Below are 115343 nucleotides of genomic sequence, written 5' to 3'. Positions count from 1 at the left end.
TGGTTTAAACATTCAGAACTTTAACAACATCGAAGTTGGCGATATCGTAGAAGCTTACGAACAAGTAGAAGTAGCTAGAAAATTGTAATCAGTTTTCTGATTAAATAGATAAGGGCATCAATAATATTGATGCCCTTTTTTTGTTGGAAATAAAATTATTTAGTTCTGTTTAAAATATGATTGGATAATGATTTCGTGGATAGTTATATTATACAACCCGGCGATCTTATCTAATTGTGATATGGCAAAATCTACTTCATTGTTTTCCCACTTTCTGTAAGCAACTCTGCTTATTCCAGTTACATCAGCAACGTATTGCTGCGTATAATTATATTTATCCCTATACCTTCTTAAGGTAATCCCTATATCTAACATATTAAGAAACGTTAATATGTTTTTAATTATTCGCTTATTGTGTAAATAATTAGTAAATAATGATAATAGGAACTTATCAAAAATAATATTTTTTATTTGTCTTTTTATGAAAAAAATATTTATGAAAAGACAAATTAACATGCTTCTATTAGGGAGTATTGGATTCTTATCCTTTCAAGGATGTAAGAAAGATGTTAAAACAAATGAAATTATTGCGAAAACCAACATTACTAGTCCTTCTGATGAAAAGCTTACAAAATTCTTAGCGATCACGCTAAGTACAACGGAAGATAAGGTGATATACGTAGAAAAGGATAAAGAATTTATTATTAATGGTTGGTTTCATAAAAGTTTAGAAAGTGTACAAAACCAATATAATGCAGCAAATGAATATAAAGCTAATTACGAAAAATAATATGAAAAAATGTTTATTTATTTTTTTTGCTTTCATAGTGTTAGCTCTAAATTCCAGTGCGCAGGTTATCCTTACATCATTTCAAATCCGACCTGATTATGTTACAAATAATCTGGTAAATGTTTCTAATATAAATGCACCAACTGCATTTAAATTTGCTTATCAGTTACATAGAGGCGTACTAAGTACCGGTGGATTTAGATCAGGTATTTGTAACATATCAGTACTATATACGGAGGCTCAAAGTGGTGATTCTAGTATTGGGTCGGATCCTTCTACTATTGTGTTGTATTCAAAAAATGTAACTTCTTCAGATTATAATAATGAGAGTGCGACGTTTATTGATATGGATGCTTCGTTACCTGCAAATAAAAGTGGTGGGAAAATATTGCTTAGATATGTATATTTAGACGAGTCTAATCAAGTTACGATAGTAAATTATTCTACAACGAGGTATGGCATTAATGTCGTAATCACCCCAACGGAAATTCTTTATCCGTTTCCATCAAATTATTCTGCCAGACAATTTAATTATACCTCATCGAATAATGCGGCTACTTACACCTCCATTCAAATGAATAATCAAAGCCCTATATTACAATCAGGACAATCACTTTATTCTCCAAATAATCTTTATAGATTATACTTACAAACGGATGGAAATTTGGTATTGTATAAAAAGAATGGCGATGGCTCAGAAACGGGAATTTGGAACACTCAAACAAATGGGAGACCTGCTGGTAATCTTTATTTTCAAACAGATGGGAACTTAGTAATTTATGGTGTAAATAATTCACCTTCGAATCCTGCTCCTGGTATTTGGGCATCAAATATTAATAATACTTCAGGTTCTAGTGCTGGTTATAATGATGTAGCTGTAAATAGTCGGCCTTATTTAGCATTGCAAAATGATGGGAATTTGGTAATATATTGGCCAGCATATAGAAATGATACAAGAACTAAGGTAAATGTTATTTTTGCTGCTACTGATACTGCAGGGGGAGCTACATCAACACATTCAGGAAATCTTAATTCGTTCGTTAATTCTGATTCTCACGCGGGAAACTTTTATGTATCACATTTTTAGTGAATAAGATATAGTCAATAATAGTGTTTTCAGAAAAAACTTAGAAGATACTTTGGCCATAACTTTATACCGAATATTATGTAATGTGTTGCATATATAAATTATAAAAGAGCCTCAATAATTAATTGAGGCTCTTTTTTATCATCGCTTTTATTCTTTTATAAACCAAAAGCACCCACAGCCATAAAATTGTTTATCCAATAATGTAACATCAGGATTTGCGGCTAACCCTTCTGTTCCGGTAATGAATAAAAAGATGGAAGTACTTTTACCAGGCAAAGAACAGATTTGTCTGCAAATGATATCGCTTGGTTTAACAATTTTTATTATCCTTATGCATCTGTAAATTATGGTATAATGCCTAATGATATGAGACAATATGCTAAAGAAAATGAATTAATGTCAACAGTAGCTAAAACTTTGATTTATGCAAACGTCACTACACCAGTTTTAACAGTTAGGAATTCAATTTATCCTCCAAACCAACAGTATCGATTAACATTGTAAACAGATGGCCACGTTGTGATCTACAAAAACACAGGTGCCACAACCGAGAAGAGAATATGGTCTGCGCGGACACAAATTCACAGCCTAAGCCACAGGCTCTATTCTTTCAGACAGATGCAAATCTAGTATTTTGCTTGGGAAAGAACATAAATACAGGTTCCATTTGAAACTCACAACGATATACACATTTAGGATTTAACTTGACCGGTACAAGTGCAGTTTATGCATTGCAAGATGACGGTAACTTTGTTTTATTGGAAATATATTGAAAATGGTCAGGGAAAAATATAGGTTTTGGCCAGTTCCGATATGCAAAATGGCTTAAGTCCTCATTCGGGCAATTTATTTCACTAGTTTAAATTGATAATATGCTAATTGAAGGGCATCAATAATATTGATGCCCTTTTTGTTGGAGAGAAATTATTTTGTCTTTTGTAAAATTAGACTGAACGATGATCTCGTGGATGGGTATATTATACAACTCTGCGATTTTTTCCAATTGGGATATGGCAAAATCTACCTCATTGTTTTCCCATTTTCTATAAGCAACTCTGCTTATCCCAATTACATCAGCAACGTATTGTTGCGTATAATTGTATTTATCCCTGTACCTTCTTAAGGTAATCCCTATATCTAACATATTAAGAAACGTTAACGACTATGTATTTTTATTATTTACGCTTTGTATTTGCAATAAGTAAATAATGATAATAAGGACTTGTCAAAATTAGTAAATAAAATCAGTTATTTGCATGAGTTTAAAATTCTTGAAAAAATTAAAGCATAACTGCCAGATAGTTAAAGTTTAGTTAAACTTTGATCTTAAAAATTAAAAACTTATAATATAACGATATGTCCGAGTGTAAATTTGTAAAAATCATGCTACTTTTATTTTTAATGGTAGCTTCCTCTGCATGTAAAAAAGATAAGGCGACTAATATCAAAGAAGAAGAAATCGTATCCCCAACTACAGGCACAAGGACCCAATTTACACTTGATTCTATTTTTCTGTATGCAAGGCAGGTTTATTTATGGAATGATGTGTTACCTGATTATAACACATTTAAGCCGAGAGAAAGATATAATAATGCCCAATCCGAAATAGGTGCATTTAGGAATGAACTTTTTGATATTTCCCAATTTAAACTCAACCAGGCTACAGGTAAACCATTTGAAATTTCCTACCATAGCAATGTACCTAAATATTCATATCTGCAATCAGGACGAAGCAATGGTGGAGGTACTCGTGCAGGGGCGATAAACGGAGCAGCTGTTTTAGCCAACCGAACTATCCATTCTGGTGAGAAAGTTATTGCGTATGTGGCCTTGGGTTCTTTCCCTGCTCTTAATAGTACTAAATTAAAACTGGATCAGGTTTTTAATGAAATAGCTGCGGATAAACCTACCTATTTAGTTTTAGACCTGCGTGAAAATGGAGGTGGTTATGTAGAAACAGCTGAGTATGTTGCCAATTTAATTGCACCAAGTATATTAAATGGGGAAATAATGTATTCGGAACAATTTAACCCTACACTTCAAAACGGTAAGGCTACAATTTTACGCTACCAGCCATATTTAGACGTATCAGGTAAAACCATTATTTATAATGGCCGCTTAGCTACATTAGCTGACGTTGATTATACCGAAAATGGCAATACTTATAGATTTAGCAAAAAAGAAGGATTGGAAACTATCAAAGGTATTTATGTGATAGTATCTGGCGAAACTGCATCCGCCAGCGAATTATTGATCAGCTGCTTAAAACCTTATTTCAATGTGAAGTTGATAGGTGAAAAGACCTACGGAAAACCGGTTGGTTTCTTCGGGATTAATATCGATCAGTATAGTGTTTACCTGAGTAGTTTCCTAATCAAAAATGCCCAAGGATGGTCCGATTACTTTAATGGCATGGAACCTGATTTAAATATTGCAATGCCAACCAATCCAATATTAGGCGATGATGAAGAACCGTGTTTAAAATCTGCACTTGCTATAATTAACGGTAAAATTCAATTGCAGCCAAAAAAAAGTGCCAGTATTTCAAAGCTAAATTTAAATAAAAAACCACTGTTACTTAATGATAAAGATTCGATTGGAATGATCGAAAATAGGTTGAAGTTAACACATTAGGTTTTTAGTTTTAGCATTGTATTCTATGTTTTGTCATTTTATCTATTTAATTCTAGTCTGAATTATTATTAGTTATCAATATTGATAACCCAGTATTGTCATAATTATTTTTTCTTGTCGGTAGTTTTGAAAAAAAATAACAAATAATTACTGATGAAAAACAATTACAGATTGAAGGTTATGTGCCTGCTGTGTATGATTACTGCGGCATTTAGCAGTTGCAAAAAAAGTGAACTTGCGGAAGAAAAATCATTAACTAATAACCACAATGCCCTTGCTGGTTTTGGAAGAGATGGAAAAAATGATTTATTGGGTTATGGATATAATGTTTTGGGAGAATTTGGAAATGCCAGTGCAACAACATTACCTGTAATCGATGTGGATAAATTGCAGGCTGACCAATCCAATAGAGTAATATGGGATCTTTCAACTAGAACAGATGGAAAATTGGAGGCTGGAAGCGATGCGGTGTCCTATTTGAAAAAATTTACCTCACGTTTTAGTAGTACCTTTGGCGCTGACTTTTTGGGATTGTCATTATTTAGAACCACTATAACTGGAAGCTACAACACTACCGATAATTTTTCGTCTAAAAAAATTTACAGTAGCTATAATCTAATGGTTCAGCAAAAGCGAGTTAAGTTGAATGCTCAAAGAGATGTACTGCTGTCTTATTTGGATTCGGAATTCCTTTCATATATACAAAATCAAACCCCAGAGGATATCGTGAACAGATATGGTACACACATCTTAGCTGAAATAATACTGGGAGGGAAATTAGATGTCATCTATCAATCAGAAACTTCTAAATCTGATAGAACTGTAGCAAGTTCGGCTGGCATTGATATACATGTAAAGAAGATTTTCAATGTAAGTACAGGTTATACTAGCGATAATAATTATGTTTTAGAAAACTCTTCTCAGAAACTACATTATGTAACCAATGGTGGAGATCCAACCAGAAGCCTGCAAGGTGATATTGTAATCGGTAACTCATCTAACCCTAACCCAACACCTACAATAAATATTGCAGCATGGCAAAATAGCTGTTCGTTAGAAAATTCGGTGCTGATAGATATTCCAACCAATGGTTTGTTACCTATTTATGATTTTATTCCGGATCAGGCAAAGGCATTGGCGGTAAAGAATTACATTATTCAATATTTAAATAATAATCAGGCGAAATTAGATCCAACCATTTTTTATGAATACTACAATCAAGTAACAAACAGACATGCTTATAGTTCAGAGCCGAATCAAGAACAATATTGGCCTAATTACTACCATAATGCAGAGCCTTTTAAAGTTTACGCTACACAATATGCAGGATCAGTACCATTATATCAATTTTATAATCCATCCTTTGATAATCGGGTGTTGACAACAAATCGGTATCCGGGATTTAGTGGATATAATTATGATGGTATTCTTTGTTATGTATATCAATATCCTACTATGGGGACTGTACCTGTTTATGAATTTTATAGTGCTAGTGGTGGGCATCTTTATACCACAAACAGAAATGCTTCTTTTCCCGGCTGGAGATATAATGGACAGCCATTTCACGCATTTCCGAATTAATTTTTTAAAGGCGTAAAAAATTAAAGTGTAATATTTACAGAAACATAAAAAGAGCTTCAATAATAAATTGAGGCTCTTTTTATTACTTTAATTTTTTCGTAAACCAAAAGCACCCAGGGCCATAGAACTGTTTCTCAAGCAATTCTTTTGACGAATTAACTAATTCTCCATCTGCTTTGTTTTTGACTATTAATGTAACTTCTTTAAGTTTTAAATTTTAAAGTGTTTAAAAACAAGAACTTGTAAATACGGCGTGCATTAAAATATATCGTGCCTATGTCCCTAATAAACAACGAATAGTAGGTAACCGCTACTGATAAATGCCCGCTTCAATTCTTTTACGACACTAAAAAGGCTCATTTTTAAAATGATTCTTGTTGCCCAGGCCAGATGAAAAAACAATACCTGTGGAAGTCTGCTTAGGCGGTACCATCTGATAAATCGGGGTGAAGATTTTTTTATTCAAATAAAAGCGTTATTAAATATTGATAACCCTGCCTTGTCATAATTATTTTTTCTTGTCGGTAGTTTTGTGAAAAAAAATAATTACTGATGAAAAACAACTACAAATTAAAAATTATTTGTCTGCTGTGCGTAATTACAGCTGCATTTAGTAGCTGCAAGAAAAGTGAACTTGCGGAAGAAAAGGGGCTAACTGGTAATCATAAAAATTTAGCAGTTGCTGGTGATGGAAAATGGGATCTGTTGGGGCACGGTTATGATGTAACAGGCGAATTATTTGAAAGAAAGAATACCTCGAAGGTGGCTATTATTGATATAGATAAATTTTATAAAGATTATCCAACTAGAATCGTTACGCCAACGGATACAAAAGGCGATTATAACGTTTACTATGGTGCTAATGCATATGATTATGTAAATGAAGTTAATAAGAAACAAACCTTTGGGGGCACTATAAGTGGTGGAGATAAAGACAAAACTCAATATTCTACATCTAATTTTTCTTTAACAAATGATAACCAGAATAGTTATACCTATAATGGTAAATACTCTTATGCAACTTATGAATCTTGGTATAGGATAAAAAGTATAGATTTTACAGATGATGTTACTACAGATTTATTAAAAAACTATTTAACCCCCGATTTTTTAGCCTATCTTTCTAATTATAGCGCAGAGCAGATCGTGCAAACGTATGGAACTCATATCCTACTGGGTATTGACATAGGTGGACGGTTGAAATATGATTATAGAGGTTCCATTGTTAAAGAGGCAACTTTTGATAAAAAGTTAAAGGCCATCAAAGCTGGATTCTCTTTAGGTATTGCGAAAATATTTAGTATAGACCTAAGTGCAGATTTGACTAATGAAGAAAAAACAACGATTTCAAACGAAACGACAGAGAAATTATTTAGGGGAACTTTTTATGGTGGTAATAACTCGGGAACTAGTTTTTCGGGAGATGCGTTAGGAAATACCTCTCAATCAATAAATCTTATTACTTGGCAACAAAGTATCAACGTCAATAATGCATCTTTGATCAATATAAATAGGTCTGTTCCTATTTATGAATTTATAATTGATCCGCTTAAAAAGGCACAAGTAAAAGCTGCTGTAGAAACACATATCAGTGATAGACAGATCCGATTAACTTCAGCTAAACTGCAGTTATATGATTTTTATTCAACAGCACTGGGGCATATTTATACAGTGGATCCTAATTTTCCGGCAAAGAATCCAGGAGCTTGGCGCCGTGTTGTTAATGATCCGATTTATGTTTATGAAAGCCAGATTCCTGGTACTGTGCCGGTATATATTATGCAACATAGAACCCGGTCGGTATATTGTTTAACAACAAACAATACAATTGATCTTGATGTATGGGCGCCTACAAGTTATCCTAGTTTTTATGCATACGATAATCAGGCTCAAGGGACTGTTCCGGTACATCAATTTTACCATCCTCAATTCCCAGGACATGGTTACTTCTATGATTTAACACTTAACCCAACAGCGAACGGTTGGATTGAGAATACTACTAAGTTTTATGCATTTAACAATGCTAATTAGTAACTGGTTAGTAGATAAAAATGATTTTCTATGTTAAAGTAAGCATGTTACAACGAACACCATTATTCTTGTAATATTTTACATACATGAATGTTAAAAGAGTCCTGAATTATTCGGGACTCTTTTTTTTAACAGATATTTGTTGGTTCAACTACCAAAATAATTTAATGCATACCGAAATACAAGAAAAAGGAATCCAGGAAAAAAGGAATTTTGATTTTATAGATACCATCCGTTGTATATCCATGATGGGGATAGTTATGGAACACTGTACCTATAATGGTACCTATATTTTTAATGGCTTTCCGCCCAAACACATTGTTTATATCGGATTAATTCAATTTTCTAAATTTGGTACCATATCCTTCTTTTTATTAGCCGGATTTTTATTGGGTAGTAAGTTTACAACCTATTCATCCTGGCAATATTTTAAACGACGTTTATCTACAGTATTTCTACCTTGGTTAATATGGTCGCTGGTATTTTTGTGTGCTATCATCATTCAAAATTACATTGCCCTGCATAGGTCAGGCGATTTTCATCTCCGTAAGTTGCTGATAGAAAAAATAGAGATGATTTATCTATTTACCAATTATTGGTTTATTATCAATTTTATGTTTTGTATTGCAATACTCTTATGCTTTAAGAAGTATTTGTACAAATGGTGGCTGGGGGCAATTTTTTTGGTGCTTACTTTAACGTATAGCGCTAATGTATATTTCGAATGGTTTATTACATCGCACACTATCGCAATTTTTGGATTTATTTTTTATCTATGGTTGGGTGCCATTCTTAATAAGTATTGGAGTAAAATTGAAGCCTTTATTAAAAGAACGCCATACTATATCTTTATCGGTTTATTTACGCTAACTTTCTGTTTAGCGGTGTTCGATATTATTCATTTAATACAGATAAAAAGTGAAGATCCATATAATACATTAAGAATAAGTAATATTTTCTATTCCTTAGCCACTATCTTTTTGTTGTTTAAAATAAAGGAATTTAGATTTGTCAAATATTTAAAGCCAAGGGAAACTACATTTGGTGTTTATTTAATACACTATATATTGGTTACCCATCTTTTGCCGGAAGTTTTCAGGCCTTTCCACTTAATTCAATTCAATGAAATGTCTTTGGGTAATATGCTTCTTTATATTGCCTGTAGGTTTACAATTGTTTATTCGGCTACAATGTTGCTCATTGCCCTGATAAGTAAGACAAAAATTAAGTGGATAATTGGCAGATAATTTTAAACCTGTTTTTTAAAATTTTTAATGTTCAAACTAATATGAAGTAAGTGCCAGTTAAACGTTTTCTTTTTATTTTAGTAGATTTGTTCAGGTGATCCGTTTTAGTGTATTCTTAAACTGTTAAATCGCCTGATATGGATTATTCATCACAATTTTTGCCTGCTTAAACCCAATATGTCTACAAATTATACTGCTTATCAAACTCAATCAGCAATATTATTTATTTTTTTTAATAGAACTGATACTACGCTGAAAGTTTTAGAACGAATTAAGCAGGCTAAACCTTCGCGATTATATCTTACCTGCGATGGTCCACGGGAAAACCGGGCAACAGAGGCAGAAGATTGTAGTAAGGCTAAAGAATCAGTAATGGGTTTTATTGATTGGGAATGCGAAGTACATACCTTATTCAGAGAAAAGAATTTGGGACCAAAAGAAGCTATATCCTCTGCAATCGATTGGTTTTTTCAACATGAGGAAGAAGGAATTATATTAGAGCATGATTGTATGCCCTCTATGAGCTTTTTTTATTATTGTGATAATTTGCTGGAGAAATACCGGAATGATACAAGAATCTGGCTGATATCTGGCTTTAATTTCGATACTAAAAAAAAATGGGGTAAAGGCTCGTATTATTTTTCTAATTTAACTAATGGCTGGGGCTGGGCTACCTGGAAAAGATCCTGGAATAACTATGATAAGAATTTAAGCCAGTACAACGCAGATGAAGTTAGAGAACCACTGCAAAAAATATTTGAAGATCCTTTGATTGTTGATAGGTGGGTAGAAATATTTAATGAAACCAAGGAAGGTAAAATTGATACATGGGATTATCAGGTAACTTTTTCACATTTATTTAGTCATTCACTAACCATTGTCCCTAATTATAATCTGGTAAGTAACATTGGATTCGATCAGTTTGCAGAAAATACCACTAATGCCAATAGTCCTTTTGCCAATGTTCCTTTAGAGGAACTGGGAGAGCTGGTTCATCCAAAATATATGGTGCCGGAAAAAGAGGCAGATTATAATCTTTTATTCGAAGAATTTAATATTCGGGGTAAGTTAGCGGAAATGGCCTACTTAAAAAAACACAATTCTTATAGAAGAAGGTTTAAAAGATGGTTCAAGTCTCTTTTTTAAGAGATTGAAAGATTTTTGCTTAGACTGCAGGCATTTAAATAATTTTTTTATACAGCTCAATCGTTTTCGAAACACATTTATCAATAGGATATTCCAGCGATTTTTTTTGCCCTGCATTACCCATTTCTCTTCTAAGAGAAGGGGATGAGATAATAGTTTCTAACTTTTCTGTCAACGATTGTAAAGATTGGCCATCGAAATACTGTGCAGCGTTTCCTGCAATCTCTTCAAAACAACTGCAATTACTCAGCAAAACGGGACAATTATTCTTAAAAGCTTCTAATATTGGCAATCCGAAACCTTCGTATAGTGAAGGATAAACAAAGCATAAGGCATTTTTATAAAGCGTATTCAGCTGATCATCACTAACAGATAATTGTATGGTCTTCTCTAAAATATTATTGCGTATTAAAAACTCAGAATCGCCATAGCTTAAAGCCCCCCCACCCGCAAATACCAGGCGTAACCCGGGATATTTTTGTGTTAATTTTTTAAAAGCCTCTACTGTTAAATGGAAATTTTTATAACTCCACCTGGCACCAACAAATAAAATGTACTGCTCAGGTAAGCCTTCAACAGGAGCGTACACTGGTTCAGCCAGATCTATTCCATGATGTATAACTTCTATTTTATCTACATTAACATTGCTGTATTTTAATATATCGGTTTTTGTTGTTTCGGATATAGCTATAATTTTATCTGCCTTCTCCATTAATATTCTTTTATAAAAAGGTAAAGGATCAGATGAAGGGAAAAATTGAGGCAGTGCCTCATAGGTCATATCATGAACGGTTATAACCAGCGGCTTTTTCAGGTACTTTAGAAAATAAGGGTTAAAATATGTAGGGTGAAAAACAGAGAAATCATTTTTTTTAAGCAGGTATTTGCTGTACGAGTTATTGCGTTTAAGAAGTTTTTCTTGTGTTTTAAAAAGCGGATTAAATAACGAACTGCTTAAAGGCTGCTGTTCATCTCTGATATAATAGTTATTGGATCTTAAAAGGCCCAGTTTGTACTCTACCTCTTCTGTTTTCTTTATTCCATTCATCAGATACTTAAAATACCTGGAAATGCCTCCATAGGTTTGCTCTGTAAATATTTGATGATCGTATAAAACCTTAAACATAATTTTTAGGCTGATTTTTTAAACTTTGGTAAAAAAAGTAAAATGAGATTAATAAATGCTTTTAAAAATTTGTACGCTAACGGATGTTGTTTAATGTACAAAAACTGTTCTGCTTTTTTATCCCTTAAATGTTTAAAGTAATTATAATCAGCTATAAACTCAGGAAAGTGATTATTTAACGATGCTTCGCGCTCCGCATTCATTAACACATGGTTATCGGTATTGGAAGAAATGCCTGTTGCATCATAATTGGTAAGGATGACATCAAGGTGTTTGTACGAGGCTTCCCGCTTGCATATGGCATAGGTAAAAAATTCCCAGTCAGATACAATTTTGAAATTTTCATTGTAAGGAAAGATCGTTTTAAACAAAGTTCTTTTGATAAAACTGGCCTGATGCGATATGTTCTGTTCGAAAAAGAAGGCAAAATTTAACTGATCCGGAAACACTCGTTTACTCTGCTGATGTATCTCATCATAAATAATGTCGCCATAGTAAATATCCAGTTGTTCTTTCATGGCCGTTAGCGACTGCGAAATTACCGTATCGCTGTAAAGCCAATCACCACTGTTGAGGAATAAGATGTAATCTCCGGTAGCAATGTTTATTCCCTTATTCATTGCATGATAAATCCCCCTGTCGGGTTCGCTTATCCAGTAGGTAATCTTATCTGTATTTTGGGATAATAATTTGGCGCCCCCATCATTACTGCCACCATCAATAACAATAAATTCGATATTGGTGGCACTTTGCGAAAAAACACTGCTCATCGTTTTTTCAAGCCCGGTGCAATTATTATAATTAACGGTAATAATTGAGATCTTTTGTTCGCTCATGCTACTTTTTGTTGCTTAAATTTCTCAATAATTCTTCCAGTTGCTGTTTTATCACTTCGGGGGTGTATGCTTTTAACGCATTAATCGAATTGTTTCTGATGTTACTCCAAAGATCGGGAGAATTATATAACTGAATGATTTTTTCTGCAAAATCTTTGGTATCATTCGCTACCATTACATCGTGGCCATTTGTTAACCCAATACCTTCTACGCCAATATCAGTAGAAACAATTGGAAGTCCATATTCTAAACTCTGACCAATTTTCCCTTTCATGCCTGCACCAAACCGTAATGGTGATACAAATATGCGGTTACTGTAGAAATATGTTGAAACATCATGTATATAACCAGGAACAATTACCCTATCCGAGCGCAGCGCAAGTATCTCATCGGTAGGGTTGCTCCCTAAAAGTGTTAAGGTTATCCGCTGATCGACGGCCCATACCAAAGGCATAATTTCTTTAACTAACCATTGCACAGCATCTATGTTGGGTTTATGCAGATAACCACCAATAAAAAGTAAGCCATTTCTTAAACTGAAAGAACCTGCAGCTTCGGTTATGGTTTTTATTTCGTGGATATTAGGTATTATCTCAACATTTTTTATGCCTTCGTTTTCTAAAATTTCTTTTTCATCCTTTGTAATGGCCAGGGTAATACTGGCACGTTTTGCAATATTGAGTTCTACCTGTTTAACATCATTGGCCGCTTGAATAACAGATTGGTCTCCAGAAAGATCGCCTTCCCGCTGCAACCTTAAAAAATGGAGATCAATCGTGTCATAGATCCAGAATAAATCTTTTTTCTGCTCAAATAGAAACTTAAACTGCTCATTATTGTGCGGTTTGCACAGCCACACAGCATCAATGTCCTGAAGCTTACCTTCGAGAATTTTGATCATTCCACGCATATTAGGAAAACGGTACAGTACTTCGAACCCTTCCAAAATCATCTGATCAAAATACCGTGGTTTTTTCTCACCGTTGGCAGGTAAAAATATCACATGAAATCCTAAGGCTTTTACCAGCTGCATAATTTTGAATATCCTGTTCGAACCAGAATCCTGATCGGGCGTAGGGATAAAATCATCGATAAATAATATAGTTTTTTGTGCAGGCTTTTCAATTAAGGCCTGGGCCTTTAACTGTTGGATATTATAAAACACCACCTCGGCCAAAGGCTGATAAATAACCTTTTTGTTTTTGCCGGCAAGGGATTTACCAATCTGATCTCCGATATTAACTGACGAAAGAAGATCAAAATCAGACAGGTTTAAGTTACTTAAATGATCTCTGTGGAAAATAAAATTAGCTGAAGCATAATGTGTAATTTCTTTTTGAGAATTAAATTCAGGATGATTGCTGTCCTCATAAAAAATAGTGTCGCCTTCTGTTCTTATGAGTAAGCCATTTCTATAAAGGTGTTTTGCCCCTGCACAGCCCACATCTTTATTTTTCAGTACTTCGGCAAGGAGTTCAACACTGTTTTTCTTTATCATAGCCTCACTTGATTGGATATAGATTAAATTTCCTTTCGCATTTTCTAACATTGATGCAAAAGAAGCCGTTTCTAACAGAATAATTCCTTTAACATTATTATTAAGGAAAGAATTGATATGGTGATCTTGATTTTTGAATACAATAACCTCAAAAGCATATTTTTCAGAAATGTGATCGCTTAAGGATTTTAAACAGTTATAAAGATAATCTAAGCGATAGTTGCCAGTTACAATAACGCTAATAAATGGCTCCTCTGAACGTTGAAATACTATTTTTTCTGCAAGAATGGTTTTCCTATCTAAAAGATCTGGAGTAGCCTCATCAACAAAATACCGGTAACCAAATAATGCTGAAATTAAATCTCTTGTTTTAATATAAATTATGGGGTTGGTATCGGAAGAGAAAAACGGAGAGAATTTACGGGATATAATATTGTAAAAACCTTTAAAAGCAGATTTTTTAACAAAAATAACAGACGCAAATACCAGTAATAAACGTAGTAGGTAGTCTCCCCAAAAGGATGGCGATAAGGAATATAGTTTTGTTCTTCTTTTTGATATTCCGGTATAATATCTCTTCGTAATCTTAATTGAGACTTTATAATTGTATTTATCTATCCAACGGTAAATTTTCATGTGTTTAATAAGTGCTGTAGCCTAAAATTTTCTGGAAAATTTAATAGCAAAATTTAGTCTGCTTAATCCTGTTCTGTTTTTCAGATCAGGAAAATAATCTTGATAATGTTTATAGATAAGCCTGATTAAATATAGACTGTATCCTTTTTTATGGTGGGCGGCATATATTTTACCAATCAGTTTTTTATCTGCTTCTTTTAAGTTTTTATACTTGCCTAAAAGGAAAAGATTCAGATTAATTTCTTTAAAACGTTCTGCTTTGATGTTGGTTTTTACATTACCTTTAAACTTGTGCATCACTGAAGAACTATGGATTCTGTGCAGTGTTAAACATTCATTTAAACAAGTAATTTTGTGATGATATAGGGCTACAAATCCGATCCACCAATCATAATATCCTGTTTCAGGAATTGGAGATATGTAGGGTAACAGTGCCTTTGAAAAAAGAGTGGTATGCCCGGTAACCGAATTATAGAATAGTGCGCTTCTGTAATCACGGTTTCCCAATTTAAAATCGGGATTTAATGTTTGTCGCCCAATGGAATTTTCTGTTTGATCTATCCATTCTGAATTCGAAAAAATCAACCAGTTATCTCCTATATTCTGATGTAATAGTTCTAATTTATGCTCCAGCCATATGTCATCCTGATCGCTAATGGCTATAAAATCGCCTGAACAAAAAGATATGGCTTTTTGAAAGTTGGCATTAAAACCGATGTTCGTTTCGTTAAAATACAGTTTAATCTGTTCATATTTAGCAGCATATTGTTTCAATATATCTTTTGTGCCGTCAGAAGAGCCATCATCAACAATAACCAATTCAATGTGTTTATATGTTTGGTTAAGAATACTATCCAGTTGTTGTCGTAAAAAATTAGCGCCATTATATGTACAAAGCGCTATAGAAATGAGTGGCTCCATTATCGATTACTTTAGCAGAAGTTTGATAACCTGTTTCAAATTTAAATTGCTAAAGGTAAATAAATCTGATCCTATAAATTTACCAAGGGAAGATTTATTGTTGGATTTAAGCAGGTAGTTATACCAATCTTTTTGAAGTTGTTTGCTAAGAGGCCTTTGATTGAATACCTGCTTTTTTCGATTGGCTTTTAATACATTTACCAGGTGTTGCTCTATTTCATGTTCAGAAAAAGCAGCATCTTCAGGGCGCAGGATTGAATGATGAACTAATAAACTTTGTTGATCTACTTTATCAAATAAGAAAGATAATAAATAGGCTATTGTTTTGAGCTCGCTTTGCACCATTTCTCCCTTTTTCTTTGATGTTATACTTTCTTCATGAATGCGGTATTGCAACAAACGCTCGTGCAAGTTTGCAACCGGATAATTCATTGTGATTTGAGAAAATAAAAAATAATCTTCAGCATATTTAAAATCTTCACTGTACGCAAATTTCTTTATTGTTTCAGCATTCGCCATAATTGTTGGATGTATAAAAGCATTGCGGAACAAGTTAAATACTTTGATTTTAGCACTATGCTGTGGCCGGTTTAAGTTGTTTATTTCTTTTCCGGTAGCATCAATAGCAATCGCCATACTGCCACACAATTTATAGGTTGGGTTTGCAGTTAGAAAAGCAGCTTGTTTGGTTAATCGATCGGGCATGGCAATATCATCAGCATCCATTCTGGCGATATATTTGCCCTTACTCAACACCAATCCTTCGTTCAACGTATTTACTATACCCTTATTCACTTCATTATTAACATATTTTATCCGGCTATCTAAAAAAGAGCTGATTATGGCGTGCGACTGATCTGTACTTCCATCGTTAATAATCAAAAATTCCAAGTTTTCATAGGATTGTTTGAGTATGCTTTCGATAGCTTCCTTTACAAAAAGTTCGCTATTAAAAACTGGCATTAACACCGTAATAAGATTTTTTTGCTCGTCAATCATGTATTGGGTTTAGGTGCGGTAAAAATAAGATAATTTAAGCGTTAATAAGCTTATAAAAGATGGCATAGATTTTTGCATCTTTAAAGCCTGAAAAAAAAGAGAAAATGACGACAGGTTTTTCAAAAAAAGAAGGAGCTACAGCACCAAAAAAAATATTGTTTATTACCCCGTTTTTTGGCAGAACAGGCTCGGAAATGCAGTTACTCTACATCCTTGAAAATTTGAATGCAGAAAAATTCGAAGCCTGCTTATTTACCCGTAATGATGGATCCTTGCTTAAGGACCTTCCAAAATATATCAAATACTTTGTTGGCTATAAAAAAAGCAGAAATTATCTGCTCAGGCTGTTTAGGCTATTGCTATATGCTGTTAATGTAAATCCTATAGAGTTTCAACTGCGAAAAATACAGAAAAAGGTTAAAGCAGATTACTGGTATATTAATACAATTGTAAACAGAGATGCATATTCTATTGCGTTGAAACTGGGGGTAAAGATTATTTCACACGTTCATGAAATGCCATTGTATTACGATATGGTTAAAGAAAAAACCATAGAAAACTTATTAAAATCGGACCTGTGTATTGGATGCTCTAAAGTAGTATGCCAAAATTTAGAAGATATGGGGCATCAAAATGTGAAATTGCTGAACAGCTTTGTTGACGACCGGTTTATTTCTTTAAGCGAGGCTAAAATAAGCGAGCAATTTAATTTTGCCCCTACCGACTTTATCTGGATAATGGCAGGCAGTGTTAATGCCATCAAGGGTGTTGATTTTGTAATTCCTTTATTGAAAGAACTTAAACCCAATCATAAAATTATGTGGATTGGAGGCATTGAAGATTCGGGCACAACAGCTTATGCACAAATAGCTGGCAAGGCTGCATTTAAAGACAGGCTGTTTTTTGTTGGCCGAAAATCTACCGACTATTACGACTACTTTAATTTAGGTAAGGGTTTCTTACTATTATCCCGCCAGGATTCTTTTCCTTTAGTTATGCAAGAAGCTGCCCACCTCGGCAAACCAATAGCCGGTTTTAACTCGGGTGGCATTGAGGAATACGTAAATGATAAAATCGGCATAGTGGTAAACCAGCTTTCCTTTACTGAATTGGCGAAGGCGATGGAAAAAATAGAAGAAAACTACGGAACATACGATAAAGATTATATTAAACAATATGCAAAGAGTTTTAATGCAACGGAGCAAACCTTAAAGCTGCAATTAATTTTAGAAGAAATCTAATCGTTAAAAGCCTGCATGTCTATTAAACGCTTATATAAGCCACTTTTAGCCATAAGTTCGCTATGACTTCCGGTTTCTACAACACTACCTTTATCAATCACCACAATTTTATCTGCATGTTGTATGGTACTTAAACGGTGTGCAATCACAATTGATGTACGGTTTTTCATTAAATTATTTAAGGCATCCTGTACTAATTTTTCAGATTCAGTATCCAGTGCAGAAGTGGCCTCGTCTAAAAGCATGATCGGTGGATTAGCCAATACAGCCCTTGCAATACAAACACGTTGTTTCTGCCCGCCTGAAAGTTTGTTTCCTCTATCACCAACAAAAGATTGATAGCCGTTTTCTGTATTCTCAATAAAATCGTGCGCATTTGCGATCTTTGCTGCTGCAATTACTTCTTCCATTGTTGCATCAGGTTTTGCAAAAGCAATGTTATTAAAGATGGTATCGTTGAATAAAAAAGACTCTTGGTTAACTGTTCCCATTTGCGTTCTTATACTTTCAACGGTTAAGTCTTTGTAGTCATGACCGTCAATTTTGATTGTTCCCGATTTTGGATCATGAAAACGTGGTAGCAAGTCCATCAATGTACTTTTACCACCACCCGATGGGCCAACCAATGCTATGGTTTTTCCTTTTTCGATGTCGAAATTTATCGAATTCAAGATTTGTTTATCACCATAACTGAATGAAACATTTTGAAGACTGATGGCACTATTAAAACCATCAAGTATTTTAGCACCAGGTTTATTCACTAATGATGGTTTAGTGTCAATTAGATCCAAAACACGTTCTCCGGCAGATATGCCAGAGTGTATTCCACTAAAGGAATCAGTTAAAGCTTTAATTGGTTGCATTACTTGAGAGAACGTAGCCAGATAAACAACAAAATCTGCTGCTTCTAGATCTCCTTTTCCACTTAAAATCAAAGTCCCGCCATATAATAAGATAAAAACCACTACCAAAACACCAAGCGTTTGCGAAACAGGAGAAGCAAGCTGCTGTCTTCTCGCCATTTTTCTGTTCAGGAAAGAATAAAACTTATTTTCATCATCAAACTTTTGCTTCATTCTTTCTGTAGAATTAAATGCTTTGATAATTTTTATTCCGCTAAGCGATTCGTCCAGAAATCCGATCATTTTAGCAAACGATTCGTGCGATTGAGTGGCTTGCTGCTTTAACCTTTTTACAATCTTGCTGATAATAAATCCAGAAACTGGAATAACCAGTAATGAAAATAATGTTAACTTTAATGATATTGAGATTAAAACCCCTACAAAAAAGATGAGCTGTAACGGCTCTTTAAAAACCACTTGCAGAGTATTGGTTACAGTAAACTGAACCACCTGTACATCAGATGCAACTTTTGAAATAATATCACCTTTACGCTCATTATTAAAGTAACCAACATGTAAATTCATTACATTGTTAAAAACTGTTTTTCTTAAGTTTAATAAAGTATGTACCCGTAGATCCTCCATATAGCGTTGAGAGAAGTACCTAAATAAGTTCGATAAGAATACTGTTACTATGATTACAATACAAATAATCTGTAATGCATGTATTTTATCATGTGCAATTATTGCATCCATGTAATCATTAAATTTCCCTAAAAAATTTAATGAACCTTCAGCTTTGTCTGCTTTAATATTAGTAGCAGCTTTGCCAAGAAATAGCGCCTGCATAAGAGGTCCTAGCAGCGTGAATAAAAAAGTATTAAAAATGATAGCGAATAATGTTGCAATAACATAAGGTATTGCAAATTTTTCGATAGGCTTGGCAAAAGATAATAAACGAAAGTATGTCTTCATTTTTATGTGAAATGGTATATGTAATATGGAAGATGTATTGAAACATTTCCAAAAAAATCTAATTAAAACTTGGCAAAGGTAAGGTTTTCAACTCAACCTAGCTGATTTTGAAAAAAGGGTATGGTAAAATTACAAAAGTTTAATTTTTTTGTTGCTAACCGATTGGTTTATAATTGCCATTATATCAGAAACATTTAGGTTCGAATTGTATTTCTGCTTCAGTATCTGGAGCTGCGCGCTACTTGCATTAATGCGATCTCGATGTGCTAAATAATCTTTATAGCTTTCCAATACCCAGGTTTTGCCTGTAAGTAGTTTTGGAATAAGTTCTGTAAAAACCTGCTGCAGTGGGTAAAACACTTTTCTTAGTCCCTGCAGATGAATTCCCTGTAAAATATAGCGGTTGCGGTAATAAATCTTTTTAATAAAATTAGATTTGATCTGGGTTTTAGTGCTCCCGCTTACATGATGAAAACAAAATGCCCGGTGTTCATAGTAACATTTCCAGCCCAATTGCCACGCACGTAGGCTTAAATCGAAATCTTCTGACGAAAAAGGAGAGTAAATTTCGTCAAAACCACCTAATTCTTTTAATTTTCGTGCATCAACCAAGGCGTTAGCACCAGAAAGGTAGGCAGTGTACACATTTTCATCTTCTGGGTTTTCACTATAATAGAATTTATTAGCCTTGATACGGCAGCCACCATAGTATAAAAAACGTGCAGCGTCTTCAATCCGGCTTTCATCAAAACTCATGATGCGGGCCATAACGCCAAATGTATCTGGTTGATCAAAGTATTTCCACTGATGCTCAAAATAGTCGGGGGTAAGTTTTACATCAGAGTTCAAAAGTAAAATCAACTCATATTTAGCCGCTTCTATGCCATGGTTGCAGGTATAAGAGAAACCCCTGTTCTTATCGTTGATCAGCAATTTTACTTGCTGATAATTTTCTTTAATAAATGAAATACTGTCATCTTTCGACCCGTCGTCAATTACGATTACTTCAAATTCGGTATTTGCATTTTCTGCAGCCAAAAAAACAGAAGGCAGGTATTTTTCGAGCAGATGCCTGCCATTATAATTGGGTATTACAATAGAAATACTTTTCTGCATCTACTTTACAATTTTATAGTTCTGGTATTCAAATAAGCGCAAGCCTGTTAAATCTTCAATTTTTTGTAAAACCCTTCTACGGAAATTCATTTTTGGGGTTTCTTTTGTTAAATCTTTTTCGAATTTCCAGTTTGCAGCATCAATTCTTGCTTGCATTACTTTTGGGTGGGTACCTTTAAAATGAACTAAACGATCGGCATTGTGCATATCATACGTATCTTGCACCGGATAATTTTCTTCAATCCACTCTTCTGTTTGATAAAACTGGTTAAAGTTGCGTACTTTCCCTTGTAGTCCCTTTGGCGGCTTTACCCAGCCATAATGATAAATATATGCGTCGATTAATTTAACCTTAAGCTTTCTATCGTTAATCCTGAAACCTTGTGCATCCCGATAAGAACGTACTCCCTGTAGGTTTTTGATAATCCGAACCTCTCTTCTATACCAGCGTCTCGATTCGGCCAGGTAATCATAAGAAGCGTAAAAGTGTTTGTATTTCAAAAGCAGTGCTTCAACATTGCTGTTGTTCAGTTCCTGCTCCATTTCTTTTTTAATCAGCTGAAGATAGTCTTCATGTATAGCCTCATCGCCCTGAATGTAAATCATCCAGTCGGTATCAGCACTAATTTCGGCTAAAGCTTTATTAGTTTCATCGGCAAAAACACGCCCACCTTCGCGTATACTGTCGTCCCAAACCGTATCAATGGTGCTGATCTTTGGATCGATACTTTTTATCGTTTCAGAAGTTTCATCAGAAGAGTTGCCGAGTGCAACGATAAAGTCATCGCATAAAGGTAGCACCGAAAGTATGGCTTCTTTCGCTGGATAATCGTTTACAATTGCATTTCGTAAAAAGGTAAAACCGGTAACTTTCATTATGGGGACGCTTTGTAGCTGATAATTTTTGTTTCTTTGTACAAAGATAGTTTTATTGATGAATACGCATCTATCCATTTTAAGCGAAGTAAAAGCAGGCAATTATAAAGTTTTGGCAAGAACATTAACGCTTGTTGAAAATAGTATAAAACCAGCTGATTCGATTTTAAGAGATTTAGATAGTAAGGTCAATATCCCTGTTCTGGGTATTACAGGGCCTCCAGGTGCCGGTAAAAGTACCTTGGTAAATGCAATAACCAATCATTTTGTTGCTGAAGGGAAGCGTATTGCTATTTTAGCTATCGATCCAACTTCACCATTTAATTTTGGCTCTTTGCTCGGCGACCGGATCCGTATGGCCAATCAGTTTAATAACCCCAATGTATATATCCGATCTTTAGCTACCCGGGGCGCATTGGGTGGCATTTCTGCAAAAACCATCGAAATGGTTGATGTTTTAAAAGCAGCCAATTTTGACCTGATTATCGTTGAAACCGTAGGTGTTGGCCAATCGGAGGTTGAAATTGCTGGCTTGGCCGATAAAGCAATTGTTGTGCTGGTTCCTGAATCGGGCGATGAGGTTCAAAACATCAAATCGGGACTAATGGAGATTGCAGATTGTTTTGTAATCAATAAAGCGGATAGGGAAGGAGCCGATGCTTTTGCCAATAATTTAAAGAAAATTGTTCATCAAGGGGTAAAGGCCATTCCGATTTTAAAAACCATTGCTGATAAAAACTCGGGCATCGATGAATTGTGCGCCTGGATTGCTAAACCCCAAAAAACCGATAATAATCGTAAAACATTCCTTTTTGCCGAAAAAGCCTGGAAACTTATTCAGCATAAAAAGATGCAGGGTATAGATAAAAAAAGGCTGCGAGAAAAAATTCAGGCAGCCTTAAAAAATGATAATTTTAATATTTATCGCTTTGCAGAAGAGTTTGATAATGGTTAGCTGTTGGTTAATCGGTTAATTGTTTAAATCGGTTAACCGATAACTAATAACTGAAAATTGCCAATTGGAACTAACTATTCATAATTTCCTCAATTTCTTCTGCCTCTAACGGAATATCGGCCATTAAATCTACATTTCCATTTGTAGTAATGAGGATATTGTTTTCTAAACGTATGCCCAAACCTTCTTCCGGGATGTAAATACCTGGTTCAACAGTTAAAATGTTGCCAACTGCAAATGGAGTGTATCTCCCGGCAAAATCGTGTACATCGATACCCAAATGATGAGAAGTACCATGCATGAAATATTTTTTATAAGCCGGGTAAGCAGGACTTTGTTTTTTCACATCTTCTAAAGAAATCAAACCAAGGTTAACCAGTTGTTCGGTCATAATTTCCCCAACCTGTTCGTGGTAATTATTCCACACTGTTCCTTCGCCAATTAACTTAACAGATTGTTTCATTACATGTAAAACAGCGTTATACACTTCTTTTTGCCTTTTAGTAAAGCGGCCACTTACAGGTATTGAGCGACTCATGTCGGCATTGTAATTGGCATATTCCGCACCGAAATCGAACAGGATCACATCCCCTTCCTTACACTGCTGGTTATTATCATTGTAGTGGAGAATGTTGGCATTGTGGCCGGAAGCAATAATTGGCGTATAGGCATGGCCCGTGCCGCCTTGACGGATAAATTCGTGAATGATCTCTGCTTCAATCTCATATTCCTTTACGCCGGGTTTGGTAAATTTTAACACCCTTATAAAGGCATCCCTAGTTATTGAACAGGCTTGTTTTGTCAATTCAATTTCGATATCTGATTTAACGGCGCGTAAACCGCGCATAATCGGAGCAGAACGCTCGTAATGATGTAAGGGATATTTTACTCTCATTTTCTCAATGAAACGGACATCACGATAAGGAACCTCGTGCGCATACCTGTCGTTTTCATTTGTGTTTAGGTAAATATGCTCGGCATAGTTAACAATGCTATGTAATATGTTGTCAAAATCTTCCAGCCAATATATGGTCTCAATACCCGAAGCTGCCTTTGCCTGTTCCTTGGTATACTTATAGCCCTCCCAAACCTTGATATAATCGTTTGTCTGTCTTAAAAACAGGACTTCTCTGTACAAAGGATTAGGACAATCAGGATATAGGAGCAATATTGTTTGTTCCTGATCAATTCCTGATAAATAAAATAAATCAGGATTTTGCTTAAAAACAAAGCTTTGATCGCCACTTCTAGGAAATTCATCACTTGAATTGAAGATAGCTAATGAGTTGTTTTTTAGTTGTTTAGTGAAATTTTTTCTATTCAGCGTAAATAATGACGAATCGATAGTAGGATATTTCATGAAAATGGTATTTTTATATGGAAATGGCCAAATGTAATAAAATGATTATTTACTGTGAAGTTTGGAACGGAGTTTGTATAAAAGTTTGAAAATTTAAAATTTTGTTTAATTTTGCGATTACTAAAAAATTAATCAATTAAATTGTTTAACCCTTAAAAAAGAAAAAAGATTATGAATTATTCTACTTTAAAGAAAAGTGTTGCGCTTTCTTTAGTGGCATTAACAGGAGTTGCTTCTCTTGCTGTCGCTCAGGATGCTCCTGCAACCTCTTCTGCTGTCAAGGTATTTGGCGGTAGAGGACAGTACAGAACTTGGTCTATCGGTGTACACGGTGGTGTTTTAATGCCAGTTGTTGCTATCGGTGGTACTAACGACTTCAACAAATGGGATGCTAACTTAGGTTACGGTTTAAACATCCGTAAACAATTAGGTCACTCTTTTGGTTTAGAATTAAACGGAACACGTGGTAAACTTTCTGGTACTAACGAAGGTATCACTAATCCTGCTACAAGAGAATTCGAAACTCAATTACAATATGCTGTAGATTTACGTGGTGTTGTTAACTTAGGTTCTATCGATTTCTTACGTCGTGAGAACTCAGTAGGTTTCTTCTTAACTGCTGGTGCTGGTTATATGGCTTATGCTCCAAAAGTTACTTTAGGTAATGGAACTGTTATTGACTGGAAAGGTAGTGCTGTTGGTCCTGCTGATGACAAACATGATGCTAAAGATTACGTAAAAGGTTTCTACATTCCAGTTGGTGCTGGTGTTAAATTCAAAGTTTCTGAGCGTGTTAACTTTAACTTAGGTTACACTATGAACTTTGTTGATGCTGATAACTTAGACGGAGTTTATGCAAAAGGTCAAACTAAAGATAAATTCTCTTACGGTTATGCTGGTTTAGAATTCTCTTTAGGTTCTTCTGCTAAACCAAGTTTAGAGTGGACTAACCCATTAGCTACTATGTACGATGAGTTAAAAGATCCAACTTTACGTCAAGAAGTTGAAGCATTGAAAAACCGTGTTTCTGCTGTTGAGAAATCTGTTGAAGATTTGAAAAAAGATACTGACGGTGACGGTGTTGCTGATCAATTCGATAAATGCCCAGGTACTCCTGCTGGTACTGCTGTTGATGGTTCAGGATGTCCTCTTCCAAAAGCACCAGAGCCTACTGCTGCTACTAGCACTGCAACTGGTTTCGAAAAAATCGCTTTTGATTTCAACTCTTCAGTTTTAAAAACTGAGTCTTACCCTACTTTAGATAAATTATCTTCAGTGTTACGTGAAAACGGTGGTAAAGTAACTGTAAACGGTTACGCTTCAAGCGAAGGTACTGCTGCATATAACTTGAAATTATCTAAAGACAGAGCTAACTCTGTTAAAACTTACTTAGTAAACTCTGGCGTTAACGCTAGTCAAGTTGCTACTAAAGGTAATGGCGAAGCTAATCCAATTGCTTCTAACGATACTGAAGAAGGTCGTATCCAAAACCGTCGTGTTGAAACTGCTAGAAACTAGTATTTCAATATAAGATTTAAAAAAGTCCCGATGAAAATCGGGACTTTTTTTATGCCTTTTAATTTTTGGTGTAAAGCTTTTTAACTAAGTTTGTATTATGTACTTCTTTAGGAAAAAAGATCCCAACAGGCCAAATAATATCAATCTCAGGATTATGCATTTTATAAATGCGCTGGCCATTACTATTTTTCTGGCAGGTATCATCTACAAGCTTATTCAGTGGCTTGCCAAATAACCATCAATCGTATGAAACAAATTATTAATACTACTAATGCTCCAGCTCCAATTGGACCATATAGCCAGGCTGTACAGGCTGGAAACTTTTTATTCGTATCAGGTCAGGTAGCTATCAATCCTGAAAATGGAGAATTAAATATTGGGAATATCGAGGAGGAAACGCATCAGGTAATGCGTAACCTTAAAGCCGTTTTATTAGAAGCTGGCTTAACTTTCGATCATGTGGTTAAATCGACTATCTTTTTAAGTGATATGGGAACTTTTGCGCAGGTAAATGAAATTTACGGTCAGTATTTTACAACTGATTTTCCTGCCCGCGAAACTGTTCAGGTTTCAGTATTACCTAAAAATGTTAATGTAGAAATCTCTGTAATTGCCATTGTAGGATAATTTTGGTAATAAAAAAGGGTAAATAATTTATAGCAGGCATTATTTCTTAGATTATCTAGGGAACAGTGCCTGTTTCTTTTTGCAGCATAAACAATGGTGTTTTCTATATTAAAGAAGGATAAACCTTATCAACCATTCGCCTATTTGCTTTTACTGCTGCCGATCGTTATTTTTAATGCACAGTTGATGAAATTGTTATTTACAAGAAACGATAAATATTTTGTTTAATTCGGTATTAGATACACCTGTTGAGTTTTTAAAAGGCGTTGGCCCAAGTCGTGCCGATGTTTTAAAAAAAGATCTCGGCCTGTTTACTTATCAGGATCTGCTTGCGCATTACCCTTTTAGGTATATCGATCGTACAAAATATTTTAAGATCAATCAAATCAATCCTGATTCGCAGTATATTCAGATTATCGGTCGTGTAATCAGTAAAAAGGTGATCGGTGATAAAAGAGCAAAGCGTATTGTTGCTGTTTTTAAGGATGAAACGGGCGTCATGGAACTGGTATGGTTCCAAAGCCTAAAATGGGTTGATGATAACATTACAGTTGGTACTGCCTATGTAGCTTTTGGAAAACCAAGCATCTTTAACGGAACGTTTAGTATTTCTCATCCCGAAATGGAGTTATATCAGCGTAAACAAGTAGGCAGGGGAAATCTTACGCTTCAGCCAGTTTATAATTCAACAGAAAAGCTTAAAAAGTTTAACCTCGATTCTAAAGGATTACAGCGTTTAATAGCAGGTTTATTGGATCAGGTTATTCCACAGGTTCCTGAAAATTTGCCTCAATATATCATTGATAAGTATCAACTGCCGGATAAAAGAGTGGCATTGTTGAATATTCATTTCCCAAAAAATCAAAAGGATTTAAACGCTGCAGAAAGACGGCTAAAATTTGAAGAGTTATTCTTTATTCAGCTACAGTTATTACACAACAAACACTTACGTCAGTTAAAATTTAAGGGAGTAACCTTTGAAAAAGTTGGCGAAAAAGTAAACCGTTTTTATAAAGAGTTTTTACCTTTCGAATTAACCAATGCCCAGAAACGGGTAGTTAAAGAAATCAGGATTGATACCCAGCGTGGGGTGCAGATGAACCGGCTTGTGCAGGGCGACGTAGGGAGCGGTAAAACTGCCGTAGCACTCATGAGTATGCTTTTGGCAAACGACAACGGCTATCAGGCTTGTATGATGGCTCCGACCGAAATTCTGGCACGCCAGCATTATGCTTCAATCACTGAACTGATCACTGATGATTTGGTTAAGGTGGCCATTTTAACTGGTAATACTAAAAAGAAAGATCGTACCATTTTACACGAACAATTGGAAAGTGGCGAAATTGATATCTTAATAGGTACCCATGCCTTAATTGAAGATAAGGTTCAGTTCAAGAACCTTGGTTTGGTGGTAATTGATGAGCAGCATCGTTTTGGGGTAGAACAGCGTGCAAAACTTTGGCGGAAGAACGTCATTCCGCCACATATTCTGGTAATGACTGCTACACCGATTCCACGTACCCTGGCGATGACTTTATATGGAGATCTGGATGTTTCTATCATTGATGAACTCCCTGCCGGAAGAAAACCGATAGAAACCAAACACCTTTTCGAAGGTCAACGCCTGAGGATGTTCGGTTTTATGAAACAGGAGATTGCCAAGGGCAGGCAGGTGTATATTGTTTATCCATTGATCAAAGAAAGCGAAAAGCTTGATCTTTTACATCTCGAAGCGGGGATTGAGCAATTGAGTTACCAGTTTCCGCGGCCGGATTACCAGATGAGCATAGTACACGGACAGATGCCAAATGCCGACAAGCAGTTCGAAATGCAGCAATTTATTGATGGCAAGAGCCAGATAATGGTGGCTACAACTGTAATTGAAGTAGGGGTAAATGTCCCAAATGCTTCTGTAATGGTGATTGAGAATTCGGAACGGTTCGGACTGTCGCAGCTTCACCAGCTGCGTGGCAGGGTTGGCCGTGGAGCCGAACAATCTTTTTGTATTCTAATGAGTGGTAACAAACTGAGTAAAGAAGGTAAAATCCGTCTGGAAACCATGGTGAGAACCAATAACGGTTTTGAAATATCTGAAATTGATCTTCAGCTTCGGGGCCCTGGTGATATTACAGGCACGCAACAAAGCGGAGTTTTGGATCTGAAACTTGCCGATCTGGCAAAAGATCAGATCATTTTATCAGAGGCTCGCAATACGGTTATCGAACTCTTCTCAGAAGACCCTCAGTTAGAAAAACCCGAAAATGCGGTCTTAAAAGCCTACCTGAAAAAGTTAGAAAGAGGAATTTCTTTTGATAAAATCAGTTAATCCAATAACCCGTTCCGGGTTTGTTTCAATTTGACAATAAAATTTACGGACGTATTATTTGTACTACTGTATGTGATATGCGAATGTTTTTTTGAGCTGCTTAGGGCTCAAAAATTATTATTTTATATTTTTTTTTAAATTCCTAATATTCCTATATTGCGTCTAACCAAATATAAACTGTTGAGATGACATTTATTAAACTGGGTATGTACACTCAGTAATTTTTAGTCCTAACATAGTTTGTTTATCAGATAAGAGGGTTCATGATGGTTAACAATGATTTATTGTCTTAATCTGTAAGAAATGAATAATTTCTTGAGGGTAGCAGGATGTAGATAATTATTTCAATAGATCAGATTTTAATAATGCAAGTGATGAGGGCTTATGCTTACTCATGAGTATTAAATAGTATTACAATCAATATCTAACCAAAATAAATTGAAAACTATGAAAAAAAATCTATTGAGGACTTTTGCCAAAAGTAGCATGTTTCTTGTTTGTGGTAGTTGTCTCGTTTTTTCATCATCTGCCAGCACAACGCCTAGCAAATTACTGCACAAAAAAGAACCCTTTGATTTTTACAAACCTCCCCTCCAGGATATTATCGTAAAGGGAAAGGTTACAGATGCCAAAGGGCCGATACCAGGCGTCAGTGTTAAATTAAAGGGCGGTACCACAACTACGGTAACCGATGGCTCTGGAAATTTTAGCATCAAAGTACCTGAAGATGCAACTCTGGTGTTTACCTACGTGGGTTATGTAGATCAGGAGATACAGGTAAAAAATCAAACAAGTATTAATGTCCGCTTGACGGAAACTAATCAAAACCTTTCGGAAGTTGTGGTAGTGGGTTATGGTACCCAGAAGAAAGCCGTTGTATCAGGTGCTGTTGCTTCAGTTAAAGGTACAGAACTGGCTAAATCTTCATCCGTAAACTTAACCAACTCTTTAGCAGGTCGTTTACCAGGTGTAACGGCATTACAGAGCAGTGGAGAACCGGGTTACGATGGGTCTACCATCAGGATCCGTGGTACAAATTCACTTGGAAACAACAATGCCTTAATTGTAATTGATGGAATTCCTAACCGTGCGGGCGGTATCGAAAGGTTAAATCCTAACGATATTGAAAGTGTATCGGTTTTAAAGGATGCTTCTGCGGCTATTTATGGTTCGCAGGCAGCCAACGGGGTAATTTTGATTACCACTAAATTAGGTAAATCTGGTAAGCCACAATTTTCTTACGATTTTAGCTACGGTTTGCAACAACCCACGCGGATACCTAAAATGGCCAATTCGGTACAATATGCAGAGATTTTGAATGAGCTGAATATCTTTGGTTCAGATCTTAATCCAAACGAATGGTCGGCCGCCTGGAACAACTTTAAGACAACCGGTTCTTATCTTTCAACAAGTGGAAAAACGATTAATGCGGCCTATAAGCCAGATGAAATTAGAAAATTCGGCGATGGGTCAGATCCTTTACGATATCCTAATACAGACTGGTTTAAAACCACTTTCCAAAATTGGTCGCCTCAGCAAAGGCATAATGTTCAGATTAACGGGGGTAGCGAAAACGTAAAATACCTGGTTTCTCTAGGCTACCTGGATCAGGATGGCTATTATAAAAATTCTGCCACAGGATATAAGCAATATGATATGCGTTTTAACCTCGAAGCAAAATTGAGTAAATACATCACCACAACTTTAGGAGTAACTGCAAGAGAAGAAGATCGTAATTTTCCAACCGTTGGAGCTGGTGATATTTTCAGGTTTTTAATGAGGGGAAGACCTACTGAAATTGCAATTTGGCCAAATGGTCAGCCGGGAAGGGATATTGAATATGGTTATAACCCGGTGGTATCTACTACAGATTTAACCGGGTACAATAAAGATATCAGAGATTACTTTCAAACCACGGGTAAAGTAGAAATCAAAATTCCTGGTGTTGAAGGATTAAAAGTAACCGGAACTGCTGCGATAGATAAATATTCAGGCAGACAGAAAAACTGGCAATTACCCTGGACACTTTATGATTGGGACAAGAAAACTTTTCAGGCTGATGGCGTAACACCAGTATTAACAGGAACAGTAAGGTCGCAATATACCGATCCAAGGCTTAGGGAGACGGCTGGTGGACAATTGGCTATCAACTTAACCGGAATGATTAATTACGATAAAAAAATCGGCGATCATACCATTGGTTTAATGGCTGGTGTTACCCGTGAAAAAGTAACCAACGATGGTTTTACTGCTTTTAGGAGATATTTTCTTTCCTCAGCGATTGAGCAGTTGTTAGCTGGAGATGAGAAAGAGCAATCTTTAGGAAATAATCCGGGCGATCCTAACAATTTGTTTAACAGGGCCCGCTTAAGCTATTTTGGAAGAGCAGGCTATAACTATAAAGAAAAATACCTTGCCGAATTTTTATGGCGGGTAGATGGTTCATACATTTTCCCAACAGCCAGACGTTTTGGTTTCTTCCCAGGTGTATCAGTAGGTTGGCGCTTATCAGAAGAACAGTTCTTCAAAGACAATGTTAAGTTCGTTGACAATTTAAAATTAAGGGCATCGTATGGTCAAATGGGTGCTGAAGCCTATTTCGGAGATGCGCTGCAAGAATATCAGTACCTGAGTTTAATGAATTTTGGTACTTATGTTTTTAATGATTTGATCACTAAATCGTTAACTGAAGGTAAGGTTCCTAATTTAGATTTCGGATGGGAAGTAGCCAACAATATGAACATAGGTTTAGATGCATCCTTTCTAAAAAACAGACTATCACTTGAGTTAGATTATTTTTATAACAAGAGAACAAACATCCTGATCAGCAGAGGAAGTTCGGTGCCTGAAAGTTCGGGTATAGTAGACCGCTTACCGCCAGTTAACTTAGGGAAGGTAAACAATAAAGGTTTCGAGTTTAAATTAAGCTATAACGACAGGGTTGGTGATTTAAATTATGGTGTGAGTGTAAACGGTGGGTATGCAAAAAATAAAATTGTTTTTTGGGATGAAACCCCTGGTGCTCCGGAGTGGCAGCGCTCAACCGGTCGGGTAACCAATTCCTGGTTAGTGTACGATTATGATGGTGTTTTTAAAGATCAGGCAGAAGTTAATGCCAATACGCTTAATTACAGCGCACTTACCAGCAATTTACGCCCTGGTGATATGAAGTTTAAGGACATTAACGGTGATGGCAAAATCAACGCCGATGATAAAATCCGTCTGGATAAAAACGGCACCCCGACCTTTACCGGAGGTTTTAACTTAAATCTACAATATAAGGGGTTCGATTTATCTGTATTGATTCAGGGCGCAACCGGTGGTATGCAGATTGTTGGTTTAACTGAATCGGGCGATATCGGTAATTTCTTAGAATGGTCATACCTAAACCGCTGGAGTATCGATAACCCAAGTTCGGTAAATCCGCGTTTATCAAACCGTGGAGCTACTTATTACACCGATAGCAATAATGCACTAAACAATACTTATTGGTTACGGAGCAATAACTATATCAGACTTAAAAACGTAGAATTAGGATATACATTACCGACTACTTTAGTCGAAAAAGTTGGCTTGAACAATGTTAGGGTTTATGCAAACGGATTGAACCTGGCTACCCTTGATAAAATCAAAATTTGGGATCCCGAATCAACCAATTCAAGTGGTCAGTATTACCCACAGGCCAGGGTAATTAATTTTGGTATTAAAGCCGCGTTTTAAATGTATAGCTATTTATCAATTACAATCAAGAATATGAAAGCAATAAATAAAAATATAAAGCTCTATATATTAGTTTCGATTACTTTTCTTGCAGTTTCCTGTAAGAAAGATTTTATGGATGTAAATCCGCCTGATAAAATATCTTCGGAATTGGTATGGAAAGACCCTGCACTTGCACAGGCCTTTGTAAACGATATTTACAATGGATTGGGAAATGGCGGGTTTTCGGAACAGATGCTGGCTTCAGTTTCAGACGAAGCCATGTTTACCCACCCAACCCGTGGTATCGATCTGATCAATAATGGAACCATTAATCCTTCTACCCTGGGGTGGATAGATGATACCTGGGCTTACAAACAAATGTATAACCGTATAAGGGCCTGCAACACTACTGTTGAAAGAATTGTAGGTGGCGATAATGGCCTGAGCAGCCAGTCGTTAAAAGATCAGTTATTAGGCGAGGCATATTTCTTACGTGCTTATTTCTATCAGCAATTATTACGTTATTATGGTGCTGTACCTATTATTACCAAAACATACGCGTTAACTGATGATTTTAAAATCAAACGTAATACTTATGAGGAATGCGTAAATTTCATCGTTAAAGATTGCGACGAAGCCAATAGATTGCTAACAGGCAAAACGCTTGATAAAGGACGTACCACTGCATTAGCAGCATTGGCACTTAAATCGAGAGTATTAATTTATGCTGCAAGCGACCTGCATGACAGGGCCAAACTTACTTCGAAAATTACAGGTATTGCTGCGCAAAAGTTAGATTTTTTAAGTTATGCCAGTGGCAGCCAGCCAGACCGTTATCGGTTGGCACAAACTGCTGCTGAAGCTGTTATGGATTTGGGTACAGGTTACAAATTAGATCTTGCTGCTCCGGCTTCTGTTGCCAATGGTCAGTTAAACTATAAAAGTATCGCAATGGGGGGGGCAAGTAAAGCCTCTGGTATAGATGCAACAGCCGCATCAGAATTAATTTTTGCCCGTTATTTTATTATTCAGAGCAACATTAAACATGCACAGCAAAATGGGCCAAATGGTTATCATAACTGGGCGGGTAACACGCCTATCGGTTTATTGGTAGATGACTATGAAATGCAGGATGGGTCTAAATTTAGCTGGGCAAACGCTGCACAAAAGGCAAACCCTTATCAAAGCAGAGACCCGCGTTTTTATGCCACCGTTTTATATGATGGTGCAGGTTGGAAACCACGCGATAAAGCTTCAGGCAATGTTGATCCTGCGAGCCAGATCCAGACCGGTATTTATGATTTAATGGACAATAGTGGCAGAATCGATTTTAAAGGTTTGGATACCCGTGGAAGTTCGATCGAAAACTGGAATGGTAGCTGGACGGGATATTATTACCATAAATTTATCGATCCGGATCCAACCATTATAGATGCTTCTATGTCGCAAAACGTGCCATGGCCTTTCTTTAGGTACACCGAAGCCGTATTTAATTATATTGAAGCGAGTATAGAGTTAGGAGAACTGGGTAATGCTACAACCTGGTTAAACAAAATCCGTTTCAGGGCAGGTATGCCAGCTGTAACCGCAACAGACCAGGCCGGACTTAGAGAAGTTTACCGCCACGAACGCCGTATAGAAATGGCTTACGAAGAGCAGCGTTATCATGATACCCGCAGGTGGTTAATCGCAAATGAAACACTGGGTAGAAAAGTTACTTATATCAAGGTTACTGGTAAATTTAAAGCTGGCAAAACCATGTCGGCCCCTTATCATTACGATCCAACCGTATACGATTATACTTATAGTCCGGTTGAAGAAAATGCGCAAGAGAACAGAAGCTGGGATAATAAACTTTATTTCAGGCCATTTAGCCGCGATGAAGTAAACAAAAATAATTTACTCGAACAAAATCCTGGTTACTAAACTAACCATGCTAGATAACCCGGTGGATCATATGATTCATCGGGTTTTTTGTAGAATAAGGATTGGTCATTTTTACTTTTTAATGGAAAAAGAACTCATCTTAAACGTTTATCCATTCCAATATTTAATTTTCAAAGCTTAGTTTTGCAAATAAACTTTTTTCTGTGGCAGATTCAGACCCCAACCCCGTTATTGTAAAACAAGATCCCTTCGCAGCGTTGCGGTACAAGGAATTCAGATCCTTCCTTGGCATGCGATTCTTTTTTACACTGGCCTACCAAATGCAGGCTGTTGTTATTGGTTATCACATATACGATTTAACACACGATCCGCTAAAATTGGGTTTGGTGGGCTTATGCGAAGCCATTCCTGCTATCGGAATTGCTTTATACGGAGGTTACATTGCCGATAAAAGCGAAAAACGTAGTTTACTGATCAAGATTTTTTCGGGGGTTTGGTTAGCATCTGTTTTAATGCTCATTATTACAAGCAAATATCTTCACCTTAAAGAAGACCTTATTGTACTCATTATGTACGGCCTGGTTTTCTGTATCGGCATTGCCCGGGGCTTTTTTGGACCAGCAACTTTCTCATTAATGGCGAAAATTGTACCCAAAGAACTGTATCCAAATTCGAGTACATGGAACAGCAGTAGCTGGCAATTGGCAACAATTATCGGTCCTGTGGCTGGTGGTTTTGTGAACTGGCTTTGGGGAATTACAGCAGCCTATACTTTTATTGTGGTATTGGTTTCTATTTCCTTGATCTGTATTTTTACACTTAAAAAACATCCGTCTACTTACGTTCCGAAAGAAAATATATTCCACAGTTTAAAGGAAGGTATCCAGTTTGTGTTTAAAACCAAGATGATGGTTTGGGCCATGAGTTTAGATCTTTTTTCTGTGTTTTTTGGTGGAGCAGTAGCACTATTGCCGATGTTTGCGAAAGATGTTTTTCACCTGGGGTCTTATGGCTTAGGCATGATGCGCGGAGCAGCTTCCTTAGGAGCGGTAATTACGATGTTGGCCATGACCCGTTTTTCGCCGATGGGAAAACCATGGCGTAACCTGCTGATTGCTGTAACTGGTTTTGGTTTAAGCATCATCTGTTATGGTTTATCTAAAAACTTCTATTTAACCCTGTTTTTCTTATTCCTTGAAGGATCATTCGATAGCGTGAGCGTAATTATCCGTCAAACCATTATGCAGTTACTTACACCTGATGATATGCGCGGAAGGGTTTCCGCGGTAAATAGTATGTTTATCGGCTCGTCGAATGAAATAGGAGAGTTTGAATCGGGATTATCGGCGAGGCTTTTAACCTTGGTGCCAGCAGTCGTTTTTGGAGGCAGTATGACAATTGCAATTGCAGGGATTACCTGGTTAAAAACGAAATCACTGACCAAATTGAGTTTGCAGGACATTAACGAGCAGACGACAAAGACCGCTTAATACTAAGAGTTGTCAACTCTATAATTCTTTGTGCCTTTTATATAGATAGGAAAGCAATAGTCTGCAAGGCTTTTCGGCAGCCCTGCCTTTCCTCCAATCTTTTTGTCAATGGTAGTGGTACCTGCTGAGTGGCGCCACAAAAAATATTTCCGTACAGTCAGGTTTAATTTAGTAAGGGCTTTGCTGCTATCAACAGTTGCAGGGCGATAGCGTTGTCAACTTTTAATAACCCATTCGCTGGAAAGTTGACAACGCCGCATGCCACCACGCAAAAAGGCCCGTGGAGACACGGACCTTGGTGATGGAATATGATTTTATTGTCCCTTTAAATGCAGAAATCATCATTTAATACCAGATATAAAATCTGTGTTAATCTGCGTGCATCTGTGGCTAAAATTTTTGACCGGTGATATTCAAGCTTCATAATAAAAAATAGAGGTCCGTGGAGACACGGACCATGGCTATAAATTTAAAATGATTTTAAAACTTCTTGTTCTTACCCCAGATGAGGTAGATAATCGAACCTATAAATGGGGCGAAAAGGATAATGATAAACCAGAGTACTTTTACCGTAAAACCCATACTGCTGTTTCTCGATATGTGGTACAATGCGGTTAATATCAGCGCCAGCCATAATATGGCTGCAATAACAACAATAATGGCGATCTGATTGCTTTCTACTTGTGCTAGTAACATGGTAATGTCTTTTGTTCCTAAGCCTCAACAACTCTCTCGCCAATTTGTTGGCGCCACATGGCCTGATATAAACCATTTTGTGCAATTAGTTCTTCATGTTTCCCTTGCTCAATGATATGGCCTTTCTCTAACACATAGATTTTATCGGCGTGTTTAATGGTCGATAAGCGGTGGGCAATTAAAATCGTAATGTGATCGGTTAAATCTGAAACCGAACGGATCGTTTTGGTAATTTCTTCTTCCGTGATCGAATCGAGTGAAGAAGTAGCCTCATCAAAAACCAAAATATCAGGCTGACGGAGCAGTGCCCTTGCAATTGATAAACGTTGTTTTTCTCCACCCGACACCTTAACACCACCTTCACCGATCAATGAATCCAAACCTTTATCTGCGCGGGCCAATAAGGTTTGACAAGCAGCCTGGTTCAATACCTTGTAACATTCTTCGTCAGTTGCATTTGGGTTTACAAATAACAGGTTTTCGCGGATGGTACCAGAAAACAACTGTGTATCCTGTGTTACAAAGCCGATTTTTTCGCGTAAAGCATCAAGATCGATATGGTTACTCGGGATGCCATTATATAAAATCTCGCCATCTTTTGCCGGATACAAACCAACCAATAATTTCACCAAAGTGGTTTTTCCTGAACCTGATGGGCCAACAAAAGCAATCGTCTGCCCGTTGTGGGTTTTAAACGAGATGTTCTCTAAGGCATTTCTATTGGCTGTTTGGTGCTTAAAGCCCACATTGCTAAAAGTTAAATCCTTAATTTTTGCAATAGAGGTTGGGTTCTCTGGTTTTTTATCAACAGGAGTACTTAAAATCTTTTTAAAGTTCCCTAACGAAACCTCAGCCTCACGCCAGGCCAATATTACATTTCCTAATTCCTGTAAAGGACCAAAAAGGAAGAAGGAATAGAATAAGAAAGAGAAATACTGTCCTGGGGAAATGGTATTGTCGAATATGAGCAATAACAATACAACAATCATCGAACTTCTAACCAGGTTTACCGTAGTGCCCTGAACAAAACTCATGCTACGCACATACTTTACTTTTTTAAGTTCTAAACCTAAAATTTTGTAAGTGGTTTTGTTTAATCTTTCTATCTCCTGATCGGCTAGGCCTAAACTTTTAACCAGTTCGATGTTTCTTAACGATTCGGTTGTAGAACCTGCCAAAGCGGTAGTTTCGCCAACAATAGATCGTTGGATGGTTTTAATTTTGCGGCTTAAAAACCAACTTACAAAACTGATGATCGGGATTGCAGCAAAATAAACCAATGTTACCTTATAGCTGATCGAAATCGAGTACACGATTACGAAGACCATCCCAATTAAACTCACAAAAAGCACACTGATAAACGAAGTGATAAACTTTTCAGAGTCTAAACGTACTTTTTGAAGAATGCCAAGTGTTTCTCCACTGCGTTGATCTTCGAAAACCTGATAGGGTAATTTTAAAGAGTGCTGCAAACCATCGGCATACATTTTTGCACCAACCTTTTGTACAATTACGCTGGTAAAGTAATCCTGAAAGTTCTTCGCAATACGCGATACCATTGCAGCACCGATGGCAAGGCCAATGAAACCTAGAGCGCCCCAGATATAGGTGCTTTTATCACTAAAAGATGCTCTTTTGTTAATATATAAATCCAGAATCCTTCCGGTGAAGTAAGGATCCATTAAAGAAAAGCCAATATTTATACCTGCAAGCAATAGCGCCAAAGCCACAATCCACTTGTGGTTTTTGAGGTAGTTGATTAATAATCCCATTAAGTTTTGTTGTTTGTTAGTGCAAACATAAAAAAAGGGAACGGATAAAAATCCATTCCCTTTTTTTATGACTTTAAGCTAAGATACTTAGCTAAGTTAAAGGTTAAAAACCGTAACGTAAACCGATCTGGAACTGATAAGGATTACCCGATGGGGTTACAATACCGGCATTGTTTACATTGTAGTTAAATTTCTGATTGGTGGCATCAAATGCAGGGTTTTGTAATGCGTATAAAGCCTGCGAACCCAACGATTCGTTAACACCCCATGTTTTTTTGAAGATGTTACCTACGTTAAATGCATCAACAGATAATTCGATCGTATGGGTTTTGTACAGTTTGAATTTTTTGGTTACCCTCACATCAACAATGCCGTAAAACCCATTAATACCACCATTACGTTGTGCAATCTGACCTGAGTATTTATTGATATAATCTTTCAAACTCTGGCTGGCCAAAGGATTATCCAAAATAGCCTGTAAGCCATTACGCACGTTTGTGGCAACATTTGGGTTGTTCCTGTCGAAAATGAATGCCAGATCATTCGTACCTACGAAATCGCCATTGGTATTGGCTCCAGATAGTAAGCTGTAACGCGTTCCGCCGATACCAGAGTAACGTACGCCAATATTAAATCCGGCTAAGCTAGGTGATGTTGCGTAAAAAACAACTTTGTTCCTGAACTGGTTATCAGAATAAGTCATGTTGCTTAAATTACGTGGATCATCTTTTACCGGCAATGATAAGGTTGAGGTATTGGCCACGTTTCCGTTAAATGACGTATTATCTTTTGTATCGTTATAGGTATAACTTACTGTAACCTCACCATCTCTAAAATACTGCCAGGTCGCATCAAGCACAACTGCAAACTGGTTTACTTTACCATCGCTGTTCATTTCTAATACACGGCCAATTTTATCGCTGATACGTCCTCTTTGCCAATCTGCTGCACCATTGGTAAGTGGGATACTTGCCAAAGGAACATATACTCCACGGTTGTCCTCATTCGATAACCTGAAATATGGATTAGCAACCATGTTACGATCTACATATACATAATTGTTTCTGCCCAAAGTTGCATAACCTGCAATACCCACTCTTAATTTAGGCGTGAAGAAGTGACTATAAGACAAGTTTGATTTATAAACAACCGGTACTTTAGCGTTCTCGCCGTAGGTGTTGATGGTTGCAATCTGGTATTGACTTAATGTTGGCGCACTTGAAGGATCGTTTCTGTAGCCTGTTAAATAAGCTGTAGGGATGCCAACACGTGTATCAACCGTTCCGTAATGTTTACCGTCAAAAGTTAAGTTATTAATGGTAACATAGTTATTGATGTCAGAGGCAAATATACCTGCTCCAAAACGGACAAAGTCTGTTCTTTGCTCATTAATATCCCAGGTGAACTGTGCACGGGGCTGGATAACGAACGATTTTAGTTTATTATCGGTACGTACACCCAGTTCATCAAATACCAGTTGATTTAATGGAGAAGAAGGATAATGCGCATAATCTAAACGGATACCAGCGGTTAAATCTAAACCTTTAGCCAGTTTAGTTTGCATTTGTGCATAAATACCAGCATTGATGATGTTCGAACGCACACTTGGATCGGCCATTAAAGGCACTTCCCTGAAATAACGGTAAGCGGTTCCGTTTTCGTAATTATCAAAGTTAGGTACTTTAGTGGTTACTACAGGTGTTACACCGGGAGCACTGGTAATTACATCTTTGGTGCCTGCCTGAACGTGGAAACGGCCATTTACCTCACTGCCATATAATGATTTGGCATGAGTGTACATGAAATCGACACCAAAAGTATATTTTACCTTATCGGTATTATAATAAAGGTTATCTACAAATTGCAATACATTGTTGGTAAAACCTTCCTGTGCAAAACGGTGACCACCCATTTCGATATTGGTTGCCCTGTTTGTGCCATTGATTACAGATGTTACACCCTCTACAATTACACGGGGAATATTCGATGATGGCAATTGATCGCCAGGAGAACTTTTTTGAAAAGTGTATAAATGCTGAACCTTTAATTCGTTTGTTAATTTCGAGTTGATTGAGGTACGTAAAGTAGCCAACAAACTGTTATCAACGTTTTTATCATTACCGGTTGATTCGTATAAATTGATGGCCGTATTATCTTCCAAGCCTAAATTATTACGGTCGTTGGTATAATTATCGCGGATGGTTAATAAGTTTTTTTCATCAATTTGCCAATCTAAACGGGCGAAACCCGCGTCCGATCCCCTTTGTTTAGGAAAAGAACCATACTGTGGCGAATTTGCAACACCATATTTAGAACGGGCAACGCCTACAAAATAATCAAGTGTAGAGCGGTTAATGTTGTAACGCAACTCATCTGCAGGAGATTGAACATCTGCAATTAACAGCGGACGGGCATCGCGTTGATGATCCCACGCCACAAAAAAGTGTAATTTATCTTTAATAATTGGTCCGCCCAATGAGAAACCGTACTGGTAGGTAGAGAAATCTGCCTGACGTTTATTCCCTCTGATGTCGTATCCGCTAGATAACCAATCAGCACGGCCATAAGTGAATGCACTTCCTGTTAGGGTATTGGTACCTTGTTTGGTTACCGCACTAACCGTACCACCGCCGCTACGTCCATAAGTAACATCATATTGATTGGTTACTACCTTAAACTCACGTACAGCTTCGATTGAAATAGAGTATGGTGCACCGCTGCGGCTGGTTGTACTTCCTGCCGATGTTGGATTTTTTGCATTCATACCATCAATGGTATAGTTGGTAGAAGAACCTAACTGACCTGAAATATTGCCACCTCTGCTTAATGGAGATAAATCCATTAATGAGGTAAAGTTACGTCCATTAACAGGCAACTGTGTAATTGCTTTTGCTGAAATGGCTGTAGCCGCTCCAATGTTTTCAATTTTGTTTTTTAAGGTTGTGCCTACTACTTGCACGGCTTCTAAATCCTGAGAGGCCTCTTGCATATTGATGGCGACTTTAACCGCATCGCCCTGGTTTAAGTAATAGCCAGTTCTGGTTTGTTCACCAAAGCCAACATAAATGGCTTTTACCGAATAAGGTCCGCCCAAAGGAAGCTCTTTAAAAGTATACTCACCCTGTGCATTGGTAGAGGTTTTGGTGGTAAATCCGGTTGAATTGTTCCGGATCTGTACGGAAACACCGGGAATGGGTTTCTTTTGCTGATCGGTAATAATACCTGAAATTGATGCCTGTGTAGTTTGCGCCAGGGCTGCGTTATAGGTGCAGCACAGCATTAACAACACCGCTGTAAGTAAATTTTTCATCATGATTAGTTTTCTGATTATATGATCACAAAGATGTTACTGTACTGTTAACTCAGTTCTGATTTTATATTAATAAAAGGTTTACTACCTGCTGATTTTTGCTGCGGATGTTAAAATAAATAACGGTAGGTAATTTAATATTGCCCATCTATGTTAAATAAATGTTAGACTCATTTCATGAACCCAATATTGATACTAAGAATTAATTATCCTGGTTTTTGCCAATAATGATTAAATTAATTTAAATCACTTAATTTTACTTGTAAAGCAAATCTATTTTGTGTTGGTGGCACCGATGATAAACGATGGATATGGAAATACGGTTGGAAGAAAATATTCCTTTAAATGATGAAGATCTGAAGCACATCGAAACTCAGGAAAAAGGAGTTAAGAATGTTCTCCCATTTGTTTTAGGGGGAAGTATATCTTTATTGATGGCATTTACTGCGCTACTGTTGAAAGACCACTTTGCAGATTTTAAATACTACGATTATATTTTATTTGTAGGTGCGGGCTTTGCCATGTATGGTTTTTGCTATTGCTTCGCATGGCTGGTAATGAGCTACGATAGTGCCAATTGGAAGAAGGATAAAGCCGGGGGTAAAAACAAATTGATTAGTGTAGTGATCAACCGTGATAAAACAGAACATGCAGAATACCTGACTTTTGCCGGACCAGATAAAAATGGTAAAATAAGAATCAGGGTAAAACCCGAAGATTATTCCCGTTACCCAATAGGTACAAAAGTCGCTGTTATCTATTTAAAATTTAGTAAAGAGGCACTTGCGCTTAAGCGATTTGATTACTGCGAAGGCGTACCCAACCCGATTTATGCCAATGGAGGGCACGGAAACAGGCATGGTATAGATATTATTTCTAAAACATGAAACGTTCCTATGGAACGGAAAAAACAACAATGTTTTTTTCTACCTAGGATTCGTCCCGATGGGACGATTTTTGATTATAAACAGTCTTCCGTCCCATCGGGACGAATCCTAGGTAGCCAATTTATAATTGGCGTTTTCGTTCCGTAGGAACGTTTGGTGATCATCCGTCAATACCAGCAAACCATCTTAAAACAAAAAACGGCCGATAAATTAATGTCGGCCGTTCTCATTTTAGATTTTAACAATTAAGCAATTCTAACAATTTAACCATTTAAAAAAGCTATTTCTTCTCTGCGGTATATTTATCGCTGAATTTTTTATCCAGTTGTTTGTGCAGGTTATCCAGGTTAATATCCCTGCCCTGAATAAAAGCCTGCTCCACTTTATTGGTGCGCATGTCTAAAGCATCGCCAGCCGAAATAAAGAATGTAGCATCTTTACCTGTTTCGATACTTCCTGTGGTTTTATCAACACCCATCGCTTTTGCTGCGTTTAAGGTAATGGTTGATAGCGCTTTTTCTTTATCTAATCCCCAGGCCGTAACCGTACCCGCCATAAAAGGCAGGTTGCGCTGTTGCCAGTAACCATCAATACTCAATACCACGTTTAAACCTGCATTGGCCAATACGGCAGCATTTTTATAAGGCATGTTTACATCATCATCATTGTTGTTCGGTAAGGCATGAGGCTGTTTCACCACCAAAGTAATATTGTTTTCTTTTAAGAAATCGATTACCAGGTAAGCTTCATCTGCGCCGGTGATTACCGGAGTGATGCCAAATTTCTTCGCGAAATTAACTGCTGCAACAATATCCTTCTGACTATCTGCAGCAATAAACAATTTCTCGTTACCAGCGAATACTTTTTTCATTGCTTCGAAACGGGTATTGATTACCTCTGGTTTGCCCATTTCCGAATAAGCTTTAGCTTCGGCAAAGAAAGAAGTCAATTGAGCAATAGCAGCCTGTGTTCTTTCGGCCAGTGCCTCTGGCGATGCTTGCGGACGGCCAAAGCCTCCAAAACCGCCCCTGAAACGTGGGGTAACCGGCCAGGTAACATGCATGGCATCGTCGGTTTTAATTGCTGCATCTTCCCAGTTCCAGGCATCGAGCTGAACTACGGATGAACTGCCCGAAACGGTGCCGCCCTGTGGCGTTGGCTGTGCCATTAATACACCATTGCTGCGTAAAGTTGCCGGAACTTTAGAATCGGTATTGTAAGCTACGATGGAGCGGATGTGCGAATTAAAATCACCTATTTCCTGAAAATCCAAGGTTGCTTTTACCGCTTCAATTTCTGTTAAACCCAGGTTGGTGGTTGCAGCAATAAAACCAGGGTAAATGTGTTTTCCCGTGGCTACAATACGCTGCACATCATCCTGTGGTACCTGCCCGTTGGCCGTAACCGAAATAATTTTTCCGTTGCCAAAAAGGATCGTGCCATTTTCAATGACTGTTCCATTCCCCACATGTACCGTAGCACCGGTGATGGCGATGGTTTTACTTTGTTTTTTAGCTGGCGAAATGTTTGCCTGCGCAAAACACATCAGGCTTGTTGCCGATAAAGCCAGACTTAATATATATCTTTTAGTGTGCATGTTCTTTCTCGGTTAATTCTGCTGAATAGTTTTCTAAAGTTTCGCAATTGTATAAACGTGGCGCATCACCCATCGGGCGTTGCATGCGGCCACCTTTGCTTTTGCTTTCTAACATTTTTTGGATCAAACGGGCTTTCTCTACCTGTTGTGCTTTGATAATTTGAGCATCTTTATCGATGTCCCAATAAGCAATGCCATCTACAAATGTTTTCTCTGCCCTTGCATAAATAGAAAGTGGATTGGCGGTCCAGATCACCACATCGGCATCTTTACCAGCCTTTAAACTGCCTACTTTGTCATCAATGTGCAGCATTCTGGCTGGGTTTAGTGTTACAAATTTCAAAGCGTCTTCTTCCGGAACGTTACCGTATAAAACCGATTTTCCTGCTTCCTGGTTTAAGTGACGGGCCATTTCGGCATCATCAGAGTTAAAAGCAGTGGTAATACCCACATTATGCATGATTTTTCCGTTGTAAGGGATCGCTTCGGCCACTTCATTTTTATAAGCCCACCAATCAGAGAAGGTAGAACCTGCAATACCATGTGCTTTCATTTTATCGGCCACTTTATAACCTTCTAAAATGTGTGTAAAAGTGTTGATTTTAAAGCCTAAACTATCGGCCACATGGATGAGCATGTTGATTTCGCTTTGCACATAAGAGTGGCAGGTGATGAAACGTTTGTAGTTCAAAATTTCTACAATCGCATCCAGTTCAAGGTCTTTACGTACACTGTTACCTTTTACTGATAATGCTTTTTGGTATTCTTTTGCACGGGTAAACTCATCTACAAAAGTCTGCTCAACGCCCATACGCGTAACCGGGAAACGGGCACCTGTACCAAAATTACTTTGTTTTACGTTTTCGCCCAGGGCAAATTTGATGAAGCCATCGGCACCAACAAATTTTAATTCTTCAGGCGATTTGCCCCAACGTAATTTAATCAGTTGCGACTGTCCACCAATTGGGTTTGCCGAACCGTGTAAAATATGCGATGTAGTTACCCCACCAGCTAGCTGACGGTAAATGTTTACATCTTCAGAGTTGATGATGTCGGCCACACGTACTTCAGCCGAAACTGATTGTGCACCCTCATTAATGCCTCCGGCGCCTGCAATGTGCGAGTGTTCGTCAATAATACCGGCTGTAATGTGTTTGCCCGTAGCATCGATTACTTTTGCACCGCTGGCCGAAAGATTTTTACCAACTGCTTTAATCTTTCCGTTTTCTAAAAGTACATCTGCATTTTGAAGGATACCATCTTTTTCGTTCGTCCAAACGGTACCGTTTTTAATCAGCACAGTTTCCTGTTTAGGCAATTCAGTATTTCCAAAAGCCGAGAAAGGATAAATTACAGGCCCCATGGCTAAAGTAGCTTTAGGTTCATCTTTTTTAGGTGTTTCTTTTGCTGCTTCTTTATACGTTGCGGTAAATTTTCCATTAGTCCCATCTGCTAAAGCCGATTCGCCTTTAATCGTAACCGGATTTGCCGAAGTAATATAACCGCTTAAACGAATATCGCCTTTAGGGTTTTTTTTTAAGTTAAAATTAATGCTGATCCAATCGCCGTTCCGGGTAAAAGTAGCGGTCGTTTTAACACTATCTGCACCTACTCTTTCAATTGCTGCGGTAGATCCACCACCTGTACCCGTAATTTTTAGGGTTAATGCACCCACACCATCAACGTTTAAGTTATAAGTACCACGTACATCGCTTACATCCATTTTATTGACTACAAAACGTTTTCCCTGTACCCAGTTTTCGAAAATGATGTTCCCGTTTTTGAACAGGTTATCAGATGAGATCAAAAAGTTGGCAACTTTTCCTTTTTCCAGTGAGCCTACTTTATCGCTGACGCCCAAAAGCGAGGCAGGAATTTCGGTAACCGATTGTAAAGCCTGTTTTTCGGTCAGGCCATTTTCGATCGCCGTGCGGATATTTGCCCAGAAATCGCGGCTGTTCTCCAGTCCGAAAGCCGTTAAAGCAAATTTGATTCCTGCTTTTTCCAAACTTGCCGGGTTGGTTGGTGCAAGTTCCCAGCCTTTCATCTGCGATAAACTTACGTTTCTGGCTTCCGCAGGATCTTCCACATCGTAAGCTTTAGGGAAAGTTAAAGGGATAATCAAACTTGCGCCCGTTGCTTTAACCTCGTTAATGCGTTGGTATTCATCACCAGTTGATTTAATGATGTATTTCTTGCCAAACTCTTTTCCGATTTTATCCGCACGCAGGATATTCTGCCATCCGTCTACCTCGAAAATCTGTGGCATGGTTTGTTGCTTGCCAAATTCATCAAGCGAAATGTTGTATTCGTCTTTTTGTTTGCCATACCACTGTGCATCGTAATAAGTTTGACGCAATAAAGCAATTGAACCCATCAACGAAGTGGGATAGTCATTTGATGAAGTTCCTTTGTTAAACGAATAATTTGCTGCGGTCTGGTCTTTTAAAATTACGCTATTATCAGCACCTTCATTTAAGGTTACTGCTGCCGAAACACCACGTGCAATACCATCGCGACTGATCACATTTACACTTCCGAAGCCTACTTTGCGCAATTCATCCGCTTTTTTACTGTCGGTAGAAAAGATATTTTTCACATAAGTTTCTGGTCTGATTGATTCGTTCCAACCGTAAGCTCCTTTTTTAGTAGATATAAATATTGATTGACGCTGACCACCAAAGCCACGTTGCTGTGCAGGTGCTTCAGTAAGGCCGTAACTGGTAAAAGCATCAATTAAGGAAGGATAAACAAACTTTCCTTTTAAATCGATCACCACATAACCTTTTGGTACAGCTAAACTGGCACCAACGCCCTGTATGGTTTGTCCTTTAATTAAAAGTGTAGCATTTGTGAGGGTTTGATTGGCATTAACTACTATTGTTGCGTTTGTGAAGGCAAACATTCCGGGTCTGGTATCAAAAGAGCCATTAACCGGGAAGGTAGTTTGCTGTGCAAACAGAAATGTAGTAGAAATTACCAGCCCAATGGCGAGTAAAATTTTCTTCATAATAAGTTTAGGGTTTAATTTGTTTAAAACTAATATAAATTAGCCTTCATTTGGTTGAATATCCTATTTTTTACAATTAATGTCTATTTTTGGCTAAACATATTTGATAAAAATGTACAACATCTTAAAATCTGCGCACTCCGGATGGCGCTACATCGTATTAATTCTATTGGTTATTGCTGTAATCAATGCTTTGTCGGGCTGGTTGGGTAATAAAACATACACGGAAAGTAACCGCAAGCTCAATGTATTTACATTGATCAGCGCACACATTCAATTATTGATTGGCCTGGTATTGTATTTCCTGAGCCCCTTAACAAAATTACCAATGAGCGATGCTATTGGTCGTTATTTCAAAGCTGAGCATACCTCGATGATGATTATTGCCATCATTTTAATCACAGTAGGTAATGCTAAATCGAAAAAAATGACTGATGCCGTTGCAAAACACCGTACCATTGCTGTTTTCTTCGGACTGGCATTGATCCTGATTATTGCTGCCATTTTGTTAATGGTTAAAGATGTACCAGGAAGATCGTTCTTTGGGGTTTCTTAAGAAGATATTTCTATAATTATAAATATAAAATCCTGCTATAAGAGCGGGATTTTTTTATTGCTGTCATGCTGAATGCAATGAAGCATCTGAAAGCGAAGAAGCACAGACTTTATTAAAGCAGAGTATGTAAAAGATCCTTCGCAATGCTACTATTGACAGATGCGAAGAAAAGTCGTCATTGCGAGGAGGTACGACGAAGCAATCTTTCCTGCTAGCGATCCTTGCTAGAAAGATTGCTTCGTCGGCTGAAAAAGCCTTTCTCGCAATGACGATTCCTCCCGGCCAATAAACCGCATTAAAACCTTCTGTCATTTATATTGATTTTTATAAAATAAATTATCCCTCAGGATGACAAACTGTAGTGAGTTCCCGCAGATAACGCTGATTTACGCAGAAGAAACCTGCCCTTAGATTCCCTTACATTAGTTGTATGGTCGACAATAAACTTTTGCCTGCTTTGCGGTTAGAAAAGAGATCTTACCCTAAAAGATCCTTCGCCACGCTCACAGTACGACAAGGAATTGAGGCTCACGACTTCAGACTTCCGACTCCGGACTAAACTTATTTTCATAAATATTTCGGTTTTTCAAAATTCTTTATATTTTTGTGGCTCATGATCAACAATATACATACATGGCTTTGGCAAAGTAATTCGAAAACGGATTGCGCTGGCTGCGTATGAAAGAAATATAGTTTATCAACCTAAACCTTATTAAAGAACCATTAAAGCCCGGCGTAGAACCACACGCCGGGCTTTTTATTTTAAAAAAAATACGAGAATGCAAACCATAAGCTTTACACCTTATACCATTTTACCTTTATCATGTATAAAATAAATACCACTTACAAAAAAATGCTTGCCGATACCACTACGCCAGTGAGCATTTATTTACGCTTACGTGATGTGTACCCCAACAGCATCTTATTGGAAAGTTCAGATTACCACAGTAGAGAAAACTCAATGAGTTTTGTTTGTGCCGATCCTGTTGCCGGAATTATCTTAAAAGGATCACGGTTGGAAACCTATTTTCCGGATGGAGCAGTAGAAATTACCGAAAGTAAAAACCTGATTGAGGAAATCGCTGATTTTAAGGACAAATTCAAAGAAACCGAATTGCCTGAAATCAAGTTTATCTCGAGCGGGTTATTTGGTTATTTTACCTGGAACGCTGTACAGCATTTTGAGGATATTAAATTTACTTCCGAAACACCCGAAGGAGAGGAGATCCCGGAAATGCAATATCACCTGTACCGTTATATCATTGCAATCGACCATTTTAAAAACGAAATCACCCTTTTCAAAAACACTTTCGAAGGTGAAGAAGAAGGCGGACTGGAAAAAATGGAATACCTGATCCAGAATAAAAATTACCCTGAATATAAGTTCCAAACCAGAGGTCAGGAGTCGTCTAATTTAACCGATCAGGGTTTTATGGATTTGGTAGAGAAATTACAGAAGCACATTTACCGTGGTGATGTTTTTCAGATCGTACCATCAAGAGCATTTAAGCAGGCCTTTTCGGGTGATGAATTTAATGTGTACCGTTGTTTGCGTTCCATCAACCCATCACCTTACCTGTTTTATTTTGATTATGGGAACTTTAAGTTGTTCGGTTCTTCACCAGAGGCGCAGATTACCATTAAAAATAATTCGGCTAATATCTTCCCAATCGCAGGGACCTTTAAACGCAGTGGAAACGATATCGAGGATGCGGAACAGGCCCGTAAGCTGGAACAGGATCCGAAAGAAAGTGCTGAACACGTCATGTTGGTCGACCTGGCCAGAAACGATTTAAGCAGGCACTGTAACCGTGTAGAGGTGAAATCTTTTAAAGAAGTACAATACTATTCGCACCTGATCCATTTGGTAAGTAAGGTAACCGGACATTTACAAGAAAATGTAAGTGCTTTTAAAGTAGTTGCCGATACCTATCCGGCAGGTACTTTAAGTGGCGCACCAAAATATAAAGCCATGCAGCTCATCGACGAAAACGAAAAATTGGGCAGGAATTTTTATGCTGGTGCCATCGGCTTTATGGGCTTTAACGAGGATTTTAATCATGCCATCATGATCAGGACCTTTATGAGCAAGAATAACGAACTGCATTACCGCGCCGGAGCAGGTATTGTTGCTGATTCGGTGCCGGAAACCGAAATGCAGGAGGTGAATAATAAAATTGCGGCACTGCGCAAGGCAGTAGAAATGGCTGCAAGCATTTAGATTTGATGTAAAATGGATGAGGTGAGATGGATGATGTAAATAAAGATATATAATGAAAGATATAAATAAGAAAACCGTCTTGGTTATTGATAACTACGATAGTTTTACCTACAATTTGGTGCATTTAATTAACGAAGTTGGTTACGAAGCCGAAGTTTGGAGAAACGATAAGTTCGATTTGGCGGATGTAGATAAATACGATAAAATTTTGCTTTCTCCCGGGCCGGGCATACCAGAAGAGGCAGGATTATTATTGGATGTAATCAGAACTTACGCACCAACAAAAAGTATTTTTGGGGTATGCTTAGGTCAGCAGGCCATTGCCGAAGCTTTTGGTGGTACCTTGTTAAACCTGGGCAGACCAATGCACGGAATTGCCACGCCGGTAACGGTTGTAGATGGTGATGAACCCTTGTTCTGGGAATGTCCGCAAACTATAAATGTTGGCCGTTACCACAGTTGGGTGGTGAGTAAAGAAAACTTTCCTTCGTGTTTAAAAATCACGGCAAGAGATCACAAAAGTGAGATTATGGCCTTAAGACACGAAACATTGGACGTGAGAGGTGTACAGTTCCACCCTGAAAGCGTACTTACTGAGTACGGCAAGCAGATGATGGAGAATTGGTTAACAGCATAGGGATTTAATATAAACCTCGCAGGTTTTTAAAACCTGCGAGGTTTGAACTTATTAGCATGAACATACTAGATAAAATCGTATTACGTAAAAAAGAAGAAATCGCGGCAGCGAAAGCACTTGTTTCTATACCCGATTTAGAGCACTCGGTACATTTTAAAAGAACGCCTTATGTTTTTAAAGAGTTCTTACTGGCTGAAGACCGTACCGGGATTATTGCCGAATTTAAACGCCGCTCGCCATCAAAAGGTTTAATTAATGGTATTGCAGATGTTGCAGAAGTTACACAGGCCTACAATGCAGCTGGCGCATCTGCTCTTTCAGTTTTAACTGATGTTGATTTCTTTGGCGGAAAAACTGATGATATCCTTGCGGCAAGGGCAGCAAATAATATCCCGATCTTAAGAAAAGATTTTATGATTGATGAATACCAGATTTTGGAAGCAAAGGCCTGGGGTGCTGATATCATTCTGTTAATTGCTTCGATATTAACCCCTCAACAGATCAACGATTTCGGGAAATTTGCAAAAAATTTAGGCTTAAATGTGCTTTTAGAAGTGCATAACCTTGAAGAACTGGAAAGAAGCATCTCTCCGAACCTGGATGCTATTGGGGTAAACAACAGAAACCTGGGCGATTTTACGGTTGATATTCAAACTTCGTTTGATCTGGTAAATAAAATCCCGGATGAGTTTTTAAAGATTTCGGAAAGTGCTATTAGCGATCCGCAGACCATTAAGGAATTAAAAGCAGCTGGCTTTAACGGATTCTTAATTGGTGAAAATTTTATGAAGACCGATAATCCGGGAACGGCTATTAAAGAATTTGTAGCGCAGATATAGCTATTTATAAAACCTTATAGGTCTTAAAGACCTATAAGGTTGGGTAAAAACTCGTTCTCAAATTTCGTATCTTTGCATCAATTACATGGGAAAACAAAAAACATACGATACTGCCGTTGTGCAGGAACGGGCAATTTTAGTTGGGGTGGTTACTCCTGGCGAAAAAGAAGCCCAAACAAAAGAATATTTAGATGAGCTGGCCTTTTTGGTTGATACAGCTGGTGGGAAGGTGGAAAAGGTTTTTACACAGAAAATGTTAAAACCAGAGCGTGCTACATTTGTGGGTACAGGTAAGCTCGAAGAAATTAAAGCTTACGTAAAATCAGAAGAGATTGATGTGGTTGTTTTTGATGACGAATTATCGCCATCGCAACTGCGTAACATCGATCGCGAACTTGGTGTGAAGGTTTTGGACAGAAGTAATCTGATCCTCGATATTTTTGCCAACAGGGCCCAAACTGCACAGGCAAAAACACAGGTAGAACTGGCACAGTTGCAATACGTTTTACCACGCTTAACCGGTATGTGGACCCACTTGGAACGTCAAAAAGGTGGTATCGGGATGCGTGGTCCGGGTGAAACGCAGATTGAAAGTGACAGACGTATTATTTTAAATAAAATCTCGCTGTTAAAAGAGCGTTTAAGGAATATCGACCGTCAGAACGAAACGCAGCGTAAAAACCGCGGTCAGCTGATCCGTGTAGCTTTGGTTGGCTATACCAACGTGGGTAAATCGACCATTATGAACATGCTTTCGAAATCGGAAGTTTTTGCAGAGAATAAGTTGTTTGCAACATTGGATACGACTGTTCGTAAGGTAGTGATCGAAAATTTACCATTCCTGCTTTCTGATACGGTTGGATTTATCCGCAAATTGCCTCACCATTTAGTAGAATGTTTTAAATCTACATTAGATGAAGTTCGTGAGGCAGACTTATTGATCCATGTGGTTGATGTGTCGCACCCTAACTTCGAAGATCAGATTAATACAGTAAATGAAACATTGAAAGATATCGGTGCCATTGATAAAGACATGATTTTGGTATTTAATAAAATTGATGCCTATGTTTCGCCAGAAGTGGATAGCGAAGAGGATGATGGAAAGCTTACTTTAGAAGACTTCAAAAAAAGCTGGATGAGTCATGATAAAGTGCCTGTGCTATTTATCTCAGCTACCGAAAAAGAAAACCTTGAAGAGTTTAAAACGTTATTGTACGATAAGGTAAAGGCTGCGCATGTGGCGAGGTACCCGTATGATAGCAATTTGTTATATTAGATAAAATTCCGTCATTGAGGTGCGAAAATAAACCTTATAGGTTTTTAAAACCTATAAGGTTTCATCATAAAGGCGATAGATAAAAACATTATGGAAAGTAAACGTCAGCAGAAATTTGCAGGAGTATTACAAGAGGAGTTGGCACAGGTTTTTCAGCGTGAAGGTGCTGCATTTTTGCCTAATACATTGGTAACCATTACCCGAGTGAGGGTTTCGCCAGATTTGGCTGTGGCTAAGGTTTACCTGAGTTTTTTTAATACCAATAATACCACACTTTCTATCAATACCGTTAATGCACATGCAGGTGAGATCAGGTATAAACTGGGCAGCCGTATCCGTCATCAGGTGAGGGTAGTACCAGAGCTTACTTTCTTTGTAGATGATACTAATGAGTATGTAGAGCGTATGGACCATCTTTTTGATAAGATAGCCAAAGAACCAAGGCAAAAAGACGAAGACAGCGAATAATTTTTTGTGAGGAAGCTAAGGGAACCTGTTAATTTCTTCACACATTTTATCCCGGCATTAATAGCAATTCCGGCTGGGTATCTGTTGCTTCAGAAGTGCAATACCCCGATAGAATTTACCGCTGCCTGGATTTACAGTATCGGTACTTTTATTCTTTTTGGGGTAAGTGCCATGTACCATGGTTACCCGGCTACCGATTATGGTGTACGTTTTTGGCAGAAATTTGATCATTGCTGCATTTATTTGATGATTGCAGGTTCTTACACACCAACAGCCTTATTGGTTTTTGATGGCTGGTTGCGTTGGAGCCTGTTCGCTATTGTATGGATTATTGCCATTGTAGGCTGCCTGCTCAAAATCTTTAACCGTTTAAAAAGTACGGCCATATCGTTATCGATTTATATTTTAATGGGCTGTTTAATTGTGCCTCTGCTACAGAAAATGCTCGGCACTTTGCCCGTCGGTGCTATTTTTTGGTTGCTGTTAGGAGGCATTTTTTATATCGGTGGAACCTATTATTATGCGAAGGATAAACAACTTTCCAGATGGATGCACAGCCACGAGTTGTGGCACCTGTTTGTAATTGGTGGTGCTTTATCCCACTACATTTATAACTTCGTGTATATCTTTAAATAATTACAGATGCGAACTTTCGATCAGGTTATTCAGTCAAATGCTGCATTGATCCAAAAAGTTGTCGATTTTGACGCAAAACACGATCAACTTTTGCCTTTGGATTTTACAACGGCCAATACCGAATTAACAAACGAGATTTTGGATGATACCGATCTGTTTTCGGATTGGGTAAATAAAAAACTGGTAGAAAATAATGCCCGTTACGGAATTGGCGGATATAATGAACACCGCACCATTTATTCGAGGAGTGCACATTTTGATAGCGAAGAAGAACCCCGCAGGTTACATTTAGGTATTGATATCTGGGGGCCAGCAGGGACACCGATCTACAATTTTTATAATGCATCCGTGCAAAGTTTTGCCTATAACGATAACCTTGGCGATTATGGTGCTACCATCATTCTAACCTACGATATAGATGGGGCTAAATTTAACGCTTTATACGGTCATTTAAGCTTAGTCTCATTAAATGGATTGGAGGAGGGAAAATTTATTCCTGCCGGAACAAAAATTGCAGAATTAGGTTCAAAAGAAGAAAACGGATCATGGCCACCACATCTTCATTTTCAATTGATTACTGATATGGGAGGATTAAAAGGCGATTATCCTGGCGTTTGTAAGTTTAGTGAAAGGGAAAAATATTTAGCCAATTGCCCTGATCCGGATTTAATTTTGAAGGTTACTTTTTCTTAACCGCAAAGAAAATAAGGAATACGCAAAGGGGCAAAGTTTTTCTGTGCCTCTGTGGCCAAATATGATGTTAGAAATTTAACCACAGAGATAACAGAGGGAAGGCACTGAGGCCACAGAGAGATTTTTTAGCGGTGGTCATTCCCAACCCGATAGCTATCGGGTTGATTGGGAATCGTAATGCAATAAGCTTTAAGGTTCCCGCCTGCGCGGGAATGACGACCTTACTATTTAAATTAAACTCCTCATTTTCTATGTGATTAAATTATCGGCAATCTATCCGAGTTTCTGTGCTTCCGTGGCTAAAACTCTTTTTTCCTCTGCGAAAAACTTTGCGTTCTCTGCGGTTAAAACAGTAAATTAGTACAATGAAAACCCTATTCACTATTTGTTTACTTTTTTGCTGTTCGCTGGCTATTGGGCAAGTTCAGTTTAAATCGGGTAAAAATGGTTTTATCAATTTTTTGAGAGAAAATACAGTTTATCCCAGGTTTTCTAAAGATAACTGCGTCCAGGGGACGGTAAGCGTAAGTTTTAAGCTTGATGAGCAGGGAAAGGTTTATTTTTCGAAAATAAGCAAAGGTATATTGTCTGATCTCGATGAAGAGGCACTGCGTTTAGTAAGATTGAGTAGTGGCAAATGGCAGGTTCCAGCAGGTTACGATACCACGGTTTCGATTGTTGTTCCCGTTAATTTTGTACTTTCAGGTTATAACTGTGAAGGAAAATCGAGCGAAGAGATGCAGGAGTCTATCCGAAGCTATCAGGCAGAAGAAGCTTTAACCAATTCGGTAATCAATTTTTATAAAAACATCAATCAGGCAAAACCCGGACAGGAAGTTCAGATCATTGCCATTAAAAATCAATTGGGTATTGATGATGAATACCTGGACGACAGAATAAAAATGGCCTTAAAAAAAATTAAGCAAGGTGATAAACAGGGTGCCTGTGAGGATTTTCTTTTTGTTAAATACATGGGCAGTAAAAAAGCTGATGATTATTTAGCTAGATATTGTAAGTAACAGCCGGGTCTTTTACTGCAAGCACATCAGTGTAGATAGCGTAGTTAATGTTGCCACTTTTTTACCATTACACATTGCCGGATCCCATTTAAAAGATTTTATAATCTTTAACATCTGTTCTCCTATTTTACCAACTTCATCCCTTACTACCCGCTCTCTTGAAATGTGACCATCCACATCAACTAAGAAAGATACAGTGAATCGGGTTGATGCACCATTGGGAATGCTATCCAATCTTACATTAGAAAGTGCTTTGTAAAGCTTTGCCCTTCCACCTTCGTTTGTTGCCGGTTCATCAAACGTAGTGTAAATCATTTTACCTGTTAAGAGGTCTTTTTTCTTTGCGCAATCCGTATTCAAAGGATTGTTATTCACCCGCGTTTGATCAATGTGATTATCGCTAAAGGTGCTTAATAAAAAGACAAATAATAACGTTAATTTAAGCATTGAATGGATATTTTTCCGGAAATAAAGTAATTGATCAGCTTTTGCTAAGTGAAGATAAAGAAATTGATTAATTTAGCCAACAATGAAGAACACGGTTAGATCTTTTGCTTTACTGGATATCATTAGCATTGCATTATTGGCTAAACAATTTTGGCAGATTTTAACGCATTTAAATGAAATTCCAGATCAGGTACTATCGCAGGCAAAGGTAATTTTACTATTGCCCTTATTTGTGTCCCTTTTTATTTCTGCGATAGGTTTAATCCTATTTAAAAAATTTGGATTCATCACCTATTATATCCAATTCCCATTCCGCTTGGTGGTTTGGGTATTCTCCATTGGTTTTATCACTTATTTACCCGAAATTTTAAACCTGGGCGATCGCTGGTTTGATATTTTATTTCGCATCTGCTTCATCGCCGAATTTTTCAGGTTGTATTTCACCATTAAAATTCACCGTGCGTTACCCGATAGCTATCGGGTCTGATTGACCTGGTAAAACCACAGTAATGGCTGCAGGAAGAATGCTTGCTTCAACGCTATTCACCCTGCCAATGTATTCTCCATCTACCTGAAAATGCGCCTGATGTTTAGAAACAATTTTTACCTCAGCCGTTTGAAATACTTCTATTTTCTTAGGATTAAAAGGCAATTTGGTGATCCAGATTTTTAATATTTCGAGGTAAGAATAATCCTTTACCAGGATTACTTCAAAAAGCTCATCATCCAGTTTTCCATCAGGGTTAATTTTTAATCCAGAGCCGTACATGGTGGCATTGGCAATGGCCACCATAGCTGCTTTAGAAGTTATGGTTTCGCCTTTAAGTTTCAATTGCACTTCCATCCGGCGATGGTTCCATAAGGCATGCCAGGTAGCTTTTGCATAGCCCCACATGCCGCGTTCGGGCAAGGTGTCGAATTTCTTTACCAAATAGGCATTAAATCCCAGATCGGATAAATGGATGCAGATTTCATCATTCAGTTTAACCACATGTATTTTCTGAAGCCTGCCTTCTTCTAAAAGCGCCAAAGCCTCCTCAATATCGGTTGATATACCTAATTCTTTCGCCATCCCATTTGCTGAGCCTGCAGGAATAATCCCGATCGGGGTTTCGGTATTCAATAAACATTCGGCAACCAGCTTTAAGGTTCCGTCGCCACCAACAGCCACCACACGGTCAGCTTTTGATCCGCTTATTTTTGCTTTTATTTTATCTAAAGAACAGTCTTTTGGCAGTTCGAATAGATCGATTTCGGTATTTTTTGCCTCGAAATGTGCAGAAATTACTTCCTTTAAGTTTAAATCGTGACTGCCAGAGCCTGGATTGATGATGAACAGTAATTTCATTTTGGTAGCCTTATGTTTACCTCACAAACAACTTTTAATAAACTCTGTTTTAATAACGATGAATAAATCTGTTAGTGTAAAAGTATACCATGGTTATGGCCATGCACATAATTTGGTTGTTTATGGGCATGTTTTCAAGCGTAAGGCCAATACGCGGCAGGTTTACAGCAATAATATCTTTGTTAATATCGTACATCTTTTAAAGCTGTTTATTTTAAAACCTTACGCTTTTGTGGAGGTTCGTTTGCAGTTTTTTGATCAGACCATCTATAACAAAACCGAAGGCGATGGTTTTTTTAAATTTGAATGGAAGGCCGAACATGATATCCCGGCGGGCTGGCATGATGTTAAAGTAGAGGCAATTGATCAGAATGGAACTGTTTTAAATATTGGAGAAGGTAAAATTTATGTGCCCCACATTACGCAATATGCCTTTATTTCTGATGTGGACGATACTGTAATGATTTCGCATTCGGCAACGATTGGGAGAAGATTGAGAGAGCTTTTTATTAAAAATCCGCATACCCGCAAAACCTTTCCGGGTGCGGCGAGTCATTACCAGCAATTGGCTTTATCACATACAGCAGTACAACAACCAAACCCTTTTTTTTATGTAAGCAGCAGCGAGTGGAACCTATATGATTATTTGATTGAAACTTTTAAGTTTAACAAATTGCCTGACGGTGCTTTTCTTTTAAATACCTTGAAAAGATGGAAAGATCTCATTAAAACGGGCAAAACAGGTCACGAAGGAAAATTATTAAGGGTAATGCGCATTCTGGATGCCTTTCCTAATCAGAAGTTTGTTTTTTTTGGAGATAATTCGCAACAGGATCCTGAAATTTATAGTTCTATAGTAGAAAAATATCCCAAAAATATCGAAGCGGTTTATATTCGTAATATCCGACCAGAAAAAGAGGCAGAAACTAAAGAATTGCTTAAGAAAGTAGAAGGTAAAGGGGTGAGGGCCTGTTTATTTAATAAGAGTGAAGAAGCAATTGAGCATTCTAGGTCAATAGGATTGATTTAATAGTTTTGAGGGGCATCATTCCCGTGTAGGCGGGAATTTTAATGCAACTTAAAACTCCTACCAAAGCATTACGATTTCCAATCAAGTTGGAAATGACGTTATGATATATAGTACGAAAGTTTTTGCTAATGGGAACAGGCCACAGTTCAATAAACCTGACAGGAGCGAGCACCGAACGCAGAGAGGTAAAGCGGATGGCAGGACTGTCGGATCCGATAAACACAGAAACCTGCTTTTCAATAAAAATATTTTTTGGCTTTCTTCTGTTTTGGTAAGCCAAAAAATACGGATAGTCAAGTGAAGAACATTTCTACTAACGCAGTCGTCATTCCCGCGCAGGCGGGAATCTTAATGCAGACCGCTTCAAGATTCCCAATCAACCCGATAGCTATCGGGTTGGGAATGATGGAACTATATAGATTTATTCAGATTAAGAAATCGATTTCCCGAACGGCGTAAATGCCAGATTCATCAACTTAAAATGCTGGCGACCGAATGGAATACCAACAATAGTAATGCAAAGCAGGATCCCAAAAAACAGATGGGTTAAGGCAATCCAGAAACCGCCGAACAAAATCCAGATCAGGTTCATGATGGTAGAAAGGCAGCCTGTGTTTGATGAAGTATCAGTTATTTTAACGCCAAAAGGTGCGAGACCAACAATAGCAAATTTAAAACATTGGATACCAAAGGGAATACCCACAATGGTTAGGCAAAGGATCAAACCTCCGATGATGTATTCGAAAAAAATAAAGATGCCGCCAAAAATAATCCAGATGATATTGCCTAAAAAGTTCATTGTGTTTGTTTAGGTTAAGATTTAAGAATTTGCTTTTTGTTACAGATAACATTGTGCATTCTTAATAGATTCTCCGTAATTTAGAATTACACACAAAAGAAACACAACATGAAAAAATTAATTCTTGCAGCGGCAATCGCCGCTTGCTTTGGGCTGTCTGATGCCAAAGCTCAAAACGTAAATGGCTTTAAATTAAGCGACATCAAAGCAGAATACATTGAAGTTAAGCCGATTTACGATGGTGGCAATACCTATATTGCCAGGATAGATTACGGACAAAAAATTAAACGGGTAAGAGATCTAAATGTTAAAGATGATGATGGAAATGATTTGATTTTCAACTCCCAAATGGATTGTCTCAATAAATTAAAGGATTACGGCTATGAACTTTTTAATACTTATACCGATCAGATTGATAAAGATGGAAGCAGGCCGGTTTATGTAATGAAAAGAAAATAAAACTATACAACAATCGGGGTGTTTATACCTCGATTGTTTCATCTCATCTAAAATTAACCTTCTATGAATAAACTATTAACCTCTATTGTGCTCTGCACATTTATTACAATCGCATTGTCCGGCTGCGGAGAAAAGTTTCAGGCCAAATCGGAAAAGGAATTTGAAGTTTCTAAAGCTAAAATTATAAAAAAACTGAATAATGAAGAGCAGGTAAATTTGGAAAAGGCCCTGAGGGTTATTGCTCTGGAATCGATGCGTTTAAAATGGAACGAACCCGAAAAATACAAAGGTAAATCTTTCGATAAAATTTCGTTTGAAATGATCGATGGTTTAAGCTACTCATCAGTGGTAAACCTTGCCGAAGATCTTTTGCAGGCCCATAACAAAAAAGAAATCGCAAAAGTATCAGGAGAAATTGATACCCTCGAAATCCAGAAAAAGGAGTTGGTCGTTAATAAACAGAAACTGGATATCTTTAAAGTAACCAACCTGACGATTACAGAAGATGACTTTTTTGGAGAAAAGGTGCCCAAGCTTGAAATTGAATATGTTTACACTGGTAAGCAACCCTTAACTGGTAGTGTTGATGTTAATGTAGAAGTTCGGGAAATATCGACCAAAAAAGTAATTTCTGCGCACATGTCGAGGGACGGGGATGGTAACAATACTTTAAAACCGGGCGATTCGATGAATGATAATGATATGTTGAGGGAGGCAAAAACAAACAACCCTGAAAAATGGAAAAATGTTAAATATCCGGTTACCAATGCAAAGCTTGCCGACTTCGGCCTTGAACTTAACGTTTATGCTTCGAGTATTACTACCAATGGCAAAACCATAGCCTTGCCAAAATACAGTGTTGAAGATGTTGATGCCGAGATCAAGAAAAAGAAAGCCGAATTAAAAGAACTTCAGGACACCAAAGGAACTTTAGATGAGCTGGAGCTTACAAACAAATAAGCTAATTTAATCTTTCATGTTGAGCTTTTCGAAATGCTTTTAAAAGTTTTTCAACAGGCTACCATTGACAGACTCCTTTTATACGGCCGTCATTCCCGCGCAGGCGGGGATCTTAAAACGCTTGCATTACGATTCCCAATCAAGTTGGGAATGACGATCTCTCGCAGACAGCGATTCGTAAAAAAAAATGTAATTTATTTTCATTCAATAAGTTAGCCATCAGGACGGCAATGATATTAATAATTCAGCTTAGCCAGATCCTATATAAAATCCAGCGTATTAAATTTCTTATTCAGGATATCAGCATTGTTTACATCCAGCCATTTATCTAAAATGGTACCATAAACCTGCCTGAAATCCAATTGGTATTTTAAATCTCCGGTATCCAGATCACTTAAGTTTGGTGCGGCATTGAAAATACCCTGTTTCTTTAATTTTCCGCCGAAAACAAACATATTATTTGCCGTTCCGTGGTCGGTTCCGTTACTGGCATTTTGTTCTACCCTACGGCCGAATTCGGAGAAGGTAATTACCAGGGTGTCATCCAGTTTATTATTCGTTTTTAAATCTTTCAAGAAAGCAGCCATGCCTTCGCTATACTGTTTAAGTAGGTTTCCTTGTTGGCCAATCTGATTTACGTGGGTATCGAAACCGCTTAACGAAACATAATAAACCCTGGTTTTTAATCCTGAAGAAATGAATTTAGAAACCGTTTTCAACTGATTTGCAAAACCCGAATTAGGGTAAGTCGATTTAGATTGATAAATTTTCGACGTATTCTGGATATAATTGGCAGAAGAAGAAGTTTCGATCATGGTTTTGTACAGATAACCTAAATTATCTTCATCTAAATGCTCTCTATCATTTTGTAGCATAGCCTTAAAAAACGGATCGTTTGTATTGCGGAACAACGCTGCGGGGTCTTTTAAAGCAATACCTTTTTTGGTCTGTCCTTTCATGGCCAGAGAAAGCGAATCGTCTACTTCAATCGCGGTATAAGGGAATTTGCAGGTTTGGCAATTGCTATCTAAATAACGGCCAATCCATCCTGTAGATAAAAACTGATTGCTATCACTACCGGTTTGCCAGATATCCATGGAGCGGAAATGCGAACGATCGGGATTGGGATAGCCCACATCATTAATAATGGTCATCCAGCCCTGATCATGTATTTCTTGCAGCGCAGCCATATTTGGGTTTAAACCCTGCATATCGTTCAATTTAATCACTTCTTCAGGTTTAATGGCAATACTTTTTCTTTTTTGGTAATAAATGTCGTTTCCGAAAGGAATAACCGTATTTAAACCATCATTTCCACCAGAAAGCTGCACCACAACCAGGTTTTTATATAAACTTAACTCATCAAGCGCCATGGCCTCAAGCGGTTTCATAAAAGCCGGAACAAATAGCGAACCTGCTGCCACAAATCCTGTATTTCTTAAAAAATTTCTTCTGTTCATCTTGTTAATAGTTAATGTTTTTTTAGTGGTTCATTGGTTGATGATTCATAGTTTTATAGTTGATGGCCTGGGTGTTTTGGTCAATAGTTAATAGTTTTATAGTTGATAGCCTGGATGTTTAGCTTTTTGGCTATCAACCATGAGCCATAAAACAATCAACCAATATCCGACTAGCACAACTGATACTCCGGCATGCTCGTAATTTCTACCGCAGTGCTCCGCAATCCTTTATTATCGCTTACCATACCTGTAATTTTATCGTTTAATTTTGGCTGTAATAAAAACTCGGTGAGTGCCAATGGTGTTAAACCTTTTGGTAGTGTGCCTAAAAATTTAGGCCAATCGGCATTTGCGTTAACATATGATTTTGGTTTTGTATTGGCGTTGGCATTGGTGGTTGCTACCCTGCTCAATGCAATTACGGCTTCATCTTCCGGATCGGCCTTCCCGCTAAAATCAATTTCTCCATCATTTAAAACGAGCGATGGAATACGCATCCTTAACATTAACGACGAACTGTCGATCCAGCTTTGTCCGCCAGGCCAGCCTGCTACATTTGGCGGGTTAAATAAATACTGCCCTAAACTACTTTGTAGCTGAATTAAAACCTGTGGTTTGTTATAGGTTACATAAAACTCGCGACTTAAACCTACCAGAAACTCCGCCGGAGATTTAATTTTGGTGCCTACATTTTCAGGGCTGTAAAACCAATCGGATGTAAACATCTTTTTCATCATCGAAGCGATATCGTATTTCGAGTTGTAAAAATGTGTCGCCAGTTCTTTAACGTGATCCTCATTTGGATTATCGTTCACAAAGAATTTATATACCTTCCTGGCGATAAACTGTGAGGTTTCTGGTTTTTCTAAAATAATATCAATGATGTTTTCGCCTTCAAAATTCCCGATTTTACCGAAAAAAGTCTTCGTTCCCGTATCATGTAGGTTTTCCCTGAAAATAAATGAACCATCTTTATCATACATCCAGCCGGTAAACGAACGTGCAGATTCTTTAATATCCTGCTCGCTATAATTTCCCCTGCCCAGAGTGAAAAGTTCCATGAGCTCGCGGGCGAAATTCTCGTTTGGTTTGCCTTTTCTGTTTTGCTGGTTGTTGAGGTATTGTAACATCGCCGGCGACTTAGAAACTTCAACCAATAAGGTTTTAAAGCTGCCTAAGGCATTATCGCGTTGGATATTGTTTAGTTGTTGTGCAAAAAAAGGATTGTTGCTACGGCAGGCAAAATGGCCGTGCCAAAAAAGCGTCATTTTCTCTCTTAACGGTGCGTCGGTATTGATCATTTGGTTGATGAATGCGATATTGAGGTCGCGGCTCACTTCGTTCTGTTCGCGTACAATCTGCTGGCGCATTTTCTTTTCATCATCCGTCAGGTCTTTTTTAGCGTATAAACCAGCCTGTACCAGAAGTTGCCGTTTTGATTCAAAATCATTTACTAATTTGATCGGATCGTCTTTTTGGGAATCTTTAAGCATGTTATCAACCACTTTTTCAAGGTTTTTTTTGCTTAATTTCTGTAAATCGGTATAAGAAATACCGAAGCCCGCCCGGTTGTAAAGATGTTTTACTTTTAAGAAATTATCTTTTGCGTTCATAATGGACAATTTAACAGTATGACTTATTTAAAACGCAAGGGTTTAATCTTTGTTTTCTTTCTTATTTTCGCCTATGTTTTTTCAACTCTTAGATGATGACCCCGGTTTCCCTGATCCAGCTTTGGCAGAGGAGGATGGTTTATTGGCTATTGGGGGAGATTTGAGCATAGAAAGGCTGTTGATTGCCTACTCTAACGGCATATTTCCATGGTTTAGCGAAGGCGAACCCATTTTGTGGTATTCACCACATGAGCGATGTGTAATTTATCCTGATCAAATCAAGATCAGCAAAAGCATGCAAAAAATTTTAAAACAAGAGGTTTTTAAAATTACTTTTAACCAGGCTTTTGCTGAAGTGATCCTTAACTGCGCCACCACGGAAAGAAAAGGGCAGGATGGAACCTGGATTACCAACGAAATGCAACAGGCTTACATCAACCTTCATCTGCAGGGTTATGCACACAGTGTGGAAGTTTGGCTGGAAGATAAGCTTGTGGGCGGCTTGTATGGATTAAAGGTTAATCGAGTGTTTTGTGGCGAAAGCATGTTTAGTCATGTGAGCAATGCATCTAAAGCCGCGCTTATTTTTTTAAGTAAAATGAATATCGATTTAATCGACTGTCAGTTGCCAAACGATCATTTGATGAGTTTGGGTGCAGAAATGATTGATCGTGAATTGTACATGGAAACGCTACAGGCCCATTAATACCAACACGCTTTTAGTTTGTTATTTTATTTGAAGCGCAGTTTGCTACTATTTAGGTTTCTTCCCGCTTTACGTTTTATCCCGATGCAGAATCGGGATGCTCACTTCAATCGGGGCTAAAGGGCTATGCCTGCGTTGCTATTCCCGGCTAACGCCAAAAGAAATTAATTTTGGATGGTTTTAATACTAACCTGTGTTTAATAAACCCGGTAGTAGCGGTTCCGATTTAAGCATTGTTCTCATTATTTTTTTTGGTATGCTTGCTTGTTTCACAGGTTTCATCGGAAGTAGCGGATAACGGGGCTGCTGTTTCAGAAGTATTACTGCATGTTCATTTTCAGATAAAAAGCAAAGGATATTTCTCACTTATTATCATCAATTAAACCCTGCTCGCGCATGGCGTTTTCAATTCTTCTATCGGGGATAAACCAGATACAGGCCACCAGGAAATAAAGTGCAACACCGATCCAGGGGTTGATAAAGCTAAGGGCGACACCACCAATATAAAAAAGGAGGGAAAATTTTCCCTTAGCATCATTGCCAATGGCATGCACCACTAAAGAATGCTGGCCTTCGGTTCTTTTGATCACGATAACCAGTAAAGTATAAGAAATGGCCGCCATAAGCAACACTGCTCCATAAACGATAACCGGCCACAGGGCAAAATGATGCTCGCCCATCCATCCAGCAGCAACAGGAAATAATGAGAGCCAGAACAGGAAATTAAGGTTTGCCCAAAGCATTGATCCATTTACTTTTTTAACGGCATGCAATAAATGATGGTGGTTATTCCAATAAATGCCTACATAAATGAAACTGAGGATGTAGCTGATAAATTTAGGGATCAATGGTTTTAAGGTTGCTAAAGTTTCGCCATGTTCAGGCACTTTAATCTCCAAAACCATAATGGTGATGATGATTGCAATTACACCATCGCTAAATGCTTCTAATCTGCCTTTGTTCATTATTGTTTTTTCGTTAGATAACTAATTACACCAGTTCTGTATTCGGGATCTTTTTCGTTTAAAGCTATAAGTTTATTGGTAAAGTCAAAATTTACAAAAAGTTCAGGAATATCATCATCTGTTGGTAGAAATGCTTTAAATCGATATTGCCCGGAATTATAATCTACGTCTGTTTCATTTAGGTTTGCTACCTCAAAAGTCATCTTATCTGTGCGCATTTTATTTTTTGATTTCAAATTATAGAGCTTTGTAAGAGCAATTACAAGTCTGTCACTCTCTTTACCAATCGATTGGAATGAAATCCCATTGGCTAGAAAAGTGTTTTTCATTTCTCCATTTACGATGCCAGCTTTAATATTCTTTTTCAATGAAATTTCGAGACCAACAGTATCGGTATGATCGAGCCCTTGTGCTTTAAAAATTACAGTAGAATCCGTTTCTTTTTTACTTACAATGTTTAACATCAGATCAATAAAGCCGTCATCTGCCTTTTTTATTACAATTTGAGTTAAATCTTTTTCTGAAGGTTTGCAGGAAAATAAAAGCAATATGGTAATCAAAGAGAGCAAATTTTTTTTCATTTTTTAAAAGCGTTTGAGTTAACTACAATTATCAGTCAAATTATTTTATAAAACAAAACCTGCAAGCTTTTGGCCTGCAGGTTCCTTATTGTTATTTTGTTGAAATTATAATTCTCTTACCCAAATGTTTCTAAAGCTAATGGCTGGACTTGGATCGCCGTGATCTTGTAATTTAATCGAAGCGGGACCATGCTTTTTGTATTCAGGAGCACCAATATAACGGGTTTCACCTTTTAATACATATCCATTTTGCAAAAGCACGCCATTTAAAAACAAGGTAACACTTGCTGGTTTTTGTAACGTACCATCTTCGTTAAAACGTGGTGCATTCCATATGATATCGTAATACTGCCATTCGCCCGGTTTTTTATTCGCGTTTGCTAATGGAATAGCTTGTTTATAAACACTACCAGTTTGGCCATTAACGTAAGTTTTATTGTTATACGCATCCATAATCTGGATTTCATAACCATCATCACCACCGCCGGTTGAAGCTAAAAATACCCCACTATTACCGCGTGCCTGACCTTCGCCCGAAATATTTTCAGGGATTTTCCATTCCATGTGCAATTGGTAATCGGTAAATTTTTTATTGGTTTCGATATTTCCTGTACCTTTTTTTACGGTAAAAAAACCATCATCGATTGTCCATGCTGCTGGTTTAGATGGATCTTTAACTGAATGCCACGCGTCTAAATTACGGCCATTAAAAAGGACGATCGCATCAGAAGGTGCATCCTGAGGTAATTTGCCTGGCGTAACGATTTTGGGAACAGGTTCCCAAACCTCGGTTGTTTTTGGGTCTTTGGCAGGATCTGGTTTTTTATCTTGTGCCATAGCTTGCCCTGCGAATAAAACAGGAATAAATAATAGTGTGTACTTGTTCATAATTGTGGTTTAACTTTTTAAAGTTAACCAGTTTATTAAGAAATGGAAATTTCGTATTTAAAATTTTACCCCAAATCGTCAACAACATAGGTTTCACTTATAATCACTTCATCAGGGGCAATATCTTCTTTGCGTTGCTCGGCTAAATCGCGCAATGGGCAATAACCAGTGATCCCGCGATACAATAAACCTGCGCCAATAGCAGCCCCGGTTAAACCGATTACCGGATGAGAAAAAATGCTGGTAATGCCTTTAAATAATAAATAAGTACCCGCTGCGCCTGATAACCAACGCTCTGATTTTGAAACATTTTCGAATAACTCCGGATATTTCCAGGCTTCTTTTACATTATTTACTGCGGTATTGAAATCTTGATTTGTCATGATGGTAGAATTTATGTACTACTGTATAACAAGTAAGGAGGGAATGAGTTTTGAAAAGAAATTTAAATTACCACAGATGCACAGAATTGCTTTTAGCCACGGATGCACGGATTGACACGGAGATATTATCGGATTTTATAAAACAACACGTTTAATGTCAAGGCTTTGATTTCCGAAATTTAAAATAAGGCCAACTTTGCAACCTGAACATCGAAGATAGTTTAGGGTTTGTGCTATATCTGCGCTGGCGATTGAACTTTTAGATTTAATTTCTAATATTACAGAATCGAATATAATAAAGTCAGCATAGAAATGGTGCGGCAAGAGAATGTCTTTATAATAAAGCTGATATAATTTTTCCCTTTCATAAAAATATTCCCTTTGTTCTAACTCAATACAAAATGCATCTTTATAAACAACCTCTAAGAATCCACAGCCTAAATGATTATGGACTTCGATAGCCGTACTAATAATTAGATCTGTTTCGTTTTTAAGTGGGAAGTCTGATTGTCGAATATCCATACCAAGAGTTTTAGAAGGTTTAACTCAATTAACTTGGGATGTATTTATTAATAATGATACGGCAATATACTGAAACAATAAAATATCGCGAAATATACTCCGTGTTTTCCGTGCCTCCGTGGCAAAAAATAAATAGAATGGTCCGTTAGCAGATTGAAAATTATTCAAGCTAATTCTTGGACTTCGCTCAGTGTGATCATCGTGAAATGTATTTCGTGATTTCAGCGTCTCCGTGGCAAATGTTAATTCAATATATCCCTAATATCCTCTTTGCTCAGGGATTTAAAGAAACTTTCTTCTGTGGTGATCAAAGAATTGGCTAAAGATTTTTTCCTGTTCTGTAAAGCAAGAATTTTTTCTTCAACCGTATCTTTTGCGATGAATTTGTAGATAAATACCTTTTTATCCTGACCGATACGGTGTGTCCTATCAATGGCCTGTTGCTCTACCGCAGGATTCCACCATGGATCGAGGATAAAAACATAATCAGCTTGTGTAAGGTTTAAACCCACACCCCCTGCTTTTATCGAGATCAGAAAAACCTTTAAATCGGTATTCTGCTGAAATTCGGAAACAATTTCGCCACGGTTACGGGTAGAACCATCCAAATAAGCAAATGGAATATTTTCTGCCTCAAAGTGTTTTTTAAAGATATCCAGGTGTTTTACAAACTGCGAAAATACTAAAACCTTATGTCCGCCTTTAAGCACATTATCTAAAGTGTGGATTACATTTTCAAATTTGCCCGAATCAGAAATATAGGTCCCATCAATCATTACGGGGTGATTGGCCAACTGACGTAAAGCGGTTAATCCCTGTAAAAGCTGAACCTGTTTCTGTGCAAAAGTGCCATCATCCATGCTTTGTAGAAGATCGTTGCGGTATGCAGATTTTGTTTTTTCGTAATATGCGGCCTGATCTTCGCTCATGTCGCAATAAATTACCTGTTCCGTTTTAGGCGGTAATTCTGCGGCCACTTGTTCTTTTGTTCTGCGGAGTACAAAAGGTTTGATGATCGATTGCAGTTTACGTGCTTTTTCTTCGTCCTTTTTCTTTTCGATCGCCTGCACATATTCCTCGTAGAAAAATGCCTGCGTACCTAATAAACCCGGATTTAAGAAAGTTAACTGCGACCATAAGTCACTTACCGAATTCTCAACCGGTGTACCACTCAAAATCAGTTTGTGTTTCGATTTTAAGCTTCTAACAGCTTTGAATGATTTGGATGCAGGGTTTTTAATGTTCTGACTTTCGTCGAGAATAATATAATTGAAATAGAAGTTTTTCAGCTCATCTACATCTACCCTGGTTACGCCATAAGTAGTAATGATGATATCGTAATTGGCAAAATTTGCTACATCTTTATTGCGATTGGTACCTGTGTGCGCTAATATTTTAAGTTTTGGTGTAAACTTTTTTGCCTCTGTTAACCAGTTATAAATTAGCGAGGTAGGCATGATGATCAGCGATGTAGTCTGCGTTTCGAGCAACTGGTCATCTTCCTTCACTTTTTGCAACATGGCCAGGGTCTGGATGGTTTTACCCAAACCCATATCATCGGCTAAACAACCGCCAAAATTATATTCGCGTAAAAAGCTGAACCAGTTATAGCCCGCTTTTTGGTAATCGCGCAAACTGCCTTTAAAATGCACAGGCATTTGTGTATCAGCAATATCTTCAAAATCAGACAGGCGCTGAAGTTTACGTTCGAGCGTAACATTTGCCAAACTATCTTCTGCCAGATCGTTAATTAAACCGATGTGGTGTTTTTTTAATTTTAGCGTTTGCCCTGCTTCTGCCAAACTGAACAAACTGCCATATTGGGTAAACCATTTATCAGGGATAATGGCCACTTCTCCATCGGGTAATAAAAACTCACGCTTTTTATGTAAAATATGCTGTTTTAAGGATAGGAAAGGGATCTGGTATTTGCCGAACCATACCACAGCATGAATGTCGAACCAATCATTTCCTTCTTTAACTTCAAGATCGATTTTACTGGCGCCAAATACAAATTTTTTCTGTCCGGTGGCTTGTTCAATCTCAAAACCTGATGCTTCAAGAAGTTCAATATGTTCATTTATCCAGTTAATGGCTGCATAACTTGGGTTTTCATCAGCAGCACTTACTTCCAGATTGCTGAATAAAGAACTTGTTTTTTTTAGCCCTAATGATAATAACAGGTTAAACTGTTTTTTTTCCCAATCTGCCGAACGTTTTATCCGGTGAAAAATATAATTATCAGCCGTTTTTTCTAAACGGACGGTTACTTTATGTGCATTTTCAACAGGGAAAGTATATTCTCCATATTTAAAATATAACTGGATCTGCGAAAGGCCAACATCCACATATAGAACCTTAATTACAGGCGTAGCTTCGAACTGTTCCGTCTTGATTTCGAAACCCTCTGCATAAACATGGTGTTTCTCGATTAGGGGCGCTACAAATTTTTCAAAGTAAGTCGCCTCGGTTGTTTTGGGTATGGCAATAAAACGCTTGTTTAAAAAAGGCTGTAGTTTTTTTCCTTCAATATCCTGATCAAAAAAGTACAATACGTCATTTAACAATAACCAGGCTGGTTTGTTGCTAATGATCTGCGCTTCCTTAAACATAAACTCGATGCGCAGGTTCTGGTATTTAATGGTCGGGAAATAACGGGTTTCGGTTTCATTTCTGCGGAAATGGAAAAGAATAGACGCAGGTTCATCCGCAAGTTCGATCTTACGTTCAACGGGCCAGCCATCTTTATCCATTACATAGAGCTCGTTTTTAACCTTCAAAATTTCTAAAGCTTCGGCGAGTTTCTTTTCAATTTTCGGGCGCACATTTTCGTAAAACTTATCGTCGAAAATTTTGGTGAAAAACTCGGTGGGCCTGATTAATTTCTTATAATACTTTTTAATCAGCGAGTCCTGTTCAATATCATCTAAAATTTTAATCAGTTTATAATCGATTTCACTTAAGCAGGCATTAAACTCTTCGGCCGTATGGGTGAAAATTCGCTGGTAGGTAAAAGAAAAATCGCCCTGAGGATTAAGTTGAACAACGTGGGGTTCAATTAAATAGCCCAGGTACTCATGTTTGCACAAAGAGTACACCACTTTACAGGCTTTAGAACTATCGACACGTAACATTGATGGATATAAAATTTTTGTAAGCTAAGCGCTTAAAAAACTTTAAACTTACAATATTTTGGGGTTACATCAAAAGAACTGGCCGTTTTTGGGATAAAAAATATGAAGAATTTTCATCTGTAATAAAAATAAAACTGAAATGCAGTAGTTTAACATGAAGAAAGTAGATGCGGGTACTAAAATGCCCAAGTCGGGATGAAAATATTAATACTTTATAATTGATTACAACTTATTATCTTAGCAGCTGGATTGATAAGCTTTTATTATCAGTTGGTTAACGCACATCCCGGTTTAAATGAAATTTTTTTACGCGCTCTCTGTGTTCACTTGTCTGTTTTTTTCTGGCTATGGACAGGAAATTCCACGGAGTACCCAATATATTTTCAATAATATCCTGCTAAACCCTGCTTTATCGGGTATTGACAACTATACCGATTTAAAAATTGGTCTGCGTAAACAATGGAGTGGCTTAGAAGGTTCGCCAAGCACACAGTATCTTTCTTTAAGCACCGCTATTGGTGAAGATTTTGTACGCAGCAATGTAAATTCTTTTGCGGGGAATGGAGAAAATCCGATGAGCAGGAGTTATGTGAATAACTATACGGCTGCTGAACCGCACCATGGCATAGGTTTGGTAGCGATGACAGATAAAGCAGGTTTGATCAGACAAACCAACGTGAGCGTAACCTATGCTTATCACCTTGGCCTTACCAACGAAATTAATTTATCGCTGGGTTTATCGGGTGGTTTTAAATCGATCAATGTTGATGTACGTGGAATTGTTGCTGATGAATCAGGTGACCCGTTGTTCTCTGCCGATTATAATAACAAAATCAGGCCTGATGTTGGCGCTGGTGTTTGGTTGTACAGTCCGAGGTTTTTTGCAGGTATTTCAGCGAAGCAGCTTATCGGAAATAAAAGCAGCGTTGTGGGCAATAAAATCAGGATTGATGCTTACCAGGCAGCTACTTTTTATGGTACTGCGGGTTATAAAATATTCCTGGATGAAGATATTGCCATGATTCCGTCAGCACTGGTTACCTATTGGGCCAATGCCCCTGCCGCATTTGATGCCAACCTGAAATTTGCCTATAAAGATAAATTCTGGGTAGGAACCAGTTTCAGGAACAATGATTCTTTCTCACTTTTGGCAGGATTTAACGTAGCCTCTTTGGTAAACCTGAGTTATTCGTATGATGTAAATACTTCAGGTTTACGCTCGGTAAATAATGGTACCCACGAAATTGTACTGGGTATTTTATTAAATAACCGTTATCAGGTAGCTTGCCCGAGCAGGCAGTTTTAACGTAAAAGTGTAATACTCCCACCCAGTGGTTTACATTCGGCCCGCAAATCGATTACATAATAATAAACACCTGCAGGTAATTCCTTATCTCGGAAACGGCCATCAAATGGTTTGTTGTAATTGCCGATAGATTCGTATACCAATTGGCCGCCCCGTGTGTAAACTTTGATGTTGGTACCTTTAAAATCAGGCAATCCACGTACCTGCCAAACATCGTTCATGCCATCACCATTCGGTGTCATGGTATTGGTGATTTCCAGGTTATCATGCGTTACCTCTACATGTACTTTGGCAAACTCGCTGGTACAAGAGCCCAGTTTTCTCCGCACATAATAATCGGCTGTTTTGGCTACCTTAAATTTGAATATACCAGCAGTGCTTTCTAAAAATGGCTTGGTATCATCTATTTTTTCGAATAACTGATAGGTACCCTCTTCAGGGGCAATTACGGGTAAAACAATATCAGAAACATAACATACGCGGAGATCATTAATAACTGGTGTTAAAATTTTAAATGGCTCATCAATAATGGTAAAAGGCTCGCTGATGGCGTATCCGCAGGCTGTTTTGTCTTTAACTTCTAAACGGTATGTTCCTGCGCCAATCTTAGTTAAATCCTGTGTAAACTGAACAGCTTCGCCAGCCTCGTTTATCCATTTAAAAGTATAACCTGGTACACCGCCAATTACCTCAACTCCTGTAACTGACCCTCTTTGCAAGGTACAACCGTCTTTAACAGGTGTTCCTGTTTTAGGTACAATGGTAAGCAGTGGAGTTACCTCTATGGTATAAGGGCCCATAATAACCGGAGTACAGTTATTAATATCGTAGGCATACATAGTATAAGTACCACCAGGTAAATTTTTAAGAGAAATAGAAGTAGTTGTTTTTGTACTTAAAACGATATTACCTGCCTGATCTTTCCACTCATATCGGTATGGAAGGGCGGAGCTAAAATCAAGATCGATGGTTCCATTAATCAACCCACAGGTTGTTGGCGATTCGCGGTGAGAAAAGTTATAAACCGGAAGTGGTGTTGCGGTTACGACAAAATCTCTTGGCACCCGTGGACAGGTAGATTTACTATTGCTTGCCCACAGTCTGTAAGAACCAGCTTTTAGGTTTTCAATTAATAAAGATGTTCCTGCAGAGTAAGTACCTTTTTTAATGGTAATCCCATCTGGTCCGATCCATTCATAACCATCGGCATCAGTTAGTGTAATTCCACCTATGGCGCCATTGCTGCTGTTACAGGTTTCATTTCTTCTAATTGAAGCATCGCTGATCTGGATGGTATTATCGGTAATGATGAAAAAAGATGCAGAAGTAGATCCGCATTCTCCCTGATCGGTTACCACAATGGTATAATTACCACCCTCAACATTTTGGAGGTCGGCGGTGGTCGCAATTATATCACCTAGAGCGCCGGTAAGAAGATCTGGTTTATACCATTTATAAGTCATTGTTCCGGTGAAATCGGTAAATTTTAAATCCTTTATCGCACCGTTTTGGCTGCCACAAGTTGCGTGTTTAGGAGCTGTGGTACTGGTAATGATAATTTTTGGTTTCCTTTTAACCGTAATCGGATCAGAATCCAATGAGCAGTTTGCTTCATCCGATACGGTTACGAAATAAGTGCCTTCAGGTAAGTTAGCAGGGTTAGCAGTACTTACTACAGCATTTGTTGCCGTATTGGTCCACTTGTATTTTAATACCCCTTTTCCCCTTAAAACCTCAGCCGTATAAGTAAAAGAGGTTTGTCCGCAGGCAGGAGCAATCGGTTGGATATTTGGTTTGGTTAATTTTTGATCTTTAATAATAAATACTGAAGGAAAAGCTTTACAGCCATCGTCAACCGTTACTTCGTAAGTACCAACCTCTAAATTATTGATACTTTGTGTATTACCTTTAGGTACGCGGCTACCATCTGTTTCTATTTTTACCCAGCTAAAGGTAAAACCTTCACGGGGCTCTGGGATAGTGATGGAACCATCGGCATTACAGGTTACTGGCTCTACTATGGCTTCGTTTGGTAATAACTCAGCAGTAGAAAAGGGGGAAGTAGTTGCATTTAACAAACTGGCTGTTGCGGTAACCATTCCGGTAAGTGTTCCGTTGTACTCCCAGCGGCCGTCACTGCCTGTTTGTACTGTGGCAATGTAGGTTTTGCCTTCACAAATGCCCTGGCAGTTTACAGTATAAAATAACTCTACTTCCGAGTTTGGTGTGGCCCTCCCGGAAACATAATCAGTCCTTTTTTTAAGGATCTGGATGTACGGTTGAAGAATGGTTAAGGTTTTTCCAATCCCGAATGTTCTGTTGCAAAAGAAACTATTCCTTGTAATTTTTACAGGTTTTGAAGATACGGTTTCAACCCCGAAGCTGTTATTGGCAATTAAGTTTGCTTCGGCTGGTGTTGCGCCACCGATGGTTCCGCCTGCGCCTGATTCTATTTTCACTCCTATTCCATTGCCCATCACCACTGTTCCGGCAGCATCGGTACCAATTGCATTACCCGTTAAAATAAAATCTGAATTGGTAATCGAAACGCCAGTTGTCCTGTTCCCGCCAATAATGTTATTGCGCACATAAAGCGCTGTATTTACAGCATTAACTTTTAAACCCGCAATTTCTAAAGAAGATGATGAAAGGAAGATCGGTAACTCATGAAAATCTTTCTTACCTGTATAATCGACCCCAATTTTGTTATTGATGACGTTGATATCGAACCTGGCATTGGTAGAATATGATGAGCGGGTAATATCAACATTGACCCTGTTAGCGGCAATTACGTTTCCTTCTCCCGCATTATCGCCGCCAACATCCAATGCGCAATCGTAAAGACTGGCCGAAATCCCGGTTACGTTAGTATTAGGTGTGATCCCATCGTAAATTACCCCGATTAAATTTGATTGAATTTTTATTTTGGTGGCTACTATGGTGCTGTAGAAATAGCTGTTCTGAATAACAATACCATTAATATTGCCGCCAATTACGTTTCCTTTTCCCGGCGCACCAATGGTGATGTTATTTGCGCGGTAATCGAGTACAATCCCCGATCCCTGACTCATATTTACATTTTGAAGGTTGGTGATGGTTGCGAAATTGCGGATGTATAAACCATAAATTTCAACTCCGGTGGTTTGTACCTGTGTAGTGGCATATTGCCCGATAACCAGACCAGAAAAGGTGGTATTGGTATACTCGGGTTCAAGAATCACTTTTGCACCCGAAACGCCAAGTGCCGGCCATGCCGCCTGAGAGGTACCATCGATTATTACGTTAGATGATACTACAGGTAGTGCGGTCCGCAACCTGATGGTTCGGTTTGCATTATCGCTGGGGGTGCCCGGTAAATTAAAATTGATGGTAAAAGTAGTGGTTCTATTGGCTGCAGCTGCTTGCGTTAAGCCCTCTCTCAATGTTCCAGGGCCACTATCGGCATTGCTGGTAACAACATAAGTTTGAGCGTAGATATTATTAAATAAAAATAAGCCCAAAAACAGGGCTAAAAGTTTTGAGAGACGCATAAAATTGTTTGGTGCAGCCAAAATACAAATAAAAGTTTAGTGGCTAGGGTTTTAGTTAACAAACCTACATTATTTTTCTGAAAATTAGCGGCGATGGACTTTTAATCATTGGGCAAGGTATAGCGTACAGCCGGTTTTTATAGTCTGTCATCCTGAGCGCAGCGAAGGATCTTTAAATTTGCCCTGAGTTTGCACCCATTTCCAACTTAAAGAGTAGAAAGCTTTCTCCCAGGTGAGCAACCAATCTATAAGAGTAGAAAGCCTGCCGCCTTAAGGAGCGCCTAATCATAAGCGTTATGAAACCTTGATGCAATGCGCGGCACCAAATCATATGGCTTATGAAAGCTTCCAGCTATGGGAAGCACCAAATCATAATAAAATCGTAAATGAACCAGATAACTCCGTTAATCCGTACATTTTCTCGCGCCATAGTTCGTGTCGCCACTAACCATTTTCTAAGCCAGCAATCCGCTAACGCTCGTTTCTAACGATACAACGATAAAATCTTGTAAGAAACAGCGCAAGCATGAATTTTTTATATCCAACATAAACGTCATCCCATTTTTTTTAGGCTGGAGCCTGATGTATACTCAAAATGAGAGTATTACGAAGATAGCTACCTTCATAATTAAGATCCTTCGTTGCACTCAGGATGACAAACTGAAAACTCTGTGATAATCCGTGCATCTGTGGCAAATAGTTTGCGCGATGGCTTGTGGCGACACAAGCCTTGAAACCAAAAAAAGCATCCTGAAAATCAGAATGCCTTTAAATGTGCTTGTTAATTATTGTTTATTTCCAGCCACCGCCCAATGCGCGGTATAGGTTTACAACAGATTGCAGTTTCTGTAATCTATCGTTAATACCACTTAATTGGGCACTTAACAAACTTTGTTCTGAAGTTAACACATCAGTATAGTTTGTTGCAGAACTGTAACGTAATAATTCTTTGGTAAAATCGACTGCTTTGGTTAACGAGGCAATCTGTTTTGTTCTTGTTTCTTCTTTTTCTGCAGCTGTCTGGTAAGCGTATAATGCATTAGATACTTCCTGTCCACCTGTTAAAAGGGTTTGTTGGAAAGTATAAAAGGCGATCTGTTGATTGGCTTCAGCTGTTTTTAAACGGGCCTTATTAGCTCCTTTTGCAAAAATGGGCTGTGTTAATCCACCTACAAGATTATAGAAGATAGATTTGCCAAAGAAATCACTTAATTGCAGACTAGATAAACCACCTGCTGCGGTAATGGTTAAAGCCGGGTAAAAATAAGCTTTAGCTACATTGGTGTTTTCGAAAGCAGCTCTAAAACCAAATTCTGCTGCAATTACATCCGGACGGTTTTGCAACAACTGTGCAGAAACGCCAGTCTGTAAATTAGCATATGGCGTTTGCTGATCCAGCGTTGTACGGTTAATTGCATTTGGCGCTTTGGCTACCAATACACTTAATGCATTTTCAGCCTCCTTAATGCTTCTTTTTAAATCGGGTAAGGTTACCTGTGCCGCATATAAATTGGCCTCGCTTTGTACAACGGCAGCACCGTTAACTACAGCTCCCTGTTTTAACTCCCTCATGGTTTCCACATCCTGCGTTCTTACCTTAATGGTTTGCTCGGTAATGGCCAATTGTTTATCAAGCGCCAATAGCGTATAATAATTATTGGCAATGGTTGCAATTAACTGGGTTTGCACAGCCCTTTTTGCTGCATCACTTTGTAATAAAGTAGCATAAGCGCTGCGTTTTGCGCTGGTTAATTTTCCCCAGATATCAGCTTCCCAACTGGTACTCAGCTGTGCTTTATAAGTTTGGGTTTCTAAGTTAATGTTAATGCCAGCCGGAAAATTTTGTGCAGCAGCAGATGCCTTATTGTCGGTTACGTTAACATCAGCCTGTAGGCTTGGTAATAATGCCCCGCGGCTCTGTATTAAAGTAGCTTCTGCAATTTTGATCCGCTCAATCGCCTGTTTTAGGTCTAAATTTTCATTTATGCCCCGTTGAATCAATGATTGTAAAGTGGTATCAGAAAACAAAGTTTTCCATTGTACATTTGCTATAGTGTTTGTATCCGTTGTATTGTTATCACGGTATAAACCTTCGTTCGTTACCTGGGGGCGTTCGTATTTTTTAGTTACGCAGGCACTCAGGGTAACGATGGCCAAACCGATTAAAACGGGGTGCTTATATCTAAATTTCATTTTCTTAATATTAATGTTTGCTGTTCGCAGTAGCCAATTCATATTCCTCTGGCGTTTGTTCATGATCAATGCCTTCGTTAAAAGGTGATTTATTACTGATGCGCTCCTGTAAGGATTGGAATATGATGAACAGAGCCGGAATTACGAAAACTCCGAATATTGTTCCGATCAACATACCACCAACGGCACCTGTACCAATTGAGGTATTACCGGCGGCACCAACACCTGAAGATAACATCAGTGGCAATAATCCTAAGATAAACGCAAATGAAGTCATCAAAATCGGACGTAAACGTGCTGTTGCACCATCTATCGCCGCATTGGCTATACTCATGCCTTTTCTTCTTCTATCCACCGCATATTCTACGATCAAAATGGCATTCTTAGCGAGTAGTCCCACAAGCATAATCAGGGTAATTTGTGTATAAATATTGTTATCCACCCCGAAAATCTTATCAAAAACGAATACACCTGCCAAACCAACTGGTAAAGAGAATAAAACCGCTAATGGTAAAATATAACTTTCGTACTGTGCGGCAAGTAAGAAATAAACGAAGATTACGCAAAGTAAAAAGATGAAAACGGTTTGACTTCCGCCGGCCATTTCCTCACGTGATAAACCCGAAAATTCATAGCCATATCCTGCCGGAAGGTTTTTAGCAGCCTCTTCCTGAACGGCCTTTAAAGCATCACCCGAACTATAACCTGCGTTTGGGTTACCTGTTACCGAAATTGAAGTAAACAAGTTGAAACGCGAGATAGCCTGTGGTCCGTATACTTTGGTTAAAGTAATAAACTCTGATACCGGAGCCATATCGCCCGATGAATTTCTAACGAAAATACGGGTCAACGTTTGTTCATTTGCACGGTACTGGGCATCTGCCTGGAACATTACCCTAAACTGTTTACCAAATTTGTTAAAGTTTGAGGCATAAACACCGCCATAATAACCCTGCATTACACCCAACACATCACTAACATTCAGGCCGGCCTGTTTAACCTTTGCCACATTTACATCAATCTGATATTGAGGGAAATTTGGGTTAAAAGAGGTTGATGCATATTGGATTTCAGGACGTTTACTTAACGCCGCTAAAAATGCATTTCCAATTTCGTTGAATTTTTTAATATCTCCACCGGTTTTATCCTGTAACTGGAATTCGAAACCACCACTGGTACCAAAACCCTGGATGGTTGGCGGAGCAAAGAAAATAATTTTAGCACCTTTAATACCCGCAGTTTTTGCAAACAGTTCACCGATAATCGTTTTTACATCACGGCCTTTACGTTCATCCCAAGGGGTTAAACGCGAAATTACCATCCCGTAAGAACTACCAGAACCACTAATCATACTACGGCCCACAACCCTTAAAGTGTTTTTAATTTCAGGTATTTTGTGCGCAATACTATCAATTTTTGCAATTACAATATTGGTTTCCTCTTGCGAAGTTCCTGCTGGTAATGAGATATCACTCATGATGGTTCCCAAATCCTCATTCGGTACGAAACCTTTTGGTGTGGTATTCATCGTCCAAACCAATACTACCGCGAAGAAAGCAATAGCCAATCCAACGATCCATTTTTTTCTGGATAGGAAGCCTACCGATTTTTTATATTTTCCGGTTACCGCATCGAATGAGGTGTTGAAAGCATCGTAAAAACGGTTTAAAAAGTTTTTAGATTTTTGGTGCTCTTCTTTGTGCGGTTTTAAGAATAAAGCACATAATGCCGGACTTAAAGTTAAGGCGTTAATGGCCGATAATATAATCGAAATGGCCAGTGTTAAACCAAATTGTTTGTAAAATACTCCCGAAGATCCGGAGATGAAACTCACCGGGATAAATACGGCAGCCATTACCAAAGTAATCGAAATAATCGCTCCACTAATATCGTCCATCGCATCTATGGTTGCTTTTCTGGCATCGGTATAACCTTCATCCAGCTTGGCGTGCACGGCCTCCACTACCACAATCGCATCATCCACCACAATACCGATAGCCAATACGAGGGCGAACAAGGTTAACAAGTTGATGGTAAATCCAAATAAACTCAGGAAGAAGAACGTTCCGATAATCGCTACCGGCACACTGATTGCCGGGATCAAGGTTGAACGGAAATCCTGTAAGAAGATAAATACCACCAGGAATACCAAAATAAATGCTTCAATCAAGGTGTGAAGCACTTTCTCTATCGATGCATCCAAAAAGTCGTTTACGTTAACCAAAGTTGAGTAATGCACACCTTTTGGAAAAGATTTTTGAGCTTCATCAAGCGTTTTGATTGAGTTTTCGATTACTTCTTTTGCATTTGAACCGGCAGTTTGGTTAATCGCGATACCCAATGCCTGTTTTCCGTTAAATTTAACTGAACTGGCATAACTCTGAGCACCCAATTCGATCCTTGCAATATCTTTTAAACGGAGAATCTGGCCGTTATCGGTGGTACGGATAATAATATTGCCAAACTGGGCCTCATCTTTTAACCTACCGGTATATTTTAAGGTATATTGAAATGCCTGATCGCCAAGCTCTCCAAACTGACCTGGTGCAGCCTCCACGTTCTGATCGGCAAGGGCAACGTTAATATCGTTCGGAACCAATCCATAGGTTGCCATTATATCAGGTTTTAACCAGATACGCATGGTATAATCCAACGTTCCGAATGCACTGGCATCACCCACACCATTGATACGCTTAATCTGAGGGATAATGTTAATGTTTGCATAGTTCTGCAAAAATTTCTGATCGTAAGAAGGATCGTCGCTATATAAACCAAAGATCAATACGTTACTCGCCTGTCTTTTAGCTGTAATAACCCCCGATTTGGTTACCTCTGCAGGTAATAAACTGGTAGCACGTGCAACCCTGTTCTGTACGTTTACCGCTGCAAGATCGGGGTTGGTACCCAGCTTAAAGTTTACGGTAATGGTTGCGGTACCATCGTTACTGGCCGTAGAAGTCATGTAGGTCATGTCTTCCACACCATTTATCTGCTCTTCCAGCGGAACAACAACGCTATTCATTACCACATCGGCGTTGGCACCCTGGTATGAAGTAGAAACCTGCACCGTTGGCGGGGCAATTTCCGGATATTGTGAAACCGGCAACGTAGCTAAACCTAAAACACCGAGAATTACGATGATGATGGATATAACCGTTGATAAAACCGGTCTTTCTATAAATTTCTTAAACATAATTAATATTGATTACACTGCATAGTGTGATTGGCAATGATTATATTGTTATTTTTTGATATCAGCATAAACTGAATCAGCACTTTTTTCTTCAGGTTTGATTTTTGTACCGTCTTTTAACGATTGGAAACCCTCAAGAACAACTTTATCGCCAGCTTTTAAACCTTTGGTTACCACATAAAACTTGCCTTTGGCCAAATCCATAATCTCGATTTCGGTATTAATGGTTTTAGCAGAATCGCCTAAAACGTAAACAAATTTCTTACCCTGTAAATCAATGGTTGATTTTTGAGGAATTAAAATTGCATTATCCACATGTTGAGGAATCCTAACCGAAGCACTGGCACCATTTTTTAATAAAGAAATAGGGTTGGGGAAAGTCGCTCTTAAACTTGCAGAACCTGTACTGGTATTAATTTGTCCGTTGATGGATTCGATTTTACCATTTTGTGCATAGATTGTGCCATCCGCAAGGACCAAACTTACCGCCGGAATGTTTTTCATCTGCTGGGCCAAAGTATTCCCTTTATAGGTTTTAGAAAAATCTAATAGCTGTTTCTCGTTTAAAGAGAAATAAGCATAAACCTTTGAAGTATTCGAAACTGTTGTTAATGGTTGTGTACTGGTACTGCTCACCAAACTTCCATTTCTGAAAGGAATACTGCCAACCACACCATCAACCGGACTCTTAACCGAAGTATAACCTAAATTAACCTGTGCATTTACCAATTCGGCTTTTGCCTGTGCCAAAGCTGCTTTTCTGCTTTGGAGTGTTAACTGGGCAGCATCAAGATCGTATTTGCTAATGATATCTTTTTCTACCAATGGCCTGGTTTTGTTTACCGTTAACTGGGCCGCATTAACATCCGCTTCTGCACTGCTAATGGCCGCTCTTGCTGTGCGTACCTGCTGCTCGTACTGAGGTGCATTAATGGTGAAAAGTAACTGACCTTTTTTAACCACCGCACCCTCATCTACAAAAATCTTTTCGATAAAGCCGTCTACTTTTGGGCGGATGTCGATATTTTGGATACCTTCAATCGTTGCTGGATAATCAGAATCTAAAGTGGTGTTTTGTGTATTTACGGTAAAAACCGGGTAAGCTTGTGGACCAGCTGCTGCTGCTGCTGCGGCTTTTTTAGCAGCATCATTGTTTCCGCAGGATGCTAAGAGCATACCCATGCTCATGCTAAAAAAGAGAGTTGTTACTTTTCTCATGGACTATTTCTGTGTGTGTATAAATTTAAATTTCCGGAATTAAGAGCGTCGTCAAAATTTAGGACTTCGATTTTCCGCCGATAATTGCCCAAAAATAGAGCCTAAAAAAAAATAATTCTGTCCAAATTCTGTCATTTAATCAATCGATTGATTTATTTTTTGATTAAAAACGCAGCTAATTTGGTTTAAATAACTGTTTTAAAGCTGTTTGAGTGTTATTTTATGCCTGAAATTGATGTGTAAATATCTTGCGACAGATGTTAAATGGTGTTAAAATTGCTTGTTATGAAGCAATTTTTAAACGATTAATCCTGTTTGTTTTAACAAACAAAAAGCGTTGGTGGTGTATGTTTTACACGAGATATTTGGATCACAACTAAACCTCGCAGGTTTCAAAAACCTACGAGGTTTGTAAAAGACTAGTCTACTTCTCCCTCAAAAACCAGTTTGGCGGGGCCACATAAAAATACATTGGTAAATGCTTTACCATCGTAGTCGAATTCTATTTTAATATCACCGCCCAAAACCTTAATAGCGGTTTTAATATGGCCGGTTTGGTTTTTATGTTTTGCTATAGCCATGGCAACCGCTGTTACCCCTGTGCCACAGGCATAAGTTTCATCTTCAACCCCACGCTCGTAGGTACGTACAAACAAATGATCACCCTTATCTTCTACAAAGTTTACATTTATACCTTTTTCTGCATAAGTTGAATTGTAACGAATACTTTTCCCTTCATAGAAAACATCCAGGTCTTTTAAATCACTTTGTAAAGCAACATAATGTGGCGAACCGGTATTGAGTACGTAAGCTTCCCCATCTTTGGTGATGGTATCTACATCAATCATCTGCAGGTCAACCCATTCGCCGTTTTCTGAAATTCTGGCATAATGCGGTCCGTCTACTGCCAAAAAGTTGGTTTCGCGATCAATAATGCCAAGTTGTTTGGCAAAAGCCACGATACACCTGCCACCGTTTCCGCACATACTGCCCAACTTGCCATCTGCATTGAAATAATGCATCTCAAAATCGTAATCCTCGTGCTTTGTAATGAACATTAATCCGTCGGCACCAATGCCAAATCTTCTATGGCATAGCTGTTCAACTAATTGATTGTCAATATTTTTTAACGGACTTGTAGTGTGATCTATCAAAATGAAATCGTTACCTGCGCCCTGGTATTTATAAAAATTAATTTTCATGAAAGCTTCATTTTTTAATGCAATATTTGAGTTGCAAAAGGTAATAAGCGGATTGTGTTTTTTAATTTAACATTTTTTAACACAAAACTAAGTGCTTTGAGGATACAAATATCGTTTATATGGTATTAAATTTGAATAAACTTACTAAAGAAAATTTGAGCAGATAAAAACTGCCGGAGCATCCTGCTTAAATCAAAATAAAAAACGCTCCTGCAAACAATAACATTTAACAAATGAAATATGATAAGCTAAACAATTAGCTAGCAAAACAGCTTATTATAAATCATGGCTTTAAAAACATAATTAACACATGAAAAAAATACTAGGAATTACCGTGTTAGCTGCTTTTATAGGTGGGGCAGCAGCAATTGGGGGTTACAAACTATTTGAGCGTAACCAAACTGGCAGTACCATTACTGAGAAACAGAATTTGTATTTCGCCAATAATCCATTAAAAGTAACATCAGCAGGTGCTACAGATTTTACACAGGCAGCGGCAGCTGTTGCACCAGGTGTAGTTCACATTAAAACAACTTACGCGGCATCGAAAGGTCAGGGTTCTTCTTCTCCATTTGATATGATGGAAGATTTCTTTGGTGGTGGTGGTCGCCAGATGCAGCGCCAGCCAAGGGCAGCGTCAGGATCTGGTGTAATTATCAGTCAGGATGGTTATATCGTTACCAACAACCACGTGGTAGAAAATGCAGAGAAAGTTGAAGTGGTGTTAACTGATAGACGTAAAGTAGAAGCTAAAGTAATTGGCCGCGATCCGAATACAGATTTAGCTTTAATTAAAGTAAATGCAACTGGTTTACCAGTAGTGAAAATGGGTAACTCTGATAATGTTCAGGTAGGAGAGTGGGTTTTGGCAGTTGGTTTCCCGTTAGATTTAAATACAACTGTTACCGCTGGTATTGTAAGCGCAAAAAATCGCAGCATCGGTATCATCGGTCGTGAGCAACAAGGCAATGAAATTACAGAAGAAGAATACCGTGAATATCAACGTACAGGTAAAAGACCAGATCGTCCGGCAAATACCAGTATCGAATCATTTATTCAGACAGATGCTGCCATTAACCCTGGTAACAGCGGTGGAGCTTTGGTAAACGCAAATGGCGAACTGGTAGGTATTAACTCAGCAATTGCTTCACAAAGTGGTTATAACCAAGGTTATGGTTTTGCAATCCCGGTTAACTTAGCCCGTAAAATTGTTGACGATTTTATGAAATATGGTTCAGTTAAACGTGGTTATATCGGTGTTAACTTCGTGCCGTTAAGTGGTGAAGAAAAACCTGAAGGTATTAAAACCAATGAAATTAGTGGTTTATATGTGAACGATGTTGTTGCAGGTGGCGGTGCTGCTGCAGCGGGTATAAAATCAGGCGACGTAATCAAAAAAGTTGACGGTGTGGTAATCAACGATTCACCTGATCTTCAGGAAAGAGTAGGCCGTTTAAACCCTGGTGATAAAGTTAAATTAACGGTATTACGTGATGGTGCTTTAAAAGATTACACTGTTACCCTTAAAGGGGAAGCAAGCGTAGGTTTAACTGCTAATAACGCAGCAAGCAAAAGTGTTGAAGTAGGCAAATTAGGTGCAACTTTTGCTCCGGCTAGCCAGGCTCAAAAATCGAAATATGGCATTAACAGTGGTGTGGTTGTAACATCAGTTACTACTGGAAAAGCTTTCGATAACATTGGGGTAGAAAAAGGTTTAATCATTACCAAAGTAAACGGACAACCGGTAAATTCTGTGGCTGATGTTCAAAAAGCATTGCCTTTAGGCAGAAATAATATGGTGAGTATTTCTGGTGTTGGTGAGCAAGGATCATATAACTACAGTTTCCCTGCACAGTAATTGATTTTAATAAAATTTGAAGAAAGCCTCCAGATGTAAATCGGGAGGCTTTTCTTTTTTAGTTCTGGTTAATTGGTTCATGGTTGGCATGGCAGGCATCTGCACATTCTTCACATGCTACCGCACACTGTCTGCAATGTTCGTGATCATGTTTGCCACATTCTGCAGCGCAAAGCCTGCATATTTCCTCGCAAAGCAATAAATACTGGTGCGCAATAACCGAATCTCTCTGCAGTAACCTGGCTGCCTGGGTACAGATATCTGCACAATCCCTGTCAAGTTTAATGCAATCAATCATCATGTTGATATCTTCTTCTTTTAAGCACGAAGATGCACAGTGTTCGCATGCTAAAGCGCAATCTAGTAGAGCCTGGATCAAACCGTGGTTGTTTCTCGTTTCCATATCGGTAATTATTTTGGTTATAAATGTTTTGTATAGTAATAACCTGATGGAAATTAAAGTGTTTTAAAAAATGAATTGAAATTATTCCATGGTCTGTGTCCCACAGACCATGGCGTCATATATTTGCCACGGATGAACACAGATTTTAAACATACGAATTTTGTCACCCTGAGCGTAGTCGAAGGGCCTTTTTTCTGTAGCTTACTATTCGTTTACTCTATACTCCATAGCCTGTGTCCCCACAGGCCATTGCACTGTATTTTTGCCACGGATGCACGGTTGAACACGGAGAATTTGTCAATCCTGCATGATAAATTGCATCAGTTTGTTCAGGTTCTGTGTTTCATCGGCGAAAGATTCTTCACTGCGTTCAGAATGACAGCCCTATTTGTTAAAATACCTTAAAATGTGCGTTTTGTCACCCTGAGCGTAGTCGAAGGGCCTTTTTTCTGTAGCTTACTATTCGTTTACTCTACTCCATGGCCTGTGTCCCCCGCTGGCCATTGCGCTGTATTTTTGCTACGAATGCACAGTTGAACACGGAGAATTTGTCAATCCTGCATGATAAATTGCATCAGTTTGTTCAGGTTCTGTGTTTCATCGGCGAAAGATTCTTCACTGCGTTCAGAATGACAGCCCTATTTGTTAAAATACCTTAAATCTTTGTTGATCAGCTCCCTTTCTTATACGCAAACCAATATTCATCCGTTTTTCATAATCAAGATTTAGTTTCGCCATTTACCGATTGATAATCAGTGTTTACCGATACTCTATAAATTAATTTTTTTTATTGTTCCATATTTGAATCAGCAACAAAAACCGAATATTATGGCTTTAGCTTACATCAACCTCAGCGTAAAACAATATTTCAATTTCATGTGCAGAACCGATTTTGAAAGACGGATATTTCACGATACCTACAAAGAATTTCAAAAAAAATCAAAAATATATAGTTTAGATCATCACCTTCATACCTTTTCGCAGATGCAACAGGCCAACGGAAAGGCCAACGCTTTACATCAGAAACTTCAATACGCAGTAATAAATAGCATAGCTACTTTAGAACATAAAATGCCTGTGCTAAACGATCTTGAAGATCGTCCGATGCTTTTTGATTGGGCTGAGTTGCACATTTGCAGTTCAGATCTTTTAAATAAGGGCGCTCATGTAGTTTCCATTACTTATACCAGCCCAAAGTTAATATTGCACGAAATGATTGGCGATTTAATGATTTTAAGTTATGATGGCAATGATAACGAAACCCTGATGGTTAAAGTCGCAGAAAACCTGATCGTGAATTACCAACAGGAAGAAAGCCTGGTGTATAATTAAATTTAGCACTCATTTTGATCAGATAGCCAGAAAAAATATCATTAATTTGTAGCATGCAGCAATTTAAAACCCCAACCTTCATCATTCATGTGGCTGGTTGGCTTTTATTTTTAACCTTTCCTCTGTTATTCATCAATAACGAACAATCGGGGCAAAGTAGTTTTTTGTTGCTTGCATCGCCTTACTATTGGCTTTTCTGTGGTACTTACGTACTGATGTTTTATTTCAATGCGCTGGTTTTAGTGCCACGTTTGATGTTTAAAAAGAGGTATGTAATCTACATTGCTGCGGTATTGTTGCTTTTTAGTTTTGTGTATTATGCGCAACCTTATGATAATTTATTGGGGCACAATAAGAGTGTTATGGCAGCTTTAAATGGCCCGCCCAATTCACAGCCGAAAGGTTTAAACCAATCGTTACAGCCCGGAAAAGATCCAGATGTTGGCCCGAAGGTAGAAATGCCTTTTGGGCCGCTGCCGAACGAAGATTTAAGGATGCAGGATCCCAATTTAAAAAAGCCCGATGGGATTTTGGATCTGCACCAACCCATGAATATCGACGTGATCAGTCTTTTCATTTTCTTTATGATTATGGGTTTGAGTATTGCCACCAGCACCGTGCAGCGCTGGCAAACGGCCGAATCGAAAGTGGTAAAGGCAGAGGCCGAAAAGGCTACCGCCGAGCTTTCATTCCTCAAAGCACAAATCAATCCACATTTCCTGTTTAATACCCTGAACAATATTTACACCCAATCGGTAATCAACAGTGAACATACTTCAGAAAGCATTATGAAGCTATCGAACATTATGCGTTATGTTACAGATGATGTAACACAGGATTTTGTAATGCTCAAAGATGAGATCGATTGTGTACGGGATTACATCGAGCTGCAAAGATTGAGGCTGGGTGCTGATGCAGAGATTAACTTCAATGTGCAGGGCAAACCTGATGGGAAAAAAATTGCACCTTTAATTTTCATGACTTTTATCGAAAATGCTTTTAAATACGGTGTAACCAAAAAAGAAAAAACGGTAATTAATATCAATTTAAGTATCGATGCCGAAAGAATTGACTTTTCATGCCAGAATAAAATCTATAACCATAAGTCTAATTTGGAGCGCTCTGGAATTGGTATTGCGAATACCCGCCAAAGGTTATCGCACCTATATCCGCATCAACACCGGTTGGATATAGAGAATACCGACGACATGTTTACCGTTAAACTTTGTGTAGATTGCTAAATTAACAGACTATGGCCTTAAAATGTGTAGCTATCGATGATGAGCCATTAGCACTCGAGCTCATTAAAACGTATGTATCCCGCTTTCCCGACCTTCAATTGGTGCAGGTTTTTGAGGATGCCTTATCAGGTGCAGAATACCTGAAACAAACCCCTGTCGACCTGCTTTTTGTAGACGTAAATATGCCTGATATTACCGGGGTAGAGCTGGTGCGGAGCCTGGTAAACAGTCCGATGATTATTTTTACCACCGCCTACCGGAATTATGCCTTTGAAAGTTATGAGTTACAGGCCATTGATTATCTGTTGAAGCCAATAGATTTTAACCGTTTTACTGCTGCGGTAGAAAAAGCCATCGATTATCATAAATACAAAAATGCCACACAGGAAAATACCAATGATGAAAGTATTTATGTGTATTCAGAGTATAAAATGATCAAAATTTTGCTCCGTGATATCGAATACATCGAAAGTATGGGCGATTACCTTAAAATTTACCTCAGCAATATAGATAAGCCCATTTTAACGTTGATGACGATGAAAAAAGTGTTGGAGAAATTGCCTGAAGATCAGTTTGCCCGCGTTCATCGGAGCTTTATCGTAGCCTTGGCCAAAATAAAATCGATACACAACAGAAAAGTGCATCTAAACTATGCCGAACTGCCAATCGGCGATGCCTATAGCGGTTTCATTAATCAACAAAAAGGGATATGAAGTTAAAAGCGAATATTGCCACCAGCGAAAACGGGTTTATTTTTAATCCTGCCACGGGTGATTCATTTACCAGTAATGGCATTGCTGCCGAGATTTTGGCTTACATGAAGTCGGGGGAAAGCGAAGTGGAAATCAAAAAGAAAATACTGGATCATTACGAAGTAGAACCAAACCAGCTGGAAAGAGATTGGGATGATTATATGTTACAATTAAAGGAGGCAAATCTTTTAGATTTGTAACCAAAAAATAAAAGCTAATCATGTACGTTTCTCCGGATCTTAATAAAGGCAAAAACCTGACTGTAGCAGTTACAGGTTTAAATGCAAACGATAATCCCGGCCCCGGGCTGGCGGTTATACGGGCATTGCGTACTGGTTTCGGAGAAGGTTTAAAAATAATTGGCTTAGCTTACGAAACTTTGGAGCCGGCGATTTATTTAAGGGATCAGGTAGATAAAACTTATCGGATACCCTACCCAACGGCTGGAACTGAAGCTTTAAAAATACGTTTACAACAAATACAGGATATTGAGCAGATTGATGTACTCATCCCCAACTTTGATGCAGAATTATACAATTTTATAAAAATAGAGCAGGCTTTGCTTCAAATGGGGATCCATACCTTTTTGCCATCACATCAACAACTGGCACAAAGAGATAAAGTTAACCTTGGTGAGTTCGGAAAGAAACATCAGTTTAATGTACCCGCTGATGAAGTGGTTTTTACAGCTTCAGAAATTGATCAAATTGCGAATAAATTCGGATTTCCCTTAATGGTGAAAGGTAAATTTTATGAAGCACATACCGCACTGAATATTGCTGATGCACATAAAGCCTTTCATAAACTGCATGCCAAGTGGGGTTTGCCCATTATTCTGCAAAAATTTATAAAGGGAACCGAAATTAATATAGCGGGTTTAGGCGATGGAAAAGGGAATGTCATCAGCGTAATTCCCATGCGGAAACTTTACATTACCGAAAAAGGCAAAGCCTGGGCGGGGATTACGATTGAGGATGAAAAATTGGTTGCCCTGGCCAAAGATTTTGCAAAGGCAACCGGATGGAAGGGCGGTTTCGAACTCGAAATTATGATGGACGATAACGGGAGCCTGTACATTATGGAAGTAAATCCGCGCTTTCCTGCCTGGGTATATTTAACAGCAGCCGCAGGTCAAAATCAGCCCAAAGCTTTGGTATATCTGGCCTTAGGTAACCCCGTAGAAGAAATGAATACTTATAAAGCAGGTAAAATGTTTATTCGTTATGCCTGGGATAATATTGTAGATGTAGAAGAATTCCAGAAGCTATCGGCCTTTGGAGAACTATAGGGAGGTAGAGGGCAGGAAGGTTGAAGGTATAGGGTGATTTATCTCGCCTCAAATTCGATCTTGATACTTGCTACTTAATACTTAACCTTGATACCTGATACTCCCTACTTGATGCAACGACACTTTAACGCTTGATACTCTTAACAAATGAAACAAAAATACGAACGACCAACCATAAGGAAAATGAATACCGGACTAATGAACAAGTTTGGTACCCGTACCGATTTCGATCCTGTTGAAACAATTGATGGTGTTCCGGTTAAAAGTTTGGTAGCCCAATATGGTTCTCCTGTTTTTGTGCTATCAGAAAAGCAGATCAGACGTAACTATCAGGCTGCGGTACGTTCGTTTAAAACCCGTTATCCAAAAGTTCAGTTTGCATGGAGTTATAAAACGAATTACCTAAACGCAGTTTGTAAGATTTTTCACCAGGAAGGAAGCTGGGCCGAGGTGGTTTCGGGTTTCGAATACCATAAGGCTTTAGGTAATGGGGTTGCTGGTAACCAGATTATATTTAACGGACCAGATAAAAAGGAAGCAGATTTAATCCTTGCGATAGAAAACCATTCGCTTATCCATATCGATCATTATGATGAATTATATCTGTTAATCGAGCTTTGTAAGCGCATTAATAAAAACGCTAAAGTTGCCCTAAGGGTTAATTTTGATACTGGTGTTTACCCTGTTTGGGACCGCTTTGGTTTTAACTATGAAAATGGTCAGGCTTGGTCAGCAATAAGCAAAATTGCATCGGCAGAACAGCTGGAACTGATTGGCTTGCATTGTCATATTGGTACGTTTATGTTATCTACCGCTGCTTATGCTGTGGCTGCAACCAAACTTTGCGATTTGGCCATACGCTGCAAAAAGGAACTTCAAAACCCCATTCAATATTTAGATTTAGGTGGAGGTTTCCCTTCAACAAATACCTTAAAAGGAGCCTATCTGCCTGGGGTTGATACCGTGCCCTCCGTAGAAGATTTTGCAGAAGCCATTACCAATACTATTTTGGATTTCGGTTTTGTTACAGATGAACTTCCACTTTTAATTTTAGAAAGCGGCAGGGTACTTATTGATGATGCTGGTTACTTAATTGGAAGTGTACTGGCCAATAAACGCCTGAGCGATGGCAGGAGAGCAACCATTGTCGATTTTGGCATTAATATTTTATTTACCTCCAATTGGTACGACCATAAAATCAGTGTGGCTAAAGAAGCCGGTCAATATACCGAAGAAACGGTTTTATTTGGTCCGTTGTGTATGAATATTGATGTAGTGCGAGAGAGCATTACACTGCCGTTATTAGAGCGTGGAGATCAGGTGGTGGTACATAAGGTAGGTGCTTATAACATGACGCAGTGGATGCAGTTTATCAACATGCGGCCAGCTGTGGTGCTAATTGATCTGAAGGGAAAAAGCCATCAAATCAGAAAGCCCGAAACACTGGCTTATTTAGAAATGATGGAAGAAGTGCCTGAGCATTTAAGGTAATTGAATTAAGTGGTAAACAGTATAAACCGCGAAGAATCGTCATTGCGAGAAGGCTTTTTCAGCCGACGAAGCAATCTTAAAACGATCGCTATTGGCGTGCGCATTAAGATTTCTTTCTCAAAACGTCGTGACGGGATGTTCCTCACAATGACGAAATTTTTTGCATCTGTTTATAATAGCTTTATTAATGGCTTCGACAGGCTCAGCCTGACAACTAATGCTATTAGAAGAAATTAGGATTGAATAACCAGGATTAAAAACAAAAATTGAAAAAACACCTGCAATATTACTTCAGCTCGGCTTTAAACAGCTATGCCATTTTATTCTTTTCGAAGAATAAGATTTTGGGTGCAATATTGTTTGCTGTTTCTCTGTTCAATTTTAATGCGGGGCTTTCTGGATTGATTGCAGTAATGGCTTCGTTAATTTTAGTAAGTGCTTTAGGCTTTTGTAAAGAAGATGTTAAATCAGGTCTATACAGCTTTAATTCACTTTTGTTAGGGATTGGATTGGGCACATTTTTTAATTTTACCTTTACTTTTTGGCTTTGGCTGGCTGCCGCCTGCCTGCTTTGTGTAATATTGAGCGTTAACCTTACATCCTTTTTAGGTAAATATGCTTTGCCAACTCTTTCAATCCCATTTATCATTACTTTTTGGATCATTTTAATCGCCGCTAATGGTTATCCTGGTATGGGTTTAATGCAGAAAAGCAGTTCGTTACTATTCGAGTTGAGTACCAATGCGCCGTCGCATTTTACAAAAGTTTGCTATTTTTTCGATCATTTAAAAATACCCGATTATGCCTTGCTTTTCTTCAGGTCGGTAAGTGCTATGTTATTTCAAAATAGTGTGTTAGCAGGTATATTAATCAGTATCGGGATTTTTATACACTCACGCATAGGTTTTAGCTTATTGCTTGTCGGTTTTATTACCGCATGTTTGGTTAACCACCTTACCGGAACTTATCCGGATGGCATCAGCAATTATTACCTGGGTGCAAATTTTATGATGGCGAGCTGTGCTCTCGGGGGCTTTTTTCTTATTCCATCGTGGCGTTCCTATGGCTGGGCAATTGTTGTAGTACCTTTTGCCTTTATGGTTTTAAATGGTATTTCGAGGGTATTGGGTATTTACAATCTCCCCGTATTCTCCATGCCATTCTGTTTAGTAACCATCGGGTTGTTATATTTCTTTATGCTTAGAAAAAATCCTGGAAAACTACAGCTTACTGCATTTCAAAATTACTCACCGGAAACTAATCTTTATCAGTTTTTAAACGGTGAAGAAAGGCTTAAAGACTTTAAATTTTTCAACTTAAGTTTGCCATTTATGGGCGCATGGACAGTTTCTCAGGGGTATGATGGCAAAATTACCCATAAAGGCGATTGGCAGCATGCATTAGATTTTGTATTAAGAGATATCGATGATAAAAGTTATGACCTGCCAGGTATAAAACCTGAAGATTATTATTGCTTTAATAAGCCTGTTCTTGCTGCGGGAGATGGAGTTGTTGAGGAAATAATCAGCCATATTGATGATAATGTGATTGGGCAGGTTAACTTGCAGCAGAACTGGGGCAATACCATTGTTATTAAACATACTGGACATTTATTTACCAAAGTTTCACATTTAAAAAAGAATAGTGTAAAAGTTAAACCTGGCGATATTGTAAAACAGGGCGATATTATTGGTCTTTGTGGCAATTCAGGCCGCTCTCCAGAACCGCATTTACACTTTCAGGTACAATGTACGCCTTATATTGGTTCTAAAACCTTGGCCTATCCATTTGCTTACTATGCTTCGGAAACCAATTCTGTATTGAAATCTTTCCAGATCCCTGCAGAGGGTGAGACCATTCAAAAGCCCGAAATCAACCCTTATTTAAAACATGCTTTCCATTTTCTGCCAGGTTATATTAGTACAGTAACAGATGATGAAGGAAAAAAAGAAACCTGGGAAGTATTTACCGATGATTTTAATACAACCTATTTTTACTGTCGCGAAAACCAGGCCGTAGCCTATTTCGTGAATAACGCAAACGTATTTTATTTTACCAGGTTTTATGGCGACAGAACATCGATGCTCTTCCTTTTTTATCAAGCGGCCTACAAAATCGATTATTCTGCACATACAGTGACAGATCATTATGCTGCCGATGTAGAGCGGTTCAAGCCTTCGCTTTGGCTTCAGGATCTTTTAGCTCCATTTTTAATTTTCACCCGTAACAACTACTCCAATCATGTTATACCCAAAAATGATGGATTAATCGTTAATGTTGAGGCCAAAAAACTGGTTTTTAACCATCATAACATTTTTCTAAACGCTGAGATCTACATCGATAATAAAGGGATAACCGGAATACAGTTTGAATACAACAACAAAAAATTAAAAGTAACATGGGAAACAAATTTCGTTTAACCACACTGCTTTTAATTGTTTTGATAACGGTTGGGAAAGCACAAAATTCTTATCAGAAAACAGACAGTACTTCTTTGGCACTTTTTAATGCTTCAGAATGGCAGAAACTGATTTCGTTCGGAAAAGATGCGCTCAATAAAGGAGAGGATTTTCCGCTGTTGCGTTTACGGATCGCATATGCCTCTTTTTTGCGCGAAAATTATACAGATGCTTTAACGCAGTACAATAAAGTTTTAAATAACGATAAATACAATCAAATTGCGCTTTATTATGCCTGTTTATGTAATACCTATTTAAACCGTGCTGAAAATGCAGGTTATCTGGCTTCTCAGTTAGATAGCAATGTGGTAGAGGGGGAGCAGATTCATTCTTTTAAATTGATTGATGTAGGGGCAGAAAGTGGAATAAAATTTACCAATATCTACGAACGTGGAAATTCATCCTTTTCGAGGGCTTTCATCGATATGAGGCTGAATTATAAATTAAGTTTATCTACTTCGTTTTCTTATTACAATCAGCCTGTGCGTAACGATAATATCAGTCAGCCGGGTTACTATGCCAAACTTACTTACACACCTTTCAGGCAGATTAGCTTTATTGGCGCTTATCATTATATGCGTTCCAATTTATGGCATTTGGTTTATCAGAATAACGCTATTTTGGGCGGAATCAAATATGCTGGTGACGGAAGCGATCTGCAGGGAGATTTTGTGCTTTCGCACATTGGCGATGAAAAAACAAGACAGTATAATCTGCGGTTTGTTAAGTATTTATCAGGAAATTTAAATTTTTACAGCATTAGCCGTTTTTCGCTTGTTAATGTATTGGATGCTAATAATGTTGTTTTTCAACAGTTATTTGGTTTTAAACCCATCCATAATTTTTGGTTAGAAGGCGTAGTTACTATAGGGAATCAATATAATTATGCAGAGGCCGATGCTTTGTATATTTATAACGGTTTTGATAAAACGAAGTTTAAAGCGGGCGGAAATTGTTATTTTTTGTTAAAACACCACCTACTTTTAGGTTTGAATTATACATTTGAACGTAAATCTGATAATATATTTAAATTTAACTATTTACAACACTCAATAAACGGAGGCATTACATGGAATTTTTAAAGCGATTTACCGTATTTGCAATGCTTGGCTTATCTGTTTTTGAGGTAAGTGCCCAAACAAATGCTGCCTTGCAGAAAGCTTTTCAGAATAGTTATAACGAAGAAAGCAAAAAAAATTATGCCGAAGCCATTAGTGATGTAATGCCGTTTTACAGCGAAAATAATTACGAAATCAATCTCCGTATTGGCTGGTTATATTATCTGGCAAAAAATTATACGGCATCGCAAAATTATTATACAAGGGCTGTTAACGCCAGACCAAATTCTGTTGAAGCTAAGTTTGGTTTAATTAAGCCCCTTTCGCTGTTAAGCAGCTGGGAAAAGGTGATGGAACAATATAACAACATCCTTAAAATCGATGCGCAGAATACCCAGGCCAATTATTGGGCTGGTATCATCATTTATAATAGAAAACAGTATGCCACCGCGTCGAAATACTTTGCAAAGGTGGTTGCTTTATACCCTTTTGATTACGATGGTAATCACATGTTAGGCTGGTCTTTGCTTTTTTCAGGAAGAAAACCTGAAGCCAAGGCCTGTTTTGAACGGGCATTGTTGATAAAACCGGGCGATACATCGAGTATTGATGGCCTAAATCGGGCGGCTAAATAGCGCTTAAATAGCATATAGTCAATATATTTAGCAAATATTTATATAATAAAAAATAAAAAATTGATTTATAGGTATTTAACTATATCTTTGAAACAAATTAAAATACAATATAATGCAACAAGGAACAGTAAAATTTTTTAATGAAACTAAAGGTTTCGGATTTATCACTCCATCTAATGGCGATGCCGAAATTTTTGTTCATGCTTCAGGCTTAATCGACAACATTCGCGAGAATGATACCGTAAACTACGATGTAGAAGAAGGTAGAAAAGGCCTAAACGCGGTAAATGTAAAAGTAGCTTAAGAAAACTCGAACACATAAATCGTTAAAAGTCCCGATGCAAATCGGGACTTTTTTTGTGGAATACGTTTTATTATTATACGTATTATTCCTTTAAAACAATCTCCAGCTATAAGTTATATTTTTTCACCATTAAGAAGTTAAGATGATTAAGGTTTATTCAATTACTTTTCTTAATGTTCCTTAACTCCTTAATCGTGCAGGATTTTTGAATGATTAAATTAAATCCATATTTTAGTTGCTAAACAAGCGGTTTCTTAATAATTCCCTTTATCATCCCTTAGTGCCGCATATTATTTAAAATAATAAGGAGATGACAAAAAAAGAGGTTACACAATTATCATACGAAATAACAGGCTTCGCCATTAAAGTTCACAATGTACTTGGCCCCGGTCTGCTAGAGCATGTTTATGAACATTGTTTAAAATACGAATTAGAAAGAAACGGATTTAAGGTTTCTCAGCAATTATTGTTATCCGTAATGTATGATGATTTTCCAATGGATTTAGATTTACGACCTGATCTGTATGTTAACGATTGTATTGTAGTGGAAATAAAAGCAATCACGAATGTCTTACCAGTTCATCAGGCGCAGCTCCAAACTTATATGAAACTTCTTGGTGCTCCCCAAGGTTTGTTGATCAACTTTTTTACTGATAACATTACCAAAAGTATAGTGCCTATCGTTAACGAATATTTTAAGATTTTGCCTGACAAATGATTATTGTCGATTTAGAAATTCTTAATGTCCTTAATTCCTTAATGGTAAAAACGGATAAGCGACGGTAAATACAGTTTCCTACTGGTAAAATGATTTAGCATAACCGCTGATATCAACATTCGAAACCATAAATAATCCCATATTCTTTCAATTATTTCCGATTATGCTTTAGAATGTTTCTAAATAAATGATTTATCGTTGTTTTGTCATAATCGTTTATAAATTAAACTCATAATTAGATACTTTTGCAAGAAATTTAGATATAAATCCTAATCAAATGAGTGGTTTCGGAAATGCATTTTCTTCATCAATAGGGAAGAAATTCATCATGGGTATTACAGGTTTGTTCCTGATACTTTTTTTAATTGTACACTGCGGTATTAATGCTTTAATATTTATTAGCGACGGTGGTTTAACATTTAACGTAGGCGCACATTTTATGGCCACTAACTGGATTATCCGGGCAGGCGAAATTGTGTTATTTATTGGCTTGCTTGCGCACATTTTTCAGGCGTTACGTTTAACGTTGCAAAACCAAAAAGCCAGACCGGTTAAATATGCCGTAAACGATGGTAAAGCAAACAGTAAATGGTATAGCCGTTCAATGGGCTTATTAGGTACACTTTTGTTAATCTTTTTGGTGGTTCACCTGAAAGATTTCTGGGTAGTTTCGCGTTTTACCGGAATCCCAACAGTTGATGCCAATGGCCACGAAGACCTTTATGCCGTAATGAAAGAAAAATTTCAGGATCCGGTGAGGGTTGCCGTATACATTTTGGCTATGTTTTCTTTGTGCTATCACCTGTTACATGGTTTTGCTTCAGCTTTCCAAACATTGGGCTGGAACCACTCAAAATATAACGGTATTATTAAAGGAGCTGGCGTTTGGTATTCGATCATTATTTCGATCCTTTTCGCAGCCATGCCGATTGCAGTTTATTTCGGTCTTATTCAATAATTTTTAGCACAAAAGATATGTCAGATATTAATTCAAATATTCCAGAAGGCGAATTAACCAGCAAATGGACAAAATATAAGTCTTCTGTGCCTTTGGTAAACCCATCGAACAAAAGAACTATTGAGGTAATCATTGTAGGTTCGGGTTTAGCAGGTGCTTCGGCGGCCGCTACTTTGGCCGAAATGGGTTATAAAGTTAAATGTTTCTGTTTTCAGGATTCACCACGTAGAGCGCACTCAATTGCTGCTCAGGGTGGTATCAATGCCGCTAAAAACTATCAAAATGATGGTGATAGCGTTTACCGTTTATTTTACGATACCATTAAAGGTGGTGATTATAGAGCACGCGAAGCTAACGTACATCGTTTAGCAGAGGTAAGTGCAAACATTATTGATCAGTGTGTGGCGCAGGGTGTGCCTTTGGCGCGCGAGTACGGCGGCTTGTTGGATAACCGTTCATTCGGTGGTACACAGGTTCAGCGTACTTTCTATGCTGCAGGTCAAACCGGTCAGCAATTATTATTAGGTGCATATTCTGCTTTAGAACGCCAGATTGGCATGGGTAAAGTAGAAATGTATACCCGTCATGAAATGTTGGAGGTTGTTAAAATCGATGGCAAGGCACGTGGTATCATTGCCCGTAACTTAATTACAGGAGAAATCGAGCGTCACTTCGGTCATGCCGTGGTATTAGGAACAGGTGGTTACGGAAACGTATTCTATCTTTCTACCAACGCAATGGGAAGTAATGTTACAGCGGCCTGGAAAGCGCATAAACAAGGAGCTTATTTTGCAAACCCTTGTTACACGCAGATTCACCCAACCTGTATCCCGGTTTCTGGCGATCACCAATCTAAATTAACCCTGATGTCTGAATCGTTACGTAACGATGGACGTATCTGGGTGCCTAAAAAGAAAGATGATAACCGTAAAGCTTCAGAAATTCCTGAGGATGAAAGAGATTATTATTTAGAGCGTCGTTACCCTGCTTTTGGTAACCTGGTTCCACGTGATGTGGCTTCCCGTGCGGCTAAAGAGCGTTGCGATGCCGGTTATGGCGTAGGTGCCTCTAAATTAGCTGTTTACCTGGATTTTAAGGCCAATACAGAGCGTTATGGAAAAATCGAAGCTTCTAAAGCGGGTAACCACAATCCTGATAAAGAAACCTGCATGCGTTTAGGTACTGCAGTAATTAAGGAAAAATATGGTAACCTGTTCGATATGTATGCACAGATTACTGGTGAGAACCCTTACGAAACGCCAATGCGTATCTATCCTGCTGTTCACTATACCATGGGCGGTTTATGGGTTGATTATAACTTAATGACATCTGTACCTGGTTTATACTGTACGGGAGAGGCTAACTTCTCTGATCACGGTGCTAACCGCTTAGGTGCATCTGCTTTGATGCAGGGTTTAGCTGATGGTTATTTCGTTCTTCCTTACACCATTGGTGCTTATTTATCAAAAGAGATTTCGGTAAAAGCAATCCCGACTGATCATCCTGCCTTTGTAGAGGCTGAAGAAAGAGCTGTTGGTATTTTAAATACTTTAATCAACATCAAAGGAACCAAATCGGTAGATCACTTCCACAAACGTTTGGGCCACATCATGTGGGAGAAATGTGGAATGGCGCGTAACGAAAAAGGCTTAAAAGAAGCGATTGAAGAAATCAGGGCTTTACGTCATGAATTCTGGAGTGATGTTCGTGTACCGGGAACCGCTGATGAGCTGAATACTGAACTGGAAAAAGCTGGCCGTGTAGCTGATTTTATCGAGTTAGGCGAGTTGATGTGTATTGATGCTTTAAACCGTAACGAAAGTTGTGGTGGTCACTTCCGTGAAGAGTATCAGACTGAAGAAGGTGAAGCCTTGCGTGATGACGTAGATTATGCATACGTAGCCGCCTGGGAATTTAAAGAAGGTGTAAACTTTGAACTTCATAAAGAAGAATTGAAGTTTGAAAATATTAAAGTAGCACAAAGAAGTTATAAATAGATAAGAGATGTGAGATGTGAGACATGAGATGAAAATTCTCAGTTCTCATATCTAATGTCTCAAATCTCAAATCTGAGATACAATGAGTACAGGAAATATGAACTTAACGCTAAAAGTTTGGCGTCAAAAAAATAACAAAACCAAAGGTGCTTTGGTAGATTATAAATTGGCCGATATTTCACCGGATATGTCTTTCTTAGAGATGTTCGATGTATTAAACGAACAATTAATTAATAAAGGTGAAGAGCCTGTTGTATTCGATCACGATTGCCGCGAGGGTATCTGTGGAATGTGTTCGATGTTTATCAACGGGCGCCCTCACGGACCAAAAGATTTGGTTACAACCTGCCAGTTGCACATGCGTTCTTTCAAAGATGGCGATACTATTGTGGTTGAGCCCTGGAGAGCAGCTGCATTTCCGGTTGTGAAAGATTTAACGGTTGATCGTTCTGCATTTGACAGGGTGATTGCCGCCGGAGGTTTTATTTCGGTAAACACAGGTAACGCCCAGGATGCAAATAACTTGCCAATTCCTAAAATGCAGGCAGATGCTGCCTTTGAAGCTGCGGCCTGTATCGGTTGCGGTGCTTGCGTAGCAACCTGTAAAAATGCTTCGGCGATGCTTTTCGTATCCGCTAAGATCTCTCAACTGGCATTGTTGCCGCAAGGTCAGCCAGAGCGTTATCGTCGCGTACAGAGCATGGTAGCGCAAATGGATGCTGAAGGTTTTGGTAACTGTACCAACACAGGTGCCTGCGAAGCAGAATGCCCTAAAGGGATTTCTTTAGAAAACATTGCCCGCATGAACCGTGATTTTGCTTCTGCAAAATTCGTTTCAGAAGAAACGGTTTAAAAAATATACTGTGCGTTCCGATTTATCGGAATTCTTGAGCCTCAAACCTGGTTTGGGGCTTTTTTATCCCGTTAACTTTTTGCTAATTTTTACGCTGTGCTTTTGACTTCGTAATCAGGTTTTTAACAGGAAATACGGGCTTTGAAAACATACGAAACAGTAATGCTTTCAATTGAAAGTATTACAAGATTAAGTGTAGCGAAATAAAAGTTTGCGAAAGTTGCAATAATCTTATGTTAGCATATTAAAATTTTGCCTAAATAGAAATTTTATTCTGTAATATTTGCATATACATTAAAATTTTTCTAAATTTAGTCTTCCGAGACAGGAGAGAAAACATAAAACCCCGGCAACTTTTGCTGGGGTTTTGTGGTTTTAAGCGGATGGATAGAATAGAATTTAGTCCATCTTAAAGTTAACATTGATGTTATACTTTACGCGCACTGGCCTGCCATCAATTAAGCCAGGGTTCCATCTTGGCGATTTGCTTAATACCCTTAAAGCTTCATCATCTGTTTCTTTGGATAAGCCCCTGGTAATTTGTACATCAGTTAAGGTTCCGTTTTTCTCTACCACGAAAGAAGCAAATACTTTGCCCTGGGTTTTATCTTTCTTAGCTACCGCCGGGTATTTAATTTCACGGCCTAAGTACGCATAAAACTTTGAAATGCCGCCCGGATATTCTGGAGCCTTTTCTAGTGAAGTAAAATCATAAATTTTGTCCTGAGTATCCTGCGCTTTAGCAGAATTAAAGAACATGGCAATGCCCGTTAGGGCTAAAAACATTAGCTTTCTCATTGTTTTTTATTAAGTGAACTGATTAGTTAGTTTTTCTTGGGGTTGGTTTTAGCTTTTTTGGTCGTGATAATAATTACGCCATTTTTAGCCTTTTCTCCATATCCGGAGGTGCCGGACGCATCTTTAATAATTTCGACACTTTCGATACTTTCCTTATCGAGGGTTTCGGTTCCCGAAGCTTCCTTGCCATCAATGATATATAATGGTGCAGCTTTTCCGTTTTTTAATTTAATTCCGTTTTTAGTAACAGAGAAATTAGAATCGCCATCTTTCGCTGTAGAACTTTGCGGACGAACGCTAAATCCGGTTACTTTGCCTTTTAATGGCACATCACCAATTTGTTTTGGAGTGGCTTTAAAGTCGTAGTTCCAAACTTGCTTGGTTTTTGTTTTCACTTCAATTACACCTGCAAAACCATCTGATCCATATTTAGCTACAGCTGAGCTATCCTTTAAAACGGTTATCGATTCGATATTACTCTCCATTTCAGATAGTAATGATGCGCCTCTAACATATTGTTTGTTACCATCAATCACAATTAGAGGCTCGGTACCTGAAGTTGATACACCTCGAAGCGTAATTCTAGGGGTTTTTGTGCTATCGGCTTTTTGTGCAAAACCTGCTAAACTAATGCCTATGATTAGGGTAAAGGTGAATAAAGTTCTCATATCGGTTAGAATTTTCTTTTAAAATCTAAGAAATTAGTGTTTTTGTCAATAGCCAAATCTTTTGCTTCAAGATTCCGGAAAACACTGTTTTTATTTTTGCTCGTAATAATAATAGCGCCATTCTTAGCTCTTGAGCCATAAAGATTCACCGCAGTTTGATCTTTTAAAACGGAAATAGATTCTATATTATTTGCATTTATCGTGCTCAATTGACTGTTATCTGGTAATTTAACACCATCTAAAATGATCAGTGCATCTAAGTTTGCGCCTTCTTTAAAGATTACCCGGTTTGCAGGTACATTGCTTAATTTAAGTGGCTTGGCCGGCTCATCATTCAGTGTGAAGTTTACATTGATATTGTACTTCACTCTTACAGCCATGCCGTTCGAACTTCCAGGATTCCATTTTGGCGATTCTTTTAAAACCCTGATTGCCTCTTCGTCTGTTCCGCTGCCTAAACCACGTGTAATCTGTATGTCGGTTAATGATCCATCTTTTTCGACTATAAAACTTAAAAACACTTTACCCTGAACATTATTATCCTGCGCCATTTTTGGATACTTAATACTGCCACCTAAGTATTTATAAAATTTAGCAATACCTCCGGGAAATTCTGGTTGTTTATCAATGGAAACAAAATCATAGACCTTTTTATCTGATTCATCCTGCTGCGTATTTGTGCTGTTTGCTGTTTCAGTGGGTTTATTGCTGTAAGAAACGATATTGATCCTATTCAGGTTTACATAGCCTGAAGATGCAGGCACAAATCTGTTTTTAAATTTTTGAGAAGATTCAGGTAAGCTAAAGCTAACCGTTAGGGCATATTTACCATCTGTTGTATTTTTAAAGCCCTTGTAAGCTAAAATGGCTTTTTTTACTTCTTCTTCACACCCTGAGCCAAGTACTGCGTTTGAGGCAATATCGGTTATTTTACCGCCCTTCAAATTAAATTTTATCTGAGTGTTCCCTTGTACTTCATCGTTGTTGGCCGCAGTTGGGTATTTAATCGTTTTTGATAAAAACTGATAAAACCCTTTCCAGTTTGCATCTGCTTTGCCATCAACTGAAACCCTGGGCGTTGAAACATCTTCGCTAGATTCGGTTGTAACAATTGCCTGTACCATTTCGATCGGTTTATCTAAAGGGATTTGATCGGAAATGGACATTAATTTTTCATTTTTACGTACTGTTGCAGATGAAAACACAATCAGTACGGCAAAAAGAGGGATAAAAATTCCATACTTCATAATAGCAGTCTTTTTTGACCGCTCTTTATGAAGCATGAAAATTCTTTTTTTAATCAGCGACTTTTCAAGAAAGCCGTTGGTTAAACTATTTGGTGAAATACCAAATGATTTACTCAATAACAACATGGCATATTCTGCCTTATCACCTTGAAATTCAGCCGCCAGTTCGTCGGCTAAAAATTCATGAATGTTTTTGATTGTTTTTTTATACAGGTAAATCACTGGATTTAACCAGGTTATAATACCTATAATTTCAAAGAAGAGCACATCAACAGTATGCCACTGTTTAATGTGCGCTTCTTCATGGATGTCGATCACATCCATTTGTGGTAATTCACGATCAATTATTTTCTTGCCAAAAAAAGCAAAGGCTGAGCCCGCCTTGTTTGATGAAATGAGTTTTTTAACCATTAAAAGGTTAAACACTAACCTACCCAGGAAAAACAAAATACCGGCACAATAAACATATACAAATGCGCTGGCCCAGTTAAAACCGGAATTGCGTTCTGTTACTATTGTGGCCTGTGCTAATACGGCATCCCAGTTAACCGATGTGTACACCTGTTGTGCTGCTTTTTGTTCCGTTAACCACTCTAAGCGGATAAATGGTATACATAGCGACAAAACTCCCGAAGATATGAGATAAATGCGGTTGAGTGTAAAATAGGTTTCCTTATCTAGCAGTAGCTTGTAGAAGCCGTAAAAAACAATTAAGTATAAGTGTACCTGTAATAAGTAGTGGGCAAAACTCATTTTGGCTTATGTTTAATTTTATTGATCATTTTTAAAATTTCATCAACATCGCTTAAATCCAGCTTTTCTTCTTTAACAAAGAACGAAAACATGCTCTCTACCGAATTCTCGAAGTAATTGCCCAAAAGTTTTTCTGTTGCATGGCGCTTATATTCTTCCCTGCTTACTAAGGGATGATATTGGTGTGCTTTACCAAAGGCCTCATGACCGATAAAGCCTTTTGTTTCCAGAATTCTGATAATGGTTGATACGGTGTTGTAGGCAGGTTTAGGGAGTGGAAGCTCATCAATTACTTCTTTGACGAATGCTTTTTCCAATTGCCATAAAACCTGCATAATCTGTTCTTCAGCCTTGGTTAAATCTTTAATTTCCATAATAGTTAATAATAATAAGGATAACAGCAAATTTATTTGCCTTAGCTAAAGTTAAAACTAATATATTAGTTATCCAAATTTTATTTAAAAATTATTTCACAAATTTTTAATGCTGAATTTTTCAGGTTTAAGTAAATTTTTTGGGATTATGGATTAATGTAGTTGTAGTGTTACTATCTGTAAATAAGATTGTTATCGATTATTTGGCTTCGATATGTTATATGGTTATGAGGTTGTTTTTGATACCGTATACTACTAATCCGGTGCGTGACTTAATATTTAGCTTTGCAAAAAGAGATTCCCTATAGTTGTCAACCGTGCGCGGACTCACGTTCATGAGGTCTGCAATTTCTTTATAAGTGAGTTCGGTACTGCAATATTGTAAAAAGGTAAGCTCTCTGTTAGAGAATACGGGCTTAGTATCTGTGTCTTTTAATGCTACAAGGAGCCTGCCAGATACCAGTTCATTTACAAAGAAGCCTTTATCTACAATTACTTTTATTGCGGTTAACAAATCAGACGGTGTTGATTCTTTAAGCATATAACCTCCTGCACCAGCCTTGAGCATCCCAATAATTGCTTTTTCATCTTCGAGCATACTCAATGCAAGCACATGAACATTTGGGTAATTGGTTTTAACCCAATTGGTAGCCGCAAAACCATCCATAACAGGCATATTGATGTCCATTAATACCAGTTGAATTTCTGAGTGTCGTGTAATCTTTGTTTGAAGATCAACACCATTAACGGCTTCGAATGCGATTTTGATTTCATCAAATTCTTCTAACAGACTTGCCAATCCCGAACGGAAAAGCGTGTGGTCATCAACAATTGCTATGGAGATACTTTGATTCTGCATAATTAAGGGTAGGGGATTTCAATTGCAATGGACGTACCTTTGCCAGGGGCCGAATTTAATGCTAATTTTCCATTGATCATCTCAATTCTTTTATAAATAGAATTAAGTCCCATTCCTGCTTTTTTTGCATTAATTTCATCAGGGTTAAAACCTATGCCATTTTCTGTAACCTTCAAATGCAATGCACCATCTTCCAGGTAAGAATCAATCTGTATGTAAGTAGCCTGGGCATGTTTAATCACGTTATTGATAATCTCCTGTAGTAAACGCAGGATAATCAAATCTTTATCAGGAGATACAAGTTGTGAATCTGTAAGCAGGTTATTGGTTTTTAATTCGTAAGTGCCGGCTTTACCAAGCCAGTTAATTTCCTGATCTATTGCATGGCCAATACCATTTTCTACCAATTGCTCGCCATGTAAAAGTTTGGCCAGCTCCCGTAGTTCTTTGATGGATTTATTAACAAGTGATAACGAATTTTCGATTTTCCTTTTTGCTTTTTCAGCGTCGTTTAAGTTTACTGAGTTTAGAGTAAGGGTGGTTAGGCTAAGCAACTGGCCAACATTATCATGTAGTTCGGTAGCAATGCTCTGCATGGTTTGGTCCTGCACCTCTATACGTGTTTGAAGGATTTCGGAGTCGAACCTCTGTTGCATATTCTGTTTTTCCAGAAAATGATTCTTTTTGTGCCGGTTGTAAGACCTGATATATAAAATCAAAAACACGGGCATCAATAAGAATACCAATGTAGAAACGGCAACTAAGAGTGCAATTTTCGTTGTTTCATTCTGCATATAAAGGAATATACCCAAAGGCTATATAAAATAAGGTTTAACAATACGTAGATGCAATATCGTAATGTAGCAACGCCGATAATTTTTACACTGAACAGGCCATCAAATATATTTGACATGGTGCTTCCGAAGTAATAAAACAATACACCTGTTACCCACCAAAATTCCGGATGGGTTTTGATATTGATAAAATTTTCATCCTTTAATAAGAGGTAATAGTAATAGAGGCAATAGAGGGTGAAAAATACAGACATTACGCTAATGGTAAGCGTATTTGGATCGGTAAAAGGATGGGTAAAGAGAAAAATAAAATAGGTAAGGTAAACCACACCCGAGCCTATTAAAAAAATAGGTTTCGGGGTGGTGTATTGTTTTAAACAACAATAAAGGCCATATAAAATGGTACTGCTTTCGAATATTAAAAAAATATTGAAAAGCCATAAATTGTGTATATGTTTCGAAGCAAGATAAATAGCATAAAGTTCTGTACCCAAAGCAATGGCAATGTAGCAGGTGATCACCTTCCAAAAAACATTCCTGTCTTTCCAAACCAGCAAAATTGCGGTAATTAAACAGGTAATCTCCGCTATAACTATGGGTGATACGTACCTCATTCTTTATAAGCTTGTTCCTTCACACATGTCTGGGCATGCAGTACCTCTGTTCTCAATATTGCCCAAATCATCTTTATGGTCTTCATTTCCATTACTTCCACCGCCATAACCCACACTTGGTGTAGTTGGCACTAACAATAAGGTATTTCGGCCTTCATATGATTTAGGAACACCTTCAATAGCCCCTTCCAAATATTGTGCAAAATAAATTCTTAACCCATCATACTTGCCTTCACTCATTGATTTTGCTATTTCTAAAATCTGATCTGCCGGAAACCATACAGCCTTAGTATAAGATTCTTCAGACGTCATTCCGTCTTTGGCGTAGGCAGCAACCATAGCCTTTGCAACCTTCGGATCGATAGGTTCCATATTTAATTTTTTGCTCATAAAAGTTAAAGAGTTTGTTTGTTTGTAAAAAGCCTAAAAATCGATAATAATAAATGATCTGTCAAGAAGTATTTGCATTTAAAATACCGTAAAAATACCCTTTTATTTAAGGTGTTTTGCAGCATCGACGAATTACGGTATAGCACTACTTTTGGTATACAGTAGCAGATTAAAATTTGCACTGCGAAAAACAAACTCAATCTATCCTTAATGAACACAATTTTTGGACTTATTTAAAAATAAGTCTATTTGATGACGAAGCCGATTAATCTTATAATTAAAATTTAAATTCTTTCAAAAATGATAAACAATATCCTACTACAGGAAAATCATGGTTCGATCAGCGAAAGGGAGGTTGAGATTGTACACCTGTTATCAATGGGTTACAACAGTAAAGAAATCGGCGAAATGCTTTTTATTAGCGAACATACGGTTAATACGCACCGTAGAAATATGGTAAGAAAGCTCGATCTTAAAAACTCTTACCAATTAATTGTTTGGGCGTTTAAAGAACGAATACTATCCTTCTAAGGGATTAAAGATATATTATAACCTCTCATTCTAAACAACAAAGCCTGCTATTTGATTTCTAAAGTCAAATCAGCAGGCTTTTGTATTTCTTGGTTTTATGGTCTGGCAGGTTGTGGGGCAGGCAATTCTTTTCTAGGAATCTGTGCTTCACGCTGCGAAGTATTGTAAACAAACGATGCTATAATGGTTGCTGCCTGTTTTAAATCATCTTCAACAAGCCTGTCGTAAGTATCCATATTGCTATGATGGGTACGGGTATTATAATCAGCAGGGTCTTGTATAAACTGGAAACCCGGAATGCCTACCGCATCAAAAGCCTGGTGGTCGGTACCGCCGGTATTATTGATGGTGATGGTTGTTGCGCCAAGATCGTTAAACGGCGTTAGCCAGCTTTGAAAAATTGGTCCGGCGGCGGCATTGCCCTGTAAATAAACACCGCGTATTTTTCCTGTTCCATTATCAAGGTTGTAATAGGCTGATATTTTTTTCTGATCAGGCGTTAATACCATCGTTTTTGGATCGCCGAAATGTTTTGCAACATAACCCCTCGAACCAAATAAACCCTGCTCTTCTGAACTCCATAAGGCGATACGAATAGTACGTTTTGGTTTAAAATCAATTGCTTTTAAAATGCGCATGGCTTCTATCATTACAGTAGAGCCTGCTGCATTATCAGTTGCTCCTGTTGCGGCATGCCACGAATCGAAATGACCGCCAATCATTACCACTTCATCTTTCAACTTTTTATCGGTTCCCGGAATTTCAGCAATTACATTGTAACCCTGCGGATCCTGATCGTAAAATGAGGTTTTGATATCGGCCTCAACTTCTACTGGTTTACCGGCACGCAAAAGGCGTAATATATGCAAGAAATCTTCTGCTGCTACTTCCAGCTCTGGCGATACGGGTTTGGCATCTAAAGCATAAGATGCTCCATTGCTGGTGAAAAATGTACCCTGTCCGCCACGTGCATAAGTTAAAACTAAGCCAACTTTTTCTTCAACCAACATGGCACTGATGGCGGCACGTACCTCACGCATTTTCATCATTTGTGCCATTCTATCAGCCATTGGTCCACCAGCCGGGCGCTGCCTTGCACCAGCAGCTTGTGGTTTTGCAGCAGCCATTTGTGCCAGTGTTGTGTCTGCATAGCGTGAAAAATCAGGTTTAATGCCACTGGTTAAAGGAGTGCCCTGATCCATCATGATAATTTTTCCGGCCAATTTGCCTTTGTATTTTGCTAAATCTGCTACACTATCTGCTTTGATTAAAATTACTTCCGATTTTATCGGACCGTTCGTGCCTGGTGTCCATGCTTTTGGTGAAGCAATAATGGCGTGATAATAAGGTAGTGTAGTGGCAGCATAATATTTATCAATCTGCCAGCCTTTACCGAAAGTTCCCCAGGCTTCGAGGTGCGCATTTTTTAATCCCCAATCGGTAAGCTGTTTTACAGCCCAATCCTGTGCTTTTTTTAAGCCTGGTGAGTTTGATAGGCGTGGTCCGCTCACATCGGTTAAGTTAAAAGCAATGTCCATTGCCTTTGAGTTTTCTAAACCTTCCTTTCTTATTTTCTGTACTACAGCTGCATCAGGGGTGTCTTGTGCAAAAGCTGAAAAGCATAAGCCGAAGGCAAATGCTGTGATGGTAAATCTTTTGATCATTTTCTGAATAATTTGTTGGTTGATTTTGATCTAAAATACATTTTAAACCCCTTCAAATTATTTTCCAATGATATTTTTACATGATTTCCTATTTAAATAGATAAGTTTTGGCTCAATATCTATTTTATACTCTTTTTAGTGACGATGAAATAGCCTATGATAAAAAGAATGGCCGCATAAATTAAACTTGTCCATATTTCTTGAGTAAAAACTGGAAAATCTAATGGATCAGCTCCTTTTTTCACTTTAGCAATCCGTAAAGCGAGTGTAGGTAAAGAATAAGGGATAAGATAAGAATACTTCCAGCCTACATTTGCTGTGATAATGCCCATAATGGTACCTACAAAACCTATTCCCATTGGTTTAAGGAAATCGGCCCACAATAAACTCAGGATAAACTGTACTGACAAAATACCCAATGAAGACAGGAATAGTTTAGTATAAGCGTTGATGAGGAGATTTAACGGGTTATACTGATCAAAATTATATTTTGGCACTAAAACCTGTAATAAATGACCGAAGGCAAAGGTTAAGGAAGCAAAAAGGAATAAACAGGTAAAAATTAAAAATACGGCATAAAGGTATTTTGCAGCATAAATAGAAAATTTATTCAGGGGCTGCGCGAAAAGCATTTTCCAGGTATCGTTTTTATGTTCAATATTATTAACCGAAAAAGCCATAAATATTACATAAAAAGGCATAATTAATAAACCCATTACGCCAAGCGCTGCACCGCTATACTGTGCCCATAATACCATGGGAGGGTAATGGAAGCCAAGAATTTTTTCAGAACCGGAATAAAAACCAAAGGTGATTAATCCACAAATAATTACCGGTAACAATATTGCAGCCCAAAAAGCAAGGGTTTTTCTCGATTTGTAAAATTCTGATACTAAAGATATGTAGAGGGTGCGCATGTTAGTGGGTTTTGGTAATATCCAGAAAAAGATTTTCGAGGTCCTTTTTTTGTTGGTAAAGGCTGCTTACTGTAAAGCCATTTTGAATAAGTAGTGTGTTTAACTCGCCGCTTTTTTGTGATGAAGTAAATGGAATAGTGATTTTTTTATCGGTTTGCGCTATAATGTCATAGCCTGCTTTTGTAATAAAAGCGCCGGCGCTTTCGATATTATTTAATTCAATTTCGAGCATGGGTTTGCTCAACAGGTGCAGCTCATCTATAGTACCCTGAAATAAGAGCTGGCCTTTATTGATAATGCCAACGTGTGTGGCTGTTCTTTCTATTTCTGCAAGGAGGTGGCTTGATACCAATATGGTTTTCTGGTGTTTGGTGGCCAATTCAATCATGAGGTTACGCACCTCAATGATGCCGTTTGGATCTAAACCATTGGTAGGTTCATCTAAAAGCAACAGTTCGGGATCTGAGATCAGTGCCTGGGCAATACCAAGACGCTGCTTCATTCCTAGAGAATATTTACTTGCTTTTTTGTTCGCTGCTTCCGTAAGGCCCACTAAAGCCAACATTTCGTCTGCTTTGATTTTTTTAATGCCGAGCAGGATACAACGATTGATCAGGTTTTCTTTACCTGTTAAATGACCGTAGATGGCCGGTTGTTCTACCAGGGCACCCACCCGCTTAAGGATGGCTATACGGTTGCTGTTTATTTCTTTGCCAAATATAAAAACCTGATCAGCTGGCGACTTCAGCAGGTTGAGTAATATTTTTATGGTGGTTGTTTTTCCGGCTCCATTTGGTCCCAAAAAGCCATATATACTGCCTTTTGGTACTTGTAACGAAAGGTCTTTTACAATGGTTTGGTTACCAAAGTTAAAGTTTAACCCTACAGTTTCGATAGCGTAATTGCCCATTGCTATTATTTAAAAATAGCTGTTGCCTGTTTTACGATCGCTTCTGAAGTTTTAGCAGGTTTAACTACTATTTCTGCATCATTTTGGTTGGTGCTTACTGTAAGTGTTAAAATGATCATCATAAATACTGGTAATAATAAAAGTAAAAATGGCGATGTGTTTCCTAACTTTTTCATGATGGTTTGTTTTATTTGAGCGGCTGCGAAAATACCATCAGCCATTACTGTTTGATTTTTTAAGTTGATTGCTGATGTAGTTTTCATATTGTTTTCGTTTTGATGATTCAAAGAAACTCAAGAAAAACAACCTGCTAAAATCTATTATACCAAGTGTTCAAGATTCTAGATCAACAGACATTTTTGGCGTTTGTCGATAAAATTTGCCCATTGGGCCGTTGGTAGAAAAAAAATGCCCGTTGGTAGATTGTGTAAGTAAATCGATAAAACTTTATTTATTTTGTGGCTTGAAGAATATGCGTTGGTTAAACGTATATCAGCTTCACCATTATTTAATATATTTCAAATGAAACAAAGTAGGGGCCCTTTAATATTACATGCTATTTTTTGGACAATTATTGTAATGCTAATTGTTGGGATGAATATTTTTGATACTTCAATACATACAGCTAAAGATTACTTTATCAGCTATGTGGTATATGGAATAATTAATATTTCAATTTTCTACATTAATTATATTTTCTTAATTCCTGAACTGATCAAGAAGAGGAAGAAATACTTTATATATGTATTAGCATTTCTATTATTAATTGCGGTATCTGTTGTTGCCAAAACCGCGATAGCCGTATTGTATCCGGATGATGTATTAACTACGGTAAGCGCTAAAGGAAAGCGAATGGATATACCGGTTCATAGTTTTGTGATCATGGTTACGTTCCTGTCGGGTTTTTTCTTAATCTGCAGCTGTATTATTAAATTCACCATCGACTGGTTTGCAAGTGAAAGGATCCAGCGCAATTTAGAGAGCGAACGCCGCGAAATGGAACTTCAGTTTTTAAAATCGCAGTTAAATCCTCATTTTCTTTTCAATTCGCTAAATAATATCTACTCTTTGGCTTACCAAAAATCAGATAAAACTGCTGATGCCATTATGAAGCTTTCGGAGATTATGCGTTACATGATTTATGAAAGCAATACACCAACGGTAGCTTTAAGCAAAGAAGTAGATTATTTAACGAGTTATATCGAACTGCAGAAAATAAGGTTTAAAGATGGTGCTTATATCGAGCTTACTTTGAACGGCGAAATCGATAATCAAAAAATTGTTCCTTTAATGTTGATTTCCTTTGTAGAGAATGCATTTAAACATGGTGTGGTAACCGATCCGGCCGAACCGGTAAAGATTAATATTATTGCCAACCAGAAAATTTTGCATTTTAGTGTTATCAACAAAAAGAACCAGCAGAATAAAGATGCGCAGGGTGGCGTGGGTTTAACCAATGTAGAACGAAGATTACAATTGGTTTATCCTGAAAGATATAAATTAAATGTTGTAAATTCGGCTACCCATTACACCTGCGAACTGATGATTGACATATAATCTGGTACTAAACCTGACCGGATTATAAGAAAATCATGAATTAAATAGATTAACCAAAATGAACTTAAACTGTATTGTTGTTGATGATGAGCCTTTAGCGCTTGATATTTTACAGGATTATATATCAAAAGTGCCTTTTTTAACAATGGTTAAAAGGTGCGAAAACCCAATTGAAGCTTTGCAGATTGTGCAGGGCGGGGGGATTGATCTTGTGTTTCTAGATATCCAGATGCCTGAACTTACGGGGATTCAGTTTTTGAAAATTGCCGGCAATAAATGCCATTATATTTTAACCACCGCTTACCCACAATATGCTTTAGAGAGTTATGATCTGAATGTTTCGGATTATTTATTAAAGCCAATTGCCTTCGACCGTTTTTATAAAGCGGTAGAAAAAGTACATAATCAGGTTAAACCAGTTGAAGCTCCGGCGAGTGTAGCACAGCCTATTATAACGCCTGCACCTTTTTCAGCACCATCCAACCCGGTTCAGGACTACATTTTTGTAAAAACAGAACATAAGATCCAAAAAATCTATCTCCACGATATTCTGTTTATAGAGGGTTTAAAAGATTACATTTCGATTTTCACCAAAGATGAACGCGTAATTACGCTGCAGAGCATGAAGAAAATGGAAGAAGCTTTACCTCAAAGCCAGTTTATCAGGGTGCACAAATCTTATATTGTTGCGGTTGATAAAATTGAAAGCATCGAACGTAGCCGAATTACGATTAACCAGAAAATTATCCCTGTGGGCGATACTTACCGAGATGAATTTTTCAGGGTAATTGGAAATAAGAATATTTAGAGCGGTTGACGCCAGGCGTTTAGCGCTTAACCAATTAACCACTTTGTTGCCACGGATTCACAGAAACACGGAATATTTTACGAGATAAATCGTCATTTCGAGCGCAGCCGAGAAATCTTTGAATTAATTAGCTTAACGATTTTTCATCTCGTTACACTTCAGTAGAAATGATAACTTGCATGAATCTATCATCCTGAGCGGAGCCGAAGGATCTTTAAAGAGTTAATAAAAAGTGTAAAATTACAAAGTAGCAGGCTGCTCCATTGGCTGACCTAAAACTTTTCTGATTTCGTTTTCTACTTCAAGTGTGATATCATTTGGTGTTTTTACACCCGGTTCTATTGGTTTTAAAACGGTCCATTTTAGGGCATTGCCTGTGGTTAATGGAAACATGCCAAAGCGTACAATTTTCCACGAATTTTCTATAGCCACAGGAACAACCAGTGCATTCGGAACTGCTTTTAAAATGGTGGCAATGCCGCCAAACTGAAAGGTTTTTAATCGGCCATCTTTTGCCCGTGTTCCCTCTGGAAAAATAACGGTACTCCAGTTGTTTTCTTTCATCCTACGGCCAAGTTTAATAATTTCGGAAATGGCCTGTTTATTGTCTTTCCTGTTGATATTGGCTCCGCCGCCTAAACGCAGGTTGATGGAAATAGAGGGGATTCCTTTGGTAAGCTCAATCTTTGAGATAAATTTTGCACTGTGTTTCCTTAAAAACCAGATCAAAGAAGGGATATCGTACATGCTTTGGTGGTTGGCTGCGAAAATGATAGGCCTATCAGTTGGCAGATCGTATTCGTTTTTAAAGCTAACAGAATTAAATAGAAAAATCTGGCAATAGGTAAGGAAAAAATTAAGGATATCAACAGAAACCTTATGCGCCTTATAGCCAAAAAGTTTAAAGCAAAGCCATTGTATAGGATGGAAAATGCAAAGGGTTAATCCGAAGAAAATATAAAAAATAGGGCTTAAAATATATCCAAAAAGCTTGCTCATCTGGTTGATTTAATAGGAAGCAAAGATAATAATAAATTATTCTGCTTCTTTGAAGATGTATTTTTCTTCGTATTCAATTTTAAAGGTTTTTAAAAAGCTGATATACTCTTGTAAAAAGGTTTCTTTTTTATGGTGTTGTTCTTGATTTTGGATATACTTAATAACGTTTTCTACATCACTTTTTGAATATGAAAATGCTCCATAACCTTCTTGCCAGGCAAATTTTATTTTACAAAAGCCCTGATCGTTTATCCATTTGGAACTTTCTGTTTTTACATTTTGGATCAGGCTGGAAATAGATTGGTGCGGTCGCATGCCGATAAAAATATGTATGTGATCGGGCATACAATTGATTTGGATCATTTTATGGTTATTGGCCTGGAATATTCCTGTAATGTATTTTAAAAGCCGCTCTTTCCATTCAGGTTTTATTAAAGAGGCTCGGAATTTAACTGCAAATACAAATTGGATATGCAATTGAGTGTAGGTATTCGGCATAGCGTTAATTGATTAAATATCAAACGTTCTACCGGGGATTTGTCACATAAGACAACAAGTAGGTTAATTTGGTGAAAGGTTCTTTTAAACCCATTATTAAATTAGGTATAATTTTTTAAATGACATAAAATACCAAGAATTTTTAGCGTCCCGGCCTTAAATACGAAACGTTCCTACGGAACGAAAAATTCACGTCATTATTTGGTTTCTACCTATGATTTGTCCCTAGCGGGACAGTGGATTTTTCTATAAAACGATTAGTTAATGAAATTTGATTATTTCCATGCTTAATACATTTCATATCCCATCTGAGATTTTGAGGGAAATTTTATGATTAAGGCACTATAATTCTTTATTAAATAGCTAAATGAACAGCAAACGTTCTTATGGAACGAAAATTATCTTCAAGTTTTGGGATTACCGATGATTTGTCCCTAACGGGACAGTGGATTTTTCTATAAAACGATTAGTTAATGAAATTTGATTATTTCCATGCTTAATACATTTCATATCCCATCTGAGATTTTGAGGGAAATTTTATGATTAAGGCACTATAATTCTTTATTAAATAGCTAAATGAACAGCAAACGTTCCTATGGAACGAAAATTAT

Annotated in this window: 98 protein-coding genes (1 of these 98 running past the window's edge); 51 read left to right on the top strand and 47 right to left on the bottom strand. The window is 37.9% G+C overall.

Going from position 1 to position 115343, the window contains the following annotated elements; genetic code table 11:
- Nucleotides 1-88 carry the 3' end of a translation initiation factor IF-2 gene (gene infB / locus U859_RS0110835; RefSeq protein WP_025143391.1) on the top strand. Its footprint begins 3011 nt before the window's first position, so only the last 88 of its 3099 coding nucleotides appear in the window; its start codon lies beyond the left edge, outside the window; its stop codon occupies nt 86-88.
- Nucleotides 89-159: 71 nt separating this feature from the next.
- On the opposite strand, the gene U859_RS31980 is transcribed toward infB, so the two are convergent.
- Complete coding sequence (locus tag U859_RS31980) at nt 160-375, bottom strand: helix-turn-helix transcriptional regulator (protein ID WP_162799917.1); 216 nt, start codon at nt 373-375, stop codon at nt 160-162.
- A 106-nt stretch (nt 376-481) separates the two neighbouring features.
- On the opposite strand from U859_RS31980, the gene U859_RS0110825 reads away from it, so the two are divergent.
- Together U859_RS0110825 and U859_RS31035 are read left to right on the top strand one after the other, a co-directional pair.
- Nucleotides 482-790, top strand: coding sequence for a hypothetical protein (locus U859_RS0110825; RefSeq protein WP_162799916.1), 309 nt, complete (start codon nt 482-484; stop codon nt 788-790).
- A complete protein-coding gene (locus U859_RS31035; RefSeq protein ID WP_025143388.1) occupies nt 762-1877 on the top strand; it encodes a hypothetical protein in 1116 nt (371 codons plus the stop codon). Before U859_RS0110825 ends, U859_RS31035 begins: the two co-directional genes overlap by 29 nt.
- A gap of 892 nt (nt 1878-2769) precedes the next feature.
- Here U859_RS31035 and U859_RS0110810 read toward each other — a convergent pair.
- Nucleotides 2770-3024 (bottom strand): helix-turn-helix transcriptional regulator, encoded by a 255-nt coding sequence (locus U859_RS0110810; RefSeq protein ID WP_025143387.1) that lies wholly within the window; start codon nt 3022-3024, stop codon nt 2770-2772.
- Between the two features lie 239 nt (nt 3025-3263).
- On the opposite strand from U859_RS0110810, the gene U859_RS0110805 reads away from it, so the two are divergent.
- The 5 genes from U859_RS0110805 (at nt 3264) to U859_RS0110785 (ending at nt 10519) form a co-directional block, all read left to right on the top strand.
- Entirely contained in the window at nt 3264-4514 is a 1251-nt protein-coding gene (locus tag U859_RS0110805) for a S41 family peptidase (RefSeq protein ID WP_162799915.1), read from the top strand.
- A 153-nt stretch (nt 4515-4667) separates the two neighbouring features.
- Nucleotides 4668-6095: an MAC/perforin domain-containing protein gene (locus U859_RS0110800; RefSeq protein WP_025143385.1), complete on the top strand. Its 1428-nt coding sequence runs from the start codon at nt 4668-4670 to the stop codon at nt 6093-6095.
- A 552-nt stretch (nt 6096-6647) separates the two neighbouring features.
- On the top strand, nt 6648-8126 hold the full coding sequence (locus U859_RS0110795; protein WP_025143384.1) for an MAC/perforin domain-containing protein: 1479 nt from the start codon (nt 6648-6650) through the stop codon (nt 8124-8126).
- Between the two features lie 167 nt (nt 8127-8293).
- Nucleotides 8294-9373, top strand: a complete 1080-nt coding sequence (locus U859_RS0110790; RefSeq protein WP_162799914.1) for an acyltransferase family protein — start codon at nt 8294-8296, stop codon at nt 9371-9373.
- A gap of 177 nt (nt 9374-9550) precedes the next feature.
- On the top strand, nt 9551-10519 hold the full coding sequence (locus tag U859_RS0110785) for a hypothetical protein (RefSeq protein ID WP_025143382.1): 969 nt from the start codon (nt 9551-9553) through the stop codon (nt 10517-10519).
- A gap of 34 nt (nt 10520-10553) precedes the next feature.
- Here the strand turns inward: U859_RS0110785 and U859_RS0110780 are convergent, their stop codons facing one another.
- The 5 genes from U859_RS0110780 to U859_RS0110760 are packed head-to-tail and all read right to left on the bottom strand — an operon-like array spanning nt 10554 to nt 16535.
- Entirely contained in the window at nt 10554-11645 is a 1092-nt protein-coding gene (locus U859_RS0110780; RefSeq protein ID WP_025143381.1) for a glycosyltransferase family 4 protein, read from the bottom strand.
- Between the two features lie 5 nt (nt 11646-11650).
- Nucleotides 11651-12481 carry a glycosyltransferase family 2 protein gene (locus U859_RS0110775; RefSeq protein WP_025143380.1) on the bottom strand — a complete coding sequence of 277 codons (831 nt, stop codon included), beginning with the start codon at nt 12479-12481 and terminating at the stop codon, nt 11651-11653.
- Between the two features lies 1 nt (nt 12482).
- Nucleotides 12483-14615 (bottom strand): glycosyltransferase, encoded by a 2133-nt coding sequence (locus U859_RS0110770; RefSeq protein ID WP_025143379.1) that lies wholly within the window; start codon nt 14613-14615, stop codon nt 12483-12485.
- Nucleotides 14616-14636: 21 nt separating this feature from the next.
- The gene (locus U859_RS0110765; protein WP_025143378.1) at nt 14637-15536 is read right to left on the bottom strand and encodes a glycosyltransferase; all 900 of its coding nucleotides are present in this window, start codon (nt 15534-15536) and stop codon (nt 14637-14639) included.
- A gap of 6 nt (nt 15537-15542) precedes the next feature.
- Complete coding sequence (locus U859_RS0110760; RefSeq protein WP_025143377.1) at nt 15543-16535, bottom strand: glycosyltransferase family 2 protein; 993 nt, start codon at nt 16533-16535, stop codon at nt 15543-15545.
- A gap of 104 nt (nt 16536-16639) precedes the next feature.
- On the opposite strand from U859_RS0110760, the gene U859_RS0110755 reads away from it, so the two are divergent.
- Nucleotides 16640-17776: a glycosyltransferase gene (locus tag U859_RS0110755; protein WP_025143376.1), complete on the top strand. Its 1137-nt coding sequence runs from the start codon at nt 16640-16642 to the stop codon at nt 17774-17776.
- Here U859_RS0110755 and U859_RS0110750 read toward each other — a convergent pair.
- From U859_RS0110750 to U859_RS0110740, 3 genes are all read right to left on the bottom strand, one after another.
- A complete protein-coding gene (locus U859_RS0110750) occupies nt 17773-19593 on the bottom strand; it encodes an ABC transporter ATP-binding protein (RefSeq protein WP_025143375.1) in 1821 nt (606 codons plus the stop codon). The genes U859_RS0110755 and U859_RS0110750 overlap by 4 nt on opposite strands.
- Nucleotides 19594-19722: 129 nt before the next feature.
- The gene (locus U859_RS0110745) at nt 19723-20709 is read right to left on the bottom strand and encodes a glycosyltransferase family 2 protein (protein WP_025143374.1); all 987 of its coding nucleotides are present in this window, start codon (nt 20707-20709) and stop codon (nt 19723-19725) included.
- Nucleotides 20710-21585, bottom strand: coding sequence for a hypothetical protein (locus tag U859_RS0110740; RefSeq protein WP_025143373.1), 876 nt, complete (start codon nt 21583-21585; stop codon nt 20710-20712).
- 58 nt (nt 21586-21643) lie between these two features.
- On the opposite strand from U859_RS0110740, the gene meaB reads away from it, so the two are divergent.
- Nucleotides 21644-22540: a methylmalonyl Co-A mutase-associated GTPase MeaB gene (meaB, locus tag U859_RS0110735; protein ID WP_025143372.1), complete on the top strand. Its 897-nt coding sequence runs from the start codon at nt 21644-21646 to the stop codon at nt 22538-22540.
- A gap of 70 nt (nt 22541-22610) precedes the next feature.
- Here the strand turns inward: meaB and U859_RS0110730 are convergent, their stop codons facing one another.
- Nucleotides 22611-23900, bottom strand: a complete 1290-nt coding sequence (locus U859_RS0110730) for an aminopeptidase P family protein (RefSeq protein WP_025143371.1) — start codon at nt 23898-23900, stop codon at nt 22611-22613.
- 171 nt (nt 23901-24071) lie between these two features.
- Here U859_RS0110730 and U859_RS0110725 point away from each other — a divergent pair, with 171 nt between their 5' ends.
- The 7 genes from U859_RS0110725 to U859_RS0110690 all read left to right on the top strand — a co-directional run bounded on the left by U859_RS0110725 (nt 24072) and on the right by U859_RS0110690 (nt 35450).
- On the top strand, nt 24072-25418 hold the full coding sequence (locus U859_RS0110725) for an OmpA family protein (RefSeq protein WP_025143370.1): 1347 nt from the start codon (nt 24072-24074) through the stop codon (nt 25416-25418).
- 97 nt (nt 25419-25515) lie between these two features.
- Nucleotides 25516-25653, top strand: coding sequence for a DUF6728 family protein (locus U859_RS32580; protein WP_316931566.1), 138 nt, complete (start codon nt 25516-25518; stop codon nt 25651-25653).
- Between the two features lie 11 nt (nt 25654-25664).
- Complete coding sequence (locus U859_RS0110715; protein ID WP_025143369.1) at nt 25665-26045, top strand: RidA family protein; 381 nt, start codon at nt 25665-25667, stop codon at nt 26043-26045.
- 220 nt (nt 26046-26265) lie between these two features.
- Nucleotides 26266-28371, top strand: a complete 2106-nt coding sequence (gene recG / locus U859_RS0110705; RefSeq protein WP_025143368.1) for an ATP-dependent DNA helicase RecG — start codon at nt 26266-26268, stop codon at nt 28369-28371.
- A 447-nt stretch (nt 28372-28818) separates the two neighbouring features.
- Nucleotides 28819-32091: a SusC/RagA family TonB-linked outer membrane protein gene (locus U859_RS0110700; RefSeq protein ID WP_084153053.1), complete on the top strand. Its 3273-nt coding sequence runs from the start codon at nt 28819-28821 to the stop codon at nt 32089-32091.
- Nucleotides 32092-32124: 33 nt separating this feature from the next.
- A complete protein-coding gene (locus U859_RS0110695; RefSeq protein WP_025143366.1) occupies nt 32125-33999 on the top strand; it encodes a RagB/SusD family nutrient uptake outer membrane protein in 1875 nt (624 codons plus the stop codon).
- Between the two features lie 164 nt (nt 34000-34163).
- A complete protein-coding gene (locus U859_RS0110690) occupies nt 34164-35450 on the top strand; it encodes an MFS transporter (RefSeq protein ID WP_025143365.1) in 1287 nt (428 codons plus the stop codon).
- A gap of 480 nt (nt 35451-35930) precedes the next feature.
- Here U859_RS0110690 and U859_RS0110680 read toward each other — a convergent pair whose 3' ends face one another.
- The 3 genes from U859_RS0110680 to U859_RS0110670 form a co-directional block, all read right to left on the bottom strand.
- The gene (locus tag U859_RS0110680) at nt 35931-36146 is read right to left on the bottom strand and encodes a PLDc N-terminal domain-containing protein (RefSeq protein WP_025143364.1); all 216 of its coding nucleotides are present in this window, start codon (nt 36144-36146) and stop codon (nt 35931-35933) included.
- Between the two features lie 17 nt (nt 36147-36163).
- On the bottom strand, nt 36164-37918 hold the full coding sequence (locus U859_RS0110675) for an ABC transporter ATP-binding protein (RefSeq protein ID WP_025143363.1): 1755 nt from the start codon (nt 37916-37918) through the stop codon (nt 36164-36166).
- Between the two features lie 103 nt (nt 37919-38021).
- Nucleotides 38022-41231: a TonB-dependent receptor gene (locus U859_RS0110670; RefSeq protein ID WP_025143362.1), complete on the bottom strand. Its 3210-nt coding sequence runs from the start codon at nt 41229-41231 to the stop codon at nt 38022-38024.
- 308 nt (nt 41232-41539) lie between these two features.
- Here U859_RS0110670 and U859_RS0110660 point away from each other — a divergent pair, with 308 nt between their 5' ends.
- Nucleotides 41540-42115, top strand: a complete 576-nt coding sequence (locus tag U859_RS0110660; RefSeq protein WP_162799913.1) for a hypothetical protein — start codon at nt 41540-41542, stop codon at nt 42113-42115.
- A 280-nt stretch (nt 42116-42395) separates the two neighbouring features.
- Here U859_RS0110660 and U859_RS0110650 read toward each other — a convergent pair whose 3' ends face one another.
- On the bottom strand, nt 42396-43712 hold the full coding sequence (locus U859_RS0110650) for an amidohydrolase family protein (protein WP_025143360.1): 1317 nt from the start codon (nt 43710-43712) through the stop codon (nt 42396-42398).
- Complete coding sequence (locus U859_RS0110645) at nt 43702-46722, bottom strand: amidohydrolase family protein (RefSeq protein WP_025143359.1); 3021 nt, start codon at nt 46720-46722, stop codon at nt 43702-43704. Before U859_RS0110645 ends, U859_RS0110650 begins: the two co-directional genes overlap by 11 nt.
- A gap of 112 nt (nt 46723-46834) precedes the next feature.
- Here U859_RS0110645 and U859_RS0110640 point away from each other — a divergent pair, with 112 nt between their 5' ends.
- The 9 genes from U859_RS0110640 to U859_RS0110600 all read left to right on the top strand — a co-directional run bounded on the left by U859_RS0110640 (nt 46835) and on the right by U859_RS0110600 (nt 55067).
- Nucleotides 46835-47278, top strand: a complete 444-nt coding sequence (locus tag U859_RS0110640; protein ID WP_025143358.1) for a hypothetical protein — start codon at nt 46835-46837, stop codon at nt 47276-47278.
- Between the two features lie 823 nt (nt 47279-48101).
- Nucleotides 48102-49499, top strand: coding sequence for an anthranilate synthase component I family protein (locus U859_RS0110635; RefSeq protein ID WP_029985634.1), 1398 nt, complete (start codon nt 48102-48104; stop codon nt 49497-49499).
- A gap of 52 nt (nt 49500-49551) precedes the next feature.
- Nucleotides 49552-50136 carry an anthranilate synthase component II gene (locus U859_RS0110630; protein ID WP_025143356.1) on the top strand — a complete coding sequence of 195 codons (585 nt, stop codon included), beginning with the start codon at nt 49552-49554 and terminating at the stop codon, nt 50134-50136.
- A 56-nt stretch (nt 50137-50192) separates the two neighbouring features.
- The gene (gene trpC, locus U859_RS0110625; RefSeq protein ID WP_025143355.1) at nt 50193-50975 is read left to right on the top strand and encodes an indole-3-glycerol phosphate synthase TrpC; all 783 of its coding nucleotides are present in this window, start codon (nt 50193-50195) and stop codon (nt 50973-50975) included.
- Between the two features lie 85 nt (nt 50976-51060).
- Nucleotides 51061-52251 (top strand): GTPase HflX, encoded by a 1191-nt coding sequence (gene hflX / locus U859_RS0110620; protein WP_025143354.1) that lies wholly within the window; start codon nt 51061-51063, stop codon nt 52249-52251.
- Nucleotides 52252-52341: 90 nt separating this feature from the next.
- Nucleotides 52342-52719: a 30S ribosome-binding factor RbfA gene (gene rbfA, locus U859_RS0110615; RefSeq protein ID WP_025143353.1), complete on the top strand. Its 378-nt coding sequence runs from the start codon at nt 52342-52344 to the stop codon at nt 52717-52719.
- A gap of 6 nt (nt 52720-52725) precedes the next feature.
- Nucleotides 52726-53355 (top strand): PAQR family membrane homeostasis protein TrhA, encoded by a 630-nt coding sequence (gene trhA / locus U859_RS0110610; protein WP_084153052.1) that lies wholly within the window; start codon nt 52726-52728, stop codon nt 53353-53355.
- A 6-nt stretch (nt 53356-53361) separates the two neighbouring features.
- The gene (locus U859_RS0110605) at nt 53362-54048 is read left to right on the top strand and encodes a peptidoglycan DD-metalloendopeptidase family protein (RefSeq protein ID WP_025143351.1); all 687 of its coding nucleotides are present in this window, start codon (nt 53362-53364) and stop codon (nt 54046-54048) included.
- A gap of 365 nt (nt 54049-54413) precedes the next feature.
- A complete protein-coding gene (locus tag U859_RS0110600; RefSeq protein ID WP_025143350.1) occupies nt 54414-55067 on the top strand; it encodes an energy transducer TonB in 654 nt (217 codons plus the stop codon).
- A 12-nt stretch (nt 55068-55079) separates the two neighbouring features.
- Here the strand turns inward: U859_RS0110600 and U859_RS0110595 are convergent, their stop codons facing one another.
- A complete protein-coding gene (locus U859_RS0110595) occupies nt 55080-55514 on the bottom strand; it encodes an energy transducer TonB (protein WP_025143349.1) in 435 nt (144 codons plus the stop codon).
- Between the two features lie 82 nt (nt 55515-55596).
- Between U859_RS0110595 and U859_RS0110590 the strand changes: the two genes are divergently transcribed.
- Complete coding sequence (locus U859_RS0110590) at nt 55597-56001, top strand: hypothetical protein (protein ID WP_025143348.1); 405 nt, start codon at nt 55597-55599, stop codon at nt 55999-56001.
- On the opposite strand, the gene U859_RS0110585 is transcribed toward U859_RS0110590, so the two are convergent.
- Nucleotides 55978-56862 (bottom strand): diacylglycerol/lipid kinase family protein, encoded by an 885-nt coding sequence (locus tag U859_RS0110585; protein WP_025143347.1) that lies wholly within the window; start codon nt 56860-56862, stop codon nt 55978-55980. The two genes, U859_RS0110590 and U859_RS0110585, sit on opposite strands and share 24 nt — an antisense overlap.
- A gap of 58 nt (nt 56863-56920) precedes the next feature.
- Here U859_RS0110585 and U859_RS0110580 point away from each other — a divergent pair, with 58 nt between their 5' ends.
- Nucleotides 56921-57892, top strand: coding sequence for an App1 family protein (locus tag U859_RS0110580; RefSeq protein WP_025143346.1), 972 nt, complete (start codon nt 56921-56923; stop codon nt 57890-57892).
- Between the two features lie 430 nt (nt 57893-58322).
- Here U859_RS0110580 and U859_RS0110570 read toward each other — a convergent pair whose 3' ends face one another.
- Complete coding sequence (locus U859_RS0110570; RefSeq protein ID WP_025143344.1) at nt 58323-58691, bottom strand: YccF domain-containing protein; 369 nt, start codon at nt 58689-58691, stop codon at nt 58323-58325.
- A gap of 108 nt (nt 58692-58799) precedes the next feature.
- Here U859_RS0110570 and U859_RS0110565 point away from each other — a divergent pair, with 108 nt between their 5' ends.
- Together U859_RS0110565 and U859_RS0110560 are read left to right on the top strand one after the other, a co-directional pair.
- A complete protein-coding gene (locus tag U859_RS0110565) occupies nt 58800-59150 on the top strand; it encodes a hypothetical protein (protein ID WP_025143343.1) in 351 nt (116 codons plus the stop codon).
- Nucleotides 59151-59213: 63 nt separating this feature from the next.
- On the top strand, nt 59214-60110 hold the full coding sequence (locus U859_RS0110560) for a DUF6694 family lipoprotein (protein ID WP_025143342.1): 897 nt from the start codon (nt 59214-59216) through the stop codon (nt 60108-60110).
- 260 nt (nt 60111-60370) lie between these two features.
- Here U859_RS0110560 and U859_RS0110555 read toward each other — a convergent pair whose 3' ends face one another.
- Both U859_RS0110555 and U859_RS0110550 read right to left on the bottom strand, forming a co-directional pair.
- Entirely contained in the window at nt 60371-61570 is a 1200-nt protein-coding gene (locus tag U859_RS0110555; RefSeq protein ID WP_025143341.1) for a DUF1501 domain-containing protein, read from the bottom strand.
- Nucleotides 61571-61740: 170 nt separating this feature from the next.
- Complete coding sequence (locus U859_RS0110550; RefSeq protein ID WP_025143340.1) at nt 61741-63183, bottom strand: DUF1800 family protein; 1443 nt, start codon at nt 63181-63183, stop codon at nt 61741-61743.
- Nucleotides 63184-63256: 73 nt separating this feature from the next.
- Between U859_RS0110550 and aat the strand changes: the two genes are divergently transcribed.
- The gene (gene aat, locus U859_RS0110545) at nt 63257-63889 is read left to right on the top strand and encodes a leucyl/phenylalanyl-tRNA--protein transferase (protein ID WP_025143339.1); all 633 of its coding nucleotides are present in this window, start codon (nt 63257-63259) and stop codon (nt 63887-63889) included.
- 362 nt (nt 63890-64251) lie between these two features.
- Here the strand turns inward: aat and U859_RS0110540 are convergent, their stop codons facing one another.
- The 6 genes from U859_RS0110540 to U859_RS0110510 all read right to left on the bottom strand — a co-directional run bounded on the left by U859_RS0110540 (nt 64252) and on the right by U859_RS0110510 (nt 70362).
- Nucleotides 64252-64854 carry a TMEM175 family protein gene (locus U859_RS0110540; RefSeq protein WP_025143338.1) on the bottom strand — a complete coding sequence of 201 codons (603 nt, stop codon included), beginning with the start codon at nt 64852-64854 and terminating at the stop codon, nt 64252-64254.
- The gene (locus tag U859_RS0110535; RefSeq protein ID WP_025143337.1) at nt 64854-65435 is read right to left on the bottom strand and encodes a hypothetical protein; all 582 of its coding nucleotides are present in this window, start codon (nt 65433-65435) and stop codon (nt 64854-64856) included. The genes U859_RS0110540 and U859_RS0110535 overlap by 1 nt, the downstream gene beginning before the upstream one ends.
- 105 nt (nt 65436-65540) lie before the next feature.
- Entirely contained in the window at nt 65541-66323 is a 783-nt protein-coding gene (locus tag U859_RS0110530; protein WP_025143336.1) for a DUF1080 domain-containing protein, read from the bottom strand.
- Between the two features lie 65 nt (nt 66324-66388).
- Complete coding sequence (locus U859_RS30355; RefSeq protein WP_025143335.1) at nt 66389-66706, bottom strand: DUF2892 domain-containing protein; 318 nt, start codon at nt 66704-66706, stop codon at nt 66389-66391.
- A gap of 135 nt (nt 66707-66841) precedes the next feature.
- Complete coding sequence (locus U859_RS0110515) at nt 66842-67228, bottom strand: GxxExxY protein (protein WP_025143334.1); 387 nt, start codon at nt 67226-67228, stop codon at nt 66842-66844.
- 242 nt (nt 67229-67470) lie between these two features.
- A complete protein-coding gene (locus U859_RS0110510) occupies nt 67471-70362 on the bottom strand; it encodes a DEAD/DEAH box helicase (protein WP_025143333.1) in 2892 nt (963 codons plus the stop codon).
- Between the two features lie 295 nt (nt 70363-70657).
- Between U859_RS0110510 and U859_RS0110505 the strand changes: the two genes are divergently transcribed.
- The gene (locus U859_RS0110505) at nt 70658-71668 is read left to right on the top strand and encodes a type IX secretion system membrane protein PorP/SprF (RefSeq protein ID WP_025143332.1); all 1011 of its coding nucleotides are present in this window, start codon (nt 70658-70660) and stop codon (nt 71666-71668) included.
- Here the strand turns inward: U859_RS0110505 and U859_RS0110500 are convergent.
- From U859_RS0110500 to dapF, 5 genes are all read right to left on the bottom strand, one after another.
- Nucleotides 71665-75198: a gliding motility-associated C-terminal domain-containing protein gene (locus tag U859_RS0110500; RefSeq protein WP_025143331.1), complete on the bottom strand. Its 3534-nt coding sequence runs from the start codon at nt 75196-75198 to the stop codon at nt 71665-71667. The genes U859_RS0110505 and U859_RS0110500 overlap by 4 nt on opposite strands.
- A 792-nt stretch (nt 75199-75990) precedes the next feature.
- Nucleotides 75991-77391, bottom strand: a complete 1401-nt coding sequence (locus U859_RS0110495; protein ID WP_025143330.1) for an efflux transporter outer membrane subunit — start codon at nt 77389-77391, stop codon at nt 75991-75993.
- Between the two features lie 10 nt (nt 77392-77401).
- Complete coding sequence (locus tag U859_RS0110490) at nt 77402-80584, bottom strand: efflux RND transporter permease subunit (protein WP_025143329.1); 3183 nt, start codon at nt 80582-80584, stop codon at nt 77402-77404.
- A 48-nt stretch (nt 80585-80632) separates the two neighbouring features.
- On the bottom strand, nt 80633-81802 hold the full coding sequence (locus U859_RS0110485) for an efflux RND transporter periplasmic adaptor subunit (RefSeq protein WP_025143328.1): 1170 nt from the start codon (nt 81800-81802) through the stop codon (nt 80633-80635).
- A 419-nt stretch (nt 81803-82221) separates the two neighbouring features.
- Nucleotides 82222-83004 carry a diaminopimelate epimerase gene (dapF, locus tag U859_RS0110480; protein WP_025143327.1) on the bottom strand — a complete coding sequence of 261 codons (783 nt, stop codon included), beginning with the start codon at nt 83002-83004 and terminating at the stop codon, nt 82222-82224.
- Between the two features lie 310 nt (nt 83005-83314).
- On the opposite strand from dapF, the gene U859_RS0110475 reads away from it, so the two are divergent.
- The gene (locus U859_RS0110475) at nt 83315-84862 is read left to right on the top strand and encodes a trypsin-like peptidase domain-containing protein (RefSeq protein WP_025143326.1); all 1548 of its coding nucleotides are present in this window, start codon (nt 83315-83317) and stop codon (nt 84860-84862) included.
- Between the two features lie 58 nt (nt 84863-84920).
- On the opposite strand, the gene U859_RS0110470 is transcribed toward U859_RS0110475, so the two are convergent.
- Nucleotides 84921-85265 carry a four-helix bundle copper-binding protein gene (locus tag U859_RS0110470; RefSeq protein WP_025143325.1) on the bottom strand — a complete coding sequence of 115 codons (345 nt, stop codon included), beginning with the start codon at nt 85263-85265 and terminating at the stop codon, nt 84921-84923.
- Nucleotides 85266-86093: 828 nt separating this feature from the next.
- On the opposite strand from U859_RS0110470, the gene U859_RS0110460 reads away from it, so the two are divergent.
- The 14 genes from U859_RS0110460 (at nt 86094) to U859_RS0110390 (ending at nt 100351) form a co-directional block, all read left to right on the top strand.
- Entirely contained in the window at nt 86094-86597 is a 504-nt protein-coding gene (locus U859_RS0110460) for a hypothetical protein (RefSeq protein WP_025143324.1), read from the top strand.
- 53 nt (nt 86598-86650) lie between these two features.
- Nucleotides 86651-87838, top strand: a complete 1188-nt coding sequence (locus tag U859_RS31030; RefSeq protein WP_025143323.1) for a sensor histidine kinase — start codon at nt 86651-86653, stop codon at nt 87836-87838.
- Between the two features lie 11 nt (nt 87839-87849).
- On the top strand, nt 87850-88551 hold the full coding sequence (locus U859_RS0110450) for a LytR/AlgR family response regulator transcription factor (RefSeq protein ID WP_025143322.1): 702 nt from the start codon (nt 87850-87852) through the stop codon (nt 88549-88551).
- Nucleotides 88548-88790 carry a PqqD family protein gene (locus U859_RS0110445; RefSeq protein WP_025143321.1) on the top strand — a complete coding sequence of 81 codons (243 nt, stop codon included), beginning with the start codon at nt 88548-88550 and terminating at the stop codon, nt 88788-88790. The genes U859_RS0110450 and U859_RS0110445 overlap by 4 nt, the downstream gene beginning before the upstream one ends.
- Before the next feature lie 20 nt (nt 88791-88810).
- The gene (locus U859_RS0110440; protein WP_025143320.1) at nt 88811-89878 is read left to right on the top strand and encodes an ATP-grasp domain-containing protein; all 1068 of its coding nucleotides are present in this window, start codon (nt 88811-88813) and stop codon (nt 89876-89878) included.
- Between the two features lie 147 nt (nt 89879-90025).
- On the top strand, nt 90026-91369 hold the full coding sequence (locus U859_RS0110435) for a diaminopimelate decarboxylase (RefSeq protein ID WP_025143319.1): 1344 nt from the start codon (nt 90026-90028) through the stop codon (nt 91367-91369).
- A gap of 266 nt (nt 91370-91635) precedes the next feature.
- On the top strand, nt 91636-93789 hold the full coding sequence (locus tag U859_RS0110425; RefSeq protein WP_084153051.1) for an urea transporter: 2154 nt from the start codon (nt 91636-91638) through the stop codon (nt 93787-93789).
- The gene (locus U859_RS0110420; protein WP_025143316.1) at nt 93768-94910 is read left to right on the top strand and encodes a hypothetical protein; all 1143 of its coding nucleotides are present in this window, start codon (nt 93768-93770) and stop codon (nt 94908-94910) included. Before U859_RS0110425 ends, U859_RS0110420 begins: the two co-directional genes overlap by 22 nt.
- On the top strand, nt 94898-95521 hold the full coding sequence (locus tag U859_RS0110415) for a tetratricopeptide repeat protein (RefSeq protein WP_025143315.1): 624 nt from the start codon (nt 94898-94900) through the stop codon (nt 95519-95521). Before U859_RS0110420 ends, U859_RS0110415 begins: the two co-directional genes overlap by 13 nt.
- Nucleotides 95522-95633: 112 nt before the next feature.
- The gene (locus U859_RS0110410; protein ID WP_010599638.1) at nt 95634-95825 is read left to right on the top strand and encodes a cold-shock protein; all 192 of its coding nucleotides are present in this window, start codon (nt 95634-95636) and stop codon (nt 95823-95825) included.
- Nucleotides 95826-96135: 310 nt separating this feature from the next.
- Nucleotides 96136-96543, top strand: a complete 408-nt coding sequence (locus U859_RS0110405; RefSeq protein WP_025143314.1) for a GxxExxY protein — start codon at nt 96136-96138, stop codon at nt 96541-96543.
- A gap of 277 nt (nt 96544-96820) precedes the next feature.
- The gene (locus U859_RS0110400) at nt 96821-97501 is read left to right on the top strand and encodes a succinate dehydrogenase cytochrome b subunit (protein ID WP_025143313.1); all 681 of its coding nucleotides are present in this window, start codon (nt 96821-96823) and stop codon (nt 97499-97501) included.
- Nucleotides 97502-97518: 17 nt separating this feature from the next.
- On the top strand, nt 97519-99498 hold the full coding sequence (locus U859_RS0110395) for a fumarate reductase/succinate dehydrogenase flavoprotein subunit (RefSeq protein ID WP_025143312.1): 1980 nt from the start codon (nt 97519-97521) through the stop codon (nt 99496-99498).
- An 82-nt stretch (nt 99499-99580) separates the two neighbouring features.
- Complete coding sequence (locus U859_RS0110390; RefSeq protein ID WP_025143311.1) at nt 99581-100351, top strand: succinate dehydrogenase/fumarate reductase iron-sulfur subunit; 771 nt, start codon at nt 99581-99583, stop codon at nt 100349-100351.
- Nucleotides 100352-100750: 399 nt separating this feature from the next.
- Here the strand turns inward: U859_RS0110390 and U859_RS0110385 are convergent, their stop codons facing one another.
- From U859_RS0110385 to U859_RS0110350, 8 genes are all read right to left on the bottom strand, one after another.
- Nucleotides 100751-101149 (bottom strand): energy transducer TonB, encoded by a 399-nt coding sequence (locus U859_RS0110385; RefSeq protein ID WP_084153050.1) that lies wholly within the window; start codon nt 101147-101149, stop codon nt 100751-100753.
- Between the two features lie 26 nt (nt 101150-101175).
- Complete coding sequence (locus U859_RS0110380; RefSeq protein ID WP_025143309.1) at nt 101176-101817, bottom strand: TonB-dependent receptor plug domain-containing protein; 642 nt, start codon at nt 101815-101817, stop codon at nt 101176-101178.
- A 5-nt stretch (nt 101818-101822) separates the two neighbouring features.
- Nucleotides 101823-103817, bottom strand: coding sequence for a M56 family metallopeptidase (locus U859_RS0110375; RefSeq protein ID WP_025143308.1), 1995 nt, complete (start codon nt 103815-103817; stop codon nt 101823-101825).
- Nucleotides 103814-104191 carry a BlaI/MecI/CopY family transcriptional regulator gene (locus U859_RS0110370; RefSeq protein ID WP_025143307.1) on the bottom strand — a complete coding sequence of 126 codons (378 nt, stop codon included), beginning with the start codon at nt 104189-104191 and terminating at the stop codon, nt 103814-103816. Before U859_RS0110370 ends, U859_RS0110375 begins: the two co-directional genes overlap by 4 nt.
- Before the next feature lie 217 nt (nt 104192-104408).
- Nucleotides 104409-105050, bottom strand: a complete 642-nt coding sequence (locus U859_RS0110365; protein ID WP_025143306.1) for a response regulator transcription factor — start codon at nt 105048-105050, stop codon at nt 104409-104411.
- Nucleotides 105051-105052: 2 nt separating this feature from the next.
- Nucleotides 105053-105844 carry a sensor histidine kinase gene (locus U859_RS0110360; RefSeq protein WP_025143305.1) on the bottom strand — a complete coding sequence of 264 codons (792 nt, stop codon included), beginning with the start codon at nt 105842-105844 and terminating at the stop codon, nt 105053-105055.
- On the bottom strand, nt 105811-106458 hold the full coding sequence (locus tag U859_RS0110355; RefSeq protein ID WP_025143304.1) for a hypothetical protein: 648 nt from the start codon (nt 106456-106458) through the stop codon (nt 105811-105813). Before U859_RS0110355 ends, U859_RS0110360 begins: the two co-directional genes overlap by 34 nt.
- 3 nt (nt 106459-106461) lie before the next feature.
- Entirely contained in the window at nt 106462-106830 is a 369-nt protein-coding gene (locus U859_RS0110350; protein WP_162799912.1) for a hypothetical protein, read from the bottom strand.
- 318 nt (nt 106831-107148) lie between these two features.
- On the opposite strand from U859_RS0110350, the gene U859_RS0110345 reads away from it, so the two are divergent.
- Nucleotides 107149-107379, top strand: a complete 231-nt coding sequence (locus tag U859_RS0110345; protein ID WP_025143302.1) for a response regulator transcription factor — start codon at nt 107149-107151, stop codon at nt 107377-107379.
- A gap of 95 nt (nt 107380-107474) precedes the next feature.
- On the opposite strand, the gene U859_RS0110340 is transcribed toward U859_RS0110345, so the two are convergent.
- The 4 genes from U859_RS0110340 to U859_RS0110325 all read right to left on the bottom strand — a co-directional run bounded on the left by U859_RS0110340 (nt 107475) and on the right by U859_RS0110325 (nt 111133).
- Nucleotides 107475-109043, bottom strand: coding sequence for a M28 family metallopeptidase (locus tag U859_RS0110340; RefSeq protein WP_029985625.1), 1569 nt, complete (start codon nt 109041-109043; stop codon nt 107475-107477).
- Between the two features lie 119 nt (nt 109044-109162).
- Entirely contained in the window at nt 109163-109960 is a 798-nt protein-coding gene (locus U859_RS0110335) for an ABC transporter permease (protein WP_025143300.1), read from the bottom strand.
- 1 nt (nt 109961) lies between these two features.
- On the bottom strand, nt 109962-110870 hold the full coding sequence (locus U859_RS0110330) for an ABC transporter ATP-binding protein (RefSeq protein WP_025143299.1): 909 nt from the start codon (nt 110868-110870) through the stop codon (nt 109962-109964).
- Between the two features lie 5 nt (nt 110871-110875).
- A complete protein-coding gene (locus U859_RS0110325) occupies nt 110876-111133 on the bottom strand; it encodes a hypothetical protein (protein WP_025143298.1) in 258 nt (85 codons plus the stop codon).
- Nucleotides 111134-111392: 259 nt separating this feature from the next.
- On the opposite strand from U859_RS0110325, the gene U859_RS0110320 reads away from it, so the two are divergent.
- Both U859_RS0110320 and U859_RS0110315 read left to right on the top strand, forming a co-directional pair.
- Complete coding sequence (locus U859_RS0110320; RefSeq protein ID WP_029985623.1) at nt 111393-112427, top strand: sensor histidine kinase; 1035 nt, start codon at nt 111393-111395, stop codon at nt 112425-112427.
- Between the two features lie 58 nt (nt 112428-112485).
- Nucleotides 112486-113235, top strand: coding sequence for a LytR/AlgR family response regulator transcription factor (locus tag U859_RS0110315; protein ID WP_025143296.1), 750 nt, complete (start codon nt 112486-112488; stop codon nt 113233-113235).
- 240 nt (nt 113236-113475) lie between these two features.
- Here U859_RS0110315 and U859_RS0110310 read toward each other — a convergent pair whose 3' ends face one another.
- Both U859_RS0110310 and tnpA read right to left on the bottom strand, forming a co-directional pair.
- A complete protein-coding gene (locus tag U859_RS0110310; RefSeq protein WP_025143295.1) occupies nt 113476-114234 on the bottom strand; it encodes a lysophospholipid acyltransferase family protein in 759 nt (252 codons plus the stop codon).
- Between the two features lie 36 nt (nt 114235-114270).
- On the bottom strand, nt 114271-114732 hold the full coding sequence (gene tnpA / locus U859_RS0110305) for an IS200/IS605 family transposase (RefSeq protein ID WP_025143294.1): 462 nt from the start codon (nt 114730-114732) through the stop codon (nt 114271-114273).
- Between the last annotated feature and the right edge of the window lie 611 nt (nt 114733-115343).

Origin of the sequence: Pedobacter jeongneungensis, from assembly GCF_000633455.1 — a bacterium.
Lineage (GTDB): Bacteria > Bacteroidota > Bacteroidia > Sphingobacteriales > Sphingobacteriaceae > Pedobacter > Pedobacter jeongneungensis_A.
This window is presented reverse-complemented; position numbering and strand designations above follow the sequence as displayed.

What these genes read in the sequence shown, in the direction of transcription:
- U859_RS0110360 (WP_025143305.1), bottom strand. Translation starts at nt 105,844, where the DNA reads ATGCAGAATGAAACAACGAAAATTGCACTCTTAGTTGCCGTTTCTACA.
- U859_RS0110420 (WP_025143316.1), top strand. Translation starts at nt 93,768, where the DNA reads ATGGGAAACAAATTTCGTTTAACCACACTGCTTTTAATTGTTTTGATA.
- U859_RS0110730 (WP_025143371.1), bottom strand. Translation starts at nt 23,900, where the DNA reads ATGAAATATCCTACTATCGATTCGTCATTATTTACGCTGAATAGAAAA.
- U859_RS0110335 (WP_025143300.1), bottom strand. Translation starts at nt 109,960, where the DNA reads ATGCGCACCCTCTACATATCTTTAGTATCAGAATTTTACAAATCGAGA.
- U859_RS0110340 (WP_029985625.1), bottom strand. Translation starts at nt 109,043, where the DNA reads ATGATCAAAAGATTTACCATCACAGCATTTGCCTTCGGCTTATGCTTT.
- U859_RS0110435 (WP_025143319.1), top strand. Translation starts at nt 90,026, where the DNA reads ATGAAACAAAAATACGAACGACCAACCATAAGGAAAATGAATACCGGA.
- U859_RS31035 (WP_025143388.1), top strand. Translation starts at nt 762, where the DNA reads ATGAATATAAAGCTAATTACGAAAAATAATATGAAAAAATGTTTATTT.
- U859_RS0110590 (WP_025143348.1), top strand. Translation starts at nt 55,597, where the DNA reads ATGAAGAACACGGTTAGATCTTTTGCTTTACTGGATATCATTAGCATT.
- U859_RS0110385 (WP_084153050.1), bottom strand. Translation starts at nt 101,149, where the DNA reads ATGAGAAAGCTAATGTTTTTAGCCCTAACGGGCATTGCCATGTTCTTT.
- U859_RS0110485 (WP_025143328.1), bottom strand. Translation starts at nt 81,802, where the DNA reads ATGAGAAAAGTAACAACTCTCTTTTTTAGCATGAGCATGGGTATGCTC.
- U859_RS0110375 (WP_025143308.1), bottom strand. Translation starts at nt 103,817, where the DNA reads ATGAGTTTTGCCCACTACTTATTACAGGTACACTTATACTTAATTGTT.
- U859_RS0110740 (WP_025143373.1), bottom strand. Translation starts at nt 21,585, where the DNA reads ATGAAAGTTACCGGTTTTACCTTTTTACGAAATGCAATTGTAAACGAT.
- U859_RS0110700 (WP_084153053.1), top strand. Translation starts at nt 28,819, where the DNA reads ATGAAAAAAAATCTATTGAGGACTTTTGCCAAAAGTAGCATGTTTCTT.
- U859_RS0110605 (WP_025143351.1), top strand. Translation starts at nt 53,362, where the DNA reads ATGCGAACTTTCGATCAGGTTATTCAGTCAAATGCTGCATTGATCCAA.
- U859_RS0110825 (WP_162799916.1), top strand. Translation starts at nt 482, where the DNA reads ATGAAAAAAATATTTATGAAAAGACAAATTAACATGCTTCTATTAGGG.
- U859_RS0110790 (WP_162799914.1), top strand. Translation starts at nt 8,294, where the DNA reads ATGCATACCGAAATACAAGAAAAAGGAATCCAGGAAAAAAGGAATTTT.
- U859_RS0110680 (WP_025143364.1), bottom strand. Translation starts at nt 36,146, where the DNA reads ATGTTACTAGCACAAGTAGAAAGCAATCAGATCGCCATTATTGTTGTT.
- U859_RS0110640 (WP_025143358.1), top strand. Translation starts at nt 46,835, where the DNA reads ATGTACAACATCTTAAAATCTGCGCACTCCGGATGGCGCTACATCGTA.
- U859_RS0110405 (WP_025143314.1), top strand. Translation starts at nt 96,136, where the DNA reads ATGACAAAAAAAGAGGTTACACAATTATCATACGAAATAACAGGCTTC.
- U859_RS0110350 (WP_162799912.1), bottom strand. Translation starts at nt 106,830, where the DNA reads ATGGAACCTATCGATCCGAAGGTTGCAAAGGCTATGGTTGCTGCCTAC.
- U859_RS0110595 (WP_025143349.1), bottom strand. Translation starts at nt 55,514, where the DNA reads ATGCTTAAATTAACGTTATTATTTGTCTTTTTATTAAGCACCTTTAGC.
- U859_RS0110515 (WP_025143334.1), bottom strand. Translation starts at nt 67,228, where the DNA reads ATGGATATTCGACAATCAGACTTCCCACTTAAAAACGAAACAGATCTA.
- U859_RS0110410 (WP_010599638.1), top strand. Translation starts at nt 95,634, where the DNA reads ATGCAACAAGGAACAGTAAAATTTTTTAATGAAACTAAAGGTTTCGGA.
- U859_RS0110315 (WP_025143296.1), top strand. Translation starts at nt 112,486, where the DNA reads ATGAACTTAAACTGTATTGTTGTTGATGATGAGCCTTTAGCGCTTGAT.
- U859_RS0110325 (WP_025143298.1), bottom strand. Translation starts at nt 111,133, where the DNA reads ATGAAAACTACATCAGCAATCAACTTAAAAAATCAAACAGTAATGGCT.
- tnpA (WP_025143294.1), bottom strand. Translation starts at nt 114,732, where the DNA reads ATGCCGAATACCTACACTCAATTGCATATCCAATTTGTATTTGCAGTT.
- dapF (WP_025143327.1), bottom strand. Translation starts at nt 83,004, where the DNA reads ATGAAAATTAATTTTTATAAATACCAGGGCGCAGGTAACGATTTCATT.
- U859_RS0110510 (WP_025143333.1), bottom strand. Translation starts at nt 70,362, where the DNA reads ATGTTACGTGTCGATAGTTCTAAAGCCTGTAAAGTGGTGTACTCTTTG.
- U859_RS0110495 (WP_025143330.1), bottom strand. Translation starts at nt 77,391, where the DNA reads ATGAAATTTAGATATAAGCACCCCGTTTTAATCGGTTTGGCCATCGTT.
- U859_RS0110445 (WP_025143321.1), top strand. Translation starts at nt 88,548, where the DNA reads ATGAAGTTAAAAGCGAATATTGCCACCAGCGAAAACGGGTTTATTTTT.
- U859_RS0110715 (WP_025143369.1), top strand. Translation starts at nt 25,665, where the DNA reads ATGAAACAAATTATTAATACTACTAATGCTCCAGCTCCAATTGGACCA.
- U859_RS0110470 (WP_025143325.1), bottom strand. Translation starts at nt 85,265, where the DNA reads ATGGAAACGAGAAACAACCACGGTTTGATCCAGGCTCTACTAGATTGC.
- U859_RS0110675 (WP_025143363.1), bottom strand. Translation starts at nt 37,918, where the DNA reads ATGGGATTATTAATCAACTACCTCAAAAACCACAAGTGGATTGTGGCT.
- U859_RS0110565 (WP_025143343.1), top strand. Translation starts at nt 58,800, where the DNA reads ATGAAAAAATTAATTCTTGCAGCGGCAATCGCCGCTTGCTTTGGGCTG.
- U859_RS31980 (WP_162799917.1), bottom strand. Translation starts at nt 375, where the DNA reads ATGTTAGATATAGGGATTACCTTAAGAAGGTATAGGGATAAATATAAT.
- U859_RS0110810 (WP_025143387.1), bottom strand. Translation starts at nt 3,024, where the DNA reads ATGTTAGATATAGGGATTACCTTAAGAAGGTACAGGGATAAATACAAT.
- U859_RS0110750 (WP_025143375.1), bottom strand. Translation starts at nt 19,593, where the DNA reads ATGAAGACATACTTTCGTTTATTATCTTTTGCCAAGCCTATCGAAAAA.
- U859_RS32580 (WP_316931566.1), top strand. Translation starts at nt 25,516, where the DNA reads ATGTACTTCTTTAGGAAAAAAGATCCCAACAGGCCAAATAATATCAAT.
- meaB (WP_025143372.1), top strand. Translation starts at nt 21,644, where the DNA reads ATGAATACGCATCTATCCATTTTAAGCGAAGTAAAAGCAGGCAATTAT.
- aat (WP_025143339.1), top strand. Translation starts at nt 63,257, where the DNA reads ATGTTTTTTCAACTCTTAGATGATGACCCCGGTTTCCCTGATCCAGCT.
- U859_RS0110765 (WP_025143378.1), bottom strand. Translation starts at nt 15,536, where the DNA reads ATGGAGCCACTCATTTCTATAGCGCTTTGTACATATAATGGCGCTAAT.
- U859_RS0110535 (WP_025143337.1), bottom strand. Translation starts at nt 65,435, where the DNA reads ATGAAAAAAAATTTGCTCTCTTTGATTACCATATTGCTTTTATTTTCC.
- trpC (WP_025143355.1), top strand. Translation starts at nt 50,193, where the DNA reads ATGAACATACTAGATAAAATCGTATTACGTAAAAAAGAAGAAATCGCG.
- U859_RS0110555 (WP_025143341.1), bottom strand. Translation starts at nt 61,570, where the DNA reads ATGAACAGAAGAAATTTTTTAAGAAATACAGGATTTGTGGCAGCAGGT.
- U859_RS0110805 (WP_162799915.1), top strand. Translation starts at nt 3,264, where the DNA reads ATGCTACTTTTATTTTTAATGGTAGCTTCCTCTGCATGTAAAAAAGAT.
- U859_RS0110450 (WP_025143322.1), top strand. Translation starts at nt 87,850, where the DNA reads ATGGCCTTAAAATGTGTAGCTATCGATGATGAGCCATTAGCACTCGAG.
- U859_RS0110310 (WP_025143295.1), bottom strand. Translation starts at nt 114,234, where the DNA reads ATGAGCAAGCTTTTTGGATATATTTTAAGCCCTATTTTTTATATTTTC.
- U859_RS0110370 (WP_025143307.1), bottom strand. Translation starts at nt 104,191, where the DNA reads ATGGAAATTAAAGATTTAACCAAGGCTGAAGAACAGATTATGCAGGTT.
- U859_RS0110650 (WP_025143360.1), bottom strand. Translation starts at nt 43,712, where the DNA reads ATGCACACTAAAAGATATATATTAAGTCTGGCTTTATCGGCAACAAGC.
- U859_RS0110600 (WP_025143350.1), top strand. Translation starts at nt 54,414, where the DNA reads ATGAAAACCCTATTCACTATTTGTTTACTTTTTTGCTGTTCGCTGGCT.
- U859_RS0110660 (WP_162799913.1), top strand. Translation starts at nt 41,540, where the DNA reads ATGGAAATACGGTTGGAAGAAAATATTCCTTTAAATGATGAAGATCTG.
- U859_RS0110725 (WP_025143370.1), top strand. Translation starts at nt 24,072, where the DNA reads ATGAATTATTCTACTTTAAAGAAAAGTGTTGCGCTTTCTTTAGTGGCA.
- U859_RS0110390 (WP_025143311.1), top strand. Translation starts at nt 99,581, where the DNA reads ATGAGTACAGGAAATATGAACTTAACGCTAAAAGTTTGGCGTCAAAAA.
- U859_RS0110760 (WP_025143377.1), bottom strand. Translation starts at nt 16,535, where the DNA reads ATGATTGACGAGCAAAAAAATCTTATTACGGTGTTAATGCCAGTTTTT.
- U859_RS0110490 (WP_025143329.1), bottom strand. Translation starts at nt 80,584, where the DNA reads ATGTTTAAGAAATTTATAGAAAGACCGGTTTTATCAACGGTTATATCC.
- U859_RS0110800 (WP_025143385.1), top strand. Translation starts at nt 4,668, where the DNA reads ATGAAAAACAATTACAGATTGAAGGTTATGTGCCTGCTGTGTATGATT.
- U859_RS30355 (WP_025143335.1), bottom strand. Translation starts at nt 66,706, where the DNA reads ATGACAAATCAAGATTTCAATACCGCAGTAAATAATGTAAAAGAAGCC.
- U859_RS0110320 (WP_029985623.1), top strand. Translation starts at nt 111,393, where the DNA reads ATGAAACAAAGTAGGGGCCCTTTAATATTACATGCTATTTTTTGGACA.
- U859_RS0110505 (WP_025143332.1), top strand. Translation starts at nt 70,658, where the DNA reads ATGAAATTTTTTTACGCGCTCTCTGTGTTCACTTGTCTGTTTTTTTCT.
- U859_RS0110380 (WP_025143309.1), bottom strand. Translation starts at nt 101,817, where the DNA reads ATGAGAACTTTATTCACCTTTACCCTAATCATAGGCATTAGTTTAGCA.
- U859_RS0110755 (WP_025143376.1), top strand. Translation starts at nt 16,640, where the DNA reads ATGACGACAGGTTTTTCAAAAAAAGAAGGAGCTACAGCACCAAAAAAA.
- U859_RS0110780 (WP_025143381.1), bottom strand. Translation starts at nt 11,645, where the DNA reads ATGTTTAAGGTTTTATACGATCATCAAATATTTACAGAGCAAACCTAT.
- U859_RS0110475 (WP_025143326.1), top strand. Translation starts at nt 83,315, where the DNA reads ATGAAAAAAATACTAGGAATTACCGTGTTAGCTGCTTTTATAGGTGGG.
- U859_RS0110585 (WP_025143347.1), bottom strand. Translation starts at nt 56,862, where the DNA reads ATGAAATTACTGTTCATCATCAATCCAGGCTCTGGCAGTCACGATTTA.
- U859_RS0110635 (WP_029985634.1), top strand. Translation starts at nt 48,102, where the DNA reads ATGTATAAAATAAATACCACTTACAAAAAAATGCTTGCCGATACCACT.
- U859_RS0110460 (WP_025143324.1), top strand. Translation starts at nt 86,094, where the DNA reads ATGGCTTTAGCTTACATCAACCTCAGCGTAAAACAATATTTCAATTTC.
- hflX (WP_025143354.1), top strand. Translation starts at nt 51,061, where the DNA reads ATGGGAAAACAAAAAACATACGATACTGCCGTTGTGCAGGAACGGGCA.
- U859_RS0110580 (WP_025143346.1), top strand. Translation starts at nt 56,921, where the DNA reads ATGAATAAATCTGTTAGTGTAAAAGTATACCATGGTTATGGCCATGCA.
- U859_RS0110540 (WP_025143338.1), bottom strand. Translation starts at nt 64,854, where the DNA reads ATGAACAAAGGCAGATTAGAAGCATTTAGCGATGGTGTAATTGCAATC.
- U859_RS0110395 (WP_025143312.1), top strand. Translation starts at nt 97,519, where the DNA reads ATGTCAGATATTAATTCAAATATTCCAGAAGGCGAATTAACCAGCAAA.
- U859_RS0110775 (WP_025143380.1), bottom strand. Translation starts at nt 12,481, where the DNA reads ATGAGCGAACAAAAGATCTCAATTATTACCGTTAATTATAATAATTGC.
- U859_RS0110645 (WP_025143359.1), bottom strand. Translation starts at nt 46,722, where the DNA reads ATGAAGAAAATTTTACTCGCCATTGGGCTGGTAATTTCTACTACATTT.
- U859_RS0110400 (WP_025143313.1), top strand. Translation starts at nt 96,821, where the DNA reads ATGAGTGGTTTCGGAAATGCATTTTCTTCATCAATAGGGAAGAAATTC.
- rbfA (WP_025143353.1), top strand. Translation starts at nt 52,342, where the DNA reads ATGGAAAGTAAACGTCAGCAGAAATTTGCAGGAGTATTACAAGAGGAG.
- U859_RS0110355 (WP_025143304.1), bottom strand. Translation starts at nt 106,458, where the DNA reads ATGAGGTACGTATCACCCATAGTTATAGCGGAGATTACCTGTTTAATT.
- U859_RS0110500 (WP_025143331.1), bottom strand. Translation starts at nt 75,198, where the DNA reads ATGCGTCTCTCAAAACTTTTAGCCCTGTTTTTGGGCTTATTTTTATTT.
- U859_RS0110440 (WP_025143320.1), top strand. Translation starts at nt 88,811, where the DNA reads ATGTACGTTTCTCCGGATCTTAATAAAGGCAAAAACCTGACTGTAGCA.
- U859_RS0110795 (WP_025143384.1), top strand. Translation starts at nt 6,648, where the DNA reads ATGAAAAACAACTACAAATTAAAAATTATTTGTCTGCTGTGCGTAATT.
- U859_RS0110550 (WP_025143340.1), bottom strand. Translation starts at nt 63,183, where the DNA reads ATGAACGCAAAAGATAATTTCTTAAAAGTAAAACATCTTTACAACCGG.
- U859_RS0110630 (WP_025143356.1), top strand. Translation starts at nt 49,552, where the DNA reads ATGAAAGATATAAATAAGAAAACCGTCTTGGTTATTGATAACTACGAT.
- U859_RS0110670 (WP_025143362.1), bottom strand. Translation starts at nt 41,231, where the DNA reads ATGATGAAAAATTTACTTACAGCGGTGTTGTTAATGCTGTGCTGCACC.
- U859_RS0110330 (WP_025143299.1), bottom strand. Translation starts at nt 110,870, where the DNA reads ATGGGCAATTACGCTATCGAAACTGTAGGGTTAAACTTTAACTTTGGT.
- U859_RS0110570 (WP_025143344.1), bottom strand. Translation starts at nt 58,691, where the DNA reads ATGAACTTTTTAGGCAATATCATCTGGATTATTTTTGGCGGCATCTTT.
- U859_RS0110560 (WP_025143342.1), top strand. Translation starts at nt 59,214, where the DNA reads ATGAATAAACTATTAACCTCTATTGTGCTCTGCACATTTATTACAATC.
- U859_RS0110415 (WP_025143315.1), top strand. Translation starts at nt 94,898, where the DNA reads ATGGAATTTTTAAAGCGATTTACCGTATTTGCAATGCTTGGCTTATCT.
- U859_RS0110695 (WP_025143366.1), top strand. Translation starts at nt 32,125, where the DNA reads ATGAAAGCAATAAATAAAAATATAAAGCTCTATATATTAGTTTCGATT.
- U859_RS31030 (WP_025143323.1), top strand. Translation starts at nt 86,651, where the DNA reads ATGCAGCAATTTAAAACCCCAACCTTCATCATTCATGTGGCTGGTTGG.
- U859_RS0110345 (WP_025143302.1), top strand. Translation starts at nt 107,149, where the DNA reads ATGATAAACAATATCCTACTACAGGAAAATCATGGTTCGATCAGCGAA.
- U859_RS0110745 (WP_025143374.1), bottom strand. Translation starts at nt 20,709, where the DNA reads ATGCAGAAAAGTATTTCTATTGTAATACCCAATTATAATGGCAGGCAT.
- U859_RS0110530 (WP_025143336.1), bottom strand. Translation starts at nt 66,323, where the DNA reads ATGAACAAGTACACACTATTATTTATTCCTGTTTTATTCGCAGGGCAA.
- U859_RS0110365 (WP_025143306.1), bottom strand. Translation starts at nt 105,050, where the DNA reads ATGCAGAATCAAAGTATCTCCATAGCAATTGTTGATGACCACACGCTT.
- U859_RS0110785 (WP_025143382.1), top strand. Translation starts at nt 9,551, where the DNA reads ATGTCTACAAATTATACTGCTTATCAAACTCAATCAGCAATATTATTT.
- U859_RS0110770 (WP_025143379.1), bottom strand. Translation starts at nt 14,615, where the DNA reads ATGAAAATTTACCGTTGGATAGATAAATACAATTATAAAGTCTCAATT.